General features: G+C 66.6%; 96 protein-coding genes, 1 tRNA gene and 1 pseudogene (2 of these 98 cut by a window edge). 64 read left to right on the forward strand and 34 right to left on the reverse strand.

Features of this window, described 5'->3' with window-relative positions:
* Together PL79_RS05375 and PL79_RS05380 are read left to right on the forward strand one after the other, a co-directional pair.
* A pseudogene (locus PL79_RS05375) lies at positions 1–711 on the forward strand (extracellular catalytic domain type 1 short-chain-length polyhydroxyalkanoate depolymerase) (it extends 380 nt beyond the left edge of the window).
* A 96-nt stretch (positions 712–807) separates the two neighbouring features.
* Positions 808–984, forward strand: coding sequence for a DUF3563 family protein (locus PL79_RS05380; protein ID WP_006753395.1), 177 nt, complete (start codon positions 808–810; stop codon positions 982–984).
* Positions 985–1092: 108 nt separating this feature from the next.
* Here the strand turns inward: PL79_RS05380 and PL79_RS05385 are convergent, their stop codons facing one another.
* From PL79_RS05385 to PL79_RS05405, 5 genes are all read right to left on the reverse strand, one after another.
* Positions 1093–1512 (reverse strand): organic hydroperoxide resistance protein, encoded by a 420-nt coding sequence (locus PL79_RS05385; RefSeq protein WP_040139352.1) that lies wholly within the window; start codon positions 1510–1512, stop codon positions 1093–1095.
* A gap of 154 nt (positions 1513–1666) precedes the next feature.
* Entirely contained in the window at positions 1667–2119 is a 453-nt protein-coding gene (locus tag PL79_RS05390) for a MarR family winged helix-turn-helix transcriptional regulator (protein ID WP_044845259.1), read from the reverse strand.
* Positions 2120–2277: 158 nt separating this feature from the next.
* A complete protein-coding gene (locus PL79_RS05395) occupies positions 2278–3087 on the reverse strand; it encodes a BPSS1780 family membrane protein (RefSeq protein WP_044845260.1) in 810 nt (269 codons plus the stop codon).
* The gene (locus PL79_RS05400; protein WP_044845261.1) at positions 3078–4076 is read right to left on the reverse strand and encodes a homoserine kinase; all 999 of its coding nucleotides are present in this window, start codon (positions 4074–4076) and stop codon (positions 3078–3080) included. The genes PL79_RS05395 and PL79_RS05400 overlap by 10 nt, the downstream gene beginning before the upstream one ends.
* A gap of 107 nt (positions 4077–4183) precedes the next feature.
* Complete coding sequence (locus PL79_RS05405) at positions 4184–4591, reverse strand: hypothetical protein (protein WP_044845262.1); 408 nt, start codon at positions 4589–4591, stop codon at positions 4184–4186.
* Positions 4592–4731: 140 nt separating this feature from the next.
* Here PL79_RS05405 and PL79_RS05410 point away from each other — a divergent pair, with 140 nt between their 5' ends.
* Complete coding sequence (locus PL79_RS05410) at positions 4732–6258, forward strand: AMP nucleosidase (RefSeq protein ID WP_044845316.1); 1527 nt, start codon at positions 4732–4734, stop codon at positions 6256–6258.
* 119 nt (positions 6259–6377) lie between these two features.
* Here the strand turns inward: PL79_RS05410 and PL79_RS05415 are convergent, their stop codons facing one another.
* Together PL79_RS05415 and PL79_RS05420 are read right to left on the reverse strand one after the other, a co-directional pair.
* Positions 6378–6668 carry a hypothetical protein gene (locus tag PL79_RS05415; protein WP_044845263.1) on the reverse strand — a complete coding sequence of 97 codons (291 nt, stop codon included), beginning with the start codon at positions 6666–6668 and terminating at the stop codon, positions 6378–6380.
* A gap of 394 nt (positions 6669–7062) precedes the next feature.
* On the reverse strand, positions 7063–7821 hold the full coding sequence (locus PL79_RS05420) for a TIGR00730 family Rossman fold protein (RefSeq protein ID WP_044845264.1): 759 nt from the start codon (positions 7819–7821) through the stop codon (positions 7063–7065).
* 1 nt (position 7822) lies between these two features.
* Between PL79_RS05420 and polA the strand changes: the two genes are divergently transcribed.
* From polA to PL79_RS05435, 3 genes are all read left to right on the forward strand, one after another.
* On the forward strand, positions 7823–10576 hold the full coding sequence (gene polA, locus PL79_RS05425; protein WP_044845265.1) for a DNA polymerase I: 2754 nt from the start codon (positions 7823–7825) through the stop codon (positions 10574–10576).
* Between the two features lie 280 nt (positions 10577–10856).
* On the forward strand, positions 10857–12191 hold the full coding sequence (locus PL79_RS05430; RefSeq protein WP_044845266.1) for an NAD(P)/FAD-dependent oxidoreductase: 1335 nt from the start codon (positions 10857–10859) through the stop codon (positions 12189–12191).
* A gap of 426 nt (positions 12192–12617) precedes the next feature.
* Positions 12618–13493, forward strand: coding sequence for a dienelactone hydrolase family protein (locus PL79_RS05435; RefSeq protein ID WP_044845267.1), 876 nt, complete (start codon positions 12618–12620; stop codon positions 13491–13493).
* 49 nt (positions 13494–13542) lie between these two features.
* Here the strand turns inward: PL79_RS05435 and PL79_RS05440 are convergent, their stop codons facing one another.
* Both PL79_RS05440 and PL79_RS05445 read right to left on the reverse strand, forming a co-directional pair.
* Positions 13543–14412: a sulfurtransferase gene (locus tag PL79_RS05440; RefSeq protein WP_044845268.1), complete on the reverse strand. Its 870-nt coding sequence runs from the start codon at positions 14410–14412 to the stop codon at positions 13543–13545.
* A 116-nt stretch (positions 14413–14528) separates the two neighbouring features.
* Positions 14529–15635: an aromatic ring-hydroxylating oxygenase subunit alpha gene (locus PL79_RS05445; RefSeq protein WP_044845269.1), complete on the reverse strand. Its 1107-nt coding sequence runs from the start codon at positions 15633–15635 to the stop codon at positions 14529–14531.
* 271 nt (positions 15636–15906) lie between these two features.
* Here PL79_RS05445 and PL79_RS05450 point away from each other — a divergent pair, with 271 nt between their 5' ends.
* From PL79_RS05450 to folE2, 4 genes are all read left to right on the forward strand, one after another.
* Positions 15907–16200 carry an exodeoxyribonuclease VII small subunit gene (locus PL79_RS05450; protein ID WP_044845270.1) on the forward strand — a complete coding sequence of 98 codons (294 nt, stop codon included), beginning with the start codon at positions 15907–15909 and terminating at the stop codon, positions 16198–16200.
* A complete protein-coding gene (locus tag PL79_RS05455; RefSeq protein WP_044845271.1) occupies positions 16197–17081 on the forward strand; it encodes a polyprenyl synthetase family protein in 885 nt (294 codons plus the stop codon). Before PL79_RS05450 ends, PL79_RS05455 begins: the two co-directional genes overlap by 4 nt.
* Before the next feature lie 80 nt (positions 17082–17161).
* Positions 17162–19066: a 1-deoxy-D-xylulose-5-phosphate synthase gene (gene dxs, locus PL79_RS05460; protein ID WP_044845272.1), complete on the forward strand. Its 1905-nt coding sequence runs from the start codon at positions 17162–17164 to the stop codon at positions 19064–19066.
* 154 nt (positions 19067–19220) lie between these two features.
* Positions 19221–20030 carry a GTP cyclohydrolase FolE2 gene (gene folE2 / locus PL79_RS05465; RefSeq protein ID WP_044845273.1) on the forward strand — a complete coding sequence of 270 codons (810 nt, stop codon included), beginning with the start codon at positions 19221–19223 and terminating at the stop codon, positions 20028–20030.
* A 131-nt stretch (positions 20031–20161) separates the two neighbouring features.
* On the opposite strand, the gene tsaD is transcribed toward folE2, so the two are convergent.
* Entirely contained in the window at positions 20162–21202 is a 1041-nt protein-coding gene (gene tsaD / locus PL79_RS05470) for a tRNA (adenosine(37)-N6)-threonylcarbamoyltransferase complex transferase subunit TsaD (RefSeq protein ID WP_044845274.1), read from the reverse strand.
* 781 nt (positions 21203–21983) lie between these two features.
* Here tsaD and PL79_RS05475 point away from each other — a divergent pair.
* From PL79_RS05475 to PL79_RS05510, 8 genes are all read left to right on the forward strand, one after another.
* On the forward strand, positions 21984–22400 hold the full coding sequence (locus PL79_RS05475) for a sulfocyanin-like copper-binding protein (protein WP_044845317.1): 417 nt from the start codon (positions 21984–21986) through the stop codon (positions 22398–22400).
* 235 nt (positions 22401–22635) lie between these two features.
* Positions 22636–23712 (forward strand): TIGR03118 family protein, encoded by a 1077-nt coding sequence (locus PL79_RS05480; protein WP_044845275.1) that lies wholly within the window; start codon positions 22636–22638, stop codon positions 23710–23712.
* A 630-nt stretch (positions 23713–24342) separates the two neighbouring features.
* Positions 24343–25563: an NAD(P)/FAD-dependent oxidoreductase gene (locus PL79_RS05485; RefSeq protein WP_044845276.1), complete on the forward strand. Its 1221-nt coding sequence runs from the start codon at positions 24343–24345 to the stop codon at positions 25561–25563.
* A gap of 105 nt (positions 25564–25668) precedes the next feature.
* On the forward strand, positions 25669–25881 hold the full coding sequence (gene rpsU / locus PL79_RS05490) for a 30S ribosomal protein S21 (RefSeq protein WP_006479415.1): 213 nt from the start codon (positions 25669–25671) through the stop codon (positions 25879–25881).
* A gap of 185 nt (positions 25882–26066) precedes the next feature.
* Positions 26067–26513 (forward strand): GatB/YqeY domain-containing protein, encoded by a 447-nt coding sequence (locus PL79_RS05495; RefSeq protein ID WP_044845277.1) that lies wholly within the window; start codon positions 26067–26069, stop codon positions 26511–26513.
* Positions 26514–26584: 71 nt separating this feature from the next.
* Positions 26585–28453, forward strand: a complete 1869-nt coding sequence (dnaG, locus tag PL79_RS05500; protein ID WP_044845278.1) for a DNA primase — start codon at positions 26585–26587, stop codon at positions 28451–28453.
* 88 nt (positions 28454–28541) lie between these two features.
* Positions 28542–30959, forward strand: coding sequence for an RNA polymerase sigma factor RpoD (gene rpoD / locus PL79_RS05505; protein WP_082088531.1), 2418 nt, complete (start codon positions 28542–28544; stop codon positions 30957–30959).
* Between the two features lie 138 nt (positions 30960–31097).
* Positions 31098–31176 (forward strand) — tRNA-Ile (locus tag PL79_RS05510).
* A gap of 465 nt (positions 31177–31641) precedes the next feature.
* Here the strand turns inward: PL79_RS05510 and PL79_RS05515 are convergent.
* Both PL79_RS05515 and PL79_RS05520 read right to left on the reverse strand, forming a co-directional pair.
* Positions 31642–32631 carry an alpha/beta hydrolase fold domain-containing protein gene (locus tag PL79_RS05515; protein ID WP_044845280.1) on the reverse strand — a complete coding sequence of 330 codons (990 nt, stop codon included), beginning with the start codon at positions 32629–32631 and terminating at the stop codon, positions 31642–31644.
* A gap of 170 nt (positions 32632–32801) precedes the next feature.
* Entirely contained in the window at positions 32802–35375 is a 2574-nt protein-coding gene (locus tag PL79_RS05520; RefSeq protein WP_235879203.1) for an ATP-binding protein, read from the reverse strand.
* Positions 35376–35623: 248 nt separating this feature from the next.
* Between PL79_RS05520 and PL79_RS05525 the strand changes: the two genes are divergently transcribed.
* Entirely contained in the window at positions 35624–36595 is a 972-nt protein-coding gene (locus PL79_RS05525; RefSeq protein WP_044845281.1) for a LysR family transcriptional regulator, read from the forward strand.
* Between the two features lie 681 nt (positions 36596–37276).
* On the opposite strand, the gene PL79_RS05530 is transcribed toward PL79_RS05525, so the two are convergent.
* Positions 37277–37495: a hypothetical protein gene (locus PL79_RS05530; protein WP_082088533.1), complete on the reverse strand. Its 219-nt coding sequence runs from the start codon at positions 37493–37495 to the stop codon at positions 37277–37279.
* 1288 nt (positions 37496–38783) lie between these two features.
* Between PL79_RS05530 and PL79_RS05540 the strand changes: the two genes are divergently transcribed.
* The gene (locus PL79_RS05540; protein WP_044845282.1) at positions 38784–41234 is read left to right on the forward strand and encodes a glucose/quinate/shikimate family membrane-bound PQQ-dependent dehydrogenase; all 2451 of its coding nucleotides are present in this window, start codon (positions 38784–38786) and stop codon (positions 41232–41234) included.
* 417 nt (positions 41235–41651) lie between these two features.
* Positions 41652–43202, forward strand: coding sequence for a phospholipase D family protein (locus PL79_RS05550; protein ID WP_044845283.1), 1551 nt, complete (start codon positions 41652–41654; stop codon positions 43200–43202).
* Between the two features lie 138 nt (positions 43203–43340).
* On the opposite strand, the gene PL79_RS05555 is transcribed toward PL79_RS05550, so the two are convergent.
* The 9 genes from PL79_RS05555 to PL79_RS05595 all read right to left on the reverse strand — a co-directional run bounded on the left by PL79_RS05555 (position 43341) and on the right by PL79_RS05595 (position 57253).
* Positions 43341–45176 carry a S53 family peptidase gene (locus tag PL79_RS05555; RefSeq protein WP_044845284.1) on the reverse strand — a complete coding sequence of 612 codons (1836 nt, stop codon included), beginning with the start codon at positions 45174–45176 and terminating at the stop codon, positions 43341–43343.
* 267 nt (positions 45177–45443) lie between these two features.
* Positions 45444–45908 (reverse strand): hypothetical protein, encoded by a 465-nt coding sequence (locus PL79_RS05560; protein ID WP_135800973.1) that lies wholly within the window; start codon positions 45906–45908, stop codon positions 45444–45446.
* Between the two features lie 13 nt (positions 45909–45921).
* Complete coding sequence (locus tag PL79_RS05565) at positions 45922–46542, reverse strand: hypothetical protein (RefSeq protein WP_044845285.1); 621 nt, start codon at positions 46540–46542, stop codon at positions 45922–45924.
* Complete coding sequence (locus tag PL79_RS05570; RefSeq protein ID WP_044845286.1) at positions 46539–47228, reverse strand: response regulator; 690 nt, start codon at positions 47226–47228, stop codon at positions 46539–46541. The genes PL79_RS05565 and PL79_RS05570 overlap by 4 nt, the downstream gene beginning before the upstream one ends.
* The gene (locus PL79_RS05575; protein WP_044845287.1) at positions 47225–48670 is read right to left on the reverse strand and encodes an efflux transporter outer membrane subunit; all 1446 of its coding nucleotides are present in this window, start codon (positions 48668–48670) and stop codon (positions 47225–47227) included. The genes PL79_RS05570 and PL79_RS05575 overlap by 4 nt, the downstream gene beginning before the upstream one ends.
* A 4-nt stretch (positions 48671–48674) precedes the next feature.
* Positions 48675–51818: an efflux RND transporter permease subunit gene (locus PL79_RS05580; RefSeq protein ID WP_044845288.1), complete on the reverse strand. Its 3144-nt coding sequence runs from the start codon at positions 51816–51818 to the stop codon at positions 48675–48677.
* A 20-nt stretch (positions 51819–51838) separates the two neighbouring features.
* The gene (locus tag PL79_RS05585; protein ID WP_044845289.1) at positions 51839–52999 is read right to left on the reverse strand and encodes an efflux RND transporter periplasmic adaptor subunit; all 1161 of its coding nucleotides are present in this window, start codon (positions 52997–52999) and stop codon (positions 51839–51841) included.
* 449 nt (positions 53000–53448) lie between these two features.
* Complete coding sequence (locus PL79_RS05590) at positions 53449–55941, reverse strand: mechanosensitive ion channel domain-containing protein (protein ID WP_044845290.1); 2493 nt, start codon at positions 55939–55941, stop codon at positions 53449–53451.
* 352 nt (positions 55942–56293) lie between these two features.
* Positions 56294–57253 carry an LLM class oxidoreductase gene (locus tag PL79_RS05595; protein ID WP_044845319.1) on the reverse strand — a complete coding sequence of 320 codons (960 nt, stop codon included), beginning with the start codon at positions 57251–57253 and terminating at the stop codon, positions 56294–56296.
* A gap of 1189 nt (positions 57254–58442) precedes the next feature.
* On the opposite strand from PL79_RS05595, the gene PL79_RS05605 reads away from it, so the two are divergent.
* From PL79_RS05605 to PL79_RS05620, 4 genes are all read left to right on the forward strand, one after another.
* Entirely contained in the window at positions 58443–59339 is an 897-nt protein-coding gene (locus PL79_RS05605) for an NAD-dependent protein deacetylase (RefSeq protein WP_044845320.1), read from the forward strand.
* Positions 59336–59977, forward strand: a complete 642-nt coding sequence (locus tag PL79_RS05610; RefSeq protein WP_044845292.1) for a DUF938 domain-containing protein — start codon at positions 59336–59338, stop codon at positions 59975–59977. Before PL79_RS05605 ends, PL79_RS05610 begins: the two co-directional genes overlap by 4 nt.
* Before the next feature lie 97 nt (positions 59978–60074).
* Positions 60075–61487: an NADP-dependent phosphogluconate dehydrogenase gene (gndA, locus tag PL79_RS05615; RefSeq protein WP_044845293.1), complete on the forward strand. Its 1413-nt coding sequence runs from the start codon at positions 60075–60077 to the stop codon at positions 61485–61487.
* Between the two features lie 200 nt (positions 61488–61687).
* Positions 61688–62032, forward strand: a complete 345-nt coding sequence (locus tag PL79_RS05620; protein ID WP_044845294.1) for a DUF4148 domain-containing protein — start codon at positions 61688–61690, stop codon at positions 62030–62032.
* A gap of 116 nt (positions 62033–62148) precedes the next feature.
* On the opposite strand, the gene PL79_RS05625 is transcribed toward PL79_RS05620, so the two are convergent.
* Complete coding sequence (locus PL79_RS05625; RefSeq protein WP_044845295.1) at positions 62149–62469, reverse strand: hypothetical protein; 321 nt, start codon at positions 62467–62469, stop codon at positions 62149–62151.
* 427 nt (positions 62470–62896) lie between these two features.
* On the opposite strand from PL79_RS05625, the gene PL79_RS05630 reads away from it, so the two are divergent.
* Positions 62897–63631, forward strand: coding sequence for a peptidoglycan DD-metalloendopeptidase family protein (locus PL79_RS05630; protein WP_044845296.1), 735 nt, complete (start codon positions 62897–62899; stop codon positions 63629–63631).
* Positions 63632–63679: 48 nt separating this feature from the next.
* Here the strand turns inward: PL79_RS05630 and PL79_RS05635 are convergent, their stop codons facing one another.
* Positions 63680–64318 (reverse strand): Pr6Pr family membrane protein, encoded by a 639-nt coding sequence (locus PL79_RS05635; RefSeq protein ID WP_044845321.1) that lies wholly within the window; start codon positions 64316–64318, stop codon positions 63680–63682.
* Positions 64319–64548: 230 nt separating this feature from the next.
* Here PL79_RS05635 and PL79_RS05640 point away from each other — a divergent pair, with 230 nt between their 5' ends.
* From PL79_RS05640 to PL79_RS05665, 5 genes are all read left to right on the forward strand, one after another.
* Entirely contained in the window at positions 64549–65085 is a 537-nt protein-coding gene (locus tag PL79_RS05640) for a cytochrome b (RefSeq protein WP_044845297.1), read from the forward strand.
* A gap of 156 nt (positions 65086–65241) precedes the next feature.
* On the forward strand, positions 65242–65610 hold the full coding sequence (locus PL79_RS05645; protein ID WP_044845298.1) for a DUF2946 domain-containing protein: 369 nt from the start codon (positions 65242–65244) through the stop codon (positions 65608–65610).
* Positions 65611–65693: 83 nt separating this feature from the next.
* Positions 65694–67826 carry a TonB-dependent copper receptor gene (locus PL79_RS05655; RefSeq protein WP_044845299.1) on the forward strand — a complete coding sequence of 711 codons (2133 nt, stop codon included), beginning with the start codon at positions 65694–65696 and terminating at the stop codon, positions 67824–67826.
* A gap of 232 nt (positions 67827–68058) precedes the next feature.
* Positions 68059–69153: a triacylglycerol lipase gene (locus PL79_RS05660; protein ID WP_044845300.1), complete on the forward strand. Its 1095-nt coding sequence runs from the start codon at positions 68059–68061 to the stop codon at positions 69151–69153.
* Positions 69154–69156: 3 nt separating this feature from the next.
* Entirely contained in the window at positions 69157–70191 is a 1035-nt protein-coding gene (locus PL79_RS05665) for a lipase secretion chaperone (RefSeq protein ID WP_044845301.1), read from the forward strand.
* 21 nt (positions 70192–70212) lie between these two features.
* Here the strand turns inward: PL79_RS05665 and pdxR are convergent, their stop codons facing one another.
* The gene (gene pdxR, locus PL79_RS05670; RefSeq protein WP_044845302.1) at positions 70213–71739 is read right to left on the reverse strand and encodes a MocR-like pyridoxine biosynthesis transcription factor PdxR; all 1527 of its coding nucleotides are present in this window, start codon (positions 71737–71739) and stop codon (positions 70213–70215) included.
* A 108-nt stretch (positions 71740–71847) separates the two neighbouring features.
* On the opposite strand from pdxR, the gene PL79_RS05675 reads away from it, so the two are divergent.
* The 5 genes from PL79_RS05675 (at position 71848) to PL79_RS05695 (ending at position 78016) form a co-directional block, all read left to right on the forward strand.
* Positions 71848–72942 carry an ABC transporter ATP-binding protein gene (locus tag PL79_RS05675; protein ID WP_044845303.1) on the forward strand — a complete coding sequence of 365 codons (1095 nt, stop codon included), beginning with the start codon at positions 71848–71850 and terminating at the stop codon, positions 72940–72942.
* 78 nt (positions 72943–73020) lie between these two features.
* Positions 73021–74067 carry an ABC transporter substrate-binding protein gene (locus PL79_RS05680; protein ID WP_044845304.1) on the forward strand — a complete coding sequence of 349 codons (1047 nt, stop codon included), beginning with the start codon at positions 73021–73023 and terminating at the stop codon, positions 74065–74067.
* A 93-nt stretch (positions 74068–74160) separates the two neighbouring features.
* On the forward strand, positions 74161–75435 hold the full coding sequence (locus PL79_RS05685) for an ABC transporter permease (RefSeq protein ID WP_044845305.1): 1275 nt from the start codon (positions 74161–74163) through the stop codon (positions 75433–75435).
* A gap of 37 nt (positions 75436–75472) precedes the next feature.
* Positions 75473–76309: an ABC transporter permease gene (locus tag PL79_RS05690; RefSeq protein WP_044845306.1), complete on the forward strand. Its 837-nt coding sequence runs from the start codon at positions 75473–75475 to the stop codon at positions 76307–76309.
* 261 nt (positions 76310–76570) lie between these two features.
* Positions 76571–78016, forward strand: a complete 1446-nt coding sequence (locus tag PL79_RS05695) for an MFS transporter (protein WP_082088534.1) — start codon at positions 76571–76573, stop codon at positions 78014–78016.
* Positions 78017–78098: 82 nt separating this feature from the next.
* On the opposite strand, the gene PL79_RS05700 is transcribed toward PL79_RS05695, so the two are convergent.
* Positions 78099–79838, reverse strand: coding sequence for a S53 family peptidase (locus PL79_RS05700; protein ID WP_044845307.1), 1740 nt, complete (start codon positions 79836–79838; stop codon positions 78099–78101).
* A 698-nt stretch (positions 79839–80536) separates the two neighbouring features.
* Here PL79_RS05700 and PL79_RS05710 point away from each other — a divergent pair.
* The 3 genes from PL79_RS05710 to PL79_RS05720 are packed head-to-tail and all read left to right on the forward strand — an operon-like array spanning position 80537 to position 81722.
* The gene (locus PL79_RS05710; RefSeq protein ID WP_044845308.1) at positions 80537–80863 is read left to right on the forward strand and encodes an ArsR/SmtB family transcription factor; all 327 of its coding nucleotides are present in this window, start codon (positions 80537–80539) and stop codon (positions 80861–80863) included.
* Complete coding sequence (locus PL79_RS05715; RefSeq protein WP_044845309.1) at positions 80860–81291, forward strand: SRPBCC family protein; 432 nt, start codon at positions 80860–80862, stop codon at positions 81289–81291. Before PL79_RS05710 ends, PL79_RS05715 begins: the two co-directional genes overlap by 4 nt.
* Positions 81288–81722: a DUF1801 domain-containing protein gene (locus tag PL79_RS05720; protein ID WP_044845310.1), complete on the forward strand. Its 435-nt coding sequence runs from the start codon at positions 81288–81290 to the stop codon at positions 81720–81722. Before PL79_RS05715 ends, PL79_RS05720 begins: the two co-directional genes overlap by 4 nt.
* 116 nt (positions 81723–81838) lie before the next feature.
* Here the strand turns inward: PL79_RS05720 and acnA are convergent, their stop codons facing one another.
* From acnA to PL79_RS05745, 5 genes are all read right to left on the reverse strand, one after another.
* A complete protein-coding gene (acnA, locus tag PL79_RS05725; RefSeq protein WP_044845311.1) occupies positions 81839–84556 on the reverse strand; it encodes an aconitate hydratase AcnA in 2718 nt (905 codons plus the stop codon).
* Positions 84557–84608: 52 nt separating this feature from the next.
* Positions 84609–86060, reverse strand: a complete 1452-nt coding sequence (locus PL79_RS05730; RefSeq protein ID WP_044845312.1) for a bifunctional 2-methylcitrate dehydratase/aconitate hydratase — start codon at positions 86058–86060, stop codon at positions 84609–84611.
* A 22-nt stretch (positions 86061–86082) separates the two neighbouring features.
* On the reverse strand, positions 86083–86592 hold the full coding sequence (locus PL79_RS05735; protein ID WP_044845313.1) for a hypothetical protein: 510 nt from the start codon (positions 86590–86592) through the stop codon (positions 86083–86085).
* Between the two features lie 223 nt (positions 86593–86815).
* Positions 86816–87820 carry an HpcH/HpaI aldolase/citrate lyase family protein gene (locus tag PL79_RS05740; RefSeq protein ID WP_044845314.1) on the reverse strand — a complete coding sequence of 335 codons (1005 nt, stop codon included), beginning with the start codon at positions 87818–87820 and terminating at the stop codon, positions 86816–86818.
* Between the two features lie 181 nt (positions 87821–88001).
* Complete coding sequence (locus tag PL79_RS05745) at positions 88002–88988, reverse strand: malate dehydrogenase (protein WP_044843799.1); 987 nt, start codon at positions 88986–88988, stop codon at positions 88002–88004.
* 288 nt (positions 88989–89276) lie between these two features.
* Between PL79_RS05745 and PL79_RS05750 the strand changes: the two genes are divergently transcribed.
* The 7 genes from PL79_RS05750 (at position 89277) to gltA (ending at position 95217) form a co-directional block, all read left to right on the forward strand.
* Positions 89277–90107: a GntR family transcriptional regulator gene (locus PL79_RS05750; protein WP_082088449.1), complete on the forward strand. Its 831-nt coding sequence runs from the start codon at positions 89277–89279 to the stop codon at positions 90105–90107.
* Between the two features lie 170 nt (positions 90108–90277).
* On the forward strand, positions 90278–90694 hold the full coding sequence (sdhC, locus tag PL79_RS05755) for a succinate dehydrogenase, cytochrome b556 subunit (protein ID WP_012365678.1): 417 nt from the start codon (positions 90278–90280) through the stop codon (positions 90692–90694).
* A gap of 4 nt (positions 90695–90698) precedes the next feature.
* A complete protein-coding gene (gene sdhD, locus PL79_RS05760; protein WP_006399546.1) occupies positions 90699–91067 on the forward strand; it encodes a succinate dehydrogenase, hydrophobic membrane anchor protein in 369 nt (122 codons plus the stop codon).
* A gap of 3 nt (positions 91068–91070) precedes the next feature.
* The gene (sdhA, locus tag PL79_RS05765; protein WP_044843800.1) at positions 91071–92846 is read left to right on the forward strand and encodes a succinate dehydrogenase flavoprotein subunit; all 1776 of its coding nucleotides are present in this window, start codon (positions 91071–91073) and stop codon (positions 92844–92846) included.
* A gap of 21 nt (positions 92847–92867) precedes the next feature.
* Positions 92868–93569 (forward strand): succinate dehydrogenase iron-sulfur subunit, encoded by a 702-nt coding sequence (locus PL79_RS05770; protein WP_011658352.1) that lies wholly within the window; start codon positions 92868–92870, stop codon positions 93567–93569.
* Positions 93570–93577: 8 nt separating this feature from the next.
* A complete protein-coding gene (locus PL79_RS05775; RefSeq protein WP_044843801.1) occupies positions 93578–93850 on the forward strand; it encodes an FAD assembly factor SdhE in 273 nt (90 codons plus the stop codon).
* 65 nt (positions 93851–93915) lie between these two features.
* Positions 93916–95217 (forward strand): citrate synthase, encoded by a 1302-nt coding sequence (gltA, locus tag PL79_RS05780; protein ID WP_044843802.1) that lies wholly within the window; start codon positions 93916–93918, stop codon positions 95215–95217.
* Positions 95218–95307: 90 nt separating this feature from the next.
* Here the strand turns inward: gltA and PL79_RS05785 are convergent, their stop codons facing one another.
* The gene (locus PL79_RS05785) at positions 95308–96297 is read right to left on the reverse strand and encodes a helix-turn-helix domain-containing protein (RefSeq protein WP_044843803.1); all 990 of its coding nucleotides are present in this window, start codon (positions 96295–96297) and stop codon (positions 95308–95310) included.
* A gap of 72 nt (positions 96298–96369) precedes the next feature.
* Between PL79_RS05785 and PL79_RS05790 the strand changes: the two genes are divergently transcribed.
* The 5 genes from PL79_RS05790 (at position 96370) to PL79_RS05810 (ending at position 101348) form a co-directional block, all read left to right on the forward strand.
* On the forward strand, positions 96370–96759 hold the full coding sequence (locus PL79_RS05790; protein ID WP_044843804.1) for a VOC family protein: 390 nt from the start codon (positions 96370–96372) through the stop codon (positions 96757–96759).
* Positions 96760–96870: 111 nt separating this feature from the next.
* Positions 96871–98124: a DUF1479 domain-containing protein gene (locus PL79_RS05795; RefSeq protein WP_044843998.1), complete on the forward strand. Its 1254-nt coding sequence runs from the start codon at positions 96871–96873 to the stop codon at positions 98122–98124.
* Between the two features lie 229 nt (positions 98125–98353).
* Positions 98354–99112 carry a dimethylarginine dimethylaminohydrolase family protein gene (locus PL79_RS05800; protein WP_044843999.1) on the forward strand — a complete coding sequence of 253 codons (759 nt, stop codon included), beginning with the start codon at positions 98354–98356 and terminating at the stop codon, positions 99110–99112.
* Between the two features lie 101 nt (positions 99113–99213).
* Entirely contained in the window at positions 99214–99678 is a 465-nt protein-coding gene (locus tag PL79_RS05805; RefSeq protein WP_044843805.1) for an Lrp/AsnC family transcriptional regulator, read from the forward strand.
* 137 nt (positions 99679–99815) lie between these two features.
* Entirely contained in the window at positions 99816–101348 is a 1533-nt protein-coding gene (locus PL79_RS05810; protein WP_044843806.1) for an amino acid permease, read from the forward strand.
* A gap of 156 nt (positions 101349–101504) precedes the next feature.
* Here the strand turns inward: PL79_RS05810 and PL79_RS05815 are convergent, their stop codons facing one another.
* Both PL79_RS05815 and PL79_RS05820 read right to left on the reverse strand, forming a co-directional pair.
* Complete coding sequence (locus tag PL79_RS05815) at positions 101505–102230, reverse strand: glutathione S-transferase (RefSeq protein ID WP_044843807.1); 726 nt, start codon at positions 102228–102230, stop codon at positions 101505–101507.
* A gap of 129 nt (positions 102231–102359) precedes the next feature.
* The gene (locus PL79_RS05820) at positions 102360–102692 is read right to left on the reverse strand and encodes a cupin domain-containing protein (protein WP_044843808.1); all 333 of its coding nucleotides are present in this window, start codon (positions 102690–102692) and stop codon (positions 102360–102362) included.
* A 409-nt stretch (positions 102693–103101) separates the two neighbouring features.
* On the opposite strand from PL79_RS05820, the gene PL79_RS05825 reads away from it, so the two are divergent.
* The 13 genes from PL79_RS05825 to PL79_RS05885 form a co-directional block, all read left to right on the forward strand.
* Positions 103102–103923, forward strand: coding sequence for a hypothetical protein (locus PL79_RS05825; protein ID WP_044843809.1), 822 nt, complete (start codon positions 103102–103104; stop codon positions 103921–103923).
* Positions 103924–103955: 32 nt separating this feature from the next.
* Entirely contained in the window at positions 103956–104714 is a 759-nt protein-coding gene (locus PL79_RS05830) for a Tat pathway signal protein (protein WP_044844000.1), read from the forward strand.
* A gap of 162 nt (positions 104715–104876) precedes the next feature.
* A complete protein-coding gene (gene leuC, locus PL79_RS05835; RefSeq protein WP_044843810.1) occupies positions 104877–106286 on the forward strand; it encodes a 3-isopropylmalate dehydratase large subunit in 1410 nt (469 codons plus the stop codon).
* 3 nt (positions 106287–106289) lie between these two features.
* Complete coding sequence (locus PL79_RS05840; protein WP_011658379.1) at positions 106290–106436, forward strand: entericidin A/B family lipoprotein; 147 nt, start codon at positions 106290–106292, stop codon at positions 106434–106436.
* 65 nt (positions 106437–106501) lie between these two features.
* On the forward strand, positions 106502–107152 hold the full coding sequence (gene leuD, locus PL79_RS05845) for a 3-isopropylmalate dehydratase small subunit (protein ID WP_044843811.1): 651 nt from the start codon (positions 106502–106504) through the stop codon (positions 107150–107152).
* Between the two features lie 75 nt (positions 107153–107227).
* Entirely contained in the window at positions 107228–108295 is a 1068-nt protein-coding gene (leuB, locus tag PL79_RS05850; RefSeq protein ID WP_044843812.1) for a 3-isopropylmalate dehydrogenase, read from the forward strand.
* Between the two features lie 118 nt (positions 108296–108413).
* On the forward strand, positions 108414–108533 hold the full coding sequence (locus PL79_RS05855) for a hypothetical protein (RefSeq protein WP_006756675.1): 120 nt from the start codon (positions 108414–108416) through the stop codon (positions 108531–108533).
* Between the two features lie 84 nt (positions 108534–108617).
* On the forward strand, positions 108618–109739 hold the full coding sequence (asd, locus tag PL79_RS05860) for an aspartate-semialdehyde dehydrogenase (RefSeq protein ID WP_044843813.1): 1122 nt from the start codon (positions 108618–108620) through the stop codon (positions 109737–109739).
* A 563-nt stretch (positions 109740–110302) separates the two neighbouring features.
* Complete coding sequence (locus tag PL79_RS05865) at positions 110303–112438, forward strand: FimV/HubP family polar landmark protein (RefSeq protein ID WP_044843814.1); 2136 nt, start codon at positions 110303–110305, stop codon at positions 112436–112438.
* Positions 112438–113250, forward strand: coding sequence for a tRNA pseudouridine(38-40) synthase TruA (gene truA, locus PL79_RS05870; protein WP_044843815.1), 813 nt, complete (start codon positions 112438–112440; stop codon positions 113248–113250). Before PL79_RS05865 ends, truA begins: the two co-directional genes overlap by 1 nt.
* Entirely contained in the window at positions 113247–113948 is a 702-nt protein-coding gene (locus tag PL79_RS05875; protein ID WP_044843816.1) for a phosphoribosylanthranilate isomerase, read from the forward strand. The genes truA and PL79_RS05875 overlap by 4 nt, the downstream gene beginning before the upstream one ends.
* Before the next feature lie 54 nt (positions 113949–114002).
* Positions 114003–115196 (forward strand): tryptophan synthase subunit beta, encoded by a 1194-nt coding sequence (gene trpB, locus PL79_RS05880; RefSeq protein WP_044843817.1) that lies wholly within the window; start codon positions 114003–114005, stop codon positions 115194–115196.
* Positions 115197–115205: 9 nt separating this feature from the next.
* Positions 115206–115343, forward strand: partial view of a DNA-methyltransferase gene (locus PL79_RS05885; RefSeq protein WP_044843818.1) — the 5' portion only. It continues 714 nt past the right edge of the window; the window shows 138 of its 852 coding nt (coding positions 1–138); it begins with the start codon at positions 115206–115208; its stop codon lies beyond the right edge, outside the window.

A 115343-nucleotide genomic window follows, 5' to 3' on the forward strand; every position in this document is an offset into this window, starting at 1 on the left:
TACGGTTTCGCGGTGCTGTATCCGGAGCAGTCGCTGCGGGCGCATGCGCACGGCTGCTGGCACTGGTATGAAGACACCGACCGCGCGGGCCGCGGCGAGGCGGATGCGGTCGCGTCGCTCGTCGATGCGCTCGTCGACGAGCACGGCTTCGATGCATCGCGCGTCTACGTCGCCGGGCTGTCTGCCGGCGCGGGCCTGGCGGCGCTGCTCGCGCTGCATCACCCGGACCGCTTCGCGGCAGTCGCGCTGCATTCGGGCCCCGCGCTCGGCGAGGCGAATTCCGGGATCAGCGCGATGGACGTGATGCGGCGCGGCCTGCGGCAGAACCCGGCCGCGGTGATCGACACGCTGGTCGACACCGGGGCATATCCGGGCATGCCCGTGCTGATCGTGCAGGGCGACGGCGACCATGTCGTCGCACCGAAGAATGCGGACCAGCTGACGGTGCAGTTCATGCGCCTGAACGGGCTCGCGGACAGCCGCGGCGCACTGCGCGGCGGCGAGCGGGTGGAGACGCGCGAGGCCGGCGCGCAGATCACCGACGTGCGTCGCGACGGCGAGTCGATCGTGCGGCTCTGTCACGTGAAAGGGCTCGATCATGCATGGTCGGGCGGCGACGAGGCGGTGCCGTTCCACGCGGCCGTAGGCCCCGATGCGAGCGCAATGATCTGGACCTTTTTCGAAGAGAATCGCCGTACTGTGGCGACCTGACGACGCACCTTCCGATCGACGCTGGCCAAAGGCTAGGGTTTTCCCTATAATTCGGGAAAACCCTAGTCAAAGAACCTTTGGATTGCGAGATCGACCATGTACCTGCTGAGCCACCTCTTCCTGATGCTGACCAAGAACGCTGAAAAGGCCGCGAAAGAGCGCGCCGACGCGTACCTTTCCGAAGCAACCGACATCTACGATCTCGAATTCCGCATGCGCAAGATCGATCGCGAAGCGGCGATGAACCGCCCGTTTTCGTTCGGCTCGCGTTAAGCAGCGCAGCGCGGGCCGGCATGTCAGCCGGTCCGGCGAATCACGCAAAAGGGCGTGTGCGGCAAGCAGCCGCACACGCCCTTTTTGCATTCAACGTCGTGCGTCGCGTCAGACGACCGTCAGGCGCACCGGCACGTTGTTGCGGGTCGCGTTCGAGTACGGGCACACGTGGTGCGCCTTGTCGACCAGCGCCTGCGCATCGGCCTTGTCGAGCCCCGGCAGCGACACGCGCAGTTCGATGTCGAGCCCGAAACCGCCTGCGTCGTTCGGGCCGATGCCCACTTCCGCGGTCACTTGCGTGTCGGCCGGCAGCGTCTGCTTGTTCTGGCCCGCGACGAATTTCATCGCGCTGAGGAAACAGGCCGAGTAACCTGCGGCAAACAGCTGTTCCGGGTTCGTGCCCTCCGCGCCCGTGCCGCCGAGTTCGCGCGGCGCGGCCAGCTTCACTTCCAGCCTGTTGTCGGCGGATACCGCGCGGCCGTCGCGGCCGCCCGTGCTCGTGGCGCTGGTCTTGTACAGAATGTTCATGGTGCAGCTCCTGTCGGAAGAATGGGAGGAAGCGGTCCGGTCGGACGGGGTGTCGCCGGCCACGGAGAAAATATAGAACACAAATGATTAGTGTGCAAATGAAATTTTGAAGAAAAGGCCCGGCAGTGCCGAGCCGTTTGCGACCGCGGGTTCGTCAGCCTTCGTTGGCGGCCGACAGCGCGTGGCGCAACTGCTGGAGATCCGCGCGCAGCCTGACCAGGAACTCGGGCGTTTGCTGCATCGCGCAAAAAAGATCGGCGGGCACCGAGCGCGCCTTGTCCTTCAGCGCGCGGCCTTCCGTCGTCAAGCGCACGTTGACGATACGTTCGTCGGTGACGCTGCGTACGCGTTCGACGTAGCCGAGCGCCTCGAGCCGCTTCAGCAGCGGCGTGACGGTGGCCGGATCGAGGTCGAGGCGGGCGGCGATGTCCTTTACGGCGATGTCGTCGCGCTCCCACAGCACGAGCATCGCCAGATATTGGGGATAGGTCAGCGACAGCTTGTCGAGCAGCGGTTTGTACGCCTTCGTCATCGCATGCGATGTCGAGTAGAGCGCGAAGCACAGTTGCTCGTCGAGCGTCTGGGGCAGCGGGGGCAGGCGGTCCATGATTCGGGCGGCGCGGCGGACGCGCTAACGATTTGTACGCAAATTATTTTGCGCGCAAAAGATTCGGTTGAACAGGGGTGGGGCGTGGCGCGGAGGACCCGCGCCGGGCTGGCCGGGAGGGGGATTGACGGCCGGCGGCGGACGCCGGCCGAACGGCGTCAGCGGCCGGTGGTGGGCGTCGCGGCGCCCGGTTCCTGCACGCCGAAGCAGCCGCGATAGGTCGCGTAGAACGAGCAGTACATCATCGTGACGATGAGGATCGTCACCGGCATCATGATCGTCAGCACATAGGCGCCGGCGCCGAGCGCCTGCAGCAGCAGCGACAGGCCGAACGACGTGCCGAGCGCGACGGCGAACCACAGCAGCCCGTACACGACGAATGCGCCGCGATTGCGCCAGCAGCTGACGATGCTGAAGAACAGCGCCTTGGCCGGCGGAATGTCGTGCCACGCGGTGAGCACCGGCGCGAACCAGAACAGCATCGCGACCGGCGCGTAGAGCAGCGTCGCCAGCAGCAGCGCGCCGAGCGTGCCTTGCGCGGCGAGCGTTTCCGGCGTCGGACTCGCTTCGTTCGTGGCGCCGAGCATCATCTGGAGCAGCCCGCCGCCGTCCACGAGGGACGACGCGGCGAACACCAGCACCATCAGCGCGACATAGACCACGCCGAGCACGAGCAGCCGCTGCGTCGTCGCGGTGCCGTACGAGCGGAAGCCGTCGATGAGGATCGTCGGCATCACCGGCTTGCCGGCCACCGTGTCGCGGCATGCCGCCATGAAGCCGACCGCGATGCCGGGGATGAACAGCAGCGGCAGCGCCGCGCCGATCACCGGCACCATCGACACCAGCGTGATCGCCAGCAGGTACGTGAAAAACAGCGTGATGAACGCGAGCGGGTTCCGGCGGAACAGCCAGATGCCTTGACGGAACCAGACATAGCCCGCTTTCGCGGGCACTTCGATCAGTTGCATGCGGTATGGGTCTCGGGAAGCGCGGGCGTGTGGGCGATACGCTCACGCAGGATGCGTTCGAAATGACCGGGATCGTGCGGTTTGAGCATTTCGGCCGCGCGCGGCAGGTAGAAGTCGTACAGGCGCGACACCCAGAAGCGGTACGCGCCCGCGCGCAGCATGTCGCTCCAGTGGCGGCGCTCCTCGGCCGTGAACGGCCGGACCGTCTGGTAGGCGCGCACCAGCGCATCGGCGCGCGCGACGTCGAGCACGCCCGTCGCGAGGTCGACGCACCAGTCATTGACGGTGACCGCGACGTCGAACAGCCATTTGTCGCAGCCCGCGAAATAGAAATCGAAGAAGCCGCCGAGCCGTACCTCATGACCGGTGCCGGGCGCCGCGTGCGCGAACAGCACGTTGTCGCGGAACAGGTCGCAGTGGCACGGGCCGCCCGGCAGCGCCGCGTAGTCGTCCGACGAGAAGAACGCGGCCTGGTGCGCGAGTTCGTCCTCGAGCAGCGTGCGCTGCGCGTCGGAAACGAACGGGACGATCGCCGGCACGTTCTCCTGCCACCACGGCAGGCTGCGCAGGTTCGGCTGGTGACGCGCATAGTCGCGCCCCGCGAGGTGCAGGCGCGCGAGCATCTGCCCGACCTCGATGCAGTGTTCGACCCCCGGCGCGAGTTCGGCGGCGCCGTCGAGCTTCGTGACGATCGCGGCCGGCTTGCCGTGCAGCTCGCCGAACAGTGCGCCGTCGTCGCGCGGGACCGGATCCGGCACCGGCACGCCGTGGCTCGCCAGATGGCGCATCAGGTCGAGGTAGAACGGCAGCTGTTCCGCCGTCAGCTTTTCGAAGATCGTCAGGACGTACTCGCCGCGCGTCGTCGTCAGGAAGAAGTTGCTGTTCTCGATGCCGGACGGAATGCCGCGGAACGCCAGCACGTCGCCCAGTTCGTAGTGGCGCATCCATTGCGCGAGATCGGAGTCGGAAACAGCGGTGAAAACGGCCATGCGAGATGCGTCTGGTCAGTTGTCGGCACGCGCGCGGCGTGCGGCGCGACAGGAGGTGAAGGGAATGCCGGCGCGCCGCGTCGGGACCGACGCGGCGCGGCAGGAAATCAGTAGCGCAGGTTGACCGACGGCAGGCGCGTGATCGGGACGCCCGCGTCGTGCGGCTTCGGCGACGTGTCGAGCGTCGAGCTCATCTGGTAGCGCGTGCCGAAGTTCGACTTCACGTCGATCTCGACCGGCTTGCCGCGATCGCGATACTCGGTGACCTCGGTGCCGCTCTTGCTCTTGGCATGGAAGCTCGGCGTGCGGCGGATGTCGGCGAAGTCGACTTTCGACGTGACTTCGGCGCCCGGCCGGTTGATCTTGCGGAGATCGGGCAGGCCGGCGGCCTCGTTGGCCTCGGCCCGGGCCTGCGCGTCGGCGTCGGGCGTGCCGCCGGCGGCGTAAGCGGCGCCGGCAGCGGCAAACGTGCCCGCGAACACGGCGGCAGCGGCGACGAGAATGAGCGGCTTCATGATGAGTCTCCAGTGAACCTTCCGATTTTAGCAAATACTGCGCGCGGCCCGGCCCTCGCGTGCAAGCGGCGTGCAAGCGGGCGGCCATGAGCGTGACCGGGTTCCGTGGTAATGTCGTCCGATCAGACGAGGTGATGAAAATGAAGAACGATTTGAGCCGCCGGCATCGGGTGCTGACGCCCGAGAGTCCGCCCGTCGAAGCATTCGACGATTCCGTCGCCGCCGTCGCGCGGCTGTCGGCCATCTACGACACCAACACGGGCTTCCTGCGCGATGCCTTCGCGCGTTATCGCCGCCACGAACCGATCACCGAGCACGTGCGTGCGTGCTATCCGTTCGTGCGGATTCGTACCGACGTCAACACGCACGTCGATTCGCGCCGTTCGTACGGTTTCGTCGCGGGTCCCGGCGTGTTCGAGACGACCGTCACGCGCCCCGACCTGTTCGCGAACTACTATCGCGAGCAACTGCGCCTGCTGTCGAAGAATCACCATGTGAAGATCGAGATCGGTGTGTCGTCGCAGCCGATTCCGGTTCACTTCGCGTTTCCCGAAGGCATCCACCTCGAAGGCGAGCTCGACCGCGACCGCCTGCTCGCGATGCGCGACATCTTCGACACGCCCGACCTGTCGTACCTCGACGACCGCATCGTCAACGGCACGTTCGAGCCGGCGCCCGGCGAGCCGCATCCGCTCGCGCTGTTCACCGCCGCACGCGTCGACTTCTCGCTGCACCGGCTGCGTCACTACACGGCGACGTCGCCCACGCACTTCCAGAACTACGTGCTCTACACGAACTACCAGTTCTACATCGACGAATTCGTGAAGCTCGGCCGCACGATGATGACGGAAAGCGACGATCCCGAGGTGCGCGCGTACCGCAGCCAGTACAGCGCGTTCGTCGAGCCGGGCGACGTCATCACGTACAACGCGAACCTCGGCAGCGAGCCGGCCGAGGGCGCCGCGCCGCCGCGGCTGCCGCAGATGCCCGCGTATCACCTGAAGCGCGCGGACGGCAGCGGGATCACGATGGTCAACATCGGTGTCGGCCCGTCGAACGCGAAGACGATCACCGATCACATCGCGGTGCTGCGTCCGCACGCGTGGGTGATGCTCGGCCACTGCGCGGGCCTGCGCAACACGCAGCGCCTCGGCGACTACGTGCTCGCGCACGGTTACGTGCGCGAGGATCACGTGCTGGATGCGGACCTGCCGCTGTGGGTGCCGATCCCGGCGCTCGCCGAAGTGCAGCTCGCGCTCGAGCGCGGCGTGGCCGAGGTCACCCGTCTCGAAGGCGCCGAACTGAAGCGCGTGATGCGCACGGGCACGGTCGCGAGCGTCGACAACCGCAACTGGGAGCTGCGCGATCACCGCGAGCCCGTGCAGCGGCTGTCGCAGAGCCGTGCGATCGCGCTCGACATGGAAAGCGCGACGATCGCAGCGAACGGGTTCCGGTTCCGCGTGCCGTACGGCACGCTGCTGTGCGTGTCCGACAAGCCGCTGCACGGCGAGCTGAAGCTGCCGGGCATGGCCGACACGTTCTATCGCGGGCAGGTCGACCAGCATCTGCAGATCGGCGTGAAGGCGATGGAGATCCTGCGCACGAACGGGCTCGACAAGCTGCATAGCCGCAAGCTGCGAAGCTTCGCGGAAGTGGCGTTTCAGTGATGTGAACGCCGCGCAAGCCGCGGGCGTAACGACAAAGGCCGCACGCGAACTTTCGTTCACGTGCGGCCTTGTTCTTTGTCCTGCAGTGCGCGAGCCCGATCGAACCCGCACTCGGATGCTCAGCACTCGCCCTTCTTCGCGTGTCCCGGCGGGCAGTGGTAGCCGCCGTGACCATGATGGCGCTCGTGATCTTCCCACTCGCGGCGTTCCCAGTAGCGGCGGCCGTCCCAGTAACGGTCGCCGTGCCAGCCGACGATGACCGCGGGCGCTGGTGCGACCACGACAGGCGCGGGCGCGACGACGACCGGCGCGGGCGTGCCGATGTTGACGTCGACGTTGACGGCGTGGGCGAGGCCGGACAGCGAAACACCGAGGCCGGCGAAGGCGAGGGCGATCAGCGAACGTTTCATGTTGTTTTCCGTGATGTCGTTGTCAAAGGGCCGGCGCGACGCGATGGACGCGAGGGGGGATCGTTCCACCGGGGGGACGCCACGCCGACAAGAGGCAGTGTGCGGGCGCCGCACGGAAAAGGCGAGCGGCATTTGTTACGGCAGATTGACGTCAGGCCGGCCGGCTGGACCGATGGCCGGCAGCGTGATTTGACAATGGTCGGTCCCGGGCGTGGCACGCGTCGAATGCGTTGTGCAGCACCGGCCGCCCGAATTTGACATTCGACGGTGCGCGGCTGCGTTGCGGGATTAACGCGGCGTTACAAAATGACGCGCGGCAGGTGGCGGAATCGCCATGCCTGCCGCGCGGGAAGCGGGATGCCGGCCGTGAAGGCCGGCCATCGAGCCGATCGAATTACAGATAGAACATGCGGTCTTCTTCGGGCCGCGGCGGATGATCGTCGCCGTCCGCGCCTTCTTCCTCGCCGCTGTCCTCGTAGAACGCGAGCACGGCGTCGAGCACCTGGTCGGGATCGTCGATCACCTGCATCAGGTCCATGTCTTCCGGATTGATGAGGCCGTTCGGGATCAACTGGTCGCGGAACCATTGCAGCAGCCCCTGCCAGAACGTGCTGCCGACGAGAATGATCGGCACGAGGCGCGACTTCTTCGTCTGGATCAGCGTGAGCACTTCGGACAGTTCGTCGAGCGTGCCGAAGCCGCCCGGCATCACGATCACCGCGTCGGAGTTCTTCACGAACGTGACCTTGCGCGTGAAGAAGTGGCGGAAGCGCAGCGAAATGTCCTGGTAGTGGTTGCCGGCCTGCTCGTGCGGCAGCTCGATGTTCAGGCCGACCGACGGCGCCTTGCCGGCGTGCGCGCCCTTGTTCGCGGCTTCCATGATGCCGGGGCCGCCGCCGGAGATCACCGCGAAGCCGGCGTCGGACAGCTTGCGCGCGATCTGCACGGCCAACTTGTAGTGCGGCGTATCGGGCTTCAGACGGGCAGAACCGTAGATGCTGACGGCCGGGCGGATCTCCGACAGGTACTCGGTCGCCTCGATAAACTCTGCCATAATCGTGAACATCTGCCACGATGCGCGCGCCTTCTTGGCCGTCGCGCGTTCTTGATCTGCGAGCGAACGCAGACTCGGAATCACTTTTCTCTTGTTCATAATGCCTGAAGAACGAAATCTGGAAGGTAAGACCCTGCTATTGGTTGACGGTTCGAGCTATCTGTATCGGGCTTACCATGCGATGCCTGATTTGCGTGGCCCTGGCGGGGAGCCGACCGGAGCGCTCTACGGAATCATCAACATGCTGCGTCGTATGCGCAAGGAAGTCAGTGCAGAGTATAGCGCTTGCGTGTTCGATGCAAAGGGCAAGACGTTCCGCGACGACCTTTATGCCGACTATAAGGCAAACCGTCCGTCGATGCCGCCCGATCTTGCATTGCAGGTCGAACCGATTCACGGCGCCGTGCGCGCGCTCGGCTGGCCGCTGCTGATGGTCGAGGGCGTCGAGGCCGACGACGTGATCGGCACGCTCGCGCGCGAAGCCGAACGGCACGGGATGAACGTGATCGTATCGACCGGCGACAAGGACCTCGCGCAACTCGTCACCGATCACGTCACGCTCGTCAACACGATGACCAACGAGACGCTCGATCGCGACGGCGTGGTCGCGAAGTTCGGCGTGCCGCCCGAGCGGATCATCGACTACCTCGCGCTGATCGGCGACACCGTCGACAACGTGCCCGGCGTCGAGAAGTGCGGGCCGAAGACGGCCGTGAAGTGGCTGTCGCAATACGACAGCCTCGACGGCGTGATCGAACACGCAGGCGAGATCAAGGGGGTGGTCGGCGACAACCTGCGTCGCGCGCTCGACTTCCTGCCGCTCGGCCGCAAGCTCGTGACCGTCGACACGGCCTGCGATCTCGCGCCGCATCTCGAATCGATCGAAGCGTCGCTGAAGAGCGACGGCGAAGCACGCGACCTGCTGCGCGACATCTTCGCGCGCTACGGCTTCAAGACGTGGCTGCGCGAAGTCGACAGCGCACCCGCCGAAGGCGGCGGCGCCGATGCGCCGGAAGGTGACCCCGCCCCGGTGGTGGCCGCAGACATCGTCCGCGAGTACGACACGATCCAGACCTGGGAGCAGTTCGACGCATGGTTCGCGAAGATCAACGCGGCCGCGCTGACCGCGTTCGACACCGAAACCACGTCGCTCGACCCGATGACCGCGCGGCTCGTCGGCCTGTCGTTCTCGGTCGAGCCGGGCAAGGCCGCGTATCTTCCGGTCGCGCATCGCGGTCCCGACCTGCCCGAGCAGCTGCCGATCGACGACGTGCTCGCGCGCCTGAAGCCGTGGCTCGAATCGGCCGATCGCAAGAAGGTCGGCCAGCACCTGAAGTACGACGCGCAGGTACTCGCGAACTACGACATCGCGCTGAACGGCATCGAGCACGACACGCTGCTCGAATCGTACGTGCTCGAATCGCACCGCACGCACGACATGGACAGCCTCGCGCTGCGTCATCTGGGCGTCAAGACGATCAAGTACGAAGACGTGGCCGGCAAGGGCGCGAAGCAGATCGGCTTCGACGAAGTGGCGCTCGAGCAGGCCGCGGCGTATGCGGCCGAGGATGCGGACATCACGCTGCAGCTGCATCAGGCGCTGTATCCGCAGGTCGCGCGCGAGGCGGGCCTCGAGCGCGTGTATCGCGAGATCGAGATGCCGGTGTCGCTCGTGCTGCGCAAGATGGAGCGCACCGGCGTGCTGATCGACGACGCACGCCTGCAGGCGCAAAGCAGCGAGATCGCGACGCGGCTCATCGAGCTCGAGGGCCAGGCGTACGAACTGGCGGGCGGCGAGTTCAATCTCGGCTCGCCGAAGCAGATCGGGCAGATCTTCTTCGAGAAGCTGCAGTTGCCGGTCGTGAAGAAGACGCCGAGCGGCGCACCGTCGACCGACGAGGAAGTGCTGCAGAAGCTCGCCGAGGATTACCCGCTGCCGAAGCTGCTGCTCGAGCATCGCGGGCTGTCGAAGCTGAAGTCGACCTACACCGACAAGCTGCCGCGCATGGTGAATCCCGCAACGGGCCGCGTGCACACGAACTATGCGCAGGCGGTCGCGGTCACGGGCCGTCTCGCGTCGAACGATCCCAATCTTCAGAACATTCCGGTGCGCACGGCCGAAGGCCGGCGGATCCGCGAGGCGTTCATCGCATCGCCGGGGCATCGCATCGTGTCGGCCGACTATTCGCAGATCGAACTGCGGATCATGGCGCACATTTCCGGCGACGCGTCGCTGCTGCGCGCGTTCTCGCAGGGCGAGGACATCCACCGCGCAACCGCCGCCGAAGTGTTCGGCGTGACGCCGCTGGAGGTCAATTCCGACCAGCGCCGGATCGCGAAGGTGATCAACTTCGGGCTCATCTACGGGATGAGCGCGTTCGGCCTCGCGTCGAACCTCGGCATCACGCGCGATGCGGCGAAGCTCTACATCGACCGCTATTTCGCGCGCTACCCGGGCGTCGCGCAGTACATGGAAAACACGCGCGCGGTGGCGAAGGAGAAGGGCTACGTCGAAACCGTTTTCGGCCGCCGCCTGTGGCTGCCGGAGATCAACGGCGGCAACGGCCCGCGCCGTCAGGCCGCCGAGCGCGCCGCCATCAACGCACCGATGCAGGGCACGGCGGCCGACCTGATCAAGCTGTCGATGATCGCGGTGGACGACTGGCTCACGCGCGACCGGCTCGCGTCACGGATGATCATGCAGGTGCACGACGAACTGGTGCTCGAGGTGCCCGACGCAGAACTGTCGCTCGTGCGCGAGAAGCTGCCGGAAATGATGTGCGGCGTGGCGAAGCTGAAGGTGCCGCTGGTCGCCGAAGTGGGCGCCGGCGCGAACTGGGAAGAGGCACACTGACGCACCCCCGTGCGATTCCCGTTTCCCGCGGCATATTGTTGCAGGGATGCTGAATATCGAGATGGTTTGCTTGTGGTCAACGCGCAAGCTCCCGGACAATGCAAGTCAGTCAGGTCATTGTCGCGGGGGCAGCGCGCCCCGTGTTCCGGCATCGGACGCATCGAAGTGTTTCGAACTGCACATCGATGATGTCCGAACCGGTTAATCCAACGGGCGGCGCGAACGCATCGCGTCTGCCTCGTGCGGCGGCAGCAGTTTCGAATCGCAAAGGGGGAATCAGATGCATCGGATCATCATCGTAGGCGGCGGCGCGGGCGGCCTGGAACTGGCGACGCGGCTCGGCGACCGTTACGGCGCGCGCGGCAATCGTCCCGCACGTGCGCTCGTCACGCTCGTCGACCGCAATCCGACTCACATCTGGAAGCCGTTGCTGCACGAGGTCGCGGCCGGCAGCATGGACCCGTTCACGCAGGAGCTCGAATACGCGGCGCAGGCGCGCTGGCATGGCTTCGAGTTTCAGCAGGGCGAACTGACCGCGCTCGACCGCACGGCGAAGCGCATCACGCTGTCGCCCGTCAACGACAGCGACGGTGCGGAGCTGCTGCCGGCGCGCGACCTGGAATACGACACGCTCGTGATCGCGATCGGCAGCACGACGCACTTCTTCGGCGTGCAGGGCGCGGCCGAAAACGCGATCGCGCTCGATACGGTCGGCGAGGCCGAGCGCTTCCGCAAGCGCCTGATCGCCGCGTGCATGCGCGCCGAGCATCAGGCGCCGGCGCAGCCCGCGCCGGGGGCGGCGGCCGAGCCGCGCATCCAGGTCGTGATCGTCGGTGGCGGCGCGACGGGCGTCGAGTTGTCCGCCGAGCTGCGCAATACCGCGCAGGTGCTGTCCGTCTACGGGCTGCACAAGCTCGACCCGCAGCACGACGTCGGCATCGTGCTGATCGAATCGGGGCCGCGGATTCTGCCCGCGCTGCAGGAGCGCGTATCGACGGCAACGGCCGAGCTGCTCGAAAAGCTCGGTGTGCGCTTGATGCTCGCCGAGCGCGTGACCGAAGTCGCGCCGGGTTTCGTGCACACCGCGAGCGGCAAGACGGTGCGTGCGGATCTCACGGTCTGGGCGGCCGGCATCAAGGCGCCGTCCGTGCTGTCGAATCTCGACGGCCTGCAGGTCAACAAGCTCGGCCAGCTCGACGTGCGCCGTACGCTGCAGACCTTCACCGACGACAACGTATTCGCGCTCGGCGATTGCGCGGCCTGCGTATGGCCCGGCAACGAGCGCAACGTGCCGCCGCGCGCGCAGGCGGCGCACCAGCAGGCGAGCTTCCTGCTGAAGGCGATCGGTTGCCGGCTCGACGGGCGTTCGCTGCCGGAATTCACGTATCGCGATTTCGGATCGCTCGTGTCGCTCGGTCATTTCAGCGCGGTCGGCAACCTGATGGGCGGGCTGATCGGCGGCAACATGCTGATCGAAGGGCTGTTCGCGCGCTTCATGTACATGTCGCTGTACCGGCTGCACATCGCGGCGCTGCACGGCTATCCGCGCATGATGCTCGATACGGTCGCGCACTGGCTGCGCCGCACGACGCTGCCGCGCGTCAAGCTGCACTGACGCGGCCGCACGTTCGTGCGCCGGGCGGGCAGGGAATGCGCATCGCGCGCATTTCCTGCCCGTTGTCGTTTCAAGTGCCGGGTGACCGCGGGTTCGCTCGCCGGGTCTGTTTATTGCGCGTCGTTTCGTGCCGATCCGCAAGCATTCGAGCGCGCGAAGGCGCTTGCCGCATATGCGGCGCGGATGAACTCGCCGGGCCGGACCGCGGTTATCGATACCGTGACGGACGCCCGCCGGATTACGCCTTCGTAATCGAGTCTTACACATCTGACAGTTGACGTGACAACGGATTATTGGGCATCTTGTGCGGGTTTCCGCTTGCGGCGGAGTGTCAACCGCCGCGACATCCGCGCCGTCCGCCGGCGCGATGCCCCGTCAGGTCCAAGCCATGACCGTGACGGCGGCGCCCAATCGAGGAGTGCATTCATGTTGAAACCCGAAGTCGACAGCCTGGTTCCCCGTGTTCCGTTCTCGCGCCGCAAGTTCATGCAGGCCGCGCTGGGCGGCACCTTCGCGGCGGCCGTGCTGCCCGTGTCGGCGCAGACGATCACGACCGACAGCGCCGGGCTGGACGTCGACACCATCGAGATCCGCTCGGGCGACGCGAGCATCCCCGCGTATCGCGCGCAGCCGGTCGGCAAGACGAACCTGCCGGTCGTCATCGTGATCCACGAGGTCTTCGGCGTGCATGCGCATATCGCCGACGTCTGCCGTCGCTTCGCGAAGCTCGGCTATCTCGCGATCGCGCCCGACCTGTTCGCGCGCCAGGGCGACGTGTCGAAGTATCCGACCATCCAGGCGCTCGTCGACAACATCGTCAACAAGGTGCCGGACCGTCAGGTCACCGAGGATCTCGATGCGACCGTCGCGTGGGCCGGCAAGAACGGCGGCGACCTGTCGCGTCTCGGCGTGACGGGGTTCTGCTGGGGCGGCCGCCAGGCGTGGCTGTATGCGGAGCACAATCCGCACGTGCTGGCGGCCGTCGCGTGGTACGGGTTCGTCGAAGGCAAGACCGACGAGATGACACCGTTCAATCCGGTCGATCATGCGGCGTTGCTGAAGGTGCCGGTGCTCGGGCTGTACGGCGAGAAGGATACGAACATCACGCAGGCGGCGCTCGCGAACATGCGCAAGGCGATCCAGGCGAGCGATTCGAAGCTCGCGCGCCAATCGGAGATCGTCGTCTATCCGGATGCCGGTCATGCGTTCTTCGCCGATTACCGGCCGAGTTACGTGAAGGGCGATGCCGAGGACGGCTGGAAGCGCGCGATCGAGTGGTTCCACAAGTACGGCGTGATGTAAGCGACGAGGCGGCAGATGCCGTCGCCTCGTCGACGTGTCGCGCCGGTGCTTACGGGTTCGGGCCGGTCGCGATCGGCCGCGACGGATCGGCGCTCCATTCGCTCCACGAGCCCGGATACAGCGACGCACCGTGAAGCCCGGCGATCTCGAGCGCGAGTGCGTTGTGGCACGCGGTCACGCCGGATCCGCATTGCAGGATCGCGTTGTTCGGTTCGGTGCCGGCCAGCAGCGCGGTGAACGTCTCGCGCAGTTCGTGGCCGGTCTTGAAGCGGCCGTCGGCAGCCAGGTTGTCCTTGAAGAACCGGTTGCGTGCGCCGGGAATATGGCCGCCGACACGATCGATCGTTTCGTTTTCGCCGCGATAGCGATCCGGCGCGCGCGCATCGATCACGACGCGCTGGGCCGACGTCACGTTCGCGAGCACGGCCGCCGCGTCGACCGTCGATTCGAGCGGGGCCGCCGCGCGGAAGTCGCCGGCGGCCGGGTGCGGCACGTCGGCGGTCAGCGGCTGGCCGGCTGCTTCCCATGCCTGCAGGCCGCCGTCGAGCACTGCGACGGAATCGTGCCCGAGCCAGCGCAGCAGCCACCACAGGCGCGCCGCATAGGCGCCGCCGTGTGCGTCATAGGCGACGACCTGCTGGCCCTGCTTGACGCTGCGGCCGGCGAGCAGCGTGGCGAGCGCGTCGCGGGTCGGCAGCGGATGGCGGCCGTTGGTGCCGGTCTTGCGGCCGGATAGGTCGCGGTCGAGATGGAGATACTGTGCGCCCGCGATATGGCCGGCTGCGTAGGCGGCTTCGCCTGCGCCCGGATCGGCGAGATCGAAGCGGCAGTCGAACACGGCAACGCTGCCCGGCGCCGCGGCCAGGCGCTCGGCGAGATTGGTTGCTGAGATGAGCGTGGTGTAGTGGGTATGTGGCATGACGGCTCCCTGGAGTGCAAACGGCCTGATACTCCAAGTCTAAACAAAAAAAGACGGGCCGGAACCCGTCTTTTCATATGCCGAATGCCGTGCGGCGCGCAAGCGCCGCGCGCAGGTCAGAGATCGCCGAGGTGGCGGCGCAGGAACTCGTGGAAGTGCTGCATGCCGTCTTCCATCGGGCTCTGGTACGGGCCGACCTGCGATTCGCCGCGCGCCATCAGTGCACGGCGACCTGCGTCCATCCGCATCGCGATTTCGTCGTCCTCGATGGCCGTCTCCATATAGGCGGCGCGCTCGGCCTCGACGAACTCGCGCTCGAACAGCGCGATTTCCTCGGGATAGTAGAACTCGACGATGTTGGTCGTCTTCTGCGGGCCGCGCGGAATCAGCCACGACACGACGAGCACGTGCGGATACCACTCGATCATCAGGCCCGGGTAGTAGACCATCCAGATCGCGCCGAACTCCGGCGGCACGCCGTTGCGGAACTTGAGCACCTGCTCGTGCCACGTCTTGTAGGTCGCGCTGCCCGGTTTCGCGAGCGCGTTGTGCACGCCGACCGTCTGCACGCTGTACCAGTCGCCGAACTCCCATTTGAGATCGTCGCACGACACGAAGCTGCCGAGGCCCGGGTGGAACGGGACGACGTGGTAATCCTCGAGGTAGACCTCGATGAACGTCTTCCAGTTGTAATCGCACTCGTGCACTTCGACGTGATCGAAGTGATACTCGGAGAAGTCGAAGTGATGCTTCGTGCCGAGGTTCGCGAGATCGCGCGCGACGTTGCGGCCTTCGGCCTCGAACAGCAGCCCCTGCCAGTTCTGCAGCGGGCTCTTGCCGAGGTTCAGGCACGGCTTGTCGGGGAAGTGCGGCGCGCCGAGCAGCTGGCCTTCCAGATCGTACGTCCAGCGGTGCAGCGGACACACGATGTTCTGCGTGTGGCCGCGCCCGTTCAGCATGATCGCCTGCCGGTGGCGGCACACGTTCGACAGCAGTTCGATCTGGTTCGCCGGGTTGCGGACCAGCACGCGGCCTTCCTTCTCGGACGGCAGCGCAAAATAATCCCCCGCCTCGGGCACCATCAACTCGTGCCCGACGTAACGAGGTCCTTTCTTGAAGAGGGTTTCGATCTCGCGCTCGAGCAGCGCCTCATCGAAGTATGCAGTGACTGGAAGCTGGCTGTGAGCCGACTTCAACTGAAGCGCATCGCTCAGATTGGACATTCCCACTCCCGGTGTTAGCGTGAAAGCAGTGAACAACCCAACCATCGAAAAATCGATTTAGGGAAACGCGGAATTATACCCGGTTCGCCTCGCAAGGCTAGGATTAAGTGCCTGATTTGTGTCAATTTTTTGTCCGGCGGCGATCGGGTGGCGCACAATGTGTGTCGAAGAAGGGGCCCGAATGCGTGCCCGGGTGCCCAAGTCGGCAGGTCGGAAAATTCTCTTTTGCCGTAGAATGTCCGACTTGTTTTGAAATTTGACACCCTCGTCCATGGCGAAAACCGCATCCCAAGGCGCCACCCCGCCCGGCAATGGCACCGAACCGTTGCCGGACAACTATGAAACGGCGCTCGCGGAACTCGAGACGCTGGTTGCCCGGATGGAAGGCGGCACGTTGAGCCTCGAGGATTCGCTCGCTGCGTATCGCCGCGGTGCGACTCTCGTTGCGTTTTGCCAACAGCAGCTCGAGAAAGTGGAACAGCAGGTTCGCGTGCTCGACGGCGCGACGCTGAAGCCGCTTTCGTCCGGAACGGCCGCCACGGACGGCGAAGACGACGATCTATGACATTCGAACAATGGATGCGGTCCGTGCTCGACCGTGTCGAGGACGCACTCGGCCACTATTTGCCGGCTGACAACGTGGTGCCCACGCAACTCCACGAAGCGATGCGCTATGCGGTCCTCGGCGGCGGCAAACGCGTTCGCCCGCTGCTGTGCCATGCAGCAGGCGAACTGACCGGCGCGACCGAAGCGGCGCGCAACGCGGCAGCGGCGGCGCTGGAGATGATCCACGTCTACTCGCTCGTGCACGACGACATGCCGTGCATGGACGACGACGCGCTGCGACGCGGCAAGCCGACCGTGCACGTGCAGTACGACGAGCCGACGGCGCTGCTGGTCGGCGATGCGCTGCAGTCGCAGGCCTTCGTCGCGCTGACCGACGCCGCCGCGCTGTCGCCGGTGCAGCAGGCCGCGCTCGTGCGCGAGCTGGCGCTGGCGAGCGGCTCGATCGGCATGGCCGGCGGGCAGGCGATCGACCTGGCGAGCGTCGGCCTCAAGCTGACGCGCGAGCAGCTCGAGACGATGCACCGGATGAAGACGGGCGCGCTGTTGCGCGCGGCCGTGCGGATGGGCGCGCTGGCGGGCGACACGCCGTCGGCGGAGGCGATGGCCGCGCTCGACGTCTACGCGGGGGCCGTGGGTCTGGCCTTCCAGGTCGTCGACGACATTCTCGACGTCACGACCGATTCGGCGACGCTCGGCAAGACGGCCGGCAAGGATGCGGCGAACGACAAGCCGACCTACGTATCGATCCTCGGCCTCGACGCGTCGCGTGAGCTCGCAGCCCAGCTGCGCGCCGAAGCGCATGATGCGCTGAAACCGTTCGGCGCACGCGCACAGCGTCTCGCCGAACTTGCCGACCTGGTGGTGAACCGGGTCAGCTGACGCGAAGCCCGCCGCTGCGCACACGCTACGGTGCGTGCAATAGAATGCGGGCGCGTTTGATTTCCTACAATGGAACGACGATGTACGACTTGCTGAAAACCATCGACGACCCGGCGGATCTGCGCCGCCTCGATCGTCGCCAACTCCAACCGCTCGCGGATGAACTGCGCGCGTTCGTGCTCGACAGCGTGTCGAAGACGGGCGGCCATCTGTCGTCCAACCTCGGGACGGTCGAGCTGACGATCGCGTTGCACTACGTGTTCAACACGCCGAACGACCGGATCGTCTGGGACGTGGGTCACCAGACCTACCCGCACAAGATCCTGACGGGCCGCCGCGACCAGATGCATTCGCTGCGCCAGTACGACGGCATCTCGGGTTTCCCGCGCCGCAGCGAGTCGGAATACGACACGTTCGGCACCGCGCACTCGAGCACGTCGATCTCGGCGGCGCTCGGGATGGCGATCGGCAGCCAGCTGAACGGCGACGACCGCTTCTCGATCGCGGTGATCGGCGACGGCGCAATGACGGCCGGCATGGCGTTCGAGGCGATGAACAACGCGGGCGTGTCGGAGGATGCGAAGCTGCTCGTGATCCTCAACGACAACGACATGTCGATTTCGCCGCCGGTCGGCGCGCTGAACCGCCATCTCGCGCGCCTGATGTCAGGCCGCTTCTACGCGGCCGCGCGTGCGGGCGTCGAGCGCGTGCTGAGCGTGGCGCCGCCGGTGCTCGAACTCGCGCGCAAGCTCGAGGAGCACGCGAAGGGCATGGTCGTGCCGGCCACGCTGTTCGAGGAGTTCGGCTTCAACTACATCGGCCCGATCGACGGTCACGATCTCGATTCGCTGATCCCGACGCTGCAGAACATCCGCGAACTGCGCGGCCCGCAATTCCTGCACGTGGTGACGAAGAAAGGCCAGGGCTACAAGCTCGCCGAAGCGGATCCCGTGCTCTATCACGGCCCCGGCAAGTTCAACCCGGCGGAAGGCATCAAGCCGTCGGCCACGCCCGCGAAAAAGACTTATACGCAAGTATTCGGCGAATGGCTGTGCGATGAAGCCGAGCGCGATACGCGCGTCGTCGGCATCACGCCCGCGATGCGCGAAGGCTCGGGCATGGTCGAGTTCGAGAAGCGTTTCAAGGATCGCTACTACGACGTCGGCATCGCCGAGCAGCACGCGGTGACGTTCGCGGGTGGTCTCGCGACCGAAGGGCTGAAGCCCGTCGTCGCGATCTACTCGACGTTCCTGCAGCGTGCGTACGACCAGCTGATCCACGACGTCGCGCTGCAGAACCTGCCGGTCGTGTTCGCGATCGACCGCGCGGGCCTCGTCGGCGCCGACGGCGCGACGCATGCGGGCGCATACGATCTCGCGTTCATGCGCTGCATCCCGAACATGACGATCATGGCCGCGTCCGACGAGGACGAGTGCCGCCAGATGCTGCACACGGCGCTGCAGCAGCCGAACCCGACCGCGGTGCGCTATCCGCGCGGCGCGGGCACCGGCGTGCCGACGGTGAAGGAATTCACCGAGATCCCGCTCGGCAAGGGTGAAGTGCGTCGCCGTACGTCGCAGCCGGAAGGCAAGCGCGTCGCGATCCTCGCGTTCGGCACGATGGTCGCGCCGTCGCTCGCGGCGGGCGAGGAGCTCGACGCCACGGTCGCGAACATGCGTTTCGTGAAGCCGGTCGATGCGGCGCTCGTGCGTGAACTCGCCGAGACGCACGATTACCTCGTCACGGTCGAGGAAGGCTGCGTGATGGGCGGTGCGGGCTCGGCCTGCGTCGAAGCCCTGATGGAGAGTGGGGTTATCCGACCCGTAATACAATTGGGCCTCCCTGACCAGTTCATCGATCATGGCGATCCCGCGAAGCTGCTGTCGCAATGCGGCCTCGACGGCGCGGGCATCGCAAAATCGATTCGCGAACGCTTCCTGAGCCCGGCGGCCGATGTCGCCGATCAGGCGAAGCGCGTCGCATAAGCTGGCGCCGCCTGCGGGCGGCGTCGGTGCGACTGGCGCAATCGGTCTACATTGATGCGGAAAACATGGGCCTGCGGGCCCATGTTGCTTTTCCGGCTGCCGCGTGACGCGGCGTGCGCGTCGTCGAACGCGCGGCTTACAAGGATTGAACAAGATGAACCAGATGAATCCCGCCTTCGTGATGCCCGACGTGCAGAGCACGGTGGATACCCGCCAGATTCCGATTCAGCGCGTGGGCGTGAAGGCGGTCCGGCATCCGTTGACGGTGTGCACCGAGAGCGGCGACGTGCAGCCGAGCGTCGGCGTCTGGAATCTCGACGTGCGCCTGCCTGCCGATCAGAAGGGCACGCACATGTCGCGCTTCGTCGCGCTGCTCGAAGAGAACCGTGCGCCGCTGACGGTCGAGCGCTTCCGCGCGATGCTCGCGTCGATGCTGGAGAAGCTGGAAGCCGAGGCCGGCCGCATCGAGGTCACGTTCCCGTACTTCGTGAACAAGACGGCGCCGGTGTCGGGCGTGCAGAGCCTGCTCGACTACGAAGTGACGCTCGCGGGCGAATGCCGCGACGGCGAAACGCGCCTGTTCCTGAAGGTGCTCGTGCCGGTGACGAGCCTGTGCCCGTGTTCAAAGAAGATTTCGCAGTACGGCGCGCACAACCAGCGCTCGCACGTGACGATCGACGCCGAACTCGCAGCCGACCTACCGGTCGAGGCGCTGATCCGCATCGCGGAAGAAGAGGCGTCGTGCGAGCTGTGGGGCTTGCTGAAGCGTCCGGACGAGAAGTTCGTGACGGAGCGCGCGTACGAAAACCCGAAGTTCGTCGAGGATCTGGTGCGCGACGTCGCGCAGCGTCTCGACGCGGACGAGCGCGTGATCGCCTACGTGCTCGAAGCCGAGAACTTCGAATCGATCCACAATCACAGCGCGTATGCGCTGATCGAGCGCGACAAGCGACACGCTGCGTAACGTCGCATCGCTGCGGCGCTGCGTCGAATTGCCGCGGCAATGAAAAAGGCCGCTCGAATCGAGCGGCCTTCTTGTTTTCCGTCCGGCGCGTGCAGGTGCGAGCGACGTTGCGCAGCGCCGTGCCGCGCGACTCAGCGTGCGAGCGACGCGAGATCCCAGCGTGGCTTCACCGTGAACGCGTAGTCCGCATTCGCCTGCTCGGGCCAGCGGCCGAGCCGCAGTGCGCCGGCGAGCGCGATCATTGCGCCGTTGTCGGTGCAGAGCGCGAGATCGGGGTAGTGCACGTCGAAGCCGCGCTTGGCCGCGGCGGCCGACAGCGCCGCGCGCAACTGGCGGTTCGCACCGACGCCGCCCGCGACCACGAGGCGCTTGAGCTTCGTCTTCTTGAGCGCGGCGAGCGATTTCGCGACGAGCACGTCGACGGCTGCGTCGACGAAGCCGCGCGCGAGATCGGCCTTCGCGCGCTCGAGCGCAACGCCCTCCAGCTTCGCCGCTTCGAACTTCTTCATCTGCGTGAGCACGGCCGTCTTCAGGCCGCTGAAGCTGAAGTCGAGATCGCCCGAATGCAGCATCGGGCGCGGCAGCACGACCGCGCCCGGCGTGCCCGTTTCCGCGAGCTTCGACACTTCCGGGCCGCCCGGGTAGCCGAGGCCGATCAGCTTCGCCGTCTTGTCGAACGCTTCGCCGGCCGCGTCGTCGAGCGTCTCGCCGAGCGTCTCGTACACGCCGACGTCGGTCACGCGCATCAGTTGCGTGTGGCCGCCCGACACCAGCAGCGCGATGAACGGGAACGGCGGCGGCTCGTCGACGAGCAGCGGCGACAGCAGGTGGCCTTCGAGGTGATGGATGCCGACGGTCGGCTTGTTCCATGCGAGCGCGAGCGCATTCGCGATGCTTGCGCCGACCAGCAGCGCGCCGGCGAGGCCGGGGCCTTGCGTGAATGCGATCGCGTCGATGTCGTCGCGGCGCGTGCCGCTTTGCGCCATGACTTCCTCGAGTAGCGGCAGCGCGCGGCGGATGTGGTCGCGCGACGCGAGCTCGGGCACGACGCCGCCGTATTCACGGTGCATCGCGATCTGCGAATGGAGCGCGTGCGCGAGCAGGCCGCGCTGCGTGTCGTAGAGCGCGAGGCCGGTTTCGTCGCAGGAGCTTTCGATGCCGAGAACGAGCATGGGTCAGGGCGGGGCGCGCTGCATCGAGCGCGCCGCAGGAAGGTAGACGTAACCGCAAATTATAGCAGGCGAGGGTCGATCGCCGCTTTGCGCGGCCCGGGCCGCAGGCCGGGCAGGTTCAACGCTTCTGTAACCTTCGTGGGGTCGGTTCACATGTCGAACAGGATGCTGAGTCGCTTCAACGCGGTTCCAATCCGCGCCGGTCGACGACGGATGGCTCTGTGGCGACAGACGTCAAGACTCTCGGCCGCGTTCTCGTGGAGGCTCGGAGTAGGCCATGTTCCAGATCGCCTCCCTGTACCGGGGAAGACGTATGAGTCGCGCGAATGCACAGCCGGCACACGACGGCCAGGGTGACGGCCGATGCAACGCGTTTCCGGTGAAATCGAGCTGAAGCGAGTTGTCGGACACTTGCGCGACGGCATCGATCTTCACGCGTCGATGCCGCCGCCGATTTCGTCAGATGGCGAACAGCATCGCGGCAAAGGCTGCATGGAGCCAGCCAACATGTGCGAGTTGGCGGTTACGCACCTGCGTTGCACGGAACGACCATTGCAGAAAGACGATGGCCAGTACCGTGATGAACGCGGCGAGAATGGACGGCGCCGCCCCTGCGCGGCTCCGGGAATAAGTGCCCCGATGCGTACGTTTAGGTATCGCGCGCCCCCGAGAACGTTCATGCCGTCACACAGGCAGGGGGGGCATGCGCGCTCGATGAATAGCGCACGGCAGTCGCTCAACTCGCGGCAGACGCGATGCTTCAATGTCTATGGAGGGAGCCATGTATGCCATTTGCAGAGTCATCGTCGTCGCGGGCGCGGTCGTCCTTGGTGTGACGCCGCAGGCAAGCTGGGCGCAGCATACAGTCGACGCGACATTGCTATCCAACTCGATTCAGCTCAAGACGCATACCGTGAAGTCTGGTCGGGTCACGCTTGATGTCAAAAATGCCGCTGACAACAACATGGAACATGAGCTCGTCGTGCTCAAGACGGATCTGTCTGACGATGCGCTCCCTGTCAGAAAAGGAGAGGTAATGGAGCACAGGCTGACGAAAATCGGGGAAGTCGAAGATATCGCGCCCGGCAGGAGCAAGCGTGTGTCATTCAAGCTCGCACCCGGCCACTACGTGCTGATCTGCAACAAGCCGGGGCACTATGAATCCGGCATGCACACAGTGCTTGTCGTGGCACCGTGAATTGCAACGCGGGCTTGCTAGAACAATGGCCGTCAACGACACGTGTCGATATGCGGAGACTTACGTGCATCGGCGTTCGGCTTCCGCCGACAACTATGGATCGACATCGATCGGAGCGAGTTCGCCCGCTTCGATGACCATGCTTCGAAAATTCATGATGCGCGGACGAGACGGGCGGAATAAACGAGGTTGCCGATTCGTTTACTAGCTGCTCTTCCACGTTCGGAGTTCCATCATGAAACAGATCCATGCGGCGTTCGGTGCTGCGTTGTCGGCTGTCGTGCTGGCGAGCGTCGTGGCGTGTGGCGGCGGTTCGTCTCACGAGAGACAGTACGCGGTCAGTGCGCTGGTCTCCGACGGCGCTGTTCCGGCTGCGCACGTGGATGCCAACCTGAAGAATCCATGGGGCATTGCCTTCAATCCCAAGGGCTTCGTCTGGGTCGCGGATAACGGCACGCAGCACGCGACGCTCTACGATGGCAACGGCGTGCCGCAATCGCTCGTCGTGACGATCCCGCCGGGCACGAGCGGCGACCCCGATCCGACCGGGATCGTGTTCAATGGCACGAATGACTTCATGGTGACCCAGGGCGCCAAATCGGGGCCTGCAGCGTTCATTTTCGTTGGCGAGGGCGGGACCATGACCGCATGGTCGCCCGCGGTCAACCCGACGTCGGCAATCACCGTGTTCGACAGCGGCGGCGCCGCCGTCTACAAGGGGCTCGCGATTGCCAGTAACAACGGGGCGAATTTCCTGTACGCGACGGACTTCCACAACAACCGGATCGACGTGTTCGATCGGACCTTCGCCAAAGTCACGCCAGTCGGCGCGTTTCAGGATCCCGCTTTACCTGCGGGATTCGCGCCATTCGGCATCCAGGCGCTCGGCTCGAAACTGTTCGTCGCCTACGCGAAGCAGGATGCGGCAGCACATGATGACGTCAAGGGCGCAGGCTTCGGCGTGATAGATGTGTTCAGTCCGTCGGGACAATTCCTGCAGCGCTTCGCTACCGGTGGGTCACTGAATGCGCCGTGGGGTATGGCACTGGCTCCCGCGAATTTTGGACGCTTCAGCAACGCCGTCCTGATCGGCAACTTTGGCGATGGCATGATCCACGCGTTCGATGCGACTTCCGGGACCATGCTCGGGACCCTTGAGCACGCTGACGGCAGCGCAATCGTCGAGGCTGGACTGTGGGGCATCGCATTCGGGAATGGGCTCAACAGTCAGCCCACTAATACGCTGTTCTTCGCGGCCGGCACGAACGACGAAGCGGATGGTCTCTATGGCCGCATCGACGTGGGACCGTGATCGCCAGGATGACCTCAGCAGCCAACTCAGGAGCGAGCCGCGCCGCGACTTGATCGGGCAGTCGAAATCCATAAGCGTCGGTTTGGCCAAATGTCACCTCATTCATCGATTGGGACGATCGATCTGCAGGGGCAAGTGAATGTTCGTAAGCGCCTCGCAGCTTCACAAGTGACCTCATCGACTCGCTGAACCTGCCCAGGCTGTGCGGAGCCAGTTCCAATGCGACCTTGACTTCCACTAAAAGCAATCAAACACCGTGTGGTCAATGGAAAGAGCACAAGCGCATCGTCCGAACCGAATCCGAGAGTGTCTCTGGACGGCAACCGTCCATGTTGTCCCAAGGCAGGATCGGGAACCCGGGATCGGGCCGGCTGCTGACGAGGAAGTTCGCTGGTGGATGAGATCAGCCGCATTCAGGTTCTCCTGCCGACCAGCAAGGATGGGGCTGTCGATTCACGGTTGCGAGCGCCACCTGCGAATCGAGGCTGCGCCACCATCCAAGCGTTGCGTTCTCCGCCGTCGCATGTATCATTCGCCCTTCCTCAAGATATTCATCAGTCGCCTACCTCTAAGTGGCTGATAAATATGCATAATTCCTAGCCTATGCAAAGTTCCTGAACAAACCGCGCCATGGAAACTTACGACATCGCCGTGATCGGCGCGGGCGCCGCCGGGATGATGAGCGCCGCGGTCGCCGGGCAACTCGGCCGCCGCGTGGTGCTGATCGACCATGCGCCGCGGCTCGCCGAGAAAATCCGCATCTCGGGCGGCGGCCGCTGCAACTTCACGAACCTCCATGCGGGCCCCGACAACTACCTGTCGTCGAATCCGCATTTCGCGCGCTCGGCGCTTGCGCGCTACACGCCGCGCGACTTCCTCGGGCTGCTCAAGCGCCACCACGTGACCTGGCACGAAAAGCACAAGGGGCAGCTCTTTTGCGATCACGGCAGCGACGCGGTCATCGACGTGCTGAAGCATGAATGCGACGCGGGCGGCATCGCCTGGCGCCGGCCGGTGGTCGTCGACGCGGTGCGCCACGCGCCGTCCGACGGCTTCACGCTCGACACGCAGCAGGCGGGGCCGATCCGCGCACGCGCGCTGATCGTCGCCACCGGCGGCCTGTCGATCCCGAAGATCGGTGCCACCGACTTCGGCTACCGGCTCGCGAAGCAGTTCGGCCACAAGCTCGTCGATACGCGGCCCGCGCTCGTGCCGCTCACCTTTGCGTCGCAGGACTGGGAGCCGTTCGCGGCGCTGTCCGGCGTGTCGCTCGAAGTGCGCGTGTCGACCGGCGACAAGAAGCGCGGCGGCGAATTCGTCGAGGACCTGCTGCTGACCCATCGCGGCCTGTCGGGCCCGGGCATCCTGCAGATCTCCAGCTACTGGCACTCCGGCGACCCGATCCGTATCGACCTGCTGCCGCAGCGCGACGCGGTGGCCGACCTGCTCGACGCGAAGCGCACGTCGAAGCGGCAGATCGGCTCGCTGCTCGCGGACTGGGTGCCGTCGCGCCTCGCCCACGTCTGGCTCGACACGCACCGCGTCGCGGCCGACGCGCGGCTCGCGGACCTGCCCGACAAGACGCTGCGCCAGATCGGCGACGCGCTGTCCGGCTGGACGCTGACGCCGAACGGCACCGAGGGCTACAAGAAGGCCGAGGTGACGAAAGGGGGCGTCGATACGCGCGAACTGTCGTCGGCGACGATGATGAGCGCGCGGGTGCCGGGGCTGTTCTTCATCGGCGAGGCGGTGGACGTGACGGGCTGGCTCGGCGGCTACAACTTCCAGTGGGCATGGGCGTCCGGCACGGCGGCCGGGCAGGCTGCGGCGGAGTTCTCGCGCGGCGCCTGACACGGCTGCGCGCCCTGCCGTTGACGGGACCCGGCCCTTATGTCTTTGCACGACGCTCTGCTATACTCGTAAGTCTTCCCTGCAAACCTTTATTCGTGTCGGATCATGACGATCATTCGCGTTAAAGAAAACGAGCCGTTCGAAGTCGCCATGCGTCGCTTCAAGCGCACGATCGAGAAGAACGGTCTGCTGACCGAGCTTCGTGCGCGGGAGTTCTACGAAAAGCCGACCGCCGAGCGCAAGCGCAAGAAGGCTGCTGCGGTGAAGCGTCATTACAAGCGGATTCGCAGCCAGACGCTGCCGAAGAAGCTGTACTGAACGATTGAGCGCCGCGCGGTTCGCTGAGCGGCGCACCGGCGACCTCCGCCCGATCGGCCTCGTTCCGGGGCCGCGAGTCGCCGATGCCGGATTCGAGCAACCCGCTTGAGACTTAGTCCCAAGCGGGTTTTTGTGTTGACGCCCGTTCGCGGGCGTCGAAGTCACGTTTCCATCCCGGGTGCAAGATGAGTTTGAAAGAGCAGATCAGCGAAGACATGAAGGCCGCGATGCGCGCGAAGGAAAGCGAGCGTCTGGCGACGATTCGCCTGCTGATGGCCGCGATCAAGCAGCGCGAGGTCGATGATCGGGTGACCCTCGACGACGCGGGCATCACCGCGGTGATCGACAAGATGATCAAGCAGCGCAAGGACTCGATCAGCCAGTTCGAGGCCGCCGGCCGCGACGATCTCGTCGCGAAGGAGCAGGCCGAACTGACGGTGCTGGGCGCCTACATGCCCGCGCAGCTGTCGGACGCCGAAGTGGCTGCCGAAGTCCAGGCCGCGGTCGTGGCAACCGGCGCAGCCGGCCCGCAGGACATGGGCAAGGTGATGGGCGTGCTGAAGGGCAAGCTCGCCGGCCGCGCCGACATGACGGCCGTTTCCGCGCAGGTCAAGGCCGCGCTGTCGAAGTAAAACCCGCTTCCCGGCGCGTCGCATGCGCGTGCGCCGGGGCGTCGTATTGTCTTTTTTCGCTCGATCCCACGGTGATTCCGCATTCGTTCCTGCAGGATTTGCTGAACCGCGTCGATATCGTCGACGTGGTGGGCCGGTACGTGCAGCTCAAGAAGGGCGGCGCCAACTTCATGGGGTTGTGCCCGTTCCATAACGAGAAGAGCCCGTCGTTTACCGTCAGCCCGACCAAGCAGTTCTATCACTGCTTCGGCTGCGGCGCGCACGGCACGGCGATCGGCTTCCTGATGGAGCATGCGGGGCTCACGTTCCCGGAAGCCGTGCAGGAGCTCGCGCAGTCGGTCGGGCTGACCGTGCCGCACGAGCCGTCGATGCGCGGCGGCGGTGGGGGCGGCGGCGACTATCCGGCGCCCGTGTCGAAATCGGTCGCGACCGCGCTGTCCGACGTGATGTCCGCCGCGTGCGACTACTACCGCAAGCAACTGCGTGGCGCGACCGTCGCGATCCAGTACCTGAAGAACCGGGGCCTGACCGGCGAGATCGCCGCGCGCTTCGGGCTCGGCTATGCGCCGGACGGCTGGCAGAACCTCGAAACGGCGTTCCCGGACTACCGCGACGACTCGCTCGTCGAATCGGGGCTCGTGATCGTCAGCGAGAAAACCGACGCGCAGGGCGTGGCGCGACGCTACGACCGGTTCCGCGAGCGGATCATGTTCCCGATCCGCAACGTGAAGGGGCAGGTGATCGGGTTCGGCGGACGCGTGCTCGGCAGCGGCGAGCCGAAGTACCTGAATTCGCCGGAAACGCCGCTGTTCAACAAGGGCAGCGAACTGTACGGGCTGTTCGAGGCGCGCCTCGCGATCCGCGAGCGCAAGTACGTGCTGGTCGTCGAAGGCTACATGGACGTCGTCGCGCTCGCCCAGCTCGGCTTCCCGAACGCGGTCGCGACGCTCGGCACGGCATGCACGCCGATCCACGTACAGAAGTTGCTGCGCCAGACCGACACGGTCATTTTCAGCTTCGACGGCGACTCGGCCGGCCGGCGCGCGGCGCGCCGCGCGCTCGAAGCGTGCCTGCCGCATGCGGCGGACAACCGGACGATCCGATTCCTTTTCCTGCCGGCCGAGCACGATCCGGACAGCTATGTACGCGAATTCGGTGCGGACGCGTTCTCCGAGCAGGTCGAGCGCGCGATGCCGCTGTCGCAATTTCTGTTGAACGAAGCAATTGCGGGCAAGGCGCTCGATCAGCCGGAAGGTCGCGCGAAGGCGCTGTTCGACGCGAAGCCGCTGTTGCAGGCGCTGCCGGCGAACGCGTTGCGCGCGCAGATCATGCACATGTTCGCCGACCGTCTCGATATCCCGTTCGAGGAAGTCGCGGGGTTGTCGGACGTCGATGCGCGCATCGCGGCGCCGCCGCGCCAGGCGCCCGCGCGCAGCGAGCGGCGGCGCGTGACGGACAGCGAAAAGCGCGCGTTGCGCACGCTCGTGATGCATCCGCGGATCGCGTCGCAGCTCGACGACGAACAGCTTGCGACCCTGCGCGCGCTGCCGCGGATCGGCGAGCTGTTCGCCGAAGTCGTCGAGCATGCGCGTGCGCTGGGTGACGGCGCGGAGTTCCGGCTGCTGTCCGATGTCCTGCGGACCTCCTCGAACGGCGCGACTTACGAGGAAATCTTCCGCGAAATTCTGGACTATGATGAAAACGTCCGCGATTTGCTGTTACAGAATCCGGAAGACGAGACGGTGCCCGAGCGGCAACGTGAACAGGAACGGATCGCGGGGGAGGAACTGCAGGCCGCGGTGCTCAAGATGCGCTATGACGCCTGCTGCGACCGGCTCGATCGGCTGGCGCGGCAATCGACCTTCACACCCGAGGAACTGGCCGAATTGACGGAATTGAACCAGCAGCGAACCGACATGAAACGTCGGCTCGGGCTGTAGGCGGCCGGGGCGCTGAGAGAGGGCGCACCAGCGTGCTATAATATAAGGTTTCCAGCGGTTTGTTTTCTAAGCAGAGGCGAGAATCGCGATGGCAAAGACGACAGGCGGAAAGAAAGCAGCAGGCAAGGGCTCGACGGAGCCGACCACCAAGGTCACAGCGGCCAAGTCTGCTTCTTCCACCAGGACAACGTCTTCAGCCACGTCAGCCCCTGCAGGAAAGAAAACCGCGGCCGGCACTGCTCAGGCTGCGCCGGCGCCGGCAGCCAGAACACGGGCTGCCGCCAGACCCGACTCCGGGCCGGCCCAGCCGGCGGCGAAGCGGGCAAGTGCGAAAAGCGCAAGGGACACGACTGCCGCCGCGGACGAAACGGCAGTACGTACTACTCATGCACCTACGGTTCAACCGGCTGTCGTCCAGCAGCCGCGAGTCGATATAGCCGGTACGGCGAACTCCATGACCAAAAAGCTGAACGAAGTATCCGTCGATGACGACGCAAATCAGAGCGACGAGCAGCCCGCAGCCGCGGCTGCCCCGGGCAAATCCAAGGTGCGCGATCGTCGCGCCAAGGAAAAGGCGCTGCTGAAGGAAGCGTTCGCGACGAGCACGCCCGGCACGGCCGAGGAGCTCGAAGAGCGCCGCGTGAAACTGCGCGCGCTGATCAAGCTCGGCAAGGAGCGCGGCTTCCTCACGTATGCCGAAATCAACGACCATCTGCCGGACAACTTCACCGAGACCGAAGCCCTCGAAGGCATCATCGGCACGTTCAACGACATGGGCGTGGCGGTTTACGAGCAGGCTCCGGACGCGGAAACGCTGCTCCTGAACGACAACGCGCCGGCCGCGTCGTCGGACGATGAAGTCGAGGAAGAAGCGGAAGTCGCGCTGTCGACCGTCGATTCGGAATTCGGCCGCACGACCGATCCGGTCCGGATGTACATGCGCGAGATGGGCACGGTCGAGCTGCTCACGCGCGAAGGCGAAATCGAGATCGCGAAGCGGATCGAGGACGGCCTGCGCCACATGGTGATGGCGATTTCCGCGTGCCCGACGACGATCGCCGACATCCTCGCGATGGCCGAGCGCGTCGCGAACGAAGAGATCCGCGTCGACGAGCTCGTCGACGGCCTGCTCGATCCGAATGCTTCGGACTCCGCCGATACGGACGGTTTCTCCGCGAAGGAAGCGGAAGCGATCGAGAACGAGGACGAGGAAGCCGAAGAGGAAGAGGAAGAAGAGGAAGAGGAGGAGGACGACGGTGCCGCGCAGGCGTCGGCCAATGCCGCCCAGCTCGAAGCCCTCAAGCGTGCCTCGCTCGACAAGTTCTCGCAGATCAGCGAGTGGTTCGACAAGATGCGCCGCGCGTTCGAGAAGGAAGGCTACAAGTCGAAGTCCTACCTGAAGGCGCAGGAAACGATCCAGACCGAACTGATGACGATCCGCTTCACCGCGCGTACCGTCGAGCGTCTGTGCGACACGCTGCGTGCGCAAGTGGACGAAGTGCGTCAGGTCGAGCGTCAGATCCTGCACATCGTCGTCGACAAGTGCGGCATGCCGCGTTCGGAATTCATCGCGCGCTTCCCCGGCAGCGAGACGGATCTCGACTGGGCCGAGAAGATCGCGGCCGAAGGCCACGCGTACAGCGCGGTCCTGTCGCGTAACGTTCCGGCGATTCGCGAGCAGCAGCAGCGTCTGATCGACCTGCAGGCGCGCGTCGTGCTGCCGCTGAAGGACCTGAAGGAAACCAACCGCCAGATGGCGGCCGGCGAACTGAAGGCGCGTCAGGCGAAGCGTGAAATGACCGAGGCGAACCTGCGTCTCGTGATCTCGATCGCGAAGAAGTACACGAACCGCGGCCTGCAGTTCCTCGACCTGATCCAGGAAGGCAACATCGGCCTGATGAAGGCGGTGGACAAGTTCGAATACCGTCGCGGCTACAAGTTCTCGACCTATGCGACGTGGTGGATCCGCCAGGCCATCACGCGTTCGATCGCGGACCAGGCGCGCACGATCCGTATTCCGGTTCACATGATCGAAACGATCAACAAGATGAACCGCATCTCGCGGCAGATCCTGCAGGAAACCGGTCTCGAGCCGGATCCGGCAACGCTCGCCGAGAAGATGGAGATGCCGGAAGACAAGATCCGCAAGATCATGAAGATCGCGAAGGAGCCGATCTCGATGGAAACGCCGATCGGTGACGACGACGATTCCCATCTCGGCGACTTCATCGAGGACAACAACACGGTCGCGCCGGCGGATGCCGCGCTGCATGCCAGCATGCGCGACGTCGTGAAGGACGTGCTCGATTCGCTGACGCCGCGTGAGGCGAAGGTGCTGCGGATGCGCTTCGGTATCGAGATGAGCACCGATCACACGCTCGAGGAAGTCGGCAAGCAGTTCGACGTTACCCGCGAGCGGATCCGTCAGATCGAGGCCAAGGCGCTGCGCAAGCTGCGTCACCCGAGCCGTTCCGACAAGCTGAAGTCGTTCCTCGAAGGGAACTGATTTCCAGCGTCTCACTTGCGAACGCCGCCGGTATCCGCGTGATGCCGGTGGCGTTTGTCCTCTTTAGCGGCTTTGTTGTTACAATGCCGGCCCGGCTTCGTTGCCGGGGTGGCGTGTAGCACCGGTTGCTTACCGTCTGGGCCCCTAGCTCATGCTTGGTTAGAGCAGCGAACTCATAATTCGTTGGTGCCGGGTTCGACTCCCGGGGGGCCCACCAGATTCGCTTCCAGGGTTATCCGGGGAAGTCTGTGCCGTTGAGCATAAGTTGTCCACCTGGACACGTTATGCCTTATTTCCCGATTATGACGCCTCGGATGCCGGTCATGGTCTCACGGGGCATCCGGGTTGAACGACTGCGCCGGCGACTGATCGACCGGCACGCAGCAGTTGCTCGAAGATGGCCGTCTGCGCGCGTCGACTTTCGGAGGGCGGTGGCCCGGCCGTCGTCTGCGCTCAAAAAGGCGCACGCCTATCCATAACAGAGTCGCGATATACACGAGCGACGAGAGTCCCAGTTCTGTCGACGGTGCATCCCTGCGCAGCTTCCTCAAGACAGTGCAGAACCTCGACTGCATGACTACCGCAGGCATCGCGGTCTACTACTCGATTTCCTGAGGGGATGGGAAGGTTGAGCTGTGGCGTTCGTCAATGCAGTCAACGGACATATCGATCTGTCCCATATTCAGTGTCCGCGTAGCGTCGCGCGGATCGTGCCGCATGCCAATCGCAATGCAGCCTCGGTAGGCGGCGTGTCGGCGAGGCCGTCGAGTACCGTGAAATCGTGAATCGTGCCGAGGCAGCGAACCGCGCTTACGCGAACCCCGGCGAGCATCAGCTTGCGGGCGTAGGCTTCGCCGTCGTCACGTGCGACATCGTTTTCGGCTGTGACGATCAGCGCGGGAGGCAGGTCTTCGAGGTCCGTGTAACTCGCGTTTAGCGGCATTGCGATTATTTCGCCGAGGTTTTCTGACGAAAAGCGCGTCCGTGCGTGCATGCGCCCGGTGTGTGGGGTCAAGCCGGGACCGTCGGCGTATTTCGCTGCCGAGGCGCCCGCCGGGCTTGTGGAAAGCGTCGGACACAGCATGACCTGAAGCGCGATACGGGGGCCACGGCGCGCCTTGACGAGCAGCGCGAGGGTGGCGGCGAGATGACCGCCCGTGCCTTCGCCTGCGACGATAAGGGTGCCTGCGTCGAGATTCAATGCGCGTGCGTGCTCGTGCAGATGGACGAGCGCGGTGAATGCCTGCTCGTTTTGGGTCTGAAAGCACGCAGCGGGTGCCGAGGTGTAATCGACGAGCACGACGGCCGCCTCGGCGTCGGTGGCAATCCTGCGCGCGAGCCGGTTGTCGCTTTGGCCACCCGCGAAGCTCACGCTGCCCGGCAGGAAGAGCACGGCGGGCAGCGGAGTGGGCGCCGCCTGCGGCGGTCGTACGATCCGTATCGTGAAGCCCGGATCCGCAGCGCCAGCTTTCAGCGCGATTTCTTCGGCGTGGATCGCATCCGTAGCATCGCCGTTTGCCCATTCGCGCAGACGCGCTGCCGGAACCCCTGCCTCAGTGGCATGGTCGAGGAACGATTGCGTTTCCGCATCGAGGACCGGATACGAGTCTGCGGATCTGATCAGGCCCGGTGCGGCGTCTCCGGGCGGACGGGCAGACGTGAAATCATCCATGGGGCAGTTTCCGATGAGTAAGGCTTGCTTGTCGATCCGGCACCGTTGGCCGTCGACAGAACAAATTTTCATCGGATTCCCGCACGAGCCACAGTTAAGCGTTGCTAAGAGGCGTTAAGCCCGTGTCCAGCAAAGCGTTCACGCACGCTTCGAGCCGATTTACCGTCGCTTCAGGTCTGCACACCGCGCATTGCCGCAGCCTCCTGCAAATGCACCTGTAACCACGACGGCGTGTTCCCCCGTCCAGCTTCGATCAATGCGTTTGCGCTCCCTGCGTCGCCAGCGCGCGCGAACACTTCGAGTTGCATCGGGGTTGCGCCGTCCGGCGTGACAGGTCTCCCTTCGTGAATGGCCTCGAAGCCCTCGCCCCATTTGTCCCAATACGCGAGACCGCGCCGGCGCGTGCGCTCGCGAAGCCGTGCGGTCCATTCGCGCGCGAGCGCCACTTCACCTTCCCATGTCGCGACGGCGATCGAGCCGATCGCGAGCCCATAACAGACGGTCAGATCGTGATCGATCGCCAGCGCCTCCGTCGCGCAGTCGCGCGCGAGCGCCATCGCCGCGTCGGTCTCGCCTTGCAGCCACAGAATGCGCATCAGAATGGAAATCGCAGCGATATGCGCGTCGACCTGCGCGTGATTCGCGTGCGTCGCGCGCACCGGGTCCTTATCGCGAGCCATCACCCCTTCGATCAGCGCCCGCGCGATATCGTGGTCCCCGAGGAAGTGATGTGACAACGCGCACATCCGCTCGCCGGTTTGCGTCGTCGCAAAATCGCCCGTCCGCGCGGCGGCAGCGCGAAACGCACGCGCATGTTCGAGGCTTTCCGCATACGCGCCCGCGAGCGTCCGATGCGCCCACACGCCCCACAGCGTGCGCAATGCGAGCCGGTCGTCGCCGAGGCGCTGCGCGGCGGCCTGTGCGGCGTCGAACGCGTTCGCCATGTCCGCCGTCGGCCCACGCGTGTGCCACAGCGCGTGACCGTACGCGGCGAGCAGCTCGATATACTGCTCCTTACCCGCCAGATCCGAGTTTTCCGCCGCGGCGATCGCGCGCTCGGCCATCCCGAGGAACTCGTGAGGGAGCGAAAGATGGAACCACAGCGGCGCCGTCGCGATGAGCAGGTCGATCGCGAGCTTCGGCTCGCCATCCTGGCCGGCTGCCCAATCAAAAGCGGCTCGCACGTCGTCGATTCGCTGGCTGTGAATCGCGAGCCACTGACGCGGCGCCTTGCCTTCCCACGCCGCCACGGGGTCGGCAAAGATCGCACAGCAGTACAACGCATGACGGCGGCGCGCTTCATCGAGTTCGTCCGCCTCTTCAAGTCGCATATATGCGTAATGGCGCGTCGTGTCGAGCAGTCGATAGGGATGGTCCGAATCGTCGATTACGCAGGCGATCAGCGACTTGGCGATCAGGCCAGTGACGGCGTCGAAGGCGGCGAGGTCATCGACGTCGCCACTGGCCGCGACAGCCGCAGCAGCATCTATGCCGAAGGCAGCCCGCATGACTGAGAGGCGGCGCAGCACCTGGCGCTCCTCCGGCCGGAGCAATTCATAGCTCCAGTCGAGCGTCGCGCGCAGCGTCTGCTGGCGCGGAAGTGCCGTGCGGCGGCCCTGCGTGAGTAGCGCGAAGCGGTCGTCGAGCCGCGCTGCAATCGAATGCACGTCCATCAAGCCGACGCGCGCCGCCGCAAACTCGATCGCGAGCGGGATACCGTCGAGCCGTCGGCAAATATCGATCACGGGGCCCAGATTCGCCTCGCTCAACGCAAACCGGTCATTGGCGGCGCGTGCGCGGTCGTGAAACAGGGCGATCGCCGGGAACTGCACGGCGTCGTGGAGGCTCACGCCTGCGTCAGTGTCGGGCGACGGCAACGCGGCGAGGCGATGGACGGATTCGCCTTCCGCGCGCAGCGGCTCGCGGCTCGTGACCAGCAAATGCACGCCGGACGCGCCTTGCAGCAGTTGCTCGGCGAGTACGGCAACGGCATCGATCAGATGCTCGCAGTTATCCAGCACCAGCAGCACCGGCGACGCCCCAAGCGCCTGGACAAGATCGGGCACCGGATCGCCGCTCGGGACGGCAACACCTAGCGCCGACGCGATCGTACTGGCCGCGCTCGCGGCCGCGGAGACCGGCGCGAAATTGACGAACACGGCGCGCATGCCGGTGCGCTGGGCGAAGCGATGCGCGACAGCGACGGCCACGGTCGTCTTGCCCATGCCTCCCGGGCCAGCGATGGTGAGCAAGCGTCGCTCGGGCAAGTGGTCAGTCAGACCTGCGATGACGTCCTCGCGGCCTATCACGCGAGCGAGCGTGACCGGCAGACTGCGTGAACCGCTTTCGGACCCGGTGGAAGGCTGCACTGCGTGCGGATGAGGCCGTGGTGCGGCAGGGTCCGCTGCTTCGGCCCGGGTAACGGGCGCGGCGAAACGATAGCCGCGTCCGGTCTCGTTGACGATGTAACGCACACCGTCCGGTCCGTCGCCGAGCACCTTGCGCAGCGCCGACAGATGCACGCGCAGCGCGCCTTCCTCGACGACGTTGTCCACCCAGACGCTGTCGCACAGATTGCGCGTCGAGACCAGCGCGCCCGCATGCTCGACAAGTACGACGAGAATGTCGAGCGCGCGGCTGCCGATTTTCAGCGGCGTCCCGTCCTTGAGCAGGACTCGTTGCGGGAATTGCAGCGTAAAAGGGCCGAACGCGAGGCTGTAAGGAGCGGTCATCGAGAGCGTCATCGCGCGGGTTGAGTGTCGGCCAATACGGTGCGCTGGTCGCGCACACTGACGCAAAAACAGCCAATCATTGCGCAGAAGCGCAGTACGCGCCCTTAAAAGATCTTAAAAAAACCGCTTTGTTCCAGCCGACGAAGCTTGGCACGGATCCGGGCGCCGACTTAGCAACGCTTAACAAGTCGTAACTGGCCCGATGCGCGTCTCCCCGCCAACATTGCTCCATGCAAGCCAATCAATGATCGGAGGTCGATATGGAGCGTCTGAAAGCGCTGGAGGTATTCAAGGCAGTGGCGGACCACGGCAGTTTCACGCGGGCGGCGGACGCCACGAATATTGGCGTACCGTCGGTGAGCCGCGCGGTGCAGGATCTTGAAACGATGCTCGGTGTGCAGCTCTTCAACCGGACCACGCGCCGCGTCGCGTTGACCACGGCGGGCCATGCGGTACTCGAGCGCGTCACGGGCGTCCTGTCCTCCTATGAAGACCTCGCGCGTACCGGCAGCGACGAAGCCGGCGATTGCGCGGGTAACGTCCGCATCGAGGTGCCGGCAATCTTCGATACCGCCCGCCTCACTTCCGTCCTGGTCCGCTTCATGCGCGCCTGGCCGAAAGTACGGGTCGACGTACGGCGCGTCGACCACCTGGCCGACACGCTCGGCGATCTTGCAGACCTCGCAATCGTCGTCGGTCGCTCGGCGCCGTCGTCGTGCATCGCGCGAGCACTCGCGGACGTGCCTTTCGGGCTCTATGCGAGTCCTGCCTGGCTCGAACGGACCAACGATCTCGCTCACCCGCTCGATGTGCCTGCCGAGGCTTGCCTCGCGACGGGGGCACAGCATTCGGTGTGGACGGTCAGCCATGAAGCATCCGGGGAGTGTGTGTCGCTTGCCCCGCGCGCGGCGCTGCGCACGAATTGTCCTCATGCGCTTCTCGCGGCGGCCGTCGACGGCGAGGGGGTAGCAATCCTGCCCAACCAGCTCGCACAAGCGGCGCTCAATCGCGGCGAACTCGTGTGCGTGCTCGATGCGTGGCAGGTGGCGCCACTGGAAGCCTGCCTCGTCTACCGGTCCAGACGCAATCTCCCCGCGCGGGTGCGCAGATTGACCGATTATTTGCTCGACGCCTTCGGCGAGCAGCGCGACGAGGTTGGCGCAATGGTGGCTGTACCGAACATTACTCAGATTGCAGCGACGCAGGCGACGCTAACGCCGTGCGCAGCTTGATGAATATCTTGCTTATACGAATGCAGGGGAAACAACGAAATGATGGTTGATTTTGCTGGATGTCTGCTGGACGTGTCGTCGCGGTATCTCGGACTCGCGACCAAGAACCGGACGGTGGTGGCTGACGTCGACGCCGGATCAGGACACGCAACGCGTGTGAGCGATTCACGTTGGCACGGGTTGCAGTGGTTTCCCAACTCGGTGGCGAATGTCTCTACGGCAGACGCTACAGTTGAGAGCAGTGTGCTAGACGCTCCTCCAATGATGTCGGCGCGGTAAGTAGTGCGTCAGTCGAATTGGGAAGATATGCGGCAGCCAAGACCGAGAGTACAAAACCGGATGGGATCCCCGACAATAGGCGATTGCGCAGATATCGGTGATGAAGAGATCGCGTCATTCTTCACAACTGCTACGACCTAGGCATAAAGTCGTCGGCGCCCCATAGTCGAAGTCATGTTGAGTGGTGTAATAGGGCTCAGTAGCAGTTTGTAAGGTCGTAAATGACTGGTCGGCGTACGAAAAACGCAGCTCGTCGGACGTGACTTGTCGGCGGGCGCCGTTCCATACCTCAGCGAGCTCGAGGTTATGGCGTCTGGTTGGTTCTTCGCGGAGCACCAGCCTCCCGGCGGTATGCCATGGAAATCGTGAGGTCGATGTCGAATACCCGGTGCCGGTATGCTCTCAACATCCCAGCGGGTCGTTTTCTTCGGTCTGTGAATCCAGCCACGCTCGCGCCCCGGCGTCTCTTCTCGCTCGGTACTCTTGTACGGAAGCGAGGTCGATGTCGAACTGACCAGAAGGGTTTCTCGGCAAAACTTCCATCAGGTTCCCGTGGGCGAGCAGCATGTTGATATGAGCGCAACTCACGAAGAGATACTTTGCTGCTTCTTCAACGGTCATGGTGAACGCATTTACGATCGATTATTCAGTTCAGGCCGTTCGTCGCCGGTCTCAATGGCTGGCTGTTCGCGAAGTTACCACCGTCGTGACTGCCGACGACTATGCGGTGCTCATGCCATGGATCTAGAAATAACCTACGGATTTCGTCGTTTGATTAAGCTCGCACCAGCGCTTCCATACATAGTCCGCATTGTCTGACCAACCGGGCTCCCCGATGAGCTGATAAATGCGGCCGGAGCGCGTCTCGCCGCGTCAACTCTCAAGGTCGAACGTAACGACCTCAGAGCTGGCGCGTCCTGTGCGGTCTCGGTTGTCTGCGCCGACAAAATGTCGAGTCCCGTCCGATGTTTCCAATATTCTCCAGCGCGATCGCGAGACCCCCGGCTCGTCAATTACGGGGGCGATTCTCCAAATAGGCATGAGCATCTCCTGTTCGCCGCTGAGGGCCTGGCGGGAAGACGTCGTCTCCCACACTGGCGGCACGTCATTCATGGTATTCGAATTCGCGTCGCGTTAAAGTTAAAAACTGGATTATTTTATTGGTAATTTTTCGGACGGGATATGCTTTATATTTAACTGATTGGTCGATTTATGATTTTTTGAGGAAAATGTGATTGCAGGTGGTGACATAATGTGTGGGCCGCTTATTCTTTATCTCGAGGACGAGTTATGCTTAACGGCACAGCGGTGCAACCGACCTCGATTGGACGCGAAAAGCCGGCCCGGTGGGCCGGCTTTTTCGTTTCTGGGCTTCAACGCGTCGGATCCGGGCAATCCATGGCTCCGGACTACCCGAACGGGTAGGGACCGTTCGTGTTCCCCATCCCTAAACTGCCTTCCCGAAGATTTCGCGGCGAGCGATCGCTTGTCTGCGTATTCGACGACAGACCGGTGCGCATCGAAGCCGACCATCGGCATACGCAGGCGAGCTCGACGCACTCGCTACCACCTATAATCCGAGCAAGCGCGCCTTCTTGTACGGCACGGTCGCTCACGTGGACAACAGCAAGAACGGCAACTTCCCTGTGTTTGCGACGGCGCGCGATTCCAGCTTCCAGCTCGCCGACCCGTCCGAACATGGGCGAAGGGCAAACCGGCGCGTACGTCGGGATGATGCACGTCTTCTAAAGCAACAGGCCGTTTCGCGGAGCGTTTTCCGCACAGCCGGCCACTGCGGGCACAGCGCAGTGGCTGGACGACTCGCCGGTGTTCGCGCGGGCGAGCCTCGCCACAGGCATCGAGTGACAAGCGATGCTGGCGCCGTCCTCAAAAGAAGGTTGAGATCATCATGACCAGATCAAGCGAATCATCATCGCCCGGGTTCATCGGCGTCGTAACGCTCCTGTTTATCGCGCTTACATCGCTCTTTCTGCTGATAGGCGGCGCGTACCTGCTCTCGCTCGGTGGCTCGGCGTATTACGTCGTGACCGGCGTCGTGCTGCTGGCAGTCACGTGGCTGCTGTATCGCCGCAGTCCCACTGCGCTCGTGCTCTACGCGCTCGTGCTCGTGGGCACTGCCATCTGGTCGCTGTGGGAGTCGGGTCCCGACTTCTGGGCGCTCGCGCCGCGCTCGGGGGTGCTCGTCGTGTTCGGCGTGTGGTTGCTGCTGCTCGTGAGCTGGCGTCTCGAAGTGCCGCGCAAGCTCGGCGTGCAGTCGCTCGTCGGCGCGCTCGTGATCTGGGCGGGCGTGCTCGTGTACGCCTGCTTCAACGATCCGCAGACGGTCAATGGCACGATGGCTTCGTCTGTCGGTTCGCCCGCCGCGAACGCCAACGGCATCGACGCCTCGGACTGGCCCGCGTACGGCCGCACTCAGGAAGGCACGCGCTACGCGCCGCTGCAGCAGATCACGCGGGACAACGTGAAGAACCTGCAGGTGGCCTGGACGTTCCGCACGAACGACATGAAAGGCCCGAACGATCCGGGTGAAATCACCGACGAAGTCACGCCTATCAAGATCGGCAATCTGCTCTACCTGTGCTCGCCGCACCAGAAGCTCTTCGCGCTCGACGCACAGAGCGGCGCGCTCAAGTGGACCTTCGATCCGAAGCTCAAGACCGATCCGTCGTTCCAGCACGTGACTTGCCGCGGCGTGTCGTATGTCGATCTGACGGCGAGCGCCGATGTATCGGCAACGGCTGCTCCCGCTAGCGACGCTGCTGCTTCGGCGCCGCAGGCCGCCGCACCGGCAAGCGACGCAGCCGTATCGGCCACGGGGGCGTGCTCGCGCCGTATCTACCTGCCGGTCAACGACGGCCACCTGTACGCGCTCGACGCACTGACAGGCGAGCGCTGCGCGGGCTTCGGCAGCAATGGCGACCTCGATCTCCAGCATGCCATGCCGGTCACCACGCCGGGTATGTACGAGCCCACTTCGCCGCCGGTCGTCACCAGCAAGGTGATCGTCGTAGCGGGCGCGGTGGAAGACAACTTCTCGAACCGGGAACCGTCGGGCGTGATCCGTGGTTACGACGTGCGCACGGGCCAGCTCGTGTGGGCGTTCGATCCGGGCGCGAGTGATCCGAACCATATCCCCGGCCCGGACGAGCACTACACCTGGAACTCGCCGAACTCATGGGCACCCGCCGCCTACGACGCGAAGCTCGATATCGTCTATCTGCCGATGGGCGTGCGTACGCCGGACATTTGGGGCGGCGACCGTACGCCGGAGATGGAGCGATATGCAAGCGGCCTGCTCGCGCTGCACGCGTCGACGGGCAAGCTGGCCTGGTTCTACCAGACCGCTCACCATGATCTGTGGGACATGGACATGCCGTCGCAGCCGACGCTCGCCGACATCACGACCAAGGACGGCAAGACCGTGCCGGTCGTGTACGGGCCGGCCAAGACCGGCAACCTGTTCGTGCTCGACCGCCGCACCGGCGAAACCGTCGTGCCGGCTCCGGAACTGCCGGTGCCGCAAGGCGCCGCGCCTGGCGACCGTACCTCGCCGACGCAGCCGTTCTCCGAACTCACGTTCCGTCCGAAAAACCTGCTCACGGACAAGGACATGTGGGGCGCGACGATGTACGACCAGTTGGTCTGCCGCGTGATGTTCCACAAGCTGCGGTATGAAGGCACCTTCACGCCGCCGTCGCTGCAAGGCACGCTGGTGTTCCCGGGCAACCTGGGCATGTTCGAGTGGGGCGGCATTGCGCTCGACACCGATCGTCAGATCGCCATCGCCAACCCGATTGCGCTGCCGTTCGTGTCGCGTCTGATCCCACGCGGTCCGGGCAACCCGATCGAACCGGCATCGGGTGCCAAGGGGAGCGGTACGGAATCGGGTATCCAGCCGCAGTACGGCGTGCCGTTTGGCGTGACGCTGAACCCGTTCCTCTCGCCGCTTGGCCTGCCCTGCAAGCAACCGGCATGGGGCTACATCGCCGGTATCGATCTGAAGACCAACGAGATCGTCTGGAAGAAGCGTATCGGCACGGTGCGTGACAGCTCGCCGATCCCGCTGCCGTTCAAGATGGGGATGCCGATGCTGGGCGGCCCGATGATCACGGCCGGTGGTGTGGCGTTCATCGGCGCAACGGCGGACAACTACATCCGCGCGTTCGACGTGAACGACGGCAAGCAACTCTGGGAAGCCCGCCTGCCGGCAGGCGGCCAGGCCACGCCGATGAGCTACTCGATCAACGGCAAGCAGTACGTCGTGATCGCCGCAGGCGGCCACGGCTCCTTCGGCACGAAGCTCGGCGATTACGTGATCGCTTACGCGCTGCCGAACTAACACGCGTTGCTGTTCGCACCGAGCGCCGGACAGAGGTATCGAGCCTCGCGGCGTACGGTGCGATCCCCGAAACGGCATGCGTGGCATGCCGTTTTTTTGCCTGCTTTCTGGCGACTCGTTTGCCTTCGGCAAAATCTCGAAACCCGCGACGCCGCAAGGCCTCGCGGGTTTTTCTTTTGCGCGCCGCCTGAACGTGGCGAACGTGTCGAACGTGTTCACGTCCGCGTCGCATGTCGTATCGCCGCCACCGGGAAACACGGAGCGCGTGCCGTCCCGATGTCAATCGAAGTATGCTGTGGCGCGACCGGCGCGCGCGCTCGGGATTCGTCCAGCGTGCGGACCGGGGATCCGCGCCGCGCCCCGTCCGGCAGCCAGAACAAACACAAACAGACTTCGCCCGACCGTGGGGTGGCCATCATGATCATGTTGCGTTCGTGGAGTGCGATTCTTGCGTTGCTGATGCTTGCCGCGTGCGCCAGCCTGCCGCCGCAGGCTGATCGTGCGCCGACGCATGCGTTCTCCGATACCGAAAACACGCGCCTCGGCGCGGCGTTCCGCCAGCAGGCCGCCACCCATCCTGGGCAGGATGCGTTTCATCTGCTGCGCGACCCGGTCGATGCGCTCGATGCGCGCGTGCTGCTCGCCGATCGCGCGGACCGCTCGCTGGACCTTCAGTACTACATCTGGCACGACGACCTGACCGGACACGAGCTCGCGGATGCGATCATCCGCGCGGCCGATCGCGGGGTCCGCGTGCGCGCGCTGCTCGACGATCTCGGGACGAACGCGGACGACCGCAAGCTGCTCGAGATCAGCTCGCATCCGAACATCGAGATCCGGCTCTTCAATCCGGTCGCCACGCGCCACTTCAAGAAGATCGGCACGGTGCTCGAGTTCTCGCGGGTCAACCGGCGCATGCACAACAAGGCGATGATCGCGGACAACCAGGCGGCGATCGTCGGCGGCCGCAATATCGGCGACGAGTACTTCGGCGCGTCGTCGATGCTGGAGTTCGGCGATCTCGACGTGGTCGTGCACGGCCCGGTCGTGAACGACATCTCGACCGAATTCGATACGTTCTGGAATTCGCCGTATGCATATCCGGTCGATGCGCTGGTCGGGCACGACGCGGCGCCCGGCGGCCTCGATCGGGAGCGCGCACGGCTGCGCGATTACCTGCGCGCGATGGAGGACAATCCGTACGTGCTCGAGGCGCGGCAAAGGCTCGACCAGATCGTGCACGGGCAGGGGACCGAGCTGTCGTGGGGGCGCGCGACGGTCCTGTACGACGATCCGGCGAAGATCGCACGCTCGCCGAAGGACAGCGACGGGCACCTGATGCCGCAACTGCGCGCACTCGCGCTGCGGCCCGAGCAGGAGCTGCTGATCGTGTCGCCGTACTTCGTGCCGGGCAAGGACATGGTCGAACGGCTGCGTGCGCTCACGGCGCGCGGCGTCCGAGTGACGATCCTGACCAACTCGCTCGCATCGACCGACGTCGCGGCCGTGCATGCCGGCTACCGGCGCTATCGGCGCGATCTCGTCGAGGCCGGCGTGCGGCTTTACGAGCGGCGCCCGTCCGGCGACAAGAGCATCTCGAAGCGGGTCATCATCGGCTCGTCGCGTGCGTCGCTGCATGCCAAGACGTATGTGTTCGATCGCAAGAGCATCTTCATCGGGTCGATGAATCTCGACCCGCGCTCGCTGAACCTCAATACCGAGATCGGCGTTTACTGCGAGAGCCCGGCGATTGCATCCGAAGTCGCGACGGACCTGGAGCCGCGGCTCGATCGAATCGCGTGGCGAGTCGAAGCGAGGACCGATCCGGGCGGGAAGTGGCGCCTCAAGTGGATTCAGACCGACGCGGACGGGAAGGTGACCGAACTCGATCACGAACCGGAAGTGTCGGCGGCGCGGCGCATGGAAGTGTGGTTTCTCGGCTTGTTTCCGATCGAATCGCAGCTGTGATTTCGCCTGCGCGCGACAGCCGCGGGCGACGTGTGCCGACGGTCGTCGTCGATCGGGACGCGCCGCGTGCACTGTCGCCGACACGGTTCCGGGCGCGCGAAATGACCCGCACCCGGAACCGCACCGCTCATCGCACGATCAGCGCGCGAAATCCGCCGTGCTCTGGATGAACGCGTTCAGCTTCGATATGTTCACGCTGCCGAAGCCCGTCGTCGCATCCCAGCCGGCCTTCGCCTTGTAGCCGTACGTGCCGCTGCCGTTGTTGCCGGACGTCACGTCGTGCAGCAGCGCCGCATTGCTCGGGAAGTACTTGTAGATGCTCGACGCCGGGAAGCCGAGCGCGTTGTTGTTCGCCGATTGCAGCCGCGCCCAGATGCCGGTGAAGATCGGCGCGGCGAGGCTCGTGCCGCCTTCGTTGTTCAGGTAGCCCGAGCCCCACAGCGTGTCGGACGTCTGGCCGTTCACCACGAGGATCGCGCCGGTGCGCAGGTCGGCGTCGAAGCCGACGTCCGGCAGCGCGCGCTTGGTCGACCCGGTGAGGCTCGACGATTGCCACGCCGGCGCGGCTTCGTACTTGCTGTAGCCGCCGCCCGTCGACCACACGGTGCCCGGCTGCCAGCTCGGATCGTTCCAGACGATTTCGCTGTTGTACGCATTGGTCGACGTGTTGGTGAACAGCGTCGTGCCGCCCACCGCGATTACGTACGGCGACGTCGCGGGCTCGCTCACGGTGTAGGTCGAGCGCGACGGCGTGCCGCTCGCGCATTCGTACGCACCGTGGTCGCCGGCCGACACGGAGAAGGTCTGCCCCTGCGCGACGGCCTGCTTGAAGATCGTGTCGTCGGTCGCTTGCGAGCCGGTGCTGTACGAGGACGATTCGCACACGCCGAGCGACACGTTGATGACTTTCGCGACGTTGTCGCTCACCGCCTTGTTGTACGCGGCGGTGATTGCCGTGAGCGTCATCGACGGAGCCACGTAGAACACGACCTGCTTCACGCTGCCGCCGGCGGCGCCGACGATCGACTGGCTGTCGAGGTTCCATTCGACGGTGCCGGATGTATCGGTGTACGAACTGCCTGACGGACCCGTCGGCACGACGCTGCTGCTGATCGTGCCGAGGCCGTTGTTCGCGGCGAACGTGTTGAGATCGCTGACGGTCTGCGACAGGTCGCCTTCGGCGATGATGCCGACCGTGGTCTGCGAGGCCGTCGGCGTGCCGTCGCCGCCGTAGAGCGACGAGAATTCCGTCGGGTTGTGCGGCACCGCGGATGCGCCGGCGGGGATCGTCAGGTTGCTGGTGTTGCCTTGCGGCTTGCTGCCCGCGCCGGTGTGCATGAGCTCGACGTTCTGCAGGCCCAGCACCGCGCCGACGATGCCGCCGATCGCGTTCGGCACCTGCGCGGCATCGGTGTTCGCGTAGACGCTGCGGCCGTTGCGCGTGAAGCGCTTGAGCGTCGTGCGGAACGCCGACTTGATCGTTGCCGCGGTGCCGGAGGCGGACACGAGCAGGCGGTTCGGCGCAACCACGATGTTGACGAAGCCGGCCTGGCGCAGGTGCGCGACGACGGAGGCGACCTGCTGGTCGGTCGGCGCGTACTGCGCGGCGAACTGCGCCGGCGTGAGGAACTGCTTGTAGTGCGGCGAGCCGGGCGTGTGCAGGTCGTGCAGGTACTGGTCGAGTTGCGCTTCGTTGCGCAGGTTCAGCCCGAGCACGATGTCGACCGATTCGCCGGGCGCCATCTCGGTGGCTGCCGCGGCAGCGGCGGCGGTGCTGGCCGCCGGCGCGCCGGCGGTACTGCTGCTTTCACCTTGCTGGACGAGGGGCAGGAAGCCCTTGGTGCGCGTTTCCGTCCAGCCGGCGGCCGGTGCGGCATGGACGCTCGCCATGCCGAACGAAGCGGCTGCCGCGGCGGCGAAGGCGAGCTTGACGATGCGGATGTGCTTTTGTTTCTTGTCTGCAACCTGATTCATGTTGAATTACCCCTCCGGTTGAACATCGAACGGCACGAACAACGACGGTCGACAGCGGCGCGGATCGTGCGCCGCCGATATCCGCCGCGCTCGCGCGGATGGCGCGGACGCGACGGGGCCTTTCGCCCGGTCCGCAAGGGTGGTGATCCTCCGGGGGCGAAATGCTGGAATGCTCGGCAATGGAGGCGCTGCGCCGCGAAGCAGGGCGGCCGCGCCAGCGGGTTTGATGCAGGCGGGATGACTAGAGCAACAGTTTCGGTGTCCTGCTCATTCGGTTCGATCCTTCGGCCCGCTGCCGGACGGCAGCTGCCCAATCAATTGCATCGGGATGTTGCATGCGCCAACGGAAGAAGAGGCGGTCGGCGGCGAGAACTTCGGTGCGGCGCGAGCGCAATGCGTCGAGCGGAATCGATTGCGTGGTGGACAATTCGTCAGATTGCTTGAATCGGACGGTATCAAGAACGAAAGTTCGGTGTCAAACTTTTTCTGATTATATGAAACAAAATTAAATCGAATAAGCTGAAATGATTTTGAAAAATTGCGGGGTATTTTGTAATTTTCAAAGACACTTTCGGATGTAATGATGGATCGGCGCGCCGGATAATTGACGATTCCATTCGTAATGAGCGAATGGTTGTGGAGGAAACATTCGAGCCGCAGACGCCGGCTGAGCCGGTCATGCGTCGCGCAGCGCGCTCGCCGGCAGATGCGTAACGCAATCCGGTCTGCCATCCGCACGGAAACTTCAACGGCGCTCCCGTCGCCGAAGCTCGAGCTTCGGCGTGTCGTGCCGCTCGACGGCCTGCAGGTCGTCGACGAGCCGGAACAGGCCGTCGATACAGTGCAGCAGGCGTTCGTCCGGCGCGTCGCCGCTTGCCGACGCGAGTGTCTTGATCTCGTCGAGCCGCGCTTCGAGTTCCGCAAGCGGCGCGCGCACGATGCGGTCCGCATCGGCGGGCGAGGTCGTTTCGAAGGCAGTTGCGTGCTTGAGGCGAACGGTCATGGCATTGAAGTCCTCGATGAATTGCGACATGGCGCTCGGGCAACCGTCGCGGTAAGCCGCGCGCACCGAAAGATCGTCGGCGACGATCCGGCCGGCAGCGTGCGCGGCCGAGTCGAGCGCTTCGAGCGTTCGGCGAATCAGCCGGCACAGGTCGACGGCCGCCGCCAGCAGCCCGGCCAGCAGCAGCGCCGCGAGCACCGGGTACGTGAATGCGTCGTGGTGCAGCGCGTCGCGTGATGGTCTGGCCGGATGGCGCAACGTGTCGCTGATCGACACGCCGGCGCCGGCCGCCAGCACGGCGACGATCGCGAGCAGCACGATCGCCTGCCCGATTTGCCGGCTCGGCGTCGCCGCCCGGTTCACTGTATGCCCCGCAACCGGTAACCGACCCCGCGCATCACTTCGGGCATGCCGCGCGCGCCGGCCTGTTCGAGCTTCTTGCGCAGCCGGCTGATGTGGCTGTCGATCGTGCGTTCCATCGCGCTCACGTCGGCCATGCAGGCATCGAGCAGTTCGCCGCGCGTGAACACGCGGCTCGGCGCGCGTGCCATGTGCGCAAGCAGCCGGAACTCGGTGAGCGTGAGCGACACCGGTACCTCGACCGATTCCGTGCGCACGCAAACGACATAGCTGTCGGTGTCGATCTCCAGGTCGCCGACCCGCAGCACGTGCACGGCCGACGGCGTGCGCGCGCGACGCAGGATCGCGCGCAGGCGCGCGACCACCTCGGCCGGGTCGAACGGCTTCACGATGTAGTCGTTAGCGCCGGCGCCCAGCGCCTGCCGTCTGTCGATGTCGCGGTCGAACGCGGTGACGACGACGACGGGTGTCGTACAGCGCCGTCGCAGCTCGGTCAGCACGTCCCAGCCGTTGCGGCCCGGCAGCTTGACGTCGAGCAGGATCAGGTCGGGCACCAGGTGCGGCTGCACGTCGAGCACGGCCTGCCCGTTGCCGACGCGGTAGGTGCGATAACCGTCGTGCGTCAGGTAGGCGTCGAGGATGTCCGAGATGTCGGGTTCGTCCTCTGCAATCAGGATCAGCGCGCTCATCGTTGCTGCGCCACGTTGGTCGACGGCGCGACGTCGGTATCCGTCAGCCCGCCGCCGAGCGCCTTGTAGAGCGCGACGGCATTGGACAGTTCGCCGCGGCGCAGGTCGAGCAAGGCCTGCCGCGCCGCGTACAGCTGGCGCTGCGAATCGAGCAGCTCCAGTCGCCCCTCGACGCCCGCGCGGTAGCGCAGGTTCGACAGGTCGGTGCGGCGCTCGGCCGATGCGACCACGCGCGTCTGCGCTTCGATCTGCCGGCCGAAGGTCTCGCGTCCGGCGATGCCGTCGGCGACTTCGCGGAACGCGGTCTGGATCGAGCGCTCGTATTCGGCGACGGCGCTGGCCTTGCGCACTTCCGCGAGACGCAGTTCCGAGCGCAGCCGGCCGCCCTGAAAAATCGGGACGGTGACCTGCGGCGCAAAGCTCCAGACGTTCTGACCGCCGGCGAACAGGCTGCCCATCGCCGGGCTCAGGAAGCCGATCGACGACGTCAGCGACAGCCGCGGAAAGAACGCGGCGCGCGCCGCGCCGATGTCGGCATTGGCCGCGACGAGGTTCTGCTCGGCCTGCTGGATGTCCGGCCGGCGGAACAACAGCTCCGACGGCAGGCCGGCCGGCAGTTGCGTCATGACCGGCTGCTGCTCGAGCGGCAGCGGGTCCGGCAGGTCCTTCGGCGGCTCGCTGCCGAGCAGCAGGCGCAGCGCATTGCGCGCCTGCTCCACGGCACGCGTGCGCGCTTCGAGGTCGGCGGTCGCGCTCGCGACCTGGCCTTCGGCCTGCGCGATGTCGACGCCGCTCGCCTGGTGCGCTTCCTTCAGGCGGCGCGCGAGATCGAGCGACTGCTGCCAGTCGCCGAGGGTGCGCTCGGCGAGTGCGCGCTGCTCCTGCGCGAGGCGCTCCGCGAAGTACGCATCCGCCACGGCGCCGACGAGCGCGATCTGCACCGCGCGGCGGCCGTGATCAGTCGCGAGGTAGCGCGCGAACGCCGCGTCCGACAGCGACTTGACGCGGCCGAACAGGTCGATCTCGAACGCGCTGATGCCGACGTCGACGCCGTACCGGTTCTGCGTCGATTCGAGCAGCGGCGGATTCGACTGCGGGTCGGCCGCGGTGCGCTGGCGCGTGAAGCTGGCGCCAGCGTCGATCGACGGCAGGCGCGCCGAGCGCTGGATGCCGTACTGCGCTTCGGCGGCCTCGACGTTCAGCGCGGCCAGCCGCAGGTCGCGGTTGTTGCGCAGCGCGACCTCGATCAGGCGCTGCAGGCGCCGATCGCCGAACATCGTGCGCCAGCCGAGATCGGCCGCGTTCGCGTGCAGGTCGGCGGCAGCGGCGGCCGTGTAGGCGGTCGGCGCCGGCATCGCGGGTTTAACGAGCGCCGGCGTCAGCGAGCAGGCTGACAGCGCGAGGGCGGCGCACGCCGCAGCGGAAAGAATAAGCAATCGCATGGCATCAACCTTGTTGTTCGATATGCAGCGGATCGGGCTTGCGGCGCGCGGCGCGCCATGCTCCGATGCGTTCCTGGATGCTCATCACGAACACGAAGAACACCGGGACGAAGAAAATCGCCAGCACCGTGGCGGTCACCATGCCGCCGAACACGCCGGTGCCGATCGCGTGCTGCGTTTCGGCGCTCGCGCCGGTCGCGATCATCAGCGGCACCACGCCGAGGCCGAACGCGAGCGACGTCATCAGGATCGGGCGCAGGCGCAGCTTCGACGCCTCGACGGCCGCCTCGATCAATCCCTTGCCTTCCTCGCGCAGCTGCTTCGCGAATTCGACGATCAGGATCGCGTTCTTCGCGGACAGGCCGATCACCGTGATCATCCCGACCTTGAAGAACACGTCGTTCGGCAAGCCGCGCAGCAGCACCGCGCCGATCGCGCCGAGCAGGCCGAGCGGCACCACCAGCATCACCGACAGCGGGATCGACCAGCTTTCGTACAGCGCGGCGAGCACCAGGAACACGACGATCATCGACAGCACCATCAGCATCGGCGCCTGCGACGCCGACTCGCGTTCCTGCAGCGACTGGCCGGTCCACTCGACCGCGAAGCCCGGCGGCAGTTGCGCCGCGAGACGTTCCATCTCGGCCATGGCTGCGCCGCTCGACTGGCCCGGGGCGGCAGCGCCCGAGATCCGCGCGGACGGGTAGCCCTTGAAGCGCACCATCTGCAGCGGCGTCTCGGTCCACACGGGGCGAACCACTTCGGACAGCGGCACCATGCCGCCGGCCGCGTTGCGCACGTACAGCTTCATCACGTTGTCGAGCTGCATGCGCGCCGGCGCATCGGCCTGGATGATCACCTGCTGCATGCGTCCCGCGTTCGGGAAGTCGTTCACGTAGGTCGAGCCCATCGCGGTCGACAGCGTGTCGCTGAGCGTCGTGAACGACACGCCGAGCGCCTCCGCTTTCGCGCGGTCGATCTCGAGCCGCACGCTCGTGCCGGCCGGCAGACTGTCCGGGTACACGCCGGTCACGATCCTGCTTTGCGCGGCAAGTTCGAGCAGCTTGACTTCCGCCGCCTTGAGCGCCGCGGCGCCCTGATTGGCACGGTCTTCCAGGCGCATCGAGAAGCCCGAGCTGTTGCCGAGTTCGTCGATCGCCGGCGGCAGCAGGCTCATCACCGTGCCTTCGGTCACACCGGCCATCGCTTGCTGCGCGAGCAAACCTTCCTCCACGGTCGACGAGCTGCCGCGGTTCTTCCAGTCCTTCATCACGGACCAGTTGATCGCCGCGTTCGGGCCTTGCCCCGAGAAGCCGTAGCCGATCACGGAAATGCTCGACTGGATTGCCGGACGCGCAGCAAGATGCTTCTCCAGCGTCTTGACCACGTCATGCGTACGCTCGGCGGTAGCGTCTGCGGGCAGCAGAAAGCTGGTGATGAAGTAGCCCTGGTCCTCGTCCGGCAGGAACGACGACGGCAGGCTGCGGAAGCCGAGCACCAGTGCGCCCGAGATTGCGACGAACACCAGCATCACGCGGCCCGTGCGGCCGACCAGGCGGCCGACGCGCGTCTCGTACCAATTGGTCAGGTGTTCGAAGCGTCGGTTGAACCAACCGAAGAAGCCGCGCTTGTCGTGGTGACCCGGTTCGAGCGGCTTGAGCATCGTCGCGCACAGGGCAGGCGTGAGCGTCAGCGCGAGCAGCGCGGAGAACAGGATCGACACGGCCATCGACAGCGTGAACTGCTTGTAGATCACGCCGACCGAACCGCTCGCCATCGCCATTGGCAGGAACACGGCGGTCAGCACCAGCGTGATGCCGATGATCGCGCCGGTGATTTCCTTCATCGCCTTCGACGTCGCGTCCTTCGGCGACAGCCCTTCTTCGGCCATCAGGCGCTCGACGTTCTCGACGACGACGATTGCATCGTCGACGATGATGCCGATCGCGAGCACCATGCCGAACATCGTCAGCACGTTGATCGAGAAGCCCGTCAGCAGCATGACCGCGAACGTGCCGAGCATCGCGACCGGCGCGACGATGGCCGGGATCAGCGTATAGCGCACGTTCTGCAGGAACAGGTACATCACGAGGAACACGAGCACCATCGCCTCGAGCAGTGTCGCCAGCACCTTCTCGATCGAGATCTTCACGAACGGCGACGTGTCGAGCGGGATCGAGTAGCTCATGCCGGACGGCATCGACTTGCTCAGTTCGGCCATGCGCGCACGGATCGCCTCGGCGGTCTTCACGGCATTGGCGCCCGGTGCGAGCTGTATGCCGGCGAGGGTGGCCGGCCGGTTGTTCTCGCGGCTCACGAACAGGTAGTTTTGCGAGCCGAGCTCGACGCGCGCGACGTCGCCGAGCACGACCTTCGAGCCGTCCGCGTTCGCGCGCAGCACGACCTTCGCGAACGCTTCCGGCGTCGTGAGCTGGCCCTGCGCGGTGAGCGGCACGGTCACGCGCTGGCCCGGCAGCGCGGGCAGCGCGCCGAGGCTGCCCGGCGCGATTTGCACGTTCTGCTGGCCGATCGCGCTCGTCAGGTCGCTCATCGACAGGCCGAAGTTGATCAGCTTCTGCGGATCGACCCAGACGCGCATCGCGCGTTCGGAGCCGAACTGCAGCACGCGCCCGACGCCGTCGACTCGCCGCAGCTCCTCGGAAACGCTGCGCGTCATGTAGTCGGCGAGCGCACCTTCGTCGAAGCGGCCGTTGTCGGAGCGCAGGCCGATCAGCATCAGGAAACCGGACGACGCGGATTCGACGATCAGCCCGTTCTGGCGCACGGCCGCGGGCAGGCGCGGTTCGATCGACTTGATCTTGTTCTGCACGTCGACCTGCGCCAGTTCCGGATCGGTGCCGGGCTTGAACGTCACGGTGATCTGCGCGGCGCCGGACGTATCGGCCGACGATTCGAAGTACAGCAGGTTCTTGACGCCGGACAGCTCGCGCTCGATGAGGCTCAGCACGCCGTCGTTCATCGTCTGCGGCGTGGCGCCCGGGTAGCTCGCGGTGATCGTGACGGACGGCGGCGCGACCGATGGGTAGCGCGCGACCGGCAGCTGGGGGATCGCGATCAGCCCCATCAGGATGATGAAGAGGGCGATCACCCACGCAAAGACCGGGCGGCGGATAAAGAATTCAGCCATGACTGGTGACTCCTCCCGACTCAGTGCGCGGACGCGGTGGCGGCCGCGTCAGGCGACTTCCAGTCGGTCGCGGCGACAGGCGCGCCGTCGACCAGGCGCTCCATCCCTTCGACGACGATCTTCTGGCCGGCCTGCAGGCCCGACTTGATGCGGTAGCTGCGGTTCGTCAGTTCGCCGACTTCGACGGCCTTCAGATGCGCGGCGCCCTTCGCGTCGAGCACCCACACCTGCGGCTTGCCGCCAGCGCGCACGACGGCCTGCTGCGGCACTATCACCGCGCTGGCGTAGTGCGCGCGCGGAATGCGGGCGCGCACGTACATGCCCGGCAGCAGCTGGCGCTGCGGGTTGTCGACCAGCACGCGCAGCAGCACGTCGCCGGTGCCCGGATCGACGTTGACGCCGGAGAACAGCATGCGGCCCCGCGCGTCGTAGCGCGTGTCGTCGTCGCGCAGCACGTCGACCGGCAGGCCGTTGCTGTCCGCCGCCCGCGGCTGTGCCGCGAGCGCGCCGCGCAGCGCGTCGAGCGACGCGGCCGGCTGGCGCACGTCCACGTAGACCTGGTCGATCTGCTGGATGCGCGCCATCGGCTGGCTGTCGCCGCTCGACACCAGCGCGCCTTCGGTCACGAGCGCCTGGTCGATGCGGCCGGCGATCGGCGCTTCCACGGTCGCGAATTTCAGGTCGAGCTGGCGGCGCGCGAGCGTCGCGCGGGCCTGCGCGACGTCGGCGGCGGCCTGGTCGCGTTGCGACACGGCGTCGTCGTACATCTGGCGGCTGATCGCGTCGGCCTCGACGAGCGGCTTGAAGCGCGCCGTCTGCACCTTCGCGCGCTCCAGCGCGGCCTGCGCACGTTGCAGCGACGCGGCGGCCGTGTCCATGTCGGCCTTGAACGGCGCGGGATTGATCTGGAACAGCGACTGGCCGGCGCGCACTTCGGTGCCTTGCTCGAACAGCCGGCGTTGCACGATGCCGCTGACCTGCGGCCGGATTTCGGCGACCCGCACGGCCGCGACGCGGCCCGGCAGATCCTCGGTCACGTCGAGGCGTGCGGCGGCCAGCGTCATCGCCGCGACCGGGGTGGCCGGCGCGGCTGCCTGCTGCTCTGCGGGTCCGCAACCCGCCAGCAGGGCCAGCGTCAGTGCACCGGCGGCACCGTAGCGGCATCGTTGTTGATTCTTCATAGCGACTCCAGGAAGCGCAGGCAGCCCACTGCCTGCTTTGGCGGGCTGGAGTGTGCGGCGCCTGGTTGGCGTCTTTTATGCGGGAAGATGGAGATTCGATGGAGACGGCGAAAGAACCGGCAAGGCGGGGGAATGGGGTAGGCGGTGCGAGGTGGGCTTCGTCAGACGAATCGATGCGGTTGAACGAGCTGTCGCGTCCGGTTCGTCGTTCGACACCGTGCGAGGCGGCCCGTCCATGCGATATCGGAGCGGGTTGTCAGCCCGTTATGCGCGGGGCGGTGCGGCGAGCGGCGAGCGGGATGCCGGCGCGACGCCGGCCGCGCCGGCGAACGCAGCGAAGTGCGTTCGGCGCGCGAAGAAAACCGCCGCGCGTCGAGCGCGGCTATCCGTCGTTCGATGGCGCGCGCACGGCGCGACCGGCGGTGGTCGCGCCAGCGGCATCCGTACGATCAGTCCGGCTTGCGCGCCGGCGCAACGGGCGGCGGCGGTTCGGCGTCCGGCGTGCTGGCGGCGTGGTCGCCGTTCTCATCGTTCTCGGGCGCGACGGGACGCAAACCTTCGTCATACGCGACGAGGCTGCGCTGCGGATTCGCGATCCGGATTCCGCGTTCGCGGAACAGCACCGCGATGCGCCGATTGAATTCGCGCTGCACGCCCCAGCGCGCCGAGTCCTTGCACTGGATCTGTCCTGCCAGCGCGATCGCCGCGCCGTCGACCTGGTCGATGCCCCAGTAGCTGAAGTCCGACAGGATGCCGTCCTTGTAATCCGGATCGTCGCGCAACGCGGCACCGATCTCCTTCAGTGTCGCGATCGCGCGATCGATGTCCTGACCGTAGGCGATGCTGACCTTGACGGCCGCGTTGCCGAGCCCGCGATTCGTATTGTTGACGGTCGTCACCGAGCTGAACGGGACCGTGTACAGCGATCCGTCGCCCGCGCGCAGCCGCACGGTGCGGATCGACAGATATTCGACCGTGCCGGATACGCCGGCGAGCGTGACCCAGTCGCCCACCTGCATCGCGTTCTCCATCAGCAGGAAGATCCCGGTGATGAAGTCCTGCACGAGCTTCTGCGAGCCGAAGCCGAGCGCGACGCCGAAGATGCTGGCGCCGGCGAGCAGCGGACCGATGTTCACGCCGATTTCGCTGAGGCCGGTCAGCACGACGACGAGCGCGATCATGATGAACAGCAGCGAACGCAGCATCGGCAGCAGCGTGCGCAAGCGCGCCGCGCGCACGAGGTTGCCTTCGCGTGTCCACTGCTGCAGGCGGCGCTCGATCGCGATGTTCGCGGCTTCCCAGACGATCAGCGCGACGACGGCTGCAATCGCGATCGTGATCAGCGCCGACGCGAGCCGATGGCCGATCGTGCCGGTCGCGAACGCGTGGAAGATCGGCACGCCCCAGGTCTGCAGCAGCAGCACGACGGTCACGACGGCGATCGCCGCCGACACGACCTGGCGCACCAGCGGGTAGTAGCGGTACGCGTGCAGGTGGACGAGCGTGCGGTCGTCGTCGCGGCGCTGGAACACCCGCGCGAGCGCGCCGAACACGACGATCGACACGATCCGCATGCCGATCATCACGGCGATCGAGCGGCCGCCGAGCGCGATCAGCACGCGGTAGCCGTTGTGGACGTCGAGCGCCCACACGAACCACAACGCCATCACGACGAACACGGATACGGGCGCCCACGCGTCGGCGAGCGCGTTGCCGACCATCGCGAAGGCCGGCCGGTCTTCGCCGGCCGCGCGGATGCGCGCGGCGACCGGCTGGCGGCACCGGAGGATCAGCGCCGAGATCATCAAGTGGCCGACGAGCGCGACCGCCTTCAGCAGCGCGACGTGACCGGCGTCGCTGAGGCCGAAGCTCGCGGCGATCTCGACCGCGGCCGTGCTGGCGCCGACGACCATCACGATCCGCGCGATCGAGCGCTGCGCGAACGCGGCCCATGCGTCGCTGATGTGCAGCAGCCGCAGCTGCCGCGCGTCGGGCTGGAAGAACAGCCGGCTGACGATCGTCACGAGGCGGCAGATCACGTAGATGTCGATCAGCGATTCGAGTGCCGTTTGGGTCGGCGTGCCGGCACCGTCGAGGACCGACATCGTCAGGCTCGCGATGCCGACGAATACCAGCAGCGGTATCACCCGCAGTGCGAGGCTGACCAGAGCGCGCGGCATGCGGCGCAGCAGCGTGGTGTGGCGCCGCGCATGGCCGCGACCTTGCGACGACGTATCGGGCGTGCCGGTGCCGTCGGCGCGGGCAGCGGTGGCGGCCGGTTCTGGCGTCGAAGTGCGGTCGCCGGGACCGGGCGGTTTGGGTTCAGGCGAATCGGCGTCGGCGCCGGCATCGGCATCTGCATCGGCCCGGCGCGACGATCCGGTGCGGCGCGCGCTCAGCGCGGCCAGCGCGCGCCGCAGCAGCCGCTTCGCGAACCATTCGACGGCGAGCGCGGGCACGAGCACGGCGAGGATGATCAAGATCGCGCGCGTGAGATCGGTACGTTGGTCGGCGCGTACGAGCCGCTCGTGCCACCAGTTGCCGACCGAGCCGACGTCGAGCAGCGAGCGCAGCGATTCGTTCAGCGCGCCGCCGATTTCACCGGCCCAGTGCGATCCCTGCCGCACGAGCATCGACGCGAGCCCGTTCGTCGTGAGTGCGGCCGGAGCGGTGCCAGCCGATGCTGCGCTGGCCGGCGCCGCGGCGCTCGCCGCAAGCGCGGGCGTGCTCAGCACGCCGACGGCCGCGATCGCGCGCAACGTCGTTTCGACCTGCTGGCGCTCGCGCGGGTTTTGCAGGACGGAGAGGGCCTGCTGCGCCTGCTGCGGCGTCAGCGCGGGCACGGCGCCGGAGGCGGCCGAGGCGGCGGCCGGGGCAGGGGCGGCCGCGTGGGCGGCCGATACGACGGCGGCGAGCAGCCAGCCGAGCAGGAAATATCGCATGGGTAGGCGTGCGGGCGCGCATCGGAACGCGGCCCGCCGGTCTGGACGATGGACGGAAGCTAACATGATTGCCAGCGGAACCGGATAGTTCCGTCGACGAATATTCGAATCGGGCATGCGGCAGGCGGTGCGGGCGTTTGCGCGCTGCCGTGCGGTTCCTTTCGCGTGGCGGTGTCTCGCGCCGGCCGTTCACGATCCGTGATGCGGGCAGGTCGTCGGGTGTTGGCATGCGGTCCCGCCGCAAGCGAAAGCGCAGGATCGGGAACGAAACGTGCTCGCCGGTGATTCGATGGGTGGCCAACCGTGGCTTCGACTATGGGCTATGGGTGAAGAATTCCGGATTCCTGATGAATCAACCCTGATCGTCGTGAAAGACCGGCAATACATGCTCGGCGATTTCCTCGATGACCTCGCGCACGGGCCGGTCCGAGCCGGGATTCAGCGTGACGTGGTGCGTGCCGGCTGCCCGCATGTCCCGCAGGATGTCGATGAGCGCATTCCGACCGGTCGCATAGCCGAGCGGCAGCGCGGTGGGCGGTGCATCGCGATTCGCATCGAGATCGAGCCGCATCGATACGCCGAACGCGCGAAAGCCCGGCGGTGCAAGCCGGTCGACGGCCGCGCGCCACATCGAATAACGAGCGCGCTGCGTGTCCGGGTCGCGATGATAGGTCATCCAGCCGATCGCGTTCCGTGCGATCCAGTCGACGCTCTGTCCGCCGGAGCCGACGGCAAGCATCGGCACCGCGTCGTCGCCGCGCGGCAGCAGCGTGAACTCGGGCGCGTCGGGTGGCGTCTCGTCGGGCAGCACACGGGACGGCACGCCGAGCGCGGCCGCGACGATGTCCCAATGCCGGCGATACCGGTCGCGCCGCGTTTGCGCGTCGACGCCGAACGCCGCATATTCGGGCGGCCGGTCGCCGGAGCCGAGGCCGAGGATGAAGCGCCCGCCGGACAGCGTCGCGACCGACAGCGCGCCTTTCGCGATATGCAGCGGATGACGCAGCGGCAGCACGATCGCGCCGCTGGCAAGCACGATCCGGCGCGTGCGCGACGCGAGCGCGCCGAGCAGCACCCACGGATCGAGATGCCCGACCGGGTCGGGATAATCGGCGCTGTTGAGCGGCACGTCGCGAACCCACAGTGCGCGAAAGCCGAGCGAATCGGCCAGCGCCGCGAGTTCGAGCTGCTCGTTGAAATCCGCGACGGTATGGCCGCTGCGCAGCAGCGGCAGCGTCAGGCCGATCGACAGCCGCTCGGCCGAGAAGACGCGCCGCGCGACGTCGGCGCGGCCGGAGGCGGGCAGGGTCATGTCCATTCCTTGGAGACGGGGCGAAGCCGGTGGGCGCGCCGCACCGTGTCCGAATGCTAACGTGTTTGCGCGCCGCTTGCGGCGGCGGTATCGGTGGCATCGGCGGTCCAGGCATGATGGGCACCTTCGGTCATCCGGCAATCAATCGGCATGAACGTACGTCAGCGCGTGGTGGCCGGTCTTGCGGCGAGCAGCGTGCTGTCCGTGGTTGCAGGCGGTGCTCACAGGTTCGACGAGCGCGTTCGACCATGCATGCGCGGCCAGGGTCGCGCGACTGTAAGCGGATCGTCGGCATCGAACCGACGCAAACGCGCCGCCGGCGCACGCGTCACATGCGTGCAACACCGGCGTCGCGTCCGGTGCGATCGATCGCGCGGGCCGTTTCCCCCTCGTTTCACTTTCGAAACGTTCACGCTTGTCTGTCGCCGTGCGATTTGCATCGGGGTCGTTTCACCGCCCGCGCGGCCTTGCACGGCGAAGCATGGTGCGCTCCTTGCATGTCTGTATGCGCCGTGAGCGCGATCGCCGGGCGCAGCAGGGGCCCGGCCGTCGCTTCAGTAGGTCGGACGCATCGAAGACGGGGACAAGAGAATGAGAACAGACCGAATCGCAACGTGCCATGTTGCAAACATGAATCGCCGACCTGCCCGTGATTTCGCGTCGCCGTTGATTACGGCGACATGAGCGCGCGGCTTTTCGCTTCATCCGGACCCATCCGGTTCATTCCGAACGACGACGTGCAGGTATGACGCACGAGGCCGACCCGTGCCGGTCGGCCGTCGGGGATGAACCGCCGGTGCGCGCGGATGGGCGACCATGACTTCCGGATCGTCATGCCGACGCGCGATACGCAGGCGCGCCGCACGCGAAGCATGCGTGCGTGTGCCGTGCGCCGTGCCGCGCGGCGATCCTCGCAAACATCAGGGCAATTTCAGGAATTCGAAGGTGTAGTCCCGGGGAAGGTCTGCCGGCGGCGCTGCGGCGGATCCGACGACATTGTGCTGTCAGTTGATCCACTACCCCGATGGATCAATTGTTGATGCGCCCATCGCCATGTGGTCGATGGGCGTCTTTTTTTGCGGCGCCGGTATCGCGCGCGGACCGCCGGCCGGATCGCGCGGCGTTCTGTATCATGTGCTGGCGCGCCGGCCGCTCGGCCGGCCACCGCGCCCGATCACGCGCCGCCAACATGAACGACATCACCTTGCCCGACCCCTCATCCGCCGGCATCGAACCGGCCGCGCTCGATGCGCTGCACGCGTTCGTCGAGCGCCATCCGCGGCTGCTCGTGCTGACCGGTGCGGGCATCAGCACGGATTCCGGCATTCCGGGCTATCGCGACCGCAACGGTCAATGGATGCGCTCGCCGCCGATCCAGCTCCACGAATTCCTCGGTTCCGACGCTGCGCGCCGCCGCTACTGGGCGCGCAGCATGATCGGCTGGCCCGTGGTGGGCCGTGCGCAGCCGAACCGCTCGCATGTCGCGCTCGCGCGGCTCGGCGGCACCGGCCGGATCGAGCGCCTCGTCACGCAGAACGTCGACGGGCTGCACCAGCGCGCGGGCAGCGGCGACGTGATCGAACTGCATGGCGGCATCAACGGCGTCACGTGCCTCGACTGCGGCGCGCATCACGCGCGCGCGACGATCCAGGCCGTGCTCGAAACGGACAACCCCGAGTTGCTCGGCGCGCAGGCGGAGCCTGCCGCCGACGGTGACGCGCATCTCGAATGGACCGCGCTCGACACGTTCCGCATCCCGGCCTGCCCGGCCTGCGGCGGCCTGCTGAAGCCGGCGGTCGTGTTCTTCGGCGAGAACGTGCCGCGCGAGCGCGTCGCGCTGGCGTCGCAGGCGCTCGATGCGGCCGATGCGCTGCTCGTCGTCGGCTCGTCGCTGATGGTGTATTCCGGCTACCGGTTCTGCGTGTGGGCCCAGGCGCAGAACAAGTCCGTCGCCGCGCTGAACCTCGGCCATACGCGCGCCGATCCGATGCTGACGCTGAAGGTCGAGGCGCGTTGCGCGCCCGCGCTCGACGCGCTGAACGCGCGGCTGGGCGTCGCCGGCAGCGCGCCGGAGCACGCATCGTGACCGGGCCGACGTCTTCGTCCGATCCGTCCGCGCGGCTGTCGGCGCCGGCGGCCGAACGCAATCGCGGGCCGATCCTCGACGTGTTGCGCCGCGTGCTGCCGGCTACCGGCGACGTGCTCGAGATCGCGAGCGGCACCGGGCAGCATGCGGTCCATTTCGCGCAGGCGCTGCCGGGGCTGCGCTGGCAGCCGAGCGATCCCGACGCGCACGCGCGCCGCTCGATCGCCGCGTGGGTCGCGCATGCCGGCCTCGCGAACCTGGCCGAGCCGCTGGCATTCGACGTGCGCGACGCATCGTGGCCGGCTGCGGCACTCGACGCGATCGTCTGCATCAACATGATCCACATCTCGCCGTGGGCCTGCACCGACGCGCTGTTCGCCGGCGCGTCGCGCGTGCTGCGTCCGGGCGGCGTGCTGTTCCTGTACGGCCCGTATCGCCGCGCAGGCCGGCACACGGCGCCATCCAACGAGGCGTTCGACCAGCAGTTGCGCAGCCGCGATCCGTCGTGGGGCGTGCGCGATCTCGAGGCGGTCGTCGCGCTCGGCCTCGACTGCGGGCTCGACTGCATCGAGGTCGTCGACATGCCGGCGAACAACCTGAGCGTCGTGTTCCGGCGCCAGCCGCACGCGGAGCAATGACACGCAAGCGCGCATCGCGGCCGGGTTTCCACTATCCTTTCGCCTGTGCGCGCGGCCCGGCTCGGGTCGCGCCCCGTTTTTTCCGGAGAATTGACTAATGGGCAAACAAGCAATCGGTGTGATCGGGCTGGCGGTGATGGGCCGCAATCTCGCACTCAATATCGAGAGCCGCGGTTACGCGGTGTCGGTGTACAACCGCAGCCGCGAGAAAACCGACGAACTGATCGCCGAATTCCCCGGCCGCAATCTGGTGCCGACCTACACGCTCGAGGAGTTCGTCGCGTCGCTCGAGACGCCGCGCCGGATCCTGATGATGGTGAAGGCCGGCGAAGCGACCGATGCGACGATCGCATCGCTCAAGCCGCTGCTCGAGAAGGGCGACGTGCTGATCGACGGCGGCAATACGCACTTCACGGACACGATCCGCCGCAACCAGGAGCTCGCGCAATCGGGCCTGCATTTCATCGGCACCGGCGTGTCGGGCGGCGAAGAGGGCGCGCTGCGCGGCCCGTCGATCATGCCCGGCGGCCAGCGCGACGCGTACGACCTGGTCGAGCCGATCCTCAAGCAGATCGCCGCGAAGGCGCCGTCGGACGGCGAGCCGTGCGTCGCGTACATGGGGCCGGACGGCGCGGGCCACTACGTGAAGATGGTCCACAACGGCATCGAATACGGCGACATGCAGCTGATCGCCGAGAGCTATGCGGTGCTGAAGGACGTCGCGGGCCTGACCAACGACGAACTCGGCGCGGTCTACACCGAGTGGAACCAGGGCGAACTCGACAGCTACCTGATCGAGATCACGTCGAAGATCTTCGGCAAGAAGGACGAAGAGACCGGCAAGCACCTCGTCGACGTGATCCTCGATCGCGCCGCGCAGAAGGGCACCGGCAAGTGGACCAGCCAGAACGCGCTGGACCTGGGCGTGCCGCTGCCGCTGATCACCGAGTCGGTGTTCGCGCGCGTGCTGTCGTCGCTGAAGACCGAGCGCGTCGCGGCCAGCAAGATCCTGTCGGGCCCGGCCGCCGCGCCGTTCGACGGCGATCGTGCCGCGTTCGTCGAAGCCGTGCGCCGCGCGCTGTACCTGAGCAAGGTGATCTCGTACGCGCAGGGCTTCGCGCAACTGCGCACGGCATCCGAAGAGTACGGCTGGAACCTCGATCTCGGGACGATCGCGAAGATCTTCCGCGCGGGCTGCATCATCCGCGCGCGTTTCCTGCAGAAGATCACGGACGCGTACGCGAAGGATCCGGCGCTCGCGAACCTGCTGCTCGACCCGTACTTCAAGGACATCGCCGCGAATTACCAGGCGTCGCTGCGCGACGTGGTGGTGGCCGCGGTGAAGGCAGGCGTGCCGGTGCCGGCGTTCGCGTCGGCGGTCGCGTATTTCGACAGCTACCGTTCCGAGCGGCTGCCGGCGAACCTTGTGCAGGCGCAGCGCGACTTCTTCGGCGCCCACACGTTCGAGCGTACCGACAAGCCGGGCAGCTTCCACGCGAACTGGTCGTAACCGGCAGGCGAGGACGGTATTGTTGCGAAATTCTATTCTTTGAGTAGGGTTTTTCGTTCCCGGATCCCGCAATTGTTGGTTCCGAGGAAACAGTGTTTTCGCTCTTTCATGGTTTTCCCTAGGTGATCTCGGGGCTAAACTTTGTTCCATCGCTGCAGACATGGTGTGTGCGGCGGAGCAAAAAAATCCCGGAGGTAATCATGAAATCGCTGATCGCAACGTTCGCTGCAGCTGCCGTCCTCGCCGTTCCCGCCGTCTCGTTCGCCCAACAGAACGCCCCCGTCACCCGTGCGCAGGTGAAGGCCGAACTGGCCCAGCTGCAACAGGCCGGCTACAAGCTGGGCAGCGACCGTACCGACTACCCGGCAAGCATCCAGGCAGCTGAAGCCCGCGTGAACCCGCAACAGAACGTCGCCGCTGCCGATACGAGCGGCTACGGTGCGCAACCGGCCGCCCAGCAAGAATCGGGCGCTCCGGCTGCTGCCAAGACCGGCTGGCAGGTCAAGCGCGTGTCGGACGGTGCACCGGTCTACAAGGGTCGTTGATCGTCATCGATCGCCGGCCGCATGGGCGGCCTGATCTGACCCCCGCGCAGTACACGCAGCCCGTCGTTCCGAATCACGGAACGACGGGCTGTTTTTCATTGGCGGCGCCCGCCGCGTCAGTGCAGCGGCCGCGGGCCGCGGCCGATGTCCCGGAACAGCGCGTCGCCCGGTTCCAGCGCCTGCAGCCATGCTTCGTCGTAGCCGCTCAGCGTGTCGAGCGCGTCGCGCAGCCGCTCGATTGCGAGTACCGGCAGCTCGACGCTGTGCCGGGTAGCGCCGCTCAGGTGCGCGACGCTCGCCAGCTGGACGAGGGCGTCCGCGGCTTCGGCGACGTCCGTCGCGAACAACAGGTGCCGGTTGAGCAGTTCGACGAGGCCGCTGGAACCGGCGAAATCCTCGGCGTTGAGCTGCACGGACAGAAACGTCGCATTGTTCATGGTTTTCTCCTCGTTATCGCTGGAACGTGCGGTGCTCCTCCGAGTATAGGAGGCGGCCGGCAGCGGGGCGGCGCTCATGGGTGCGATACGGCTGCCCGCCGCGGGACGGCCGGCCGGAAGTCCGCGGGATGACCCGCGCGGCGCGGCCTGCCGCCCGCCGGCACCCGTTCGTGGCGCCGCAAGATTGTTGCCGGCCGGGGCGTCTGCCGCGGTCCTGACCGCGACAAATGGTATCTTTGCCGATCGGGACGACACAAAGATGGCGCGAAGAAGGGGCCGGTGAGCCTTTTCGCGTCGACGTCCCGCGGTGGAAACTGACGGCCGCGAGAGCGGTCGGATACTGGTTGGTCCGGCCGTTCGGCCGGACATCGTGCGTCGCACGCCGGAGGGCGGTGGGCGGCGCAACGACGCAAATCCGGGAGGACCCTTGAGAAAAACGATTCCGATCCACGATGCGCTCACGCGCTGGTTGCCGCAGGCGGCGTTCGTCGCCGCGGCCGCCGCGCTGACGGGCTGTACGATGACGCCGTGGACCGACAGCTGGCAGCCGGTGCGGCAGTCGACGCCGGCGTCGGTTGCCACGCCGGGCGTGATCGCCGGCTATTACCGCGTGAATCCAGGCGACACGCTCGCCGGCATCGCCGCCGCCTACGGGCAGCGCGTGCAGGACCTGGCCGGCTGGAACCACATGTCGCCGAATGACGCCGTGTATCCCGGCCAGGTGCTGCGCGTCGCGCCGCCGCCTGCGGCGACGTCGCTCGGGCAGCCGTCCGCGGCGGCCGCGCAGCCGGGCTCGCTGGCATGGCCGGCCACGGGCATCGTCGCGACGCCGTTCTCGGCCGGCAAGACGCGCGGCATCGTGATCGCCGCGTCGGGGCCCGACCGTTCGGTGCGGGCCGCGGCCAACGGGCGGGTGGTGTACGCCGGCTCCGGCGTCAAGGCGTATGGCCCGCTCGTGATCCTGAAGCACGACAACGGGCTCATTACGGCCTACGGGCACAATGGCAGGCTGCTCGTCAACGAAGGCGACGCGGTGCGCGCGGGCCAGCCGGTCGCCGAGATGGGCACCGACGCGAGCGGCCGCGCGACTTTCGAGTTCGAAGTCCGGCAGAACGGCAAGGTCGTCGACCCGATGAACTTCCTGCCGCGCAACGGCGGCTGACGCGCCGCTTCACGACGTGTGCGCCGTGCGGCGCACACGCTCCCGCCTTCACCCTTCCTCGAGCGCCGCGGCGTCGGACTGCCTCGCATGATTGCCGAGCCAGCGGATGCCCAGCGCGAGCCCTGCCGCGCCGAGCGCGATCATCGAGCACTGGATCGCGACCGGCAGGTAGCCGTGCGGCCGCGGATCGACGAACGGATAGGGATACCAGTTCTCCAGCGCGCCGCGCACGAGCGTATAGCCGAGATAGATCACCGGAAAGCCGAGCCACGCAACCGCGCTGCGCCACGGGATCGGCGAGCGCGGCTCCACGTACAGCCAGTCGCACAGCACCACGAGCGGTACGATCCGGTGCAGGACCCAGTTGTTGAGGGCCGGCGTGACGTGGCGCAGCGCATCGAGCCGCGCGAGCAGCAGTTCGTAGACGATCGCGGTGATCAGCACGTAGAGCACGGCGGCGCCGCGCATCGATTCGTAGCGGGCCGAGCCGGGACGCGTGATGCGCGACAGCCCCGCGACCAGCATGGCCGCTGCATACAGGCTGCTCAGTTGGGTGAAGTAGCTGAGGTAGTTGCCGAGATGGAAGGCCGGCATGCCCCAGTTGCCGGCGACGCTGTGCAGCGTGGTGGACACCGCGAGCAACGCGGCGATCAGCCGGTAGGCCGCAACGAAGATCGCTTTGCTCATGATGCCCGCGCAACGTCGCACCAAAGCTTCATCGTGCCACAGCCGCGCACGGGCGCGATGCGGATTTTCCATATGGCGGCACCGTGGAACGGGCCGCGCGGATTCGTCGGATATTTGATCCGGTCGCACAACGCCGGCCACGCGCGAGGCTACAATCGGGGCAGCCGCCGGGCCCCGGCCAGCCCGGCACGGGCCTCCCCGCATACCACACGAGAAACACGAGACAACGCATGAAAAACATCCTCGCGAAACAGACGCGCTACAGCGCGCCCGCAATTTTCTTCCACTGGGTCATCTTCCTGCTGGTGGCACTCGCCTACCTGGCCATCGAGATTCGCGGACCGAAAGGCAGCGACAGCCGCGTGTTCTGGATGAACGTGCACTTGCTGGCAGGCACGTTCGTGCTCGTGCTGTCCGTGCTGCGCGTGCTGTGGCGGATGGTCAGCCGCGTGCCGGAGCCGATTCCGCAGGCGACGCTGCTCAAGTGGCTGTCGATGCTCGCCCATGTCGCGCTGTATGTCTTCATCATCGCGCAGCCGCTGCTCGGCATCATGCTCGTCAACATGGGCGGCAAGCCCGTGTCGCTCGACTGGATCGGCGTGTCGTTCACGCTGTTCGGCCCAGACAAGGCGCTGCGGCCGACGATCAAGGAAGCGCACGAACTGATCGGCAACGCGTTCTACTTCGTGATCGGCCTGCATGCGCTGGCCGCGCTTTACCACCACTTCATCCGGCGCGACGACGTGCTGCGACGCATGGCGCCGTGATCGCCGCGCGCTGAAGCCGCGCAGCATCCGGGGGCGCATGGTTGTTGACGCAACCATGCGCCCCCGATCCGTTTACCCCGATGCGCGGCTGGCCATCGCGGCGAACATTCTGTAACATCTCGGCTGTTTTTACGTTCCGCTTACGCATCGCCGCGCATGCTGCACCGACATCGTCACCTGACCGCCTGGCTCGGCGTGTTCGCGATCTGGCTCGCGATCGCGGCGCCGCTGGTGTCGCAGTGGCGCATCGCGCAGGCGACGACTCCCGACGCAATCGTCTGTAGTGCAGAGCATGGTGCGCACCGTGCGCCCGATGCAGGCCACGCGCACGATTACGCGCGGCATCTCGATGCGTGTGGCTACTGCGGCTTCTTCGCGCACAGTCCAGCGATCGGCGGCGCGGCCGCCGTATCGTTCGCCTTCGTCCCCGCTCATGCCGTTTCCGCCGCCGCGCCGCATGCCGTCGCGGCGCGCGCCGACCGCTACCCGCGCGCATATCCACGCGCACCGCCCGAGCGCGCCTGACGCGCTGTCTTCCGATTCTTTCATCGCCGATATCCGTGCGGTCCGTCGAGGCCGCGTGGAGGGCGTCACTCGGGCTTTCGATCATGACCATTCTTTCCTTGCGCGCGCCGAGGGCGTCGCGCCATTCCCGTGTGCGGCGCGTGCCGCGCATGCTGAAACTCACCGTTCCCGCGCTCGCCGTCGGCGCGATGACCGCGGCGGCGGCCGCGACCGAATCCGCACGTGCGTCCGGGGCGCCGACGGACGACGCGGCCACGCTGCTGCCGCCCGTCGAAGTCGTTGCGTCGCCGCTGACGACGCCGCTCGTCGTCGTCACGGATCCGAAGACGCCGCGCCAGCCGCTGCCGGCGAGCGACGGCGCGGACTACCTGAAGACGATTCCCGGCTTCACGTCGATCCGCAGCGGCGGGACGAACGGCGACCCCGTGCTGCGCGGGATGTTCGGTTCGCGGCTGAACATTCTCGCGAACGGGATGCCGACGCTCGGCGCCTGCCCGAACCGGATGGACGCGCCGACCTCGTATATCGCGCCGGAAAGCTATGACAAGGTCACGGTCGTGAAGGGCCCGCAGACCGTGCTGTACGGCCCCGGCGCCTCGGCCGGCACCGTGCTGTTCGAACGCGTGACGCCGCGTTTCGAGCGTCCCGGCATGCGGTTCGACGGCAGCGTGGTCGGCGGCTCGTTCGGCCGCAACGACCAGAACGTCGACGTGACGGCCGGCACGCCGGACGTCTACGGCCGCGTGACCGCGAATCACGCGCATGCGCAGGACTACGACGACGGCAACGGCAATACCGTGCCGTCGCAATGGGACAAGTGGAACGCCGACGCGGCGCTCGGCTGGACACCCGACGATCACACGCGCGTCGAGCTGACGGCGGGCACCGGCGACGGCTATGCGCGCTACGCCGGGCGCGGGATGGACGGCGCGCATTTCCGCCGCGAGACGTTCGGCCTGTCGTTCGACAAGCGGCATCTCGGCGACGTGCTCGACCGGATCGAGGCGCGCGTGTACTACAACGAAGCCGACCACGTGATGGACAACTATACGTTGCGGCAGCCCGACCCGACCAGCAGCATGCCGATGCGAATGGCATCCGAGGTGCGGCGCCGCACGCTCGGCGCGCGGGCGGCGGCGACCTTCCGTTTCGGTGACGACTTCAAGCTCGTGACCGGCGTCGACGCGCAGTCGAACCGGCTCGACGCGCGCTCGGCGATGGGGCGGCAGAACTACGGCGACCAGCCGTGGGACGCGCAGGCAACGATGTGGAACGCCGGTGCGTTCGGCGAGCTGACGTGGTATGCGAGCGATGCGTCGCGCGTGATCGGCGGTGCGCGGGTCGACTACGCGAGCGCGCGCGACAAGCGTGCGACGACGAGCGGGATGATGGCGAGCAAGCCGAATCCGACTTTCGACGACGATCGCGCGCGCGTGCTGCCGAGCGGATTCGTGCGTTACGAGCGCGATCTCGCGTCGCTGCCGGTCACATGGTATGCGGGGATCGGCCATGCGCAACGCTATCCCGACTACTGGGAGCTGTTCTCCGCGAAGCGCGGGCCCGCCGGCTCGATCAACGCGTTCTCGGCAGTGCAGCCGGAGAAGACCACGCAGCTCGACATCGGCGCGCAGTACAAGAGCGACCGGTTCGATGCATGGGTGTCGGCCTACGCGGGATATGTACAGGACTACATCCTGTTCAACTACGCGGCCGGGATGATGGGCCCGACCACGCAGGCAAGCAACGTCAACGCGCAGATCATGGGCGGCGAAGCCGGCGTGTCGTGGCGGCCGGTCGCGCCGCTGCGCGTCGAGACGTCGCTCGCGTATGCGTGGGGGCGCAACACGACGAGCGGCGATCCGCTGCCGCAGATGCCGCCGCTCGAGGCGCGCTTCGGGCTCGAGTACACGCGCGGCGCATGGTCGGCCGGCGGGCTGTGGCGGGTCGTTGCGCCGCAGCATCGCTATGCGGTGAACGAGGGCAATGTGGTCGGCAAGGACTTCGGCCCGAGCGCCGGCTTCGGCGTCCTGTCGCTGCATGCGCAGTACAACGTCAGCAAGAAGGTGCAGATCTCGATCGGCGTCGACAACGTGCTGGACAAGGCCTACACCGAGCACCTGAACCTCGCCGGCAACGCGGGCTTCGGCTATCCGGCGAACGCGCCGGTAATGGAGCCGGGGCGCACGGCATGGGTGCGCGTGAGCGCGAAACTGTGACGTGCGGCGCGCGTGTGCGATGCAGCATGCGTGCGCGTGGTTGCAACCCCCGCCCGAACGGGCGGGGCGCGTCAACCGATTAGAGAACCGTATCTAGTCAGGGCGCAAACGTTCGCGACTCGTGATTCACTCCCGCATTCGATGCACACGGTACCCGTGACCGTTCGCGACGTGCCGTGCGCGTCGATCCGATCTCATTCGCACCGGCAGCACAATAATCAGGAGAACATGCATGGCCAGATCGATGCGTTCCAGGATGGTGGCAGGGGCAGTGGCATGCGCGATGAGCGTCGCGCCGTTCGCGGGGACGACCGCGGTGATGACGCTCGCGACGACGCACGCGGCGATGGCGGCAACCGCGCCGGCGGACAATTACGCGGCGACGCGTTACCCGATCATCCTCGTGCACGGGCTCACCGGCACCGACAAGTACGCGGGCGTGCTCGAGTACTGGTACGGCATCCAGGAGGACTTGCAACAGCACGGCGCGACCGTCTACGTCGCGAACCTGTCGGGGTTCCAGAGCGACGACGGGCCGAACGGGCGCGGCGAACAGCTGCTCGCTTACGTGAAGACGGTGCTTGCCGCGACCGGCGCGACCAAGGTGAACCTGGTCGGTCACAGCCAGGGCGGCCTCACGTCGCGTTATGTCGCAGCCGTCGCGCCCGATCTCGTCGCGTCGGTCACGACGATCGGCACGCCGCATCGCGGCTCGGAGTTCGCCGATTTCGTGCAGGGCGTGCTCGCCTACGATCCGACCGGATTGTCGTCGTCGGTGATCGCCGCGTTCGTCAATGTGTTCGGCATCCTGACGAGCAGCAGCAACAACACCAACCAGGACGCGCTCGCCGCACTGAAGACGCTGACGACCGCCCAGGCCGCCGCGTACAACCGGAGTTACCCGAGTGCCGGCCTCGGCGCGCCGGGCAGTTGCCAGACGGGCGCGCCGACGGAGACCGTCGGCGGCAATACGCACCTGCTGTATTCGTGGGCCGGCACGGCGGTCCAGCCGACCGTTTCCGCCTTCGGCGTCACGGGCGCGACGGATACCAGCACGATCCCGGTGATCGATCCGGCAAATGCGCTCGACCTGTCGACACTCGCATTGTTCGGCACGGGCACGGTGATGATCAATCGCGGTTCAGGCCAGAACGACGGACTCGTGTCGAAGTGCAGCGCGCTGTACGGGAAGGTGCTGGGCACGAGCTACAAGTGGAACCATCTCGACGAGATCAACCAGTTGCTCGGCGTGCGCGGTGCGTATGCGGAAGATCCGGTCGCGGTGATCCGCACGCATGCGAACCGACTGCAGCTCGCGGGCGTGTGATCGATGACGACACGCGAAGGACGCGCGCCGCTCGCGCGGCGCGTTGTGGTCTACGGCGCGGTGGGGCTGGCGGCGATCGCCGGCGTCGCGATCTGGACCGGTACGGCATCGCATCGCGGCGCCGACGCGCCGCATGCGTCGGCGGATGCCGCAGCCCTCGGCGGCGTGAACGCCGCGCCGTCGCAGCCCGCATTGCCGGCGAGCGCTGGCCTGCCGCCGCCGCTCGCCGATTCCAGTGCGCCGCGGCTGCCGCTCGACACCGGCGGCCACCTTGCGAAGTCGCGCGCGGTGCGCGATTTCTTCGATTATTGCCTGACCGCGCGGAGCGACTTGAGCGCGCCCGCGCTCGATGCGCTCGTCGTGCGCGAGATCGCCGCCCAGCTCGACGGCACGGTCGCGCAACCCGAGGCGCTCGACGTCTGGCATCGATACCGCACGTATCTCGACGCGCTCGCGAAGCTGCCGGAGGCGGGTGCGGTCGACAAGTCCGATCTCGGCGCGCTGCAGCTCGCGCTCGACCAGCGCGCGTCGATCGCGTATCGGACGCTCGGCGACTGGAGCCAGCCGTTCTTCGGCACCGAGCAGTGGCGGCAGCGCTACGATCTCGCGCGGCTGAAGATTACGCAGGACCCTGCGCTGACGGAGGCGCAAAAGGCGGAGCGGCTCGCGGCGCTCGCGCAGCAGATGCCGGCCGACGAACGCGTGGCACGGCAGACGGCCGACCGGCAGCAGGCCGCGATCGACCAGATCGCGCAGTTACGGAAGAGTGGGGCGACGCCCGATGCGATGCGCGCGCAACTGACGCAGACACTCGGCCCGGAAGCCGCCGCGCGCGTCGCGCAGATGCAGCAGGAGGACGCGTCGTGGCAGAGCCGCTACGCCGACTATGCGGCGCAGCGTGCGCAGATCGGCGCGGCCGGATTGTCGCCGCAGGATCGCGACGCGCAGATCGCCGCGCTGCGTCAGCGCATGTTCACGAAGCCCGGCGAAGCGCTGCGCGCGGCGTCGCTCGACCGCGGCGCGGCTGCCGCGCAGTAATGCGCGCAATCGCGCACGCGCTCATGCCGCGCGCGTGAAGCGCCGCGGCAGATGCCGTTCGATGGTGGCCGCGAGCGTGTCGAACGCGGGGCCGATGCGTTCGTGCGCGACGCACGCGTAGCCGAGCAGCAGCCCGCGCCGCGCAGTGTCCAGGCTGCTGTAGTAGCTGGTCAGCGGGCGCACGATCACGCCCGCGTCGAATGCGCTTTGCGTGACTGCGCGATCGTCGCACGTGTCGGGCAGGCCGAGCACCAGATGGAGTCCCGCCTCGTCGCCCATCACGGGCAACGCGTCGCCGAAGCGCGCATGGATCGCATCGATCAGCAACTGCCGGCGCTCGCCGTACAGCGTGCGCATCCGCCTGACGTGCGAAGTCAGGTGCCCGTCCATGATGAACTCCGCGAGCACGGCCTGCTGCATCAGCTGGCCCTCGCGATACAGCTCCGACAGCCCGGTGCGGAACGTGTCGACCAGATGCTCCGGCACGACCATGTAGCCCATCCGCAGGCCCGGGAACAGCATCTTGCCGAGGCTGCCGACGTAGATCACGCGGCCGCCGTCGTCGAGCCCCTGCAGCGACGCGAGCGGCCGGCTGCCGTAGCGGAATTCGCTGTCGTAGTCGTCCTCGATGATCCAGCAGCGGTGCTGGCGTGCGTACTCGAGCAGCATCCGGCGGCGCGCGAGGCTCATCACCATCCCGAGCGGATACTGATGCGACGGCGTGACGAGCACGAGCCGCGGCGGATGCTGCATGTCGCCCGCGCTCGGATCGAGGCCTTCCTGGTCGACCGGCACCGGCGTGAGCGCGAGGCCGGTCGCCTGCAGCACGCTGCGCACGCCCCAGTAGCACGGTTCCTCGACCCACGCGCGATCGCCGATGTCGGACAGCAGCCGCACCGCGAGGTCGATCGACTGGTGGATGCCGGTCGTGATGATCACCTGGTCCGGCGTGCATTTGACCGAGCGCGCGACGCGCAGGTAGTCGGCGAGCGCGCGGCGCAGCGGCCGGTAGCCGCCGCCCGGCGCATAGGTCAGCAATTCGGGATTCGCTTCCTTCCACAGGCGCGCCTGCAGGCGGCTCCAGGTGCGGCTCGGGAATTCCGACACGTCCGGCACGCCCGGCATGAACGCGCCCCACTGGCGCCGCGACACGCCCGCGTGCTCGATCAGCTGCCGGCCGCGCATCGACAGGCCGCCTTGTGCGTCCTGCTGCAGCGCCGCATCGGCATCGGACGGCTGCGGTGCGGCGGCGCCCGGCACGCGGATCGCGGCCGCGTCCGGCCGCGTGTCGGCCACGTAGGTGCCGCTGCCGGTCGTCGTCAGCACGTAGCCTTCGGCCGTCAGCTGGTCGTACACGTGCAGCACGGTATTGCGCGCGATCGACAGGTCTGCCGCGAGCGTGCGCGAACTCGGCAGCTTTGTGCCTGGCCCTAATTCTCCGGTGAGAATGGCCTGCTGCATCAGTTGCAGCAGTTGCCGGTACATCGGCTCGGACGAGCCGCGGTCGAGACGGGCCGAGAGCCAGTCGCCCAGGATCACGGTATCCAAAGTGGTCCTACTAGGAATATTGAAATGGTTCCCTAGTATAGAACCGTGCGCGCCGTATAGTGGCTCGCATCTCAAAAACGTTTGTCGCGCAGCAAGGGGACAGCCACAATGAAGTCCGATGATGTGATCGTCAGCTTTCGCGGCGTGCGGAAGACCTACGACGGCGAGACGCTGGTCGTCAAATCGCTCGACCTCGATATCCACCGAGGGGAATTCCTGACGCTGCTCGGGCCGTCCGGCTCGGGCAAGACCACCTGCCTGATGATGCTGGCGGGCTTCGAGTTCCCGACGGGCGGCGAGATCCGCCTCGACGGCGAGCTGCTGAATACCGTGCCGCCGCACAAGCGCAATATCGGCATGGTGTTCCAGAACTACGCGCTGTTTCCGCACCTGACGGTCGAGCAGAACGTCGCGTATCCGCTGACGGTGCGCAAGCTCGCGGCCGCCGAGCGCGCGGAGCGCGTCGCGCATGCGCTGAAGATGGTGCAGATGGAGCGTTTCGCGAAGCGCTATCCGGCGCAGCTGTCGGGCGGCCAGCAGCAGCGCATCGCGCTCGCGCGTGCCCTCGTGTTCGAGCCGAAGCTCGTGCTGATGGACGAGCCGCTCGGCGCGCTCGACAAGCAGTTGCGCGAACACATGCAGTACGAACTGAAGGCGCTGCACGAGAAGCTCGGCGTGACCTTCGTGTACGTGACGCACGACCAGGGCGAGGCGCTGACGATGTCCGATCGCGTCGCCGTGTTCGACAAGGGCATCGTGCAGCAGCTCGATACCGTCGACCGCCTGTACGAATCGCCGTGCAACGAATTCGTCGCGAACTTCATCGGCGACAGCAACCGGCTGCGCGGCACCATCGCGCGCGTCGACGGCGAATTCTGCGAATTCCGGCTGGACGACGGCACGCAGCTCGTCGGGCGCCGCATCGGCGACGCGGCCGAAGGCGCGCCGGCCGTCGCGTGCATCCGCCCCGAACGCATGAGCCTCGCGAATGGGCACATGAACGGCAGCACCGCCAACCGCGTCACCGGCGAGGCGCGCAGCCTCATCTATTTCGGCGATCACGTGCGCATGCGCTGCGCGCTGCCGGGCCAGGACGAATGCTTCGTGAAGGTGCCGCTCGGCACGGGCGCGCTCGACGCGTTCTCGCCCGGCGCGCCGGTATCGCTCGCATTCGCGCCCGAGCACCTGCGCGTGTTCGCCTGACACTGGGTTTTCCCGCTTTATCGCTGCACGTCGTCAACAACAACTGCCCACTTCCACCACGAGAGGAGAGGAACCATCATGAACGGAGCAAGCACTACCGCGCGTCGCACCGCGCTCGCACTGGCGCTCGCCGTCGTCGGCGCATCGGCCACGGCGGCCGAACTCACGGTCGTCAACTTCGGCGGCGCGAACGGCGACGCACAGAAGGCCGCATTCAACCAGCCGTTCGAGAAGGCGACCGGCAACAAGGTCACGGCCGTCGAGTACAACGGCGAGCAGGCGAAAGTGAAGGCGATGGTCGAGGCGAAGCACGTCAACTGGGACGTGGTCGAAGTCGAGTCGGGCGACCTGAACCGCGGCTGCGACGAAGGGCTGTACGAGAAGCTCGACTGGTCGAAGATCGCGAAGAAGTCCGACCTGATTCCGGAATCGCCGCAGGTGTGCGGCGTCGGTTTCTTCGTGTGGTCGACCGCGCTCTCGTACAACGCCGACAAGCTGAAGACCGCGCCGACCGGCTGGGCCGATTTCTGGAACGTGAAGAAATTCCCCGGCAAGCGCGGGATGCGCAAGGGCGCGCGCTACAACCTCGAGTTCGCGCTGATGGCCGACGGCGTTTCGACGAAGGACGTATACAAGGTGCTCGGCACGAAGGCCGGCCAGGATCGCGCGTTCAAGAAGCTCGACGAACTGAAGCCGTACATCCAGTGGTGGGAAGCGGGCGCGCAGCCGCCGCAGTTCCTCGTGGCCGGCGACGTCGTGATGTCGACCGCGTACAACGGCCGCATCGACGCCGCGCAGAAGGAAGGCAAGAACCTGAAGGTCGTGTGGAACGGCAGCATCTACGACCTCGACTACTGGGCGATTCCGAAGGGCTCCCCGAACAAGGCGCTGGCCGAACAGTACATCGCGTACACGCTGACGCCGAAGCCGCAGCAAGAGTATGCGCATCACATCGCGTACGGCCCCGCGAACGTCGCGGCGATCAAGTCGCTCGACGCGAAGACGCTCGCGAACCTGCCGAATTCGCCGGCCAACGGCAAGAACGCGGTGCTGGAGGACATCGGCTTCTGGACCGACCACAGCGACGAGCTCGAGCAGCGCTTCGCCGCGTGGGCGACGAAGTAACCGCTACTCAGGTGTCCTGATGCAACCTGCCGCGCGGCGCGTCGAACGCGTCGCGCGGCATTCCGCCGGATCGAGCCCGGCCGGAGAGAACCGTTGAACACGATGACGATCGCTCCTTCCTCGCCGTCGACAGCCGCGCTCAAGCGCGAGCTGAAGGCCGCCGAGGCCCGCAAGCGCACGATGGCGTTGCTGCTGATCGCGCCGCTCGCGATCTTCCTGCTGCTCATCTTCGTCGTGCCGATCGGCACGCTGCTCACGCGCGCGGTGCAGAACCCGGAGATCGCGACCGCGCTGCCGAACACGGTGGCCGCGCTGTCGGGCTGGGACCGCAAGACACCGCCGGCCGATGCCGCGTATGCCGCACTCGCGGCCGACATGACGAAGGTCGCCGACAGCGAGGCGATGGGCGCGCTCGCGCGGCGCCTGAACACCGAGATTCCCGGCTACCGCTCGCTCGTCGCGAAGACGGCGCGCGCGATGCCGCTGAAGGGCGAGGAGGGGGCGGGCACCGCGGCGCTGACACCCGCGCAGACCCGCGCGAAGCTGATCGACCTCGATTCGCGCTGGGGCGAACCCGCGTACTGGCAGGCGATCGCGAAGAACGGCAGCCAGGTGTCGCCGTTCTACCTGCTCGCCGCGCTCGACCACAAGCAGGACGGCTTCGGCCAGATCGTGCGGGCCGATCCCGACCAGTCGATCTATCTGGCGATCTTCGGCCGCACGTTCGTGATCGGCGTCGCGGTCACGCTGTTCGCGCTGCTGCTCGGATATCCGCTCGCGTACTGGATCTCGACGCTGTCCGAGCGCCGCGCGAACCTCGTGATGATCCTCGTGCTGATTCCATTCTGGACCTCGGTGCTGGTGCGCGTCGCCGCATGGATCGTGCTGCTGCAGAGCGAGGGGCTGATCAACACCGCGCTGATCGGCGCCGGGCTGATCTCGCATCCGCTGACGCTGCTGTTCAATCGCGTCGGCGTGTACATCTCGATGACGCACATCCTGCTGCCGTTCATGATCCTGCCGCTGTACAGCGTGATGAAGTCGATCCCGCCGACCTACCAGCGCGCGGCCGTGTCGCTCGGCAGCCATCCGTTCGCCGCGTTCTGGCGCGTGTACGTGCCGCAGACCTATCCGGGCGTCGGCGCGGGCGCGCTGCTCGTGTTCATCCTCGCGATCGGCTACTACATCACGCCCGCGCTGCTCGGCGGGCCGAACGACCAGATGGTCAGCTACTACGTCGCGTACTTCACGAACGTGACGATCAACTGGGGCATGGCGTGCGCGCTCGGCGGGCTGCTGCTCGCGGCGACGCTGGTGCTGTATGCGGTGTACGGGCGCTTCACGCGCACCAACGTGAGCCTCGGCTGAGCGCCGGGGACAGGAAAACGGGAAGGGGAAGCCGACCATGAAACTCGCCAGGCCGCTGTTCGCGCCGCACATGTCGTTCGCCGAGCGCGCGTGGTACGTCGCGTTGCGCGTGCTCGTCGTGCTGACGCTGCTGTACCTGATCCTGCCGGTGCTCGCGATCGTGCCGCTGTCGTTTTCGTCGAGCACGTTCCTCGTCTATCCGATTCCGGGCTTCTCGACGCGCTGGTACGAGAACCTGATCGCATCGGACGAGTGGCGGATGGCCGCGAAGAACAGCTTCATCGTCGCGCCGTCGGCGACCGTCGTCGCGACCGTGCTCGGCACGCTCGCCGCGATCGGCCTCACGAAGGCGGACTTCCGCGGCAAGGGGCTGCTGATGGCCGTGCTGCTGTCGCCGATGATCGTGCCGGTCGTCGTGGTCGGCGTTGGCATGTACCTGTTCTTCGCGCCGCTCGGGCTCGCGAACACCTACACCGGCCTGATCGCCGCGCACGCGGCGCTCGGCGTGCCGTTCGTCGTGACGACCGTGGCCGCGACGCTGCAGGGCTTCAACCAGAACCTGGTGCGCGCGAGCCTGTCGCTCGGCGCGAACCCCGTCACGACGTTCTTCCGCGTGACGCTGCCGGTGATCGCGCCGGGCGTGATGTCGGGCGCGCTGTTCGCGTTCGCGACGTCGTTCGACGAAGTCGTCGTCACGCTGTTCCTCGCGGGCGCGGACCAGACGACGCTGCCGCGCCAGATGTTCACCGGCATTCGCGAGAACATCAGCCCGACGATCGCCGCGCTCGCGACGATCCTGATCATCTTCTCGACGAGCCTGCTGCTCGCGCTCGAATGGCTGCGCGGCCGCAACGCGCGGCGCGCGGTGTCGTAACGGCGGCCGGATGCGTGACGTTGAGCCGGCTGCCGGGCCGGCGATCGTTGCGTTCTCAACGAAGCCGCGCGCCTGACCCGGCGCGGCGAAGCTTTCGTTTCGCTGACTGACGAAGCGGTTGCCTGCACGTTCGATGCGGCTCTGCAACAATACGGCTCGTGGTGCCGCGCGTTCCGTTGCCGTCGCACGCACGGAGCGCCCGTTGCCGCGCCGCTCAATCCGCGACGCCGCGCGTCGCTCGTCAGTCAGCCGAGCCTCATCTTGTCCGAATTCGCATCCCCCGCCGGCACCCGGGAGCCGGCCGTCAACTGGCGCGCGATGTCCGCCGTGCTGCTGGCCGTCGCGCTCGCGACGCTCGACACCGCGATCGCGAACACCGCGCTGCCCGCGATCGCCGCCGACCTGCACGCGTCGCCGGCCGCGTCGGTGTGGATCATCAACGCGTACCAGCTCGCGATGGTCGCGACGCTGCTGCCGTTCGCGTCGCTCGGCGACATCGTCGGCCACAAGCGCGTGTATGTCGGCGGCCTCGCGGTGTTCACGCTCGCGTCGCTCGGCTGCTCGCTCGCGGCGACGCTGCCGCAGCTGACGGCGGCGCGGATCGTGCAGGGCTTCGGCGCGAGCGCGATCATGAGCGTGAACGTCGCGCTGATCCGCAACCTGTTTCCCGCGCACCGGCTCGGGCGCGGCGTCGGCTTCAACGCGCTGGTCGTCGGTGTGTCGTTCGCGGTGGGGCCGACGATCGCGTCGCTGATCCTGTCGGTGGCCGCATGGCCGTGGCTGTTCGCGGTGAACGTGCCGCTCGGCGTGCTCGCGCTTGCCGTGGCGATTCCGTCGCTGCCGCAGACGGCGCGGGGCAAGCACGCGTTCGATCCGCTCGCCGCGCTGTTCAACGTGATCACGTTCGCGTCGCTGATCTTCGCGCTCGGAGAGTTCGCGCAGCGCGGGCCGCTGTCCGTCGTGTTCGCGGCCGCCGCGGTCGCGCTCGCGTTCGGCTGGCTGCTGATCCGCCGCCAGGCCGGGCACCCGGCGCCGATGCTGCCGGTCGACCTGTTTCGCCGGCCCGTGTTCACGCTGTCCGCGCTGACGGCCGTGTGCGCGTTTGCCGCGCAGGGGCTCGCGTTCGTGTCGCTGCCGTTCTACTTCGAAACCGTCCTGCATCGCGACGCGGTCGAGACCGGGTTCCTGATGACGCCGTGGTCGGCGATCGTCGCGCTCGCCGCGCCGATCGCGGGCCGCTTGTCCGACCGTTATCCGCCCGGATTGCTCGGTGCGATCGGGCTCGCGCTGCTGAGCGCGGGGATGGTGTCGCTCGCCGCGTTGCCGGCAGCGCCGAGCGTCGTCGACATCGGCTGGCGGATGATGCTGTGCGGCGCGGGCTTCGGCTTCTTCCAGTCGCCGAACCTGAAGGCGCTGATGTCGAGCGCGCCGCCCGAGCGCAGCGGCGGTGCGAGCGGGATCATCGCGACCGCGCGGCTGATCGGGCAGGCGACCGGCGCGGCGCTCGTCGCGCTGTCGTTCGGGATCGCGGGGCGTCACGGGCCGACGCTCGCGCTGATGCTCGGGGCGGGTTTTGCCGGGGCGGCGAGCGTGGCGAGCGGGCTGCGGCTCTTCGCGCCATCGCACCGGGCCGGCGCGCCGGTCGCGTCGGTCGCGACGGCAGCGACGACAGCGACGACAGCGACGAACGAGCAGGCGACGGAGTAGGGCTCCGCGCCCGCCCGCTGCCCGAATCTTTCCCGGCCGGTGCGCGGCGAACGACCGCCGCGCGCCGGCCTTCGCGTCAGGCTCAGAAGCCGCCCGTCTGGATCAGCTTGTTGAGGTTCGCGATGTTCAGGCTGCCGAAGCCGGTCGTCAGATCCCAGCCGGTGCCTGCTCTGTAGCCATACCCCTGATAGCCGTTGTTCCCTGACACGACGTCATAGCGCACGAGCGACGGATTCGACGGGATGTCCGCATAGAACTTCGCGGCCGGGAAACCGAGGCCCGTGCCGTTCGCCGCGAGCAGACGCGCCCAGAAGCCGGTGAAGATCGGCGCGGCGAGGCTCGTGCCGCCGATCTGCTGCAGCTGGCCGTAGTTGTAGATGTACGCGCCCGTGCTTTGCGCGGCATCGAACGATACGTCGGGCAACTGACGATTGCTGCCCGATTGCCACGCCGGCGCCGGCAGCACCGTGCTGACGCCGCCGCCCGTCGCCCACAGCTTGCCGTTGCCGTCGAGGCCTTCGTTCCACACCGTTTCGTTCGAGAACGCACCCGCCGACGTGGTGTACAGCGTCGTGCCGCCGATCGCGAGCACGTGCGGCGACGCGGCCGGCCACGACACCGTGTAGTTCGCGCCGTCCGGATAGCCGCGGTTGTTGCACTCGTACACGCCTTCGTCGCCCGACGACACCGAGAACGTCTGACCCTGCGCGGCAGCCGTCGTGAAGATCTGCTCTTCGGCGTCGATCGTGCCGTCCGCGTTCGCGTCGGTCTCGCACCAGCCGAGCGACACGTTGATCACCTTCGCGGTGTTGTCCGACACCGCGCGGTTGAACGCCTGCGTGAGCCCCGTGTTGCCGGCGGCGTTCAGGTCCGCCATGTAGAACACGAGCTTGCCGACCTGGCCGCCGGCCGAGCCGACGATCGACTGGCTGTCGAGATCCCATTCGCCCTGGCCGTCCTGGTCGTCGCTGTAGCTGCCGGTCGTGCCGGTGCCGTTGGTCTTCACGGTCTGGGTTGCGACCGTGCCGTAGCCGTTGCTCGACGTGAACTGCTTCAGGTCCTGCAGCGTCTGCGAAACGCCGCCGATCGTGATGATGCCGACGCTCACGCCTGCCGCGGTCGGCACGCCGGTCGCGTTGTAGAGGCCCGGGAATTCCTTCGGATAGTGGCCGGTGGCCGTGCCGGCCGCGAGCGCCTGCGGCTTCGCGACGTTGCCGATGCGCAGCATCGGCCGTGCGCGCGCGACGTTCTGCAACCCGAGCACCGAGCCGACGACGTCTCCGAGCGCGCGCGGCACCTGCGCGGTCGACGCGTTCGCGAAGCCCGAGCGGCCCGCGTACTCGAAGTGCACGAGCGACGTGTTGAACGCGGTCTTCACCGTGCCGGCCGTGCCGCGCGCGGACACCAGCAGCCGGTTCGGCGCGACCTCGATATTCACGAAGCCGCTCTTGCGCAGATAGTCGACGACCGATTTCACTTGCGCGTCGGTGGGCGCGTAGCTGGCGAGGAACTGTTCGTGCGTCAGGTACTGGCGGTAATGCGCGTTGCCGGGCCGGTTCACGTCGTGCGCGAGCTGCTTGAGCTGCGCGGCGTTGCGCAGCTTCAGGCTGACGACGATGTCGGCCGTTTCGCCGGCCGCGAGTTCGAGCGACGGTGCGGCGCTGCGCGCCATCAATTGCGGGCCGGTCAGAAAGGCCTTCGTGTGGGTGTCGACCCAGTCCGTCGTCGCATGCGCCGCGCCGGCGGCGAGCACGAGCGGCCACGCGAATGCGAGGCGGCGCGGCGACGGAAGGGGAAGGGCAAACCAGGCGTTCCTTTTCATCGGGAGTCCTTTTTAGGAGAGACGACGTTGCTGGAAGCCCCGGCCCTTGTGGGGCCGCGAGCGGTGACGAGCGTAGGGCGTCGGCGCCGTTCAGGTAGCTGCCAGTTTCCATAGCTGTCAGTTCTGACATCGGCGTGCTCGCGTGCCGGCGATGCGTCGTTCATGCATGCGGCAGCGGCCCGCGGCAAAGGGAACCGGTTCGCCACGCGACCGCGCATCGGTCGCTGGCGTTTGCGCGCACGACTCGTTCATTGCGGCAGCGGAATGCGCGCGATTGCAGAGCGAAGGACCGTGTGTGGGCGGGCGCTTTCGATCGCGCGTGAACGCATTGCGCGTTGCAATATGTGGTCAGGCGTTGCCGCGCGGCCGGCGCGACGACGTACGAATGCGCGAATGCACAAAAACGGAACCCGTCGATCGCGCGTGTTTCCCGAACTGTGGAACGACGTAGTGGCGAGTCTTGCAGCGTGCTTTCGGTTGGAGCGTCCGGCGAGCAGATTAGAAGAAACGCTCGAATCGGACGGTGGCGCCTCGACGCGCGCGTGATGTTCTTCGCAAGCCGATTCGCCGCCATTCCGTCCGTTCCGGCGAACGTCCCCGCTGCAGGATCGCCTGATGCTTCCTGCGAAATCGCTCCTTGACGTGCGTCGATCCGGGGATATTCTTGAATCCATAACTATCGGGTTATGAATCAAGCCATGCAAAACGTCCCCGACATGCTGTTCAGGACGCTCGCCGATCCGACCCGCCGCGCGCTCTTCGAGCGGCTGTGCGAGGAGGGCGAACTGACGGTCGCCGCGCTGACGGCGCACGCAGGCGTGACGCAGCCGGCGGTATCGAAGCATCTGGGGGTACTGAAGCAGGCCGGGCTCGTGAGCGACCGCCACGAAGGCCGGCAGACGCATTACAGCGCGCAGCCGCAAGCGCTGACACCGTTGATCGACTGGACCAGCCAGATGGCAGGCTTCTGGCAGAACCGGTTCGACGCGCTCGAAGATCTGCTCAAGAGGATGGATCAGTCATGAACCAGGCCACCACTGACACACGCACCGTCGTCGTCGAACGGGAACTGTCGCATCCGCCGGAGAAGGTCTGGCGTGCGCTCACGCAACCGCATCTGATCGAGGCATGGCTGATGCAGAGCGATTTCGAGCCCGTCGCGGGCCGCGCGTTCAGCTTCCGCGCGGACTGGGGTTCGGTCGACTGCACGTTGCTGACGATCGAGCCGCAGCGCGTGCTGTCCTACACGTGGGCCGCGTACGGCCTGGAAAGCGTCGTCACGTGGACGCTCACGCCGACGCCGGTCGGCACGCTGTTGCGGATGGAGCAGGCCGGTTTCCGCGCGGATCAGGAGCAGGCGTACCGCGGTGCGCAGCACGGCTGGACGCAGTTCTTCGCGTCGCTCGAGCAGGTGCTCGCGCGCCCCGATGACGACGAGGAGGGCCGTGCATGAGCGCCTCCGACCTGGAACCGTCGGCTCGCATCGACGCGCTGATCGCAGGCATCGCCGACTGGCGCGGCAAGACGTTCGCCGAACTGCGCGAGACGATCGTCGCCGCCGACGAAGGCATCGTCGAGGAATGGAAATGGATGGGCAGCCCGGTGTGGTCGTGCGACGGGATGATCGCGGTCGCGAACGCGCACAAGGGCAAGGTGAAGCTCACGTTCATGCATGGCGCGCAGCTGCCCGATCCCGACCGGCTGTTCAATGCGGGCCTTGAAGGCAATGCGCGGCGTGCGATCGATTTCCTCGAAGGCGACAAGCTCGACAAACGGGCGCTGAAGCGTCTCGTTCGCGCGGCGATCGACTACAACCGCGCGCACCTGAAGAAGAACGCGCGGCCGGCCGCAGGCGGCAGGACGCGCGCCGACAAGGCCGCATGACGCACCGGCGCGCCGGCACACCGCCGCGCAGGCAAAAAAAGCCCGACACGAGGTCGGGCTTCCAAATCGGCCGCAACCGCCGCGAGGCGGCTGCGGCACCTGCAAAAGCCGCGCGCTTACGCTGCGAGCAGCGAGCGCAGCACGAACGGCAGGATACCGCCGTGCTTGTAGTAGTCGACTTCGATCGGCGTATCGATGCGCAGCAGCACCGGCACGCGGGTCGTTTCGCCGTTCTTGCGGTGAATCACGAGCGTGACGTCCTGCTGCGGCTTGAAGTCGTCGCCGAGGCCTTCGATGTCGTAGGTCTCTTCGCCGGTGATGCCGAGCGACTGGATGCTGTCCGCGCCCTTGAACTGCAGCGGCAGCACGCCCATGCCGACCAGGTTCGAGCGGTGGATCCGCTCGAAGCTGCGTGCGATCACGGCCTTCACGCCGAGCAGCTGCGTGCCCTTCGCGGCCCAGTCGCGCGACGAGCCCGTGCCGTACTCTTCGCCCGCGAACACGACGGTCGGCGTGTCGGCGTCGACGTACTTCATCGCCGCATCGTAGATCGACAGCTGTTCGCCGCTCGGCTGGTGAATCGTCAGGCCGCCTTCGACGCGCGTGCCGTCCGCCTTCGCCGGGATCATCAGGTTCTTGATCCGGACGTTCGCGAACGTGCCGCGCATCATCACGTCGTGGTTGCCGCGGCGCGAACCGTAGCTGTTGAAGTCGGCCTTCTGCACGCCGTTCTCCTTCAGCCACTTGCCTGCCGGCGAGTCTTCCTTGATCGAGCCTGCCGGGCTGATGTGGTCGGTCGTGACCGAGTCACCGAAGATGCCCAGCGCGCGCGCGCCCTTGACCGTCGGGATCGAATCGGCCGGCTCCATCGAGAAGTCGTTGCCGAAGAACGGCGGCTCCGCGATGTAGGTCGACTTCGGCCAGTCGTAGACCTGGCCCGTCTCGCCCTCGATCTTGCTCCAGAGGTCGCCCTTCTTGGTCAGCTTCGAGTAGTTGTCCTCGAACTTCTTCGGGTCGAGCGCGAACTTGAGCAGCGCGTGGATTTCCTCGCTCGTCGGCCAGATGTCGCCGAGGTAGATGTCGTAGCCGTCCTTGCCCTTGCCGACCGGCTCGGTCATCAGGTCGCGCGTGATGTTGCCGGCGATCGCGTAGGCGACGACCAGCGGCGGCGACGCGAGGAAGTTCGCGCGGATGTTCGGGTGGATGCGCGCCTCGAAGTTACGGTTGCCCGACAGCACGGCTGCCGCGACGATGTCGTTCTTCGTGATCGCTTCGTTCAGTTCCGGCGTCAGGTCGCCCGCGTTGCCGATACAGGTCGTGCAGCCGTAGGCGGCGACTTCGAAGCCGAGCTTCGCGAGGTAGGGCAGCAGGCCCGTCTTCGTCAGGTATTCGGTGACGATGCGCGATCCCGGCGCGAGCGAGGTCTTGATGTGCGGCGCGACGGTCAGGCCGGCTTCGACGGCCTTCTTCGCGAGCAGGCCGGCAGCCAGCAGCACGCTCGGGTTCGACGTGTTCGTGCACGACGTGATCGCGGCGATCAGCACGTCGCCGTTCTTCACGTCGACGCCGTTGCTCGTCGTGTACTGCGCGTTCAGGTCGTCCGCCTTCTTCGCGAAGCCGTTTTCCGCGACCGGCTTCGAGAACAGCTCGGTGAACGTCGACTTGACGTTGCCGATCTCGATGCGGTCCTGCGGGCGCTTCGGGCCGGCCAGCGACGGGGCGACGGTTGCAAGATCCAGCGTGACCGTCTTCGTGTAGTCGATGTCGCCGGCCTTCGGAATGCCGAACAGCTTCTGCGCCTTGAAGTAGTTCTCGAACGCGGCGATTTCCGCCTTCGTGCGGCCCGTGCCTTCGAAGTATTCGATGGTCTTTTCGTCGACCGGGAAGAAGCCCATCGTCGCGCCGTATTCCGGCGCCATGTTGCCGATCGTCGCGCGGTCCGGCAGCGACAGCGACTTCGTGCCTTCGCCGAAGAACTCGACGAACTTGCCGACGACCTTTTCCTTGCGCAGCATTTCGGTGATCGTCAGCACCAGGTCGGTGGCCGTCACGCCTTCGCGCAGCTTGCCCTTCAGCTCGACGCCGACGACGTCCGGCGTCAGGAAGTACACCGGCTGGCCGAGCATGCCGGCTTCAGCCTCGATGCCGCCCACGCCCCAGCCGACCACGCCGATGCCGTTGATCATCGTCGTGTGGCTGTCCGTGCCGACGAGGGTATCCGGGTAGTACACGGTGTCGCCGCCGTCCGTCTTCTTGTGGACGCCGCGCGCGAGATATTCGAGGTTCACCTGGTGGACGATGCCGACGCCCGGCGGCACGACCTTGAACGTGTCGAACGCCTGCATGCCCCACTTCATGAACTGGTAGCGCTCGTTGTTGCGCTGGAATTCCAGCTTCATGTTCAGGTCGAGCGCGTCCTTCTGGCGGAAGTAGTCGATCTGGACCGAGTGGTCGACGACGAGATCGACCGGGACCAGCGGCTCGATCTTCTTCGGATTCTTGCCCGAACGCTCCGCGACGCCGCGCATGGCCGCGATGTCGGCGAGCAGCGGCACGCCCGTGAAGTCCTGCAGCACGACGCGCGACACCACGAACGGAATCTCGTCGACGCGCTTCGCGGTCGGCTGCCAGTTCGCGAGCTGCTCGATGTGTTCTTCGGTGATCTTCTTGCCGTCGTAGTTGCGCAGCACGGACTCGAGCACGATACGGATCGACACCGGGAGGCGCTCGATCTTCGTCTTCAGTTCCTTGCCGAGCTGCGGCAGCGAGTAGAACTTGCCTTTGCCGGAACCGCTGTCGAATTCCTTGAGGGTCTTGTGGAGATTGTGGGCCATGGTGATTTTCCTGGGTTTAAGGCTAGGAAACAAAGAGTCCTGTAGATGACGGCTATATCACATACAAGTCGACGTACTCATCGACCGGCATCGCTTCGAGCTTTGCCTGGTCCAGCGACACGTCGAGAATCGCTTGTTGCTGCTTTGCCGGGAAACGGCGGGCGAGGTTGGTCCGGAACTTCTCGACCAGGAGCGGGATGCCGTCCGCACGGCGTCGCTGATGGCCGATCGGGTATTCGACCGCTACTTCGGCAAGCGTGGACCCGTCCGCGAATTCGATCGTCAGCGCATTCGCGATCGACCGCTTGGCCGGGTCATGGTAATCCTTCGTGAACTGCGGATCCTCGACGCACACGGTTTTCGCGCGCAGCGCGTCGATGCGCGGATCGGCGGCGACCGCGTCTTCGTAATCGGCCGCGGTCAGCCGGCCGAACAGCAGCGGCACGGCGACCATGTACTGGATGCAATGGTCGCGGTCGGCCGGATTGGCGAGCGGGCCCTGCTTGTCGATGATGCGGATCGCGGCCGCGTGCGTGCGGATCGTGATCCGGCTGATATCGTCGGTCGTGCGGCCCGCCGCGGCGAGCTGCGCGTGCAGCTGCAGCGCGGCCTCGGCGGCCGTCTGCGCATGGAATTCGGCGGGGAACGCGATCTTGAACAGCACGTTCTCCATCACGTACGTGCCGTACGGGCGCTGGAAACGGAACGGCTTGCCGTCGAACAGCACGTCGTAGAAGCCCCAGGTTTTCGCGGTGAGCGCCGACGGGTAGCCCATTTCACCCGTTTTCGCGATCAGCGCGAGGCGCACCGCGCGGGACGTCGCGTCGCCGGCCGCCCACGACTTGCGCGAACCGGTGTTCGGCGCGTGGCGGTAGGTGCGCAGCGCGTGGCCGTCGACGAATGCGTTGGATACCGCGTTGATCAGCTCGTCGCGCGTGAGCCCGAGCAGGCGGCCGACGACGGCCGTCGACGCCACTTTCACGAGCAGCACGTGGTCGAGCCCGACCGCGTTGAATGAATTCTCGAGTGCGAGGCAGCCCTGGATCTCGTGGGCCTGGATCATCGCGACGAGCACGTCGCGCATCGCAAGCGGCTTCCTGCCGGCCGCGACGGCCGTGCGGGACAGCCAGTCGGCCGTCGCCAGGATCCCGCCGAGGTTGTCGGACGGATGACCCCATTCGGCGGCGAGCCAGGTGTCGTTGAAGTCCAGCCAGCGGATCATCGCGCCGAGGTCGAAAGCGGCCTGGACGGGATCGAGCTGGAAGGACGTGCCGGGCACCTTCGCGCCGTTCGGCACGATCGTGCCGGGCACGACGGGGCCGAGCAGCTTGGTGCAGGCCGGGTAGGACAGCGCCTCGAGTCCGCATCCGAGCGTGTCGATCAGGCAATGACGCGCCGTCTCCAGCGCGAGCGCGCTGTCGATGCCGGTGTTCAGCACGTAGTCGACGATATCGACGAGTACCGTATCCGGAGCGGGGCGGACGTTGGAGACCGAGGCGGACATCGAGGAGCTCGGGAGAGCGCGCTTAGTTCGTTGCCGGCTTCAGCTCGTTCGATTGCGTCGGAGCCGGCGTGCCTTGCGCCATTTCCGGCGTCACGCATTCGTCGGCGAGACGCTCGCCGCCGTTCGCGTCGCTGAACAGCATCGCCTTGCTCGGGATCACGACGAGCTTGAAGCCCGCGGCCGGATCGTAGAACGTGTCGGCGCCCGTCGTCGTGGCCTGACGCGGCAGCTTGTAGTTCTTCTTCGCCCAGTGAACCGTGACGACCTGGTCACGCTTCATGTCGCCGGCGAGGTCGAACGACAGGCCGTCCTTGCACGACCACTTGGCCGCGCCGTCCGGTACCGGATCGACCTTGGCCGCGGCACGCGCCTGCGCCTTCTTGCTGCGCGGAACGATGCGCTTGGCCGGCGCCGGGCGCTTGGCCGTCTTCTTCGCAGTCGTCGCCGTATCCTGGGCGAACGCGCTCGGAGCCGACACCAGCATCGTGGCGGACAAGGCGCCGATGGCGGTAGCGATCAGGAGTTTCTTCATGGAGTCAGAACCTTTCGATAATCAGTTGACAAGGGCCGGCAGCTGACACCGCCGGCCGGTTTGAAACTGCACGCGCCCCGGAAGCGCGCAGCGGCCGCTATTTTCACCTATTTGGCCGCGCACATATCAGGTTTTCGGGCTCCGTTACGTTTTTTGTCGTTTCGCCAACCCGTCTCGGGTTCGCGCCCCGGTGATTCGATGAAATTCGTGTGCCGGCGCGCGCTCACCGCGCGTCTCCGGCGGCCGGGCCGAACAGCGGCGCGGCCTCGGCCGGCACCGGCTGGCCGGTCGCCCGCGCGCGGCGCAGCACCGACCAGTAATAGCGGTAGCTCGCGCGATCGTGCAGTGTATCGCCGTGGCGCGTCGGGCCCCAGTCGGCGGCCTGCGCCGCCAGCAGGATCTCGGCGGCCAGCGCGACTTCATCGGTGCGCGGCGCGAACGCGTCGACGATCGGGCGGATCTGCGCGGGATGGATGCTCCACATCCGCGTGAACGCGAACTCGTCGCGCGCGCGGCGCGCGTCGCCGGCGACGACGGTCATGTCGCGCACTTCCGTCGTCACGTTGTGCGACGGCGTCTTGCCGTGCGCGTGGCAGGCGGCGGCGATTTCCAGCTTCGCGCGGCGCACGAGCGGATGGTCGAACTGGCCGGGCGAGCGCATCGCCGCATCGGGAATCGCGCCGTGATGCGCGGACACGAAGTCCATCAGCCCGAAGCTCAGCGTGCCGACCAGCGGCAGCGCGGCGAGCGCGGCCGCCTGGGCGAGCGCGCCGTGCGTCTCGACCAGCACGTCCACCGGAATCGGCTGCGCGAGGCCGAGCTCGCGGCGCGTGCCTTCGATGAACGCGACCATCTCGGCCGCGTCGGCGGCGCTGGCGATTTTCGGCAGCGTGACGTAGGCCGGCGCGCGCGCGGCGCGCAGCACGATGCGCACGTCGTCGCGCCAGTGGGGATGGGAAAAGTCGTGGATGCGGACGCCGACCCGCCCGAAGCGGTTCTCGGCGCCGCCGAGGCATTCGGCGACGAGCTGCGCGTGCGCGGCTTCCTGGCCGACGGCCGCGCCGTCCTCGCAGTCGAGCGTGATGTCGAACACGGGGCCGAGTTCGGCCTGGAGCGCGAGCGACTTGCGCATCAGCTTCTCGCTGCCCGCGTAGTGATCGCAGCAGGGCAGGATCGCGGGCGGGGACGCCCCGTCGTACAGCACTTGTGCAGGAGTGAGCGCGGACATCTCTTCTACGTCAAGGAAGCGGGCAACGTGGAGAAAATCGGATTCGGGCACGTTCTGGGCCGCGCGCTGGGCGCCTGGGCGGCAAAACGTGCCCGGATCGGATCGGGCGGCGGGGCCGGCTGCAGCCCCGCCGCCCGTGCCGTGGCCGGCCCGCCCGGAGGCGCCCGGCCGTGCAGCCTGCTTAGTTCTTCAGCAGGTGGGCGACGCCGTCGCGCTCTTCGAGCAGCTCGGCCAGCGTGCCGTCCATCTTCTCGCGCGAGAACGCGTCGATTTCGAGGCCTTCGACACGCTTGTACTCGCCGTTTTCGCACGTGACGGGCACGCCGTAGATGATGTCTTCGGGGATGCCGTACGAGCCGTCCGACGGGATGCCCATCGTGACCCACTTGCCGTTCGTGCCGAGGACCCAGTCACGCACGTGGTCGATCGCCGCGTTGGCTGCCGACGCCGCCGACGACAGGCCGCGCGCTTCGATGATCGCCGCGCCGCGCTTGCCGACGGTCGGGATGAACGTGTCGCGGTTCCACACGTCGTCGTTGATCAGCTTCAGCAGCGACTCGCCTTCGACGGTCGCGAAGCGGAAGTCGGGGTACATCGTCGGCGAGTGGTTGCCCCACACGGCGAGCTTCTCGATCGACGCGACCGGCTTGCCCGACTTGGCGGCGAGCTGCGACAGCGCGCGGTTGTGGTCGAGGCGCAGCATCGCCGTGAAGTTCTTCTTCGGCAGATCCGGTGCCGACTTCATCGCGATGTATGCGTTGGTGTTCGCCGGGTTGCCGACGACCAGCACCTTCACGTCGCGGCTCGCGACTTCGTTCAGCGCAGCGCCCTGGACCGTGAAGATCTCGGCGTTCGCCGACAGCAGGTCCTTGCGCTCCATGCCCTTCGAGCGCGGACGTGCACCGACCAGCAGCGCGACGTCTGCATCCTTGAATGCAACCTTCGGATCGTCGGTGATCACGACGCCCGCGAGCAGCGGGAACGCGCAATCGTCGAGTTCCATCACGACGCCTTTGACGGCGGCTTGGGCTTGCGGGAGGTCGAGCAGTTGCAGGATGACCGGCTGGTCCTTGCCGAGCAGGTCGCCGTTCGCGATGCGGAACAGCAGGGAGTAAGCGATTTGACCTGCGGCGCCGGTGACGGCAACGCGCTTTGCGGGCTTAGCCATTGAAAATCTCCAGGACGGGTGAAGCGGTGGACGCTAGGCAAAACGCCATTCTATGCGCGTTACGCGTAGCGTTGCATTGAAGCAGGGCGGAGGATTCGCGAAAGGCAGACGCGGTGAACCTGGAGACGGCCGTGGCACGTAGCCGGGGACGCATTTTGCACCCGCGAACCCTTGCTCGCCCCGGAGTGTAGGAGCCGATGGACCCAAAGTCAAACGGTATCATATGTCTTATATAAGACAGATGTTTTGCGGAATTTGAGTGGACGGAAAAGCGCGGTTTGTGATGAAATGCGCGCCATGACATCGAACCAGGCGAACAACGCGAATCCGACCGGCGCAGGCGGCCCAGGGCAGCCGGGCGCGGGCGATTCCGTGCCGGCGCCTGCGCCTGCCGCTTCGCCGTCGCCGACATTCAGTCCGTTATACCAGCAGATCAAGTCATTGATCACGCAAAGTCTCGAATCCGGTGAATGGAAGCCGGGCGAGATCATCCCGAGCGAAGTGGAGCTGGCTGCCCGTTACAAGGTCAGCCAGGGCACGGTTCGCAAGGCGATCGACGAGCTGGCCGCGGAAAACCTCGTGGTCCGGCGGCAAGGCAAGGGTACTTTTGTTGCGACGCACAATGAGGATCGCGCGCAGTTCCGCTTCCTGCGGCTGCTGGCCGACGACGGTGCCGAGCATCCGCACGTGAGCCGCCTGCTCGAATGCCGGCGCCTGCGCGCGCCGGCCGAGATCGCGCGGCAGCTCGACCTGAAGCCGGCCGATCCGGTCGTGCAGGTGCGTCGCCTGCTGGAATTCGAGAACGAAGTGACGGTGCTCGACGAGATCTGGCTGCCGGGCGCGATGTTCCGCGGGCTGACGTTCGAGCGGCTGAGCGAGTACAAGGGCCCGCTCTACGCGATGTTCGAGACGGAATTCGGCACGCGGATGATCCGCGCGACGGAGAAGATCCGCGCGGTGGCGGCGGAGCCGGCGGTGGCCGACCTGCTGCACGTGCCGGCGGGTTTTCCGTTGCTGTCGGTCGAGCGCGTGTCCTATACATACGGAGACCGGCCGGTGGAAGTGCGGCGCGGCTGGTATGTCACAACCGGGTATTACTATCAGAATGACTTGAGCTGACGACGGATCGGCACAAGCAGCGTGCACGCGGGTTTCGCATTTTCGCGTAGCACGTTTCGGGCCGCCTTTATTCCCGTTCGCGTAATGATCCAGAGCAGACTTTCGCTGCAGCGCGATATAAAAAGGCGCTAAAATCGCGGATTAGTGTGACAACATAGTAGGGGTCTAGCATGACTGACGCAGTAAGAAAGCCGAGGCCGGAATACCGGAACATCGGAATCGGCGACATCACCTTGAAATATCGCATGCCGCTGGCGGCGATATTGTCGATTCTCCACCGAGTCAGCGGCGCGCTGCTGTTCCTGTTCCTGCCGTTCCTGCTGTTCCTCTTCGACCAGAGCCTCACCTCCGAGCTCAGCTTCGAAGTCTTCAAGGCTTTCCTCTCCAACATCGTCGTCAAGCTGATCGTCCTCGCGCTGTCCTGGGCGTTCCTCCACCATTTCTGCGCCGGCATTCGCCACCTGCTGATGGACGTCAACCACGACGCCGTCTCGAAGGAAGGCGGCAAGCGGACGGCCGTCGTCGTCTTTGTCGTCTCGATCGCGCTGACGATCGCCATGGCACTCAAACTGTTCGGAGCATTCTAAGAAAATGGCAGCCAATAACCGAATCGGCTCGAAGCGCCTCGTCGTCGGCGCTCACTACGGCCTGCGCGACTGGCTCGCGCAGCGCGTCACCGCCACGATCATGGCGGTCTACACGGTCATTCTGCTCGTCCTGTTCTTCGGCGCGCATGACTTCTCGTACGAAGGCTGGGCATCGATCTTCTCCGCGCAATGGATGAAGCTCGCGACCTTCGTGACGCTGCTTTCCCTCTTCTACCACGCATGGGTCGGCGTGCGCGACATCTGGATGGACTACGTGAAGCCCGTCGGTGTGCGCCTGCTGCTGCAATCGCTGACCATCGTCTGGCTGCTCGCATGTGCGGGCTACGCCGCGCAGATTCTCTGGAGAGTGTAAAGAATGGCTGCAATCAAAACTTCCCTGCCGCGCCGCAAGTTCGACGTGGTGATCGTCGGCGCGGGCGGCTCGGGCTTGCGCGCAGCGCTGCAACTGTCGCGCGCGGGCCTGTCGGTCGGCGTGCTGTCGAAGGTGTTCCCGACCCGTTCGCACACGGTGGCCGCACAGGGCGGCATCGGCGCGTCGCTCGGCAACATGAGCGAAGACAACTGGCACTTCCACTTCTACGACACGATCAAGGGTTCCGACTGGCTCGGCGACCAGGACGCGATCGAGTTCATGTGCCGCGAAGCACCGAACGTCGTGTACGAACTGGAACACTTCGGCATGCCGTTCGACCGTAACGCGGACGGCACGATCTACCAGCGTCCGTTCGGCGGCCATACCGCGAACTACGGCGAGAAGCCGGTCCAGCGCGCTTGCGCGGCCGCCGACCGTACCGGTCACGCGCTGCTGCACACGCTGTACCAGCAGAACGTCGAGGCGAAGACGCAGTTCTTCGTCGAATGGATGGCGCTCGACCTGATCCGCGACGCGGACGGCGACGTGCTCGGCGTGACGGCCCTCGAGATGGAGACGGGCGACGTCTACATCATGGAAGGCAAGACGACGCTGTTCGCGACGGGCGGCGCAGGCCGGATCTTCGCGGCATCGACCAACGCGTTCATCAACACCGGCGACGGCCTCGGCATGGCTGCCCGCTCGGGCATCGCGCTGCAGGACATGGAGTTCTGGCAGTTCCACCCGACCGGCGTGGCCGGCGCGGGCGTGCTGATCACCGAAGGCGTGCGCGGCGAAGGCGGGATCCTGCGCAACGCGAACGGCGAGCGCTTCATGGAACGCTACGCACCGACGCTGAAGGACCTGGCGCCGCGTGACTTCGTGTCGCGTTCGATGGACCAGGAAATCAAGGAAGGTCGCGGCGTCGGTCCGAACAAGGATCACGTGCTGCTCGACCTGTCGCACATCGGCGCCGAGACGATCATGAAGCGTCTGCCGTCGATCCGCGAAATCGCGCTGAAGTTCGCGAACGTCGACGCGATCAAGGAACCGATCCCGGTCGTCCCGACGATCCACTACCAGATGGGCGGCATCCCGACCAACATCCACGGTCAGGTCGTCGGCACGTCGCGCGGTCACAAGGATCCGGTCAACGGCTTCTACGCAGTGGGCGAGTGCTCGTGCGTGTCCGTGCACGGCGCGAACCGCCTCGGCACGAACTCGCTGCTGGACCTCGTGGTGTTCGGCCGTGCGGCCGGCAACCACATCGTCGAGCACGTGAAGAACCAGAAGGAACACAAGCCGCTGCCGGCCGACGCAGGCGAATTCTCGCTGGCGCGTCTGAACAAGCTCGACAAGTCGAGCTCGGGCGAGTACACGCAGGACGTCGCGAACGACATCCGCGCGACGATGCAGAAGCACGCAGGCGTGTTCCGCACGTCGGCGCTGCTGAAGGAAGGCGTCGACCAGATGGCCGGCCTGAAGGCCCGCGTGGAAAACATCCACCTGAAGGACAAGTCGAAGGTGTTCAACACCGCGCGCGTCGAAGCGCTCGAGCTGGAGAACCTGATCGAAGTCGCCCGCGCGACGATGGTGTCGGCGGAAGCGCGCAAGGAAAGCCGCGGCGCGCACGCCCACAGCGATTACGAACACCGCGACGACGACAACTGGCTGCGCCACACGCTGTGGTACAGCGAAGGCGATCGCCTCGACTACAAGCCGGTTCAAATGAAGCCGCTGACGGTCGACTCCGTGCCGCCGAAGCCGCGCACGTTCTAAGCCGAGTCAAAGGAATCCGAAATGGCAAAACGCATTTTTGAAGTCTACCGCTACGATCCGGACAAGGACGCGGCACCGCGCATGCAGACGTACGAGCTCGAGATCCAGCATGAGCGCATGCTGCTCGACGCACTGGTCAAGCTGAAGGCCGTCGACGAGACGCTGTCGTTCCGCCGTTCGTGCCGCGAAGGCGTGTGCGGTTCGGACGCGATGAACATCAACGGCAAGAACGGTCTCGCGTGCCTGACGAACCTGAACGACCTGCCGCAGAAGATCGTGCTGCGTCCGCTGCCGGGCCTGCCCGTCGTGCGCGACCTGATCGTCGACATGACGCACTTCTTCAACCAGTATCACTCGATCAAGCCGTACCTGATCAACGACGCGCCGCCGCCGGAGAAGGAACGTCTCCAGTCGCCGGAAGAACGCGACGAGCTCGACGGCGTGTACGAGTGCATTCTGTGCGCGAGCTGCTCGACGTCGTGCCCGAGCTTCTGGTGGAACCCGGACAAGTTCGTCGGCCCGGCCGGCCTGCTGCAGGCTTACCGCTTCATCGCGGATAGCCGCGACACCGCCACCGGCGAGCGTCTCGACAACCTGGAAGACCCGTACCGTCTGTTCCGTTGCCACACGATCATGAACTGCGTCGACGTTTGCCCGAAGGGCCTGAACCCGACGAAGGCGATCGGCAAGATCAAGGAACTGATGGTTCGCCGCGCGGTTTAAAGTTTGTGATGAGCGACGATTCGCATCAATCCGACCCGCACCGTCGCGCGCGCCTCCGCTGGCGCGCGCGGCGGGGTCTGCTGGAAAACGACATCGTATTCGAGCGTTTCTTCAGCAGATACGAGCATGACCTCACCGATGCAGACGTAGGCGCGTTGTCGCGCCTGCTCGATCTGAGCGACAACGACCTGATGGACTTGCTCCTCGCGCGCAAGGAACCAGAGGGCGACCTAGACAGCCAGGACATTCACCGGCTGTTGGAGATGCTGCGCAACGTGTAACGCCAAGGTGTAACGCGCTGTGCCCGTTATCGAATCCCGTTTCTATTTTCGATTGAGGATGTGCCATGACTCCGTCTGATGTTAAAGCCACGCTATCGTTCAGCGACAACTCGCCGAGCGTCGAACTGCCGATCTACAAGGGCACGATGGGCCCGGACGTGATCGACATCCGCAAGCTGTACGGCCAGACCGGCAAGTTCACGTACGACCCGGGCTTCATGTCGACGGCAGCTTGTAATTCGGCGATCACGTACATCGACGGCGACAAGGGCGAACTGCTGTACCGCGGCTACCCGATCGACAACCTCGCGCAGAACGCCGACTTCCTCGAGTCCTGCTACCTGCTGCTGAAGGGCGAGCTGCCGAACGCGGCGCAAAAGAAGGAATTCGTCGACACCGTCACGAAGCACACGATGGTGCACGAGCAGATGCACTTCTTCTTCCGTGGCTTCCGCCGCGACGCGCACCCGATGGCGATCCTGGTCGCCGCGGTCGGCGCGCTGTCCGCGTTCTATCACGACTCGCTCGACATCAACGACCCGCGTCACCGCGAAGTGTCGGCGATCCGCATGATCGCGAAGCTGCCGACGCTCGTCGCGATGGCGTACAAGTACAGCATCGGCCAGCCGTTCGTGTATCCGAAGAACTCGCTGTCGTACAGCGCGAACTTCATGCACATGATGTTCTCGAACCCGTGCGAAGAGTACAAGGTCAACGACGTGCTCGTCCGCGCACTCGACCGCATCCTGATCCTGCACGCCGATCACGAGCAGAACGCATCGACGTCGACGGTCCGCCTGGCCGGCTCGTCGGGCGCGAACCCGTTCGCGTGTATCGCGGCCGGTATCGCGTGTCTGTGGGGCCCGGCGCACGGTGGTGCGAACGAAGCCGCGCTGAACATGCTCGAGCAGATCGGTTCGCCGGACAACATCCCCGAATTCATCAAGCAGGTGAAGGACAAGAATTCGGGCGTGAAGCTGATGGGCTTCGGTCACCGCGTGTACAAGAACTACGACCCGCGTGCGAAGCTGATGCGCGAAACGTGCTACGAAGTGCTGAACGAACTCGGCCTGCACGACGACCCGCTGTTCAAGCTCGCGATGCAGCTCGAGAAGATCGCGCTGGAAGACGAATACTTCGTGTCGCGCAAGCTGTACCCGAACGTCGACTTCTACTCGGGTATCGTCCAGCGCGCGCTGGGCATCCCGACGTCGATGTTCACGTGTATCTTCGCGATGGCACGTACGGTCGGCTGGATCGCACAGTGGAACGAAATGATCGCGGATCCGGAACAGAAGATCGGCCGTCCGCGTCAGCTGTTCATCGGCGACACGCCGCGCGAAGCGAAGCCGCTCAACGCACGTTAAGTCGTGCGCGGCGCGAACGGCCGCAAGGCCGCTCGCGTCCGGCAACCGCAACGCCCCGACACCCCGGTGGGACATCCCGCCGGGGTGTTTTCATTTGCGCGGCCGACGCTGGCCCGAGCCGGCGCGGCGTTCCAGCGACGGCGGGCGTGTGTCGAGCGGCGGCGAGTCGGTGCCGGTGTCGCTGTCGGGCGCGTGGCCGTGTTGCGCGAAGAACTGCCGGTATGCGCCGGGCGTCATGCCGCGCGCGGCGAGGAACTGGCGGTTGAAGTTCGCGGCGTTCGGAATGCCGCAGCGCGCGGCGACCGTCGCGATCGGCCAGTCGGTGCCGACCAGATGGCGGCACGCATGCGCGAGCCGCAGCCGCTGCACGTAGCGGCCGACGCTTTCGCCGAGGTGCCGTACGAACAACCGCTGCAGCGTGCGTTCGGACATGTGCGCGACGGCCGCGAGCGCATCGACGCGCAGCGGCTCGTGGAACTGCCGGTCGATCGCGTCGAGCACGCGATCGAGCCGCTCGGCTTCGGGCGCGGCGGCGTTCGCGGACGGCGACGCTGCAGCGGGTTGATCGTAGGCCTGCGCGGTGGCGAGCGGTTCGCCGCCGGCGTCCGCGAGATCGGCGAGCGTGTCGAGTGCGGCCGCGAGGCGAATGCGCGGCGAAGGGTCGAGCAACTGCGGCAGCCGCGCGCGCATCGCACGGGCCGTATCGGCGTCGAATGCGAGGCCGGGCGCCGCGCGCCGCAGCAGCGAGCGCAGCGGCGCGTACTCGGGGCAGCAGTCGGCCACGCGTCGTGCCCAGTCACCGTCGAACCAGACGACGAGCGCGACTTCCGGCGCCGCGCGATCGATGCGCGCATTCGACGACCACGTATGCGGCAGGTTGGGCGGCACGAGCACCAGATCGTCGTCCGCATAGCGCGCGACGTGATCGCCGATGAAGCGCTGGCCGCGGCTGTTCAACGTCAGCGTCAGTTCGTACTCGGGATGACGGTGCCATTCGAACGGAATGCGCGCGAGCTGGCGGTGGTACACGCGGATCGAACAGCCGGGGGCGAACGTCACGTGCTCGTACTGCGGTTTCATCGCGGCCTCCGGGCGAGGGCGGGCAGCGCGCCGTGGCATGATCGTGATCGATCGTCACGACGGAGCGATGCCATGTTTTCACATGTTTGCGTGGGCGTCAGCGATACCGCGCGCGCGTACGACTTCTACGCGCCGCTGTTCGCGGAACTCGGGCTGCGGCTGAAGTTCAGCGAGCCGGACGGCTGGTCGGGCTGGATGCCGGCCGACACCGACCGGCCGCTGTTCTTCTTCGGCCGGCCGCTCGACGGCCGCGCGCCCGAACCCGGCAACGGCCATACGATCGCATTCGACGCGCCGACGCGCGCGCAGGTCGACCGCTGCCACGCGCTCGCGCTGCAGCAGGGCGGCGCCTGCGAAGGGCCGCCGGGCCTGCGGCCGCACTATCACCCCGACTACTACGGCGCGTATTTCCGCGACCCGGACGGCAACAAGCTGTGCGTGGTCTGCCATCGTCCGGAGTAGCGAGCGGTTTGTCAGGATTGTATCGATAGTTGGCCGGATAGTGTCGATGGTGGCGATGCGTCCGCCGTACGCTGAATGCTCATCACGACACGATTCAGCGAGGAGACGACGATGCACCTGACGATTGACGATCTGCCGGTTGCGATCCGCATGGCGAAAAGGGCGCTGCGCACCGATCTGCCCGGTTACGCGGCCACGTTCCGCGAACTGGAGGGCGATATCGCGCGGCAGGTCGACGCGATCCGTCGCGCGCACGCGCACGGCCGCGACGTGATCCCGGTATTGCGATTCGCGGATATCGCGAACGGCACCGTCGATCCGCAGGCGATCGCCGCGATCCGCACGCACGGCGCCGCGGTGATCCGCGGCGTGTTCGACGCGCAGCAGGCGCGCGACTGGAACGACGAGATCGGCGCCTATCTGGATGCGAACCGCTTCGCCGAGCGGCTGCATGCACGCGCCGAGGACCGCTACTTCGGCAATCTCGCATCGGGCAAGCCGCAGATCTACGGCGTCTACTGGTCGAAGCCGCAGGTGGCCGCGCGGCAGTCGCCGGCCCTCACGCAGGCGCGCGTGTTCCTGAACCGCCTGTGGCGTCATGCGGACGGCGCGCGCAGGCATTTCGACCCGGACCAGGTGCCGGCCTACGCCGACCGGATCCGCCGCCGGCCGCCGGGCTCGACGTCGCTCGGGCTGTCGCCGCATGTCGACGGCGGCTCTGTCGAACGCTGGCTCGGCGCGAATTTCCGGCAGGTCTATCGTCACGTGCTGGCCGGCCGCTGGCGCGCTTACGATCCGTTCGACGCGGCGTTCCGCCCCGACGTCGAGGAGATCCCGTCGCCGGCCGTGTGCTCGATGTTCCGCACGTTCCAGGGCTGGACCGCGCTGACGCCGCAAGGGCCCGGCGACGGCACCCTGCAGCTGATTCCGGTCGCGAACGCGATGGCGTATGTCGTGCTGCGCGCGCTGCAGGACGACGTCGCCGACGACGACCTGTGCGGTGCGCGTCCGGGCCGCGCGCTGTCGATCCTGCCCGAATGGCACGCGCTGCTGCTCGACGCGCTGGTGCCGATCCCGCACATGGAGCCGGGCGACGCGGTGTTCTGGCACGGCGACGTCGTGCATGCGGTCGAGGATGCGCATCGCGGCAGCGGCGACAGCAACGTGATGTATATCGCGGCCGCGCCCGGGTGCGCGAAGAATGACGCGTACCTGCAGCGCCAGCGGCTCGCGTTCCTGCGCGGCGACAGCCCGCCGGATTTCCCGGCCGATCATTTCGAGGGCGACTTCGACGGACGGGGCGGCGAGGGCGATCTCACGCCGCTGGGCCGTGCGCAAATGGGGTTCGCGCCCGTCGGCGCATGACGGACGCGCCGCATGCATCGGCCGCATCCGCACCGCGCGGAACGGCCGTTTGCGCCGCGCCCGTCGGCTGTCTGCCGAATCGGCTGCATCCTGCCTGCAATTCGACGCGATCGGCTGCGGGCGCGCCCGAATTCGACGCGAATTGCGCAATTTGGCTTCCGATAATGGTCCGGACACAACGCAGCTGCCCCGTGCGCCGCACGGGGGCAGCGTGACCATGGAGGAGTCGATGCAATTCACGCAAGCGATCGTTCGCCGTCCCGCGCCGTCCTGCGGCGCGGGTCTCACCACCGCCGCGCTCGGCGCGCCCGACTACGACAAGACGCTCACGCAGTTCCACGCGTACTGCGACGCGCTGCGCGGGCTCGGCGTCGAGCTGACCGAGCTGCCGCCGCTGGACGCGTTTCCCGATTCGCACTTCGTCGAGGACGTCGCCGTCGTCACGCCCGAATTCGCGGTGATCACGCGTCCCGGCGCACCCGCGCGGCGCGGCGAGACGGTGCACATCGAAGCGGCGCTCGCCGCGCATCGCGACCTGCTGCCGATGCAGGAAGGCCGTCTCGACGGCGGCGACGTGATGCAGGTCGGCAAGCGCTTCTACATCGGCCTGACGGGCCGCACCGATGCCGAGGGCATCGCCGCATTCGAGTCGCTGGTGGCGCGCTACGGCTATTCGGTCGTCGCGGTGCCGGTCGGCGCGGGGCTGCATCTGAAATCGGTCGTCAACGCGCTCGGCGACGACACGCTGCTCGTGACCGAGGCGCTGGCCGCGCATCCGGCGTTCGCCGACTATCGCCGCATCGCGATCTCGGCCGCCGACGAATACGCCGGCAACACGCTGCGCGTGAACGGCACGCTGATCACGCCGGCCGGCTATCCGCGCGTGCACGACGCGATTCAGTCGCTCGGGATGCCGCTGCACGTGATCGACACGAGCGAGTTCCGCAAGATGGACGGCGGCCTGACCTGCCTGTCGCTGCGGTTCTAGCCGATTGGCGCGCGGCCGCTTCGGCCGGATAATGTGGCCCCCGCGCGGAACCGGAGGAGACGCTCCGCGCACCAGCCACGACCCGACCGGAGCGAACGCGGATGACCGACAAGAAGATGCAGCTCGACAAGATCGATCTCCGGATCCTCGACATCCTGCGTACCGACGGGCGGATTTCCTACCGGAAGCTGTCCGAGCTCGTGAACCTCACGCCGCGCCCGTGCCAGGCGCGCGTGGAGCGGCTCGAGGCGCTCGGCGTGATCGAAGGCTACCGCGCGGTGATCAAGGCGCCGCGCGCGACCAAGCCGATCGTCGTGATCGCGCAGATCGTGCTGGCCGACCACGGGCGTTCGCAGGCGCCGTTCGAGGACGAGATGCGGGCCAATCCGGCCGTGCTCGATTGCTGGCTCGTCAGCGGCACGTTCGATTTTCTCGTGCGGCTCGCGTGCGAGGATCTCGACGAATACCGGCGGATCGCGAACGCGTGGCTGGAAAGCCCGCGGTTCCGGATCGAGAAGATCGTGACGACGGCCGAGCTGCAGGCGATCAAGCGCAGCGTCGTCTGACGCGGCCGTGCGCATCCGGGCCGCCGGCATCGGACGCGTGACCCGGCGGCAGGACCATTTTTTGACGCGAATAACCGGGCCGATCGATTGGTATTCCGAATCAATTCGAGCGGCCCGAATCCAACAGGGTGAACACTATGGATGCTTTGCAAGCGGCAGCGCAGACGGCCGCGCCGTCCGGAACGGCGCTCAAGCGCCGGCTGCAGAGCCGCCACATCGCGATGATCGCGATCGGCGGCTCGATCGGCACGGGGCTGTTCGTCGCGTCGGGCGCGTCGGTCGCGCAGGCGGGGCCGGGCGGGGCGATCGCCGCGTATATCGCGATCGGACTGATGGTCTACTTCGTCGTCACCGGGCTCGGCGAGATGGCCGCGCTGATGCCGGTGTCGGGCTCGTTCGCGATCTACGGCGAGAAGTACGTCGACGAAGGCTTCGGCGTCGCGCTCGGCTGGACCTACTGGTACAGCTGGGCCGTGACGATCGCGATCGAGCTGGTCGCCGCGCAGATCGTGATGCGCTACTGGTTTCCGGCGGTGCCGGGCGTGTGGTGGGGCGCCGGGTTCCTGGTGCTGATCTTCCTGCTGAACACGCTGTCCGTGCGCGGTTTCGGCGAATCCGAATACTGGTTCTCGCTGATCAAGGTCGTCACCGTGATCGCGTTCATCGCGGCGGGCTTGCTGATCGCGGCCGGCCTGCTCGGCAATGGGCAGCCGGTCGGCTGGCGCAACTTCAGGACCGGCGACGCGCCGTTCGTCGGCGGCGTGCACGCGATGATGAGCGTCGCGCTGATCGCCGGCTTCTCGTTTCTCGGCACCGAGCTGGTCGGGATCACGGCGGGCGAATCGGAAAACCCGCGCAAGACGATCCCGCGCGCTGTGAAGCAGATCTTCTGGCGGATCATGCTGTTCTACGTGCTCGCGATCTTCGTGATCGGCCTGCTGGTGCCGTACACCGATCCGAACCTGCTCAAGAGCGACGTGACCGATATCGGCGTGAGCCCGTTCACGCTCGTGTTCAGCCATGCGGGCTTTCCGCTCGCCGCGGGCGCGATGAACCTCGTGATCCTGACGGCCGTGCTGTCGGCCGGCAACTCGGGCACGTATGCGGCCACGCGGATGCTGTACAACCTCGCGGCGGAAGGCCGTGCGCCCGCGATGTTCGCAACGCTGTCGCCGGGCGGCGTGCCGCGCAACGCGCTGTACGCGACGATGGCGGTGGGCGGGCTGTGCTTCCTCACGTCGCTGACCAACAACCAGAGCATCTATCTGTGGCTGCTCAATACGGTCGGCATCACCGGCTTCATCGCGTGGCTCGGCATCGCCGTCTGCCACTACCGGTTCCGCAAGGGCTTTCTGAAACAGGGCTACCGGCTCGAGCAGCTGCCGTATCGCGCGAAGTGGTTCCCGTTCGGGCCGCTGTTCGCGATCGCGATCTGCATCGTGATCTCGCTCGGGCAGGATTACCAGGCGTTCTTCGCCGCCCGCGTCGACTGGATGGAAGTGCTGTCGATCTATGTGTGGATCCCGCTGTTCGTCGCGATCTGGTGGGCGTATCGCCGCGTGCGCAAGAGCCGGCTCGTGCGCTACGAGGAGATGGAGATCGGGCCGTGGCTCACGCGCTCGGTCGAGGCCGTCGATGCGGCGGTCGCGCGGCACGGTCAACCGCACTGAGCGTGACGCGGCGCATGCGCGGCGACGGGGCCGGCTCGCGCAACGCGGCCGGCTCCGGTGAAGCAGGCGTGACGACGCGCAGCGGCAGCGCGCGTTCAGCGCGCGTGCTGCCGCTGCGCCTTCATGAAATCCACCCGCGCGGGAGGCGTGGCGCCACTACTTGTCCAGCTCCGGGTAGTGCCGGAAGATCCCCATGTCGTTGAACGGGATGCGGCGTTCCGACTCGAGATAGCGCGCGACGGGCGGATGCGCCGCGACGCGGTCGTGCAGCCCGACGAGCCCCGCGACCTTGCGTTCCTCGCGCTTCATCGCCTTCGGGAACGCGTAGCGCAGGCCTTCGATCAGCTGGAAGATCGACAGATCCACGTAACTGAGCGCGCTGCCGGCGATGTGCCCGCCTTTGTGCGGATTCTGCGCGAGCACGCGATCGAAGTAGCCGAGGAATTTCGGCAGCCGGTGTTCGAGAAAATCGGCCGCTCGCTCGGCGGCTTCGGCCTTCTGGTCCTCGTAGTAAAGGCCGCTGCCGATCGGGTGATGCGTGTCGTGGATCTCGGTGACGAAATCGGCGACGGTCAACTGAAGCTGATGCACCCACAGCCGGCCGGCTTCGTCGTCGGGCGCGAGCCCCAGCCGCGCGCCGAGAAACAGCAGGATGTTCGCGGCCTGCCCGACGACCATGTCGCCGGCCTTCAGGAACGGCGGCGCGAGCGGCACGCATTCGGCCTTCGTGCTGTCCATCAGCCGCATCATCGCCGACACGCCCATGCCGCGCCCCGATTCGCGCGCGACATCGACGTAGTCGGCCTCGGCCGCTTCGAGCGCGAGCCGCACGTACTCGCCGCGGCCCTGGATTTCGGGCCAGTAATAGAGTTCGTATCGCATGCAGTGCTCCTGTCCGGTCGATGCGTCGGGCGATGCCAGCATCGTGATGGCGGGAAGGGCGGTCGCGCGCCGCCCGTTGCGAATAGACAGTCTAGGAGATCGTGCGGGAAGTGCGGTGCTTGCCGCGCATCACGCACCGCGCTCGTCGCGCTCGCCGCCTTCCGGGCCGTAGAAGAACACCCAGGTCGAGAAGTCGTCGGAGAAGCCGACGAAGCGGTGCGACGCGAATGCGGGGACGAACAGCACGTCGCCCGTCGCGACGCCGCATTCGCGCCCGTCCACGATGAACCGCGACGTGCCGGCGGCGATCACGTAGACCTCGTCGCGCGTGTGCGGCGTCTGCAGATCCTCGCCGCGCGGCCGGTACAGCTCGATGTCGAGCGTGCCGTGTCGAAACAGCGTCGTGAACAGCGTGCCTTCATCGTCGAGGCGGGCGAGCGATTCGTTGATGCCGAGCTTCATCGTCGTGGGCTCCGGGGTGCGGATCGTGGGAACGAGGGCATGCGGGTTGCACCATCGTAGCGCGAAATCCGCAGCTCGGCCGGCGGTGCGCGACCCTGCCTGCGAATCGTGTCGCGCGCCATCGATGAAACGGCGGCACCACGATCTCACCACCGATGAAACGAATCGGTCCGCCGGTGAAACGGCGCGGCGATCGTCGGCATGTGTGCGACAGCTTCACCGCAATTTAATAAACGCGCACTACGATCGCGCATCGTCAATCGACGGAGCGTCGTGCTGCGTTTCACGCTTCGACGCTGCCGCCCGTCGCGGATCTCCGCGATTCGCCAGATTGCCATTTCCCGTGACCCCGCGAATTGCATCGCCGCGCCATGCCGCCGCATGCGATTCGCATTGTTTCGCATTTCTTATGAATTCGAATGCATCGACTGCTTCACGCAGAAAATTCCTTGCCGCCGCACCCGGCATCGCGGCGGCGCCGCTGTTGAGCGCATGCGGTGGCGACGACGTCGCATCGGCGCCGCTCACCGATGCGGCGCTGGCCGCGCAGATGTCCGCGAAGCTGAACGCGCAGCTCGGCGATGCGGCGACGGTCGACGCGATCATGCCCGCGCTGACCGATGTCGGCTTCACCTGGGACCTGCCGACGGTGCCGGCCGCGCAGATCGGCGCGATCGTCGCGTACAGCTTCGGCAATCGCCCGAACGCCGCGAGCGGCAACACGTCGAGCACGGGCGGCAACCAGTCCGCGCTGCCCGATCCGGGGCCCGTCAACGAAGCGCTCGCGGACGCCGTGTACCGCATCCGCCAGCTGAAGCCGGTCAAGGTCTACGCGCAGTGGGAAATCGCGCGCTTTCTCGTGTCGAAATACGGGATGGGCGCCGACGTGCTGTCGTCGGTCGAACCGGTGATCGCGAGCGACGGCACGATCGTGTACCTGAGCACGGCCGGCGTCGCGGCCGAGGCGGTTACGCGCGCGGGCGGCGCGGCTGCGATGGGCACCGTCGCGGTGGTCGGCCATCGCGACCATGCGAAGCGCTGCATCCAGACCTCGCAGCAGGCCGGCATGAAGGCGGCCGCCGTCGCCGAGGTGCCGCTCCCGACCGTGTACGACCCGCAATCGGGCCAGCCGTGGACGCGCAACCGCAGCCTCTACCTCGTGCACGACATGTATGCGCAGATGCTGAGCCGCGCGATCGCCGCGACGATGCAGGCGTTTCCGAAGGGCTGACGCCTGCCGCTCTCCACTCGAATCTCATGACCATGACGACCCGCCGCCATTTCCTCGCTTCCTCTTCGCTGCTCGCTGCATCGTGCGCCGCCGTCGCGCCCGCGCGCGCGAGCGGTGCTCCCGTGTCCGATGCGGAACTCCAGCGCCAGATGCTCGGCAAGCTGACCGACGAACTGAACGATCGCGCGACCGCGGCCGACGAGACCGGCTACCTGCTCGACACGTTGTTCTCATGGACGCCGCCGGGCGTCGATGCGGCCGCCATCAACACGATCGCCGCGTTCGGCTTCGGCAGCCGCGCGGGCGCGTCCGGTGCCGCGCCCGTCCCGGGCCCGGTGAACGAGGCGATCGCCGATGCGGTGTTCCAGCTTCGGCAAAAGGCCGCGGCGCCGATTTACGCGCAGCAGGAAGTCGCGAGCGTGCTCGCGTCGAAATACGGGCTGACGGCCGGCGTGACGTCGATCGCGACGCGGGCACCGGCCGCCGGCAGCCCGATCCCGACCCCCGACGGCGTCGTCGCCGCGATCGTCCGACAGGCCGGCTCGGCCGCGGCGCTCGGCAAGGTCGGCGTCGTCACGCATCGGGATCAGGCGTCGCTCGCCGTGCGCGTGTCGAGCGCCGCGGGGATGCAGGCCGCGGTGCCGGCCGGGCTGACGCTGCCGGTGTTCTACGACAGCGCCGCGCAATTGCCTGCATTGCGGCGTCGCGATCTCTACCTACTGAGCAGCGCGGGCGTGCAGCTCGGCATGCTGCGGCTCGCCCTGATCAACCGCGAATACCCGAACGGCTGACGTTCCCCGTTTGGCTGGTAATGCCGATACAGGTATTGGCACTACCAGCCAAACCACTGTTTTTAATGGGTTTTTTCGCGCCGCGCCCGCGCCGCGGCGCGTTCTGCGTGGCATAATCGACCGCATCCGCAAGGCTTGTAGTCACAACGACCCCGCATACCCATGGCACAGACTCTCTACGACAAACTGTGGAATACCCACGTCGTCCATACCGAGGACGACGGCACGGCATTGCTCTACATCGACCGTCAGCTGCTGCACGAAGTCACGAGCCCGCAGGCGTTCGAAGGGCTGAACGTCGCGCACCGCCCGGTGTGGCGCATCAGCGCGAACCTGGCCGTGTCGGACCACAACGTCCCGACCACGGATCGCAGCCATGGCATCGCCGATCCGGTCTCGAAGCTGCAGGTCGACACGCTCGACGCGAACTGCGATGCGTTCGGCATCACGCAGTTCAAGATGAACGACGTGCGTCAGGGCATCGTGCACATCATCGGGCCGGAGCAGGGCGCGACGCTGCCGGGCATGACGATCGTCTGCGGCGACTCGCACACGTCGACGCACGGCGCGTTCGGCGCGCTCGCGCACGGCATCGGCACGTCGGAAGTCGAGCACGTGCTCGCGACGCAGACCTTGCTGCAGAAAAAGAGCAAGAACATGCTCGTGAAGGTCGAGGGCACGCTGCCGCGCGGCTGTACCGCGAAGGACATCGTGCTCGCGATCATCGGCAAGATCGGCACGGCCGGCGGCACGGGCTACGCGATCGAATTCGGCGGCTCGACGATCCGCGCGCTGACGATGGAAGGCCGGATGACCGTCTGCAACATGGCGATCGAAGCCGGCGCGCGTGCGGGCATGGTCGCGGTCGACGACACGACGATCGACTACCTGAAGGGTCGTCCGTTCGTGCCGACCGGCGCGGAATGGAACCAGGCCGTCGAGTACTGGCGCGAATTCAAGTCCGACGAAGGCGCGCAGTTCGACCGCGTCGTCGAGCTGAACGCGGCCGAGATCGTCCCGCAGGTCACGTGGGGCACGTCGCCGGAAATGGTCACGTCGATCGACGGTCGCGTGCCGGACCCCGAGCGCGAGAAGGATCCGGTCAAGCGCGACGCGATGGAGCGCGCGCTGGCCTACATGGCGCTCGAGCCGAACACGCCGATCGAGTCGATCAAGGTCGACAAGATCTTCATCGGTTCGTGCACGAACGCGCGCATCGAAGATATCCGCGCGGCCGCCTACGTCGTGAAGAAGCTGAACCGCCGCATTGCGTCGAACGTGCGGCTCGCGATGGTCGTGCCGGGCTCGGGCCTCGTGAAGGCGCAGGCCGAGCGCGAAGGCCTCGACAAGGTGTTCACCGACGCGGGCTTCGAATGGCGCGAGCCGGGCTGCTCGATGTGCCTCGCGATGAACGCCGACCGGCTCGAGCCGGGCGAGCGCTGCGCGTCGACGTCGAACCGCAACTTCGAAGGCCGGCAGGGCGCGGGCGGCCGCACGCACCTGGTGAGCCCCGCGATGGCGGCGGCGGCGGCGATCGAAGGCCATTTCGTCGACATTCGCCAGCTGGGGTAACGCGTGACGGCATCGAAGCTCATCGCGCGGCTGGTGGCCGCGCTGGCGCTCGCGGGGCTGGGCTTCGGCCTCGCGGGCTGCAATACCGTCCGAGGCTTCGGCCAGGACGTCAACGCCGCCGGCAATGCGCTGCAGCGCGCCGCGGACTGACGCCCACCGAGAATTTGTCGATGTGCGCCGGCTGACTGCCGGCCCTCCAACCGGATAGACGGATCATGGAAAAATTCACTGTACATACCGGCGTCGTGGCGCCGCTCGATCGCGAGAACGTCGACACCGACGCGATCATCCCGAAGCAGTTCCTGAAGTCGATCAAGCGCACGGGCTTCGGTCCGAACGCGTTCGACGAATGGCGTTACCTCGACCACGGCGAGCCGGGCCAGGACAACTCGAAGCGCCCGCTGAACCCGGACTTCGTGCTGAACCAGCCGCGCTACCAGGGCGCATCGGTGCTGCTGGCACGCAAGAACTTCGGCTGCGGCAGCTCGCGCGAGCACGCGCCGTGGGCGCTGCAGCAGTACGGCTTCCGCGCGATCATCGCGCCGAGCTTCGCCGACATCTTCTTCAACAACTGCTACAAGAACGGGCTGCTGCCGATCGTGCTGACCGAGCAGCAGGTCGATCACCTGTTCAACGACACGTATGCGTTCAACGGCTATCAGCTGACGATCGACCTCGATGCGCAGGTCGTGCGCACGGGCGACGGCCGCGAGTATGCGTTCGACATCACCGCGTTCCGCAAGTATTGCCTGCTGAACGGTTTCGACGACATCGGCCTGACGCTGCGCCACGCGGACAAGATCCGCCAGTTCGAAGCCGAGCGGCTCGCGAAGCAGCCGTGGCTCAACAACAAGCTGGTCGGCTGAGATTGCCTCCGGGCGGGCGCGCGTGACGTGCGCCCGCCGACCTGCCACCCATACCTATCCAGTCAGGAATAACGCATGAAGATTGCAGTGCTGCCCGGCGACGGCATCGGTCCGGAAATCGTCAACGAAGCGGTCAAGGTGCTGAACGCCCTCGACGAGAAGTTCGAGCTCGAGCAGGCGCCGGTCGGCGGCGCGGGCTACGAGGCGAGCGGTCATCCGTTGCCGGACGCGACGCTGAAACTCGCGAAGGAAGCCGACGCGATCCTGTTCGGCTCGGTCGGCGACTGGAAGTACGACTCGCTCGAGCGCGCGCTGCGCCCAGAGCAGGCGATCCTCGGGCTGCGCAAGCATCTCGAGCTGTTCGCGAACTTCCGTCCGGCGATCTGCTATCCGCAGCTCGTCGATGCGTCGCCGCTGAAGCCGGAACTGGTCGCGGGCCTCGACATCCTGATCGTGCGCGAACTGAACGGCGACATCTACTTCGGCCAGCCGCGCGGCGTGCGCGCGGCACCGGACGGCCCGTTCGCCGGCGCGCGCGAAGGCTTCGACACGATGCGCTACTCGGAACCGGAAGTGCGCCGCATCGCGCACGTCGCGTTCCAGGCCGCGCAAAAGCGCGCGAAGAAGCTGCTGTCGGTCGACAAGTCGAACGTGCTGGAGACGTCGCAGTTCTGGCGCGACATCATGATCGACGTGTCGAAGGAATACGCGGACGTCGAGCTGGCGCACATGTACGTCGACAACGCGGCGATGCAGCTCGCGAAGGCGCCGAAGCAGTTCGACGTGATCGTGACCGGCAACATGTTCGGCGACATCCTGTCGGATGAAGCGTCGATGCTGACGGGCTCGATCGGCATGCTGCCGTCGGCGTCGCTCGACAAGAACAACAAGGGTCTGTACGAGCCGTCGCACGGTTCGGCGCCGGACATCGCGGGCAAGGGCATCGCGAATCCGCTGGCGACGATCCTGTCGGCCGCGATGCTGCTGCGCTATTCGCTGAATCGCGCGGAGCAGGCCGATCGCATCGAGCGCGCCGTGAAAACGGTGCTCGAACAAGGCTACCGCACCGGCGACATCGCGACGCCGGGCTGCCAGCAGGTCGGCACGGCGGCGATGGGCGACGCGGTGGTCGCCGCGCTGTAAGCGCGCAGCAAGGCAACAGGCAGTCAAGATGGAAAAGGGCGCGAACCGGCCGCGAAATCGGCCGGTTCGCGCGCGGTTGGCCGTTGTGCGGGCAACCGGCTTTGTGTAGACTCGAACGATGGCGCTGATTTCCCTGATCTCCCCGGTCCTGAAACTCCACGGCAACACTGCCCGTGCGGGTGCGCGCGCCATCGTCATCACGAAAACCATTACCACGAAAACGATCATTAAACGCTGATCGCCGTCGTGCCCGCCTGTTTCCCCGCGCGGTCACGCGGGGACGGAAATGGCGGGGAAGCTCCATTCAAGCAAAGGGTTAGTCATGAACGTAGGTCTCGTAGGTTGGCGCGGCATGGTCGGCAGCGTGCTGATGCAGCGCATGCAGGAAGAAGGTGATTTCGACCTGATCGAACCGGTGTTTTTCAGCACCAGCAACACGGGCGGCAAGGCGCCGTCGTTCGCGAAAAACGAGACTACGCTCAAGGACGCGACCAACGTCGACGAGCTGAAGAAGTGCGACGTGATCATCACGTGCCAGGGCGGCGACTACACGAACGACGTGTTCCCGAAGCTGCGCGCGGCCGGCTGGAACGGCTACTGGATCGATGCGGCCTCGTCGCTGCGGATGAACGACGACGCGGTCATCATCCTCGATCCGGTCAACCTCGACGTGATCAAGGACGCGCTCGTCAAGGGCACGAAGAACTTCGTCGGCGGCAACTGCACGGTCAGCCTGATGCTGATGGCGCTCGGCGGCCTGTTCCGCGAGAACCTCGTCGACTGGATGACGGCGATGACCTACCAGGCCGCATCGGGCGCGGGCGCGCAGAACATGCGTGAACTGCTGTCGCAGATGGGCACGCTGCACGGTTCGGTGCAGGAACAACTCGCCGATCCGGCTTCCGCGATTCTCGACATCGACCGCCGCGTGCTCGCGACGATGAACAGCGACGCGATGCCGACGAGCCACTTCGGCGTGCCGCTCGCCGGCTCGCTGATCCCGTGGATCGACAAGGATTTCGGCAACGGGATGTCGAAGGAAGAGTGGAAGGGCGGCGCGGAAACCAACAAGATCCTCGGCAAGCCGGCCATGGGCGAGCCGGGCTCGATCCCGGTCGACGGCCTGTGCGTGCGGATCGGCGCGATGCGCTGCCACTCGCAGGCGCTGACGATCAAGCTGAAGAAGGACGTCCCGCTCGACGAAATCAACGGCATCCTCGCGTCGGCGAACGACTGGGTGAAGGTCGTGCCGAACGAGCGCGAAGCGTCGATGCGCGACCTGTCGCCGGCGAAGATCACCGGCACGCTGACGGTGCCGGTCGGTCGCCTGCGCAAGCTCGCGATGGGTGGCGAATACCTGTCGGCGTTCACGGTCGGCGACCAGCTGCTGTGGGGCGCGGCCGAGCCGCTGCGCCGCATGCTGCGCATCCTGCTCGACAAGTAAGTCGGGCCGCGCCGCGCGCGGTGCGCGCGTGACGCGAAACGCCTGCCAGCCCTTCGCGGGGCGGCAGGCGTTTTTTTTGTCCGGCGTCAGGTCTTGTGCGGACCGCCCATTGCGCGAAAGTCCCGAACCGCTCGCGCGGCCGGGGCTTTTCCTGCATCGCCATCCTTTGGCACGAGGAATCGATGCGACGCGAAGTACAAGGAGGAGCCGAATTCGTTCCGGAACCCGATGCCGTCGTCCGGTTTTTCATCGATTGATGATCCTCTTTTGACAAAACCGGCGCGTGCGATTCAGTGCCCGGATCGGCGATGCCTTCGCGCGATTCGCGCACCGACGGCCCGACGCGGTCGGCCGTAAGGTCGCGGCGCAGGCGCGGACGGCCGCATCCGCAGGCGACGAATTCGGCCGGAACGCGATCGTGTGAAGTAAACTATGCGGTTACGACGCGCAGAGCCGCCCAAAGCGTCGCGTTCTGCGCGACGCTTTTGCATTTCTGCGGCGACTTTATTGACGCTTCCCTACGCGAATCCGAGCCGCGCCCGCGCGCGGCGATAGAGCCTACGATGTCCCGAATTTCCTTGTTTCCGCGTCAGTCCCGTCTGGCGCGCGCCGTGCGTGGCGCGCTGGCGATCCTGGCGCTCGGCGCGGCCGCTTCGGCCTGGGCGGCCGGTTCCGGCGAGCTGCCGGCGTCCGCCGCCGGCGGTGCCGCGCCGCTCAACGTGACGGTCCAGCCGGGCCAATCGTTGAACGACCTCGCGAAAGCCGCGACGCAATCGCACGATCCGGGCGTGCTCGCGCGCGCCGGCCGCGCGCTGTTCGACGCCAATCCGCAGGCGTTCATGAAGCACGACCCGAGCCGCCTGAAAGTCGGCGCGACGCTGACGGTGCCGGCGCTCGATGCGACCGGCGCGGCGCTCGTGCCGGCTGCTGCGTCGGGGGCATCGGCTGCGTCCGCGCCGGTTGCCGTGTCGAGCACGGCGGCGGTCACGCAGCATGGCGCGTCGGCGCCGCATCCTGGGTCGGCCGTGCAAACCGCGCCGGCCGTATCGGCCGCGCATACGGCGCCGGTCAGCGGGGCGAGCGTCACGGTCGCAGCCGGGGCAGCGGCAGGCGCGTCGGCTTCGAGCGGCGCGTCCGCCGCGCACGGCGCGTCGACGGTCGAATCCGTCCAGTCGCCAGCGGCTGCGGCCGGCGCAAGCGGGCCGCACGTGTGGAACGGCGCGATCCAGTCCGCACCGTCGTCCGCCAGCGAGGCCGTGACGCAGTCCGGACCGGGCGGTGCGGCTCAAGGGATGCACGAACCGTCTGCGGCAGCGCCCGTCGCGGGTGCGTCGCAGCCGCGGCCGTCGAGCCTGCAGCAATTGCTCGCGCTGAAGAACCGCGTGCTGATGGAACTGCAGAAGCACGGGATCGGGAAGCCGGCCGCCACGAACAACGTTGCACCGGCGCCGGCGCCCGCTGCGCCGCGTCCCGCTGCGAACGGCGCGAACGGCACGAACGGCACGAACGGCACGAACGGCACGAACGGCACGAACGGCACGAACGGCACGAATGATGCGGCGGCGTCAGCTGCCGCGTCGTCGTCGGCTGCGAGCGAAGCGGCGTCCGGCGTGGCCGCGAGTGCGGTGCAGCCGGCATCGGCGCCCGTGCAGCCGGCCGTGCCGGCGGCGACCGCTGTGCCTGCACGCGGTTCGGAACAGATCGACTGGCGTCCGGCCGCAGCGGCCGGCGCCGCCGTGGTCGTGCTGGCGGCCGGTTTTGCGTGGCGCAAGCGCCGGAAAGCGCGGCCGACCGACGAAACCGCACCGGCATCCGGCGGGACGGCTGTTGCCGACGACGATGCATCTTCGTCGCCGGTCGCATTCACCGAGCCAGTGCCGCCGATTCTCCCCGAGACGCCGTTGGCCCGCGACGCGGCCGCCGATCTGAGTCTGGTCACGGCCGCCGCCGCAGCGGCGGAGACGTTCGAGACGCACGAACCCGAAATCCCGTCGCCGTCGGAAACGGCGAAGCCGCACGACGTTCAGGCGGAAGCATCGTCCGCGCACGTCGCACCCGACAGCGACGCAACTCCGGCCGCGCACGACGAGAAGCCTGTCGCGGAACCGGCCGCGGACGAGCCGCTCGTCACGCCCGCCGCACCTGCGACGAACGACGCCCAGCACGCAGCGCTGATGCAGAACGCGATCAGCGCGCTCAACAGCCTCGACATGCCGCTGCCGCCGCGTACGGCCGATGAGCCGCCCGCACGCGAAGGGCAAGCCGAAGGTGCGCAAACCGCAACTAACGGTCAATCCGCCACACACCCGCCAGTCGGCGCGACCGATCCGTCCCCGGCACATCCGGCCGACCACGACGACGAGTTCGACTGGGATCCAGACGCGGCAACGCCTGCCTCTCACGCGGGCGGTGCCGCCGCGCCGTCGTCGCTGCCGCCGCTCGGCGTCGCGCAGTTCGGCGCGCTGAAGCTGGATTTCGATCTCGACCTGCCGTCCGCGCCGGGTGCCGTGCTGCCCGCGCTGACGCCGGAGGAACTCGCCCGCATCGCCCGCAACAAGCTGGATCTCGCGTCGGAGTACGTGCAACTGGGCGATCTGTCCGGCGCGCGCACGCTGCTGCAGGAAGTGGTCGACGCGAACGACGCCGCCACGCGCGACGATGCGCGTGCGCTGCTCGCGAAACTCGCGGAAGAGGCGTGATGCGGATCGCGCTCGGGATTCAGTACGACGGCGCCGCGTTTTGCGGCTGGCAGGCGCAGCCGCACGGCAAGACCGTGCAGGATGCGCTCGAGCGCGCACTCGGCGCGTTCGCATGCGTGCCGCTGCACACGACGGTCGCGGGGCGGACCGACACGGGCGTGCACGGGCTCGGACAGGTCGTGCATTTCGATACGGAGCTCGATCGCGCGGATTTCTCGTGGGTGCGCGGCACCAACGCATTTCTGCCGCCGACCGTGTCCGTGCAGTGGGCGAAGCCGATGCCGGACGCGTTCCACGCGCGTTTCTCGGCGTTCGAACGCACGTACTACTATGCGCTGTACGTGCATCCCGTGCGCTCGCCGATGCTGGCCGGCCGCGCGGGCTGGATCCACACGCCGCTCGACGACGACGCGATGCGCGCGGCCGCCGCGCATCTGATCGGCGAGCACGACTTCTCGTCGTTCCGGTCGTCGGAATGCCAGTCGAAGACGCCGGTCAAACACCTGTACCAGATCGACGTGCGGCGCGCGGGCCACTTCATTCATTTCCGCTTCCGCGCGAACGCGTTCCTGCACCACATGGTGCGCAACCTGATGGGCTGCCTCGTCGCGGTGGGGCGCGGCCGCTATCCGGCCGACTGGCTCGCCGACGTGCTGGCCGGGCGCGATCGCAATCTCGCGGCGCCCACGTTCATGGCCGACGGGCTGTACCTTGCCCATGTCGGCTACCCGGCGGAATTCGCCGTCCCGCCCGCGCAGCTCGGCACCGTGCCGTGGAGCAGCGTCTGGGCCGATCTGGATCCACAACCATGACGGATCACGCCGTGTCTTCCTCGACCTCCGCCGCGGCCGGCCTCGCGCCGCGCACGCGCATCAAGCTGTGCGGCCTGTCGCGCCCCGAGGACGTGCTGCATGCCGCCGCGCTCGGCGCCGATGCGATCGGCCTCGTGTTCTATCCGAAGAGCCCGCGCGCGGTGTCGATCGCGCAGGCGGCCGAACTCGCGAGCCTCGCGCCGCCGTTCGTGTCGGTGGTCGGGCTGTTCGTGAATGCGACCGAAGCGGAGATCGAGGCGGTCGTGCGCGACGTGCCGCTCACGATGCTGCAACTCCACGGCGACGAGACGCCCGAGCAGTGCGACGCCCTCGGCCGCGCGGCGCGCCTGCCGTGGTTGCGCGCGGTGCGCGTCGGCCCCTCGACGCAGCCGGCCGATTTGGTAGAATCGGCTCTTCATTATTCGAAAGCGCGCGGCCTCCTGTTCGACACCCTGGTGCCGGACTACGGTGGTAGCGGCAAGGTCTTCGATTGGTCTCTTATTCCCGCAGAGCTCGCGCATCGGGCCGTTTTGAGTGGTGGCTTGAACGCGCAAAACGTCGGTGATGCGATCCGCCAGTTGCGTCCGTTTGCTGTCGATGTCTCGAGTGGCATCGAAGTGGAGGGCGCGAAGGGCGTGAAGGATCACGCCCGGATGGCGGCGTTCGTACGCGCGGTGCGCGAAGCGGACGCCGGGTGATGCAAGAAGGTGCGGCCCCGACAGCGGGCGCACCGACCGATCGAGAGTGACACCATGTACAACCTTCCTGATGATCGCGGCCACTTCGGCCCGTATGGCGGCGTGTTCGTCGCCGAAACGCTGATTCACGCGCTGGACGAACTGCGCACGGCGTATGAAAAATTCCGGAACGACCCCGATTTCGTCGCCGAGTACGAGCGCGAACTGAAGTACTTCGTCGGCCGTCCGTCGCCGATCTATCACGCGCAGCGCTGGAGCGAGACGCTCGGCGGCGCGCAGATCTACCTGAAGCGCGAGGACCTGAACCACACCGGCGCGCACAAGATCAACAACGTGATCGGCCAGGCGCTGCTCGCGAAGCGGATGGGCAAGAAGCGCGTGATCGCCGAGACGGGCGCCGGCCAGCACGGCGTCGCGACGGCGACGATCTGCGCGCGCTTCGGCATGGAGTGCATCGTCTACATGGGCGCCGAGGACGTGCGCCGCCAGGCCGCGAACGTCTACCGGATGAAGCTGCTCGGCGCGACGGTCGTGCCGGTCGAATCGGGTTCGCGCACGCTGAAGGATGCGCTGAACGAAGCGATGCGCGACTGGGTCACGAACATCGAAAGCACGTTCTACATCATCGGCACGGTCGCGGGCCCGCACCCGTATCCGGCGATGGTGCGCGACTTCCAGCGCGTGATCGGCGACGAGTGCAAGGTGCAGATGCCGGAACTCGCCGGCCGGCAGCCGGACGCGGTGATTGCGTGCGTCGGCGGCGGCTCGAACGCGATGGGCATCTTCTATCCGTACATCGACGATGCGTCCGTGCAGCTGATCGGCGTCGAAGCGGCCGGCGACGGCCTCGACACCGGCCGTCACGCGGCGTCGCTGATCGCCGGCAGCCCCGGCGTGCTGCACGGCAACCGCACGTACCTGCTGCAGGACGACAACGGCCAGATCATCGAGACGCATTCGGTGTCGGCCGGCCTCGACTATCCGGGCGTCGGCCCCGAGCACGCATGGCTGAAGGACAGCGGCCGCGCGCAGTACGTGCCGATCACCGACGACGAGGCGCTGAAGGCGTTCCACGACTGCTGCCGGATCGAGGGGATCATCCCCGCGCTCGAGTCGAGCCACGCGATCGCGTACGGCGTGAAGCTCGCGCCGACGTTGCCGAAGGACAAGATCCTGCTCGTCAACCTGTCTGGCCGCGGCGACAAGGACATGCACACGGTCGCCGAGCGATCGGGCATCGCGCTCTGACCCCGACCGATGCGTGACCTGATCGAACAACCGGGCGGCGGCGCCGCGAGCGAAGCGGAGGCGGTGCAGCCTGCCGTCGCCGTGCCGCGCGCACGGCCGTCCGGGATCGAGCTGCACAACCGCGATTTCATGACCGAAGCCGCGCGT

This window comes from Burkholderia sp. USMB20, from assembly GCF_000949135.2.
In the GTDB taxonomy this organism is placed as follows: domain Bacteria; phylum Pseudomonadota; class Gammaproteobacteria; order Burkholderiales; family Burkholderiaceae; genus Burkholderia.

What these genes read in the sequence shown, in the direction of transcription:
- PL79_RS05790 (WP_044843804.1), top strand. Translation starts at nt 96,370, where the DNA reads ATGTTTTCACATGTTTGCGTGGGCGTCAGCGATACCGCGCGCGCGTAC.
- PL79_RS05595 (WP_044845319.1), bottom strand. Translation starts at nt 57,253, where the DNA reads ATGACCCTGCCCGCCTCCGGCCGCGCCGACGTCGCGCGGCGCGTCTTC.
- PL79_RS05380 (WP_006753395.1), top strand. Translation starts at nt 808, where the DNA reads ATGTACCTGCTGAGCCACCTCTTCCTGATGCTGACCAAGAACGCTGAA.
- PL79_RS05660 (WP_044845300.1), top strand. Translation starts at nt 68,059, where the DNA reads ATGGCCAGATCGATGCGTTCCAGGATGGTGGCAGGGGCAGTGGCATGC.
- PL79_RS05865 (WP_044843814.1), top strand. Translation starts at nt 110,303, where the DNA reads ATGTCCCGAATTTCCTTGTTTCCGCGTCAGTCCCGTCTGGCGCGCGCC.
- PL79_RS05640 (WP_044845297.1), top strand. Translation starts at nt 64,549, where the DNA reads ATGAAAAACATCCTCGCGAAACAGACGCGCTACAGCGCGCCCGCAATT.
- PL79_RS05580 (WP_044845288.1), bottom strand. Translation starts at nt 51,818, where the DNA reads ATGGCTGAATTCTTTATCCGCCGCCCGGTCTTTGCGTGGGTGATCGCC.
- PL79_RS05730 (WP_044845312.1), bottom strand. Translation starts at nt 86,060, where the DNA reads ATGTCCGCCTCGGTCTCCAACGTCCGCCCCGCTCCGGATACGGTACTC.
- PL79_RS05665 (WP_044845301.1), top strand. Translation starts at nt 69,157, where the DNA reads ATGACGACACGCGAAGGACGCGCGCCGCTCGCGCGGCGCGTTGTGGTC.
- acnA (WP_044845311.1), bottom strand. Translation starts at nt 84,556, where the DNA reads ATGGCCCACAATCTCCACAAGACCCTCAAGGAATTCGACAGCGGTTCC.
- rpoD (WP_082088531.1), top strand. Translation starts at nt 28,542, where the DNA reads ATGGCAAAGACGACAGGCGGAAAGAAAGCAGCAGGCAAGGGCTCGACG.
- PL79_RS05455 (WP_044845271.1), top strand. Translation starts at nt 16,197, where the DNA reads ATGACATTCGAACAATGGATGCGGTCCGTGCTCGACCGTGTCGAGGAC.
- PL79_RS05525 (WP_044845281.1), top strand. Translation starts at nt 35,624, where the DNA reads ATGGAGCGTCTGAAAGCGCTGGAGGTATTCAAGGCAGTGGCGGACCAC.
- PL79_RS05740 (WP_044845314.1), bottom strand. Translation starts at nt 87,820, where the DNA reads ATGTCCGCGCTCACTCCTGCACAAGTGCTGTACGACGGGGCGTCCCCG.
- PL79_RS05515 (WP_044845280.1), bottom strand. Translation starts at nt 32,631, where the DNA reads ATGGATGATTTCACGTCTGCCCGTCCGCCCGGAGACGCCGCACCGGGC.
- PL79_RS05570 (WP_044845286.1), bottom strand. Translation starts at nt 47,228, where the DNA reads ATGAGCGCGCTGATCCTGATTGCAGAGGACGAACCCGACATCTCGGAC.
- leuD (WP_044843811.1), top strand. Translation starts at nt 106,502, where the DNA reads ATGGAAAAATTCACTGTACATACCGGCGTCGTGGCGCCGCTCGATCGC.
- PL79_RS05745 (WP_044843799.1), bottom strand. Translation starts at nt 88,988, where the DNA reads ATGGCTAAGCCCGCAAAGCGCGTTGCCGTCACCGGCGCCGCAGGTCAA.
- PL79_RS05750 (WP_082088449.1), top strand. Translation starts at nt 89,277, where the DNA reads ATGCGCGCCATGACATCGAACCAGGCGAACAACGCGAATCCGACCGGC.
- PL79_RS05555 (WP_044845284.1), bottom strand. Translation starts at nt 45,176, where the DNA reads ATGAATCAGGTTGCAGACAAGAAACAAAAGCACATCCGCATCGTCAAG.
- PL79_RS05855 (WP_006756675.1), top strand. Translation starts at nt 108,414, where the DNA reads ATGGCGCTGATTTCCCTGATCTCCCCGGTCCTGAAACTCCACGGCAAC.
- PL79_RS05540 (WP_044845282.1), top strand. Translation starts at nt 38,784, where the DNA reads ATGACCAGATCAAGCGAATCATCATCGCCCGGGTTCATCGGCGTCGTA.
- PL79_RS05820 (WP_044843808.1), bottom strand. Translation starts at nt 102,692, where the DNA reads ATGAAGCTCGGCATCAACGAATCGCTCGCCCGCCTCGACGATGAAGGC.
- PL79_RS05825 (WP_044843809.1), top strand. Translation starts at nt 103,102, where the DNA reads ATGAATTCGAATGCATCGACTGCTTCACGCAGAAAATTCCTTGCCGCC.
- PL79_RS05560 (WP_135800973.1), bottom strand. Translation starts at nt 45,908, where the DNA reads ATGGCAGACCGGATTGCGTTACGCATCTGCCGGCGAGCGCGCTGCGCG.
- PL79_RS05735 (WP_044845313.1), bottom strand. Translation starts at nt 86,592, where the DNA reads ATGAAGAAACTCCTGATCGCTACCGCCATCGGCGCCTTGTCCGCCACG.
- PL79_RS05810 (WP_044843806.1), top strand. Translation starts at nt 99,816, where the DNA reads ATGGATGCTTTGCAAGCGGCAGCGCAGACGGCCGCGCCGTCCGGAACG.
- PL79_RS05415 (WP_044845263.1), bottom strand. Translation starts at nt 6,668, where the DNA reads ATGAAACGTTCGCTGATCGCCCTCGCCTTCGCCGGCCTCGGTGTTTCG.
- sdhD (WP_006399546.1), top strand. Translation starts at nt 90,699, where the DNA reads ATGGCAGCCAATAACCGAATCGGCTCGAAGCGCCTCGTCGTCGGCGCT.
- PL79_RS05805 (WP_044843805.1), top strand. Translation starts at nt 99,214, where the DNA reads ATGACCGACAAGAAGATGCAGCTCGACAAGATCGATCTCCGGATCCTC.
- PL79_RS05390 (WP_044845259.1), bottom strand. Translation starts at nt 2,119, where the DNA reads ATGGACCGCCTGCCCCCGCTGCCCCAGACGCTCGACGAGCAACTGTGC.
- PL79_RS05675 (WP_044845303.1), top strand. Translation starts at nt 71,848, where the DNA reads ATGAAGTCCGATGATGTGATCGTCAGCTTTCGCGGCGTGCGGAAGACC.
- PL79_RS05635 (WP_044845321.1), bottom strand. Translation starts at nt 64,318, where the DNA reads ATGAGCAAAGCGATCTTCGTTGCGGCCTACCGGCTGATCGCCGCGTTG.
- PL79_RS05590 (WP_044845290.1), bottom strand. Translation starts at nt 55,941, where the DNA reads ATGCGATATTTCCTGCTCGGCTGGCTGCTCGCCGCCGTCGTATCGGCC.
- PL79_RS05420 (WP_044845264.1), bottom strand. Translation starts at nt 7,821, where the DNA reads ATGAACAAGAGAAAAGTGATTCCGAGTCTGCGTTCGCTCGCAGATCAA.
- PL79_RS05550 (WP_044845283.1), top strand. Translation starts at nt 41,652, where the DNA reads ATGATCATGTTGCGTTCGTGGAGTGCGATTCTTGCGTTGCTGATGCTT.
- PL79_RS05405 (WP_044845262.1), bottom strand. Translation starts at nt 4,591, where the DNA reads ATGAAGCCGCTCATTCTCGTCGCCGCTGCCGCCGTGTTCGCGGGCACG.
- sdhC (WP_012365678.1), top strand. Translation starts at nt 90,278, where the DNA reads ATGACTGACGCAGTAAGAAAGCCGAGGCCGGAATACCGGAACATCGGA.
- PL79_RS05385 (WP_040139352.1), bottom strand. Translation starts at nt 1,512, where the DNA reads ATGAACATTCTGTACAAGACCAGCGCCACGAGCACGGGCGGCCGCGAC.
- PL79_RS05680 (WP_044845304.1), top strand. Translation starts at nt 73,021, where the DNA reads ATGAACGGAGCAAGCACTACCGCGCGTCGCACCGCGCTCGCACTGGCG.
- PL79_RS05440 (WP_044845268.1), bottom strand. Translation starts at nt 14,412, where the DNA reads ATGCCACATACCCACTACACCACGCTCATCTCAGCAACCAATCTCGCC.
- PL79_RS05520 (WP_235879203.1), bottom strand. Translation starts at nt 35,375, where the DNA reads ATGACGCTCTCGATGACCGCTCCTTACAGCCTCGCGTTCGGCCCTTTT.
- PL79_RS05495 (WP_044845277.1), top strand. Translation starts at nt 26,067, where the DNA reads ATGAGTTTGAAAGAGCAGATCAGCGAAGACATGAAGGCCGCGATGCGC.
- PL79_RS05815 (WP_044843807.1), bottom strand. Translation starts at nt 102,230, where the DNA reads ATGCGATACGAACTCTATTACTGGCCCGAAATCCAGGGCCGCGGCGAG.
- PL79_RS05785 (WP_044843803.1), bottom strand. Translation starts at nt 96,297, where the DNA reads ATGAAACCGCAGTACGAGCACGTGACGTTCGCCCCCGGCTGTTCGATC.
- leuB (WP_044843812.1), top strand. Translation starts at nt 107,228, where the DNA reads ATGAAGATTGCAGTGCTGCCCGGCGACGGCATCGGTCCGGAAATCGTC.
- folE2 (WP_044845273.1), top strand. Translation starts at nt 19,221, where the DNA reads ATGAACCAGATGAATCCCGCCTTCGTGATGCCCGACGTGCAGAGCACG.
- PL79_RS05715 (WP_044845309.1), top strand. Translation starts at nt 80,860, where the DNA reads ATGAACCAGGCCACCACTGACACACGCACCGTCGTCGTCGAACGGGAA.
- PL79_RS05475 (WP_044845317.1), top strand. Translation starts at nt 21,984, where the DNA reads ATGTATGCCATTTGCAGAGTCATCGTCGTCGCGGGCGCGGTCGTCCTT.
- PL79_RS05795 (WP_044843998.1), top strand. Translation starts at nt 96,871, where the DNA reads ATGCACCTGACGATTGACGATCTGCCGGTTGCGATCCGCATGGCGAAA.
- PL79_RS05720 (WP_044845310.1), top strand. Translation starts at nt 81,288, where the DNA reads ATGAGCGCCTCCGACCTGGAACCGTCGGCTCGCATCGACGCGCTGATC.
- sdhA (WP_044843800.1), top strand. Translation starts at nt 91,071, where the DNA reads ATGGCTGCAATCAAAACTTCCCTGCCGCGCCGCAAGTTCGACGTGGTG.
- gndA (WP_044845293.1), top strand. Translation starts at nt 60,075, where the DNA reads ATGGGCAAACAAGCAATCGGTGTGATCGGGCTGGCGGTGATGGGCCGC.
- polA (WP_044845265.1), top strand. Translation starts at nt 7,823, where the DNA reads ATGCCTGAAGAACGAAATCTGGAAGGTAAGACCCTGCTATTGGTTGAC.
- PL79_RS05430 (WP_044845266.1), top strand. Translation starts at nt 10,857, where the DNA reads ATGCATCGGATCATCATCGTAGGCGGCGGCGCGGGCGGCCTGGAACTG.
- PL79_RS05400 (WP_044845261.1), bottom strand. Translation starts at nt 4,076, where the DNA reads ATGGCCGTTTTCACCGCTGTTTCCGACTCCGATCTCGCGCAATGGATG.
- PL79_RS05875 (WP_044843816.1), top strand. Translation starts at nt 113,247, where the DNA reads ATGACGGATCACGCCGTGTCTTCCTCGACCTCCGCCGCGGCCGGCCTC.
- PL79_RS05830 (WP_044844000.1), top strand. Translation starts at nt 103,956, where the DNA reads ATGACGACCCGCCGCCATTTCCTCGCTTCCTCTTCGCTGCTCGCTGCA.
- PL79_RS05450 (WP_044845270.1), top strand. Translation starts at nt 15,907, where the DNA reads ATGGCGAAAACCGCATCCCAAGGCGCCACCCCGCCCGGCAATGGCACC.
- PL79_RS05395 (WP_044845260.1), bottom strand. Translation starts at nt 3,087, where the DNA reads ATGCAACTGATCGAAGTGCCCGCGAAAGCGGGCTATGTCTGGTTCCGT.
- PL79_RS05690 (WP_044845306.1), top strand. Translation starts at nt 75,473, where the DNA reads ATGAAACTCGCCAGGCCGCTGTTCGCGCCGCACATGTCGTTCGCCGAG.
- PL79_RS05585 (WP_044845289.1), bottom strand. Translation starts at nt 52,999, where the DNA reads ATGAAGAATCAACAACGATGCCGCTACGGTGCCGCCGGTGCACTGACG.
- asd (WP_044843813.1), top strand. Translation starts at nt 108,618, where the DNA reads ATGAACGTAGGTCTCGTAGGTTGGCGCGGCATGGTCGGCAGCGTGCTG.
- leuC (WP_044843810.1), top strand. Translation starts at nt 104,877, where the DNA reads ATGGCACAGACTCTCTACGACAAACTGTGGAATACCCACGTCGTCCAT.
- truA (WP_044843815.1), top strand. Translation starts at nt 112,438, where the DNA reads ATGCGGATCGCGCTCGGGATTCAGTACGACGGCGCCGCGTTTTGCGGC.
- trpB (WP_044843817.1), top strand. Translation starts at nt 114,003, where the DNA reads ATGTACAACCTTCCTGATGATCGCGGCCACTTCGGCCCGTATGGCGGC.
- tsaD (WP_044845274.1), bottom strand. Translation starts at nt 21,202, where the DNA reads ATGCTCGTTCTCGGCATCGAAAGCTCCTGCGACGAAACCGGCCTCGCG.
- PL79_RS05410 (WP_044845316.1), top strand. Translation starts at nt 4,732, where the DNA reads ATGAAGAACGATTTGAGCCGCCGGCATCGGGTGCTGACGCCCGAGAGT.
- dxs (WP_044845272.1), top strand. Translation starts at nt 17,162, where the DNA reads ATGTACGACTTGCTGAAAACCATCGACGACCCGGCGGATCTGCGCCGC.
- PL79_RS05445 (WP_044845269.1), bottom strand. Translation starts at nt 15,635, where the DNA reads ATGTCCAATCTGAGCGATGCGCTTCAGTTGAAGTCGGCTCACAGCCAG.
- PL79_RS05530 (WP_082088533.1), bottom strand. Translation starts at nt 37,495, where the DNA reads ATGACCGTTGAAGAAGCAGCAAAGTATCTCTTCGTGAGTTGCGCTCAT.
- PL79_RS05480 (WP_044845275.1), top strand. Translation starts at nt 22,636, where the DNA reads ATGAAACAGATCCATGCGGCGTTCGGTGCTGCGTTGTCGGCTGTCGTG.
- PL79_RS05605 (WP_044845320.1), top strand. Translation starts at nt 58,443, where the DNA reads ATGAACGACATCACCTTGCCCGACCCCTCATCCGCCGGCATCGAACCG.
- PL79_RS05485 (WP_044845276.1), top strand. Translation starts at nt 24,343, where the DNA reads ATGGAAACTTACGACATCGCCGTGATCGGCGCGGGCGCCGCCGGGATG.
- PL79_RS05700 (WP_044845307.1), bottom strand. Translation starts at nt 79,838, where the DNA reads ATGAAAAGGAACGCCTGGTTTGCCCTTCCCCTTCCGTCGCCGCGCCGC.
- PL79_RS05625 (WP_044845295.1), bottom strand. Translation starts at nt 62,469, where the DNA reads ATGAACAATGCGACGTTTCTGTCCGTGCAGCTCAACGCCGAGGATTTC.
- PL79_RS05575 (WP_044845287.1), bottom strand. Translation starts at nt 48,670, where the DNA reads ATGCGATTGCTTATTCTTTCCGCTGCGGCGTGCGCCGCCCTCGCGCTG.
- PL79_RS05435 (WP_044845267.1), top strand. Translation starts at nt 12,618, where the DNA reads ATGTTGAAACCCGAAGTCGACAGCCTGGTTCCCCGTGTTCCGTTCTCG.
- PL79_RS05710 (WP_044845308.1), top strand. Translation starts at nt 80,537, where the DNA reads ATGCAAAACGTCCCCGACATGCTGTTCAGGACGCTCGCCGATCCGACC.
- rpsU (WP_006479415.1), top strand. Translation starts at nt 25,669, where the DNA reads ATGACGATCATTCGCGTTAAAGAAAACGAGCCGTTCGAAGTCGCCATG.
- PL79_RS05770 (WP_011658352.1), top strand. Translation starts at nt 92,868, where the DNA reads ATGGCAAAACGCATTTTTGAAGTCTACCGCTACGATCCGGACAAGGAC.
- PL79_RS05620 (WP_044845294.1), top strand. Translation starts at nt 61,688, where the DNA reads ATGAAATCGCTGATCGCAACGTTCGCTGCAGCTGCCGTCCTCGCCGTT.
- gltA (WP_044843802.1), top strand. Translation starts at nt 93,916, where the DNA reads ATGACTCCGTCTGATGTTAAAGCCACGCTATCGTTCAGCGACAACTCG.
- PL79_RS05645 (WP_044845298.1), top strand. Translation starts at nt 65,242, where the DNA reads ATGCTGCACCGACATCGTCACCTGACCGCCTGGCTCGGCGTGTTCGCG.
- PL79_RS05655 (WP_044845299.1), top strand. Translation starts at nt 65,694, where the DNA reads ATGACCATTCTTTCCTTGCGCGCGCCGAGGGCGTCGCGCCATTCCCGT.
- PL79_RS05800 (WP_044843999.1), top strand. Translation starts at nt 98,354, where the DNA reads ATGCAATTCACGCAAGCGATCGTTCGCCGTCCCGCGCCGTCCTGCGGC.
- PL79_RS05775 (WP_044843801.1), top strand. Translation starts at nt 93,578, where the DNA reads ATGAGCGACGATTCGCATCAATCCGACCCGCACCGTCGCGCGCGCCTC.